Source organism: Paenibacillus sp. W4I10 (assembly GCF_030816325.1).
In the GTDB taxonomy this organism is placed as follows: Bacteria; Bacillota; Bacilli; order Paenibacillales; family Paenibacillaceae; genus Paenibacillus; species Paenibacillus amylolyticus_B.
This window is the reverse complement of the sequence record NZ_JAUSXX010000001.1, coordinates 4440705-4556047: the sequence shown is the minus strand read 5'-3', so window position 1 is coordinate 4556047 and position 115343 is coordinate 4440705. Positions and strand designations below refer to the sequence as shown.

Sequence of the window (115343 nt, the reverse complement as noted above, 5' to 3'; positions counted from 1 at the left end):
ATGGACAGAACTGAACCGGTGAATTTATCTAGCTACTAAACAAACAATATTATCTTCCGCCCTCAATCTGTCTGCGAGGGTTTGTGATCTTGCCCATTTTATCTGTATCGTTTTCTTTGGGAACCAAACGTTCATCAGTACGTCCATCATGGTGATTATCAAAAGCATACTCCGTCAGCTTCCATTCTGACTTGCCGAGAACGGGATCTGCGGGGAAGTGTTGCCCGCGATGCAGATGTTCCTCACGTCCGGCTTCGTTAATATATACTCCGTCGACTTCCACCTTTTCATGTGAAAGGGGCAGCATATCCTGTTCTTTACGTTCCATGAAACGGCGCCTCCTTTTAGATACCATTAATTTAACTGTATGGGTTGTCCGTGATAATATCCCCCGAATAGTTCAGTGTTATGCTGGATATATTAATTCCGTATAGAATGGCGGCATTCCTACATATGATTCGGAATTAAACTTTTTGGGCATGAAAACCGTTATATTTATTAGAGGAAATCGTCAAGTCGTAAGATACTTCCGAATATGCTACAATAAGATTATGATTCATTCCGAATCATATCGGGTATTTATAGTGTCAGGTACTTGCTTTCTAGCGAGGTTCCCGACCTAAAGCTTGCTTTAAGCCGCGCACACAACTTCATGGATGGCATTTAAGACTTATTCGGCATTCTCTAAACGGAGCATTCACTTTCAACGTTTTGGGAGGGAATTACAATGGCAACGAAAGGTCACAATGAGGTCAAAGAAAGTTTGAGGGAAATGACTCGGATTTTCCGTCCTAAAGATCCAAAAAAATTCGTGAAGGAGTACGTGAGAAAATACCGGATTACGGGTGGATACGAGGAAGAATTGACTTCTGTGGTTGAGCATGAGCTTGTCAAGATGGATTCTTCCGTGTCCTGAAACAACACACAACTCTGATTATACTGTTCCGATAATGAATAGAACCGTCTCCCGGGCGATAAGCTCCGGCAGGCGGTTTTTTTTGCGTTCCTGCTGCATATATATGGGATTACACCTAAAGCGGGAAGGATGAATGCATGTGGACCCTATTTTGAAAACAAAAGAAGAGATTGGCTACATGCGGGAAGCTGGACGAATTTTGCGAAGTTGTCACCAGCATATTGAGCAGTGGATGATCCCCGGTATCACGACAGAAGAGATTAATGAGCGGGTGGAAGAGTTTCTGGCAGCACGAGGAGCCACACCGGAGCAAAAAGGGTATAAAGGATATCCGTACGCGACGTGTGCCTCTGTTAATGAAGTGGTCTGCCACGGATTTCCGGGGGAAGAGGAGCTGACGAGTGGGGATGTAGTAACCATCGATATGGTGGTGAACAAAGACGGCTGGCTTGCTGACTCGGCCTGGACCTATGGAATTGGTGAAACAAACAGATCCATTCGCAAGCTGATGAGACGCACGGAGAAGGCACTTGAGCGGGCGATTGCCCAGGCAGTTCCAGGGAATACACTCGGAGATATTGGAAGTGCCATTGAACGAACAGCCAGATTGTATCGGTACGGAATCGTGAAGCCTCTCATTGGTCATGGGATTGGTCAATATATTCATGAACCCCCAAATGTGTTGCCTTACGGCAAACGCAGAACGGGCACGATGCTCACAGAGGGCATGGTTATTACGATTGAACCAATCTTTACAAAGGGCAGTTCCGGGGCCGTTGTGTGGGATGAAGATGGATGGACGGTAAGGACGGTAGATGGCAGCTGGGGGGTCCAGTATGAGCATACGGTTGCGATTACTGGGAATGGCCCCTTGATTCTGACCGATGGCACGTGAGATGAAGTCAATGAAGAAGAGGGCTTGAGTTGAACTTTCTCCCAAATGCTCCATGCTGTTTTGAGCTTGAAGATGGCGGTATGGAGCGATAGGCATGTCTTCTGAATGGATATGGAAGAGGTTTTCCATAAATTCTGATCTTTCTTTTGCATAATAGCACATGTTTTCATTGTGAGAAAAATCACCAATAAATCGAGTTTTATCACCGAAATTTGGCAAAAATTTTCAAATGTAGAGTGTAATACTTTTAACTGAAATCGTTTGCAAATCAAGTTGTAGAGCGGTTTTTTACATAAAGTGAACAATTTGTGAACATGTGTCCAAAGATTGACAAAATCATACCCTCAACTTATATTTAATAAGTGATTGAAGCATATAGAATGAATTGGAAGAATGCGCAGACATGCCCTGAGCAGGAAATCACGGGAGTACTGGAAGCGTTATTTTTGTAAGCGTTCTGTATGATGAAGAGGATTATGCGTATCGTGCTGAAACGTACCTTTTGTTGCCTTTCTACCGAACGACAACGGTAATCTACGAAAACGTAAAAAAGTGGGGTAGATCAATGATGAAACAGTGGCAGGTTGCAAAGCGAATTCTCCCCTTGCTGGCGGTGTTCTCTTTGCTGCTATCCGCATGCGGGCGGGAAGACTTGTCGGTAATGAAACCTCAGGGTCCTGTAGCGCAAGGCCAATATGATCTGATGAAGTTATCCATCGCGATTATGATCGTGGTGCTCATCATTGTATTTGCCATAGCGGCCTATGTTCTGATCCGGTTTCGTAGACGAGCCGGGCAGACTGAGATGCCCGAACAGGTTGAAGGTAATTTCAAGCTGGAAGTAATATGGACAGCCATTCCGTTATTGCTGGTTATTGTTCTGGCAGTACCGACGGTCCAAACGATTTTTGCCCAAGGCGAAGATCTGTCCAATGACAAAAACGCACTTAAGGTCCAAGTCACCTCACATCAGTACTGGTGGGAATTCACTTATCCTCAATATGACGTAACCACCGCTCAAGATCTCATCATCCCGACCGGAACAAAAATCGCATTCGAATTAAAAACCGCTGACGTGCTTCACTCCTTCTGGGTGCCGTCACTTGCGGGCAAAATGGACACAAACCCGGATGGAACACTTAACAAGTTCAGTTTCTCTGCACCGAATGAAGGCGTTTACCGCGGTAAATGTGCCGAGTTATGTGGCCGATCGCATGCTTTCATGGAGTTTAAGGTAAAAGCAGTGAGTCAGGAATCGTTTGACAGATGGGTGAACCAGATGAAAGCACCCGCAGTCCTTCCTGAAGACACTCAATTGGCCGAAAAGTTCAAAACAAACTGCCTTTCTTGCCACGCTGTTGGTGATCAAGGTGGACCGGTTGCACCTAACCTGACGGGAATCGGCGGCAAGGAATCTGTCGCAGGCATTTTGCTGAATTCTCGCGAGGGACAGGAAGAAGGTAGTCCGGTACTGGATAACATGAAAGAATGGCTCCATGATCCACAATCCGTGAAGCCGGGCAATACCATGCCGAATCCCAAAGATCTTGGGTTGACGGATGAAGAAATCGACGGAATTGCCGAATATCTGGCCAACTACAAATTGGACTATGAATAGAACAGCAAGGACGAAGAAGGGGGTACACAACCTTGGCTCATGCGCATAGCGTCAAGAGGTACAGGGGCTTGATGGATTGGATCACCACCGTCGATCACAAAAAAATCGCCATTCTTTATTTGGTTGCGGGTGGATTTTTCTTTGGAATCGGCGGCATTGAAGCCATTTTGATTCGGATTCAACTGATGAAGCCTATGAATAGTTTTGTATCGGCACAGGTCTTCAACGAATTGATTACAATGCATGGAACAACGATGATTTTCCTTGGTGTCATGCCACTTATTTTTGCCATTATGAATGCTGTCGTGCCTTTGCAGATCGGGGCACGGGACGTTGCTTTCCCGTTTCTTAACGCGTTGGGTTTCTGGACATTCCTGTTTGGTGGATTGTTGTTGAACCTGAGCTGGGTTATGGGCGGAGCACCGGATGCGGGCTGGACCTCATATACGCCGCTTTCGGGCAGTGAGTACAGTGGAACGCATGGTGTGGATTTCTACACCATCGGTCTTCAGATCGCGGGTCTGGGAACGCTCATCGGGGGCATTAACTTTCTCGCAACGATTATTACAATGCGTGCTCCAGGCATGTCCTACATGCGGATGCCGATGTTTACATGGACGACATTTATTACATCTGCCATTATCCTTTTTGCTTTTCCTGCCATCACGGTAGGGCTTGTACTTTTGACGTTTGACCGTATACTGGGAGCGAATTTCTTCGATGTAGCAGGTGGCGGTAACCCGGTACTCTGGCAGCACATCTTCTGGATCTTCGGGCACCCGGAAGTATACATTCTGATTTTGCCGGCATTTGGTATTATCTCGGAGGTTATTCCGACCTTCTCGCGTAAACGGTTGTTCGGATACAGCTCCATGGTATTTGCCACCATCCTGATTGCCTTCCTGGGCTTCATGGTATGGGCGCATCACATGTTTACAACAGGTCTGGGTAATGTAGCCAACGCGCTTTTCTCCATCTCCACGATGTTGATTGCCGTACCTACCGGGATCAAAATCTTTAACTGGCTCTTTACGATGTGGGGTGGACAGATCCGCTTTACCGCGGCAAACCTGTTCGCAGTTGGATTTGTTCCAACCTTCGTTATGGGTGGTGTTACAGGCGTCATGCTGGCATCTGCTCCGGCAGACTTCCAGTTCCATGATACGTACTTTGTTGTAGCCCACTTCCACTACGTTATTGTAGGGGGGCTCGTACTTGGATTGTTCTCGGGACTGCATTACTGGTGGCCGAAGATGTTCGGACGTATTCTCAGCGAAACACTGGGCAAATGGACGTTCTGGACATTTATGATCGGTTTCCAATTAACGTTCTTTGTACAGCATTTCCTCGGTCTGATGGGGATGCAGCGCCGGATCGTTACATACTTGCCGAATCAGGACTTTGACCTGCTCAATCTGGTCAGCTCCGTCGGTGCGTTTCTAATGGGTGTTGGGGTTATCATGTTCCTCGTGAACATCGTAATCACAATGAGAAAACCGGCTGGCGCGCCAAACGATCCGTGGGAAGACGGCCGTACACTGGAATGGTCTATTCCATCTCCGCCGCCTGAATATAACTTCAAGCAGACGCCGCTGGTACGCGGAATTGATGCATATTGGAAGGAAAAAATGGCAGGACATACGGAGATGACACCGGCAGAACCTGTAGGTTCGATTCATATGCCTTCAGCAACGCCGTTGCCGTTTGTAATGTCAGTAGGTATCTTTATCGCCGGACTTGGCTTGATGTTCAGCAAGGATGAATTTGGTAATGCATTTATGAATGTCATTTTTAACAATTATATTGTAGTTATTATTGGTCTCGTAATCACATTTGGCGCAATGGCACTTCGTTCACTTTATGATGATCATGGCTGGCATATTGAACCGGAGGATCAGGATGAGAAGGGGGCTAGAACATGACAACCTCACATGCCGAACCGGTGAACGACAAATTGCCGCATGAACCGGAGAAAGCAACGCTGGAAGGCCGTAACAAGCTTATCGCCTTCTGGTTGTTCCTTGGCGGCGAGACGGTACTGTTCGGTACACTCTTTGCTACCTTCCTGGCTCTTCGTGGCCAAACCAATGATGGACCTACGGCGAATGAACTGTTCCACTTGCCACTTGTGGCCGCTGCAACGTTCATTCTCCTGGTCAGTAGTTTGACAAGTGTATTTGCGATTCAGGCCATGCATAAGGGCAAGCGAGATGCACTGGCGTTGTGGCTTGGCATCACGGTAGTACTGGGTATGGGATTTCTCGCCCTGGAAATTTACGAGTTCTACGAGTATGTGAAACATAAAGAGTTTGGCATGACCACGAGTGCATTCAGTTCAGCATTCTATACACTGGTCGGGTTCCACGGAGCTCACGTTGCTTTTGGTATTGTGTGGATCGGAATCATTATCGGTCAGCTGTTCAAAAAAGGATTGACGGTCGTAACCGCACCTAAAGTATACGTCTCCGCAATGTACTGGCACTTTATTGACGTGGTCTGGGTGTTCATCTTTACGGTCGTGTACCTGCTCGGAAAGGTGGGGTAGCACATGTCGGCACAGGATAAGACAGATCAACAGCCTGTGAAACACCGTCACCGGACGGAAGGGCCACAGAAACACGTCGTGGTGTTTATCTTCTCCATTATTCTCACGCTGATTGCGTTTGCGGCTGCTTCTGCCGGAGGGGTCAACACAACCTTTATCATTATTATTTTGCTCGTCATGGCTATTCTTCAAGTATTCGTTCAGTTGGGTTATTGGATGCACTTAAAGGACAAAGGGCACTTGATGCCGATTCTGTTCATGGCCTTTGGCTTTTTCGTAGCCTTTACGTGCATCATTATGGCACTCTATTGGGTCTGGTGGTAAAAGAGATGGCGGCGGCGCATTGCTGCCGTCTTTTCCCCTTTTTGGCGAATGAATCTTCACAAAGTAATGAAGGCAACAACCAAATCAGGTCACGGGGAGGTTTCCCGTATGCTCGGGTTGCAATATTTTAGCTTTAACGACTTATGGAGTCCGCTTATATTGGCTGTATTTCTGATCATTGCTGCGGCTTATCTGGTGCTTGTGGGACCGTTAAGCGAACAAATAAAGGATGCAGAACCTGCGAGTACTGCACAGAAAATCATGTTTATTACAGGGCTGTTTGTCCTGTATCTGGCTCAAGCTGGACCATTTAATCTGCTTGGTCACGTGATGTTTAGTTTCCACATGGTGAGCATGGCGTTCTCCTATCTGGTAGCCCCGCCGCTGATGATGAAAGGTTTGCCGATCTGGGTATGGCGCAGAATCGTACGTTGGTTGCCTACACGACAGCTATCGTTCCTGGCTCATCCGATCGTTGCGGCAGTGCTCTTTAACGGGCTGTTCTCGCTGTATCACCTACCGATTGTACATGATTACGTCATGCTGAATTTTACCGTTCACCGGTTGTATTATATTGCATTGTTCATCACCTCGATGCTCATGTGGTGGACATTGCTGAATCCGTTGCCAGAAGGCAGACAAGCATCGGGGTTATCCAAGATCGGTTTTATTTTTCTGAATATGGTACTGCTTACGCCTGCGTGTGGATTGATTATTTTTGCGGCCGAGCCGTTGTATCAGACGTACAGCAACCCGGCCGTATGGGCTGAAGCAATGCGGTATTGTGTGTCTGGAGATTCTACGGCGTTACTTCGCTCATTCGGTGGGCCTGCGTTCTTCAACTTTCTGTCTTCCGCGAAGGAAGATCAGCAGGTCGGTGGCATTGTAATGAAGTTTATTCAGGAAGGAATCTTTGCCTCCATGCTGGCTTATGTCTTTTTCCAATGGTATCGGAAAGAGAAGCAGGAAGAAGATGATGATTCGTATCCTGCAGGGGGCGCAGGGGGGCCGCTCAATCCGGCTGCCAAATAATGAGTAATGTTCTGACAAGAGGGGGAACACACGATGGATATGTATTTTTGGCTACCAACGATCAGTACTTCTTTCATTGTGATTAGTGCAGTACTGGTGGGGATTGGATGGGTACTGATTATTCGGGGTAAACGTGAGGCTCATCAGTCCGCCATGGTAGCAGGTGCGATTGCAGCTCTAATCTTCTTTGTGATTTATATGTCTCGTACAGTGTTCGTGGGCAATACAGCTTGGGGCGGGGACCCGGATCTGGAGATCTTTTATCGGATATTTCTGATCTTTCATATTATCCTCGCTACCGTGGCAGCGATATTCGGCATCTCCACACTGGTGCTGGGGTTCAAAAAGAAGTTTGGAACACATCGCCGCTGGGGCAAGTTCACGTCCATGATCTGGTTCGGGTCAGCGCTAACAGGTGTTGTTGTGTATGTTCTTCTATATCTCTTATATCCTGGTGGTCATACACGTCCGGTATGGGAAGCTATCCTCGGCGTATAAGAGTATAGATATAGCCTCTGGCTACTCGTGCGTGCGTCGCTATAACCTTCTGACAATATGAAAATGGACGAATCTAGTAGATGATTCGTCCACTCTTCCTCTCTCATTCATTCATAGAATGAGTTCGAGAGGGGGAAACAAAATGAAAAAAACAGTCAATGTCAGTCAAACGTATCCACGTCTTACCGTGTATTCAGAAGAGAACTACAGAGGGAGAAGCCGCATCTATCGTGGCAATACGGGGCTCCGCAACCTGGACAATATTTTGGATGGGGTGGAGAGCCTGCGCTTTTTCTCAACAAGTTCCAATGCAACACTGGTTGTGTTTACACGTCCTAACTTCCAAGGTGGATTCCGGGTCTTCCGTGGCAACACCAACTTGAGAGATTTGGATGATCTGATCCGTGGCAATGATGTGGAATCCCTGATCTCCACCAATCAACGGTTAACGCTGGCTCAGATTCGCGCAATCCGTAGGGATCGCAGTCTGCCTAGTGGTTACAACCTCGTTTAATCGTAAGACCTCTTCTGTAAACAGGTGCTAGAGAACGGCAAAGGGCTGTACCCGAATTGTGTTTACACAATAATGGGTACAGCCCTTCTTTTGTGATTGGGGAATGATGTTTAATCCCCGCCACCCCCACTGTCTCCGCCGCCACTATCCCCACTGCTGTCGTTGCTGCTACCACTATCGCTGTTGTGATGAGAATGTGTACCTGATGAAGAATCCGAATCATGATGTTTGTGATCCGGTGTGTGTCTGGAATGTCGATCGTAGGAGTCATCTCCTGTAATGACCGGATATCCCGAAGCAGAGTCGGTATAACCGTTGTTACGGCGGATGCGGTGTCTGCCTTTTTTGGCAGAATGACGATGAGGCTCATCCCGGAGGACCAACCATATTACGACGATAAGGAAAAGGAGGACAAATCCGATCTCTACCAGCCAATCCATAGCTGTAACCTTCCTTTCTTTGATTCATTACTATAATTTATTTTAACGTAAATTCGTACTGTGTCCCATCCCGTCTTCCTGATTCAGGAAAATTAAGGGTTGACGGGATGGGGATTGGGTCTATATACTGTGTATATTGATATATACAGTAATCACAGTAAGCAACATGAGTGAATGACAGGTGAAAGGCAGGCATGCATATGAACGAATGGAAGCAGGCGTGGTGGTTGACCCGCAGCCAGATGAGTAAGGATAAGCTCCAATGGCTATGGTCTGCAATATTCATGATATACACTGGCGGCATGAGCGGTGTGATGTTAGTAGGACAACAACAGACAGATTTCATTAATCCAGTAGTGGATTCCTTCTTTTTGATTATGTTGCCATTTCAAGGATTTATGTTCTGCAGGCGCTCCTTCCGTTACATACATGAGGATTCTTATACGCAGATGCTGGCCTACTATCGTAGAATTCCCATCCCTGAACAAGTGGTGATGTGGTCCAGGCTACAGCAGTCTCTGATGGCGTTTACGTACAATGGAATCTTTTTCTACGGATCGTTATACGTGGTTAACCTTCATGCCGAAGGATTCCGATGGGATCAGTATCTGGCATTTAGCCTTACCTGTACAGGTTATGGCCTTTTGGTAACAGGATTTTATATTTACGGAGAGTTTCTGAACAGTGGCAAGAAATACTTGCTTCTCAGTACGCTTTTTATACCAGTCGCCATTGGCATATCCATACTGATTCGAATGTCAGGCAGTTACGGATTGCGGATTGTAATGGATGGAAGTAAATCATGGGGGCTGCTTTCCCCGATCATGTGGATTTCTCTGGTGGCTGGCGTAGCGGGATTATGGCTGTCTAGTCGTTTTACGCTGAAGAAGCTGGTTCATCGGGATTTGAATTAAAATGAGAATTGAGCTTATGTACGAATACAGGATGAAACCGGCACGGTCAGGTAACAGACTGGAGTGTACCGGAGGGCGAGGTGCAAGATGTGAAAATACCCATTCAAATTAATGAAAATAGCGCTGAACCTTTATACCACCAAATTGAAAATCAGTTAAGATCATTAATTATTACAGGTCAGTTGGGGGAGGGAACACATTTGCCGTCCATTCGTGAGTTCGCCGGAGCACTGAATTGCAGTGTTATTACGGTTAGACGGGTCTATCAGGATCTGGAGAATGAAGGCTTGCTTCGTACGAAGCAGGGGACAGGTACATTTGTGGCTCAGGTAGAAGCCGGCGACAGAGAAAATTATAGATTAAAGGCCGCACAGGAAGCGATGCAGGCAGCGGTGCAGTCCGGGAAATCGGTAGGCTGTACGGAAGAAGAGATGGAGAGCCTGTTCCGGGAAGTCCTGAAGGCTATTTACGTGAAGTAAGGGAGTGATTCATACGTGGAACCCATAGCAATCCAGTTGAACGGCGTATCCAAAATGCGAAAACGCAGAGTTATTGGCCCAATTGATCTGACCATCCCCGAAGGGTATATAGTCGCTATTCTCGGTCACAACGGTTCAGGCAAAAGCACCCTTCTTAACATGTTACAGCAAGTGGTGCTGCCAGATGCTGGGCAGATTATATGGTTTGGTCAGGAACATGAGGGGCCGCTTCCCATTGAACTGAGACAACAGATTGGTTTTGTAGCAGATAACGCTGGTTCAGAAGAGAACCGGATAACAGCACAGGAAGCAGCCCATTTCCGGGCGTACTGGTACCCACGTTGGGATATGAAGTTGTTCGACCAACTGATTCATGATATGGAAGTACCTATTGATGTGAAGCTGAACAAGATGTCAAAGGGAGAACGGCGAAAATTTGAGATTGCAGCTGCAATTGCAGCTCGCCCAAGACTATTGCTTTTGGATGAGCCTTCATCAGGACTGGACCCCTTTGCCTGGAAAGTGATGGTTGAGCAGTTCCGTACCTTCATGGCGGGGGGAGACACCACGATTCTGATTGCCACACATATTGCAGACGAAGTCAAAAGGCTTGCGGATTACATCGTATTGATGCACCGTGGTCAGTCACTGGGGATGGCCGAGAAAGATATGGTGCTCGATCAGTGGAAAGAAGTCTGGTATGAAGGAGATTTAAGGCCAGAAAGTATTCCTGGTGTTGTGGAGTCTTCTTTGGAAGAGGGAGGTCTGGTTCGCGTAATTACAACCCGGGTCAGCGAGGCGCAGGAGAGGCTGGAGCTGTCCAATAACCGGGTATTTAAAATCCGTAACTTGGAATTGGATGAAGTGCTGGCATTCTGGATTGCCGGGTATGCACCCGTACAGTGGAAATAACCGAAGGGAGACGATAAATGATGAACCGATTGGAATTGAAGCAAGTCGTCAAGCAATATGCAGACAAAACAGCTGTTAATGGAGTCACGCTCAATGTAAAAGAGGGGGAGATTTACGGACTGCTCGGAGCCAATGGTGCAGGTAAAACAACAACAATGCGTATGGTGCTTGGACTGATTCACCCTGACGGAGGGAATATCCTGTACAACGGCAAGCCCTATAATACGGAGCTGCAACAGATTATGGGTTATCTTCCGGAAGAGCGCGGATTGTACCCGAAGGTGAAAGTCAGCGAACAGATTAATTACCTGGCACGACTTCGTGGCATGAATGGTAAGGACGCAGATCAGAGTCTCAAGTACTGGCTGAATCGGTTTGAGGTACCTGAGTATTACGATAAGAAGATCGAGGAGTTATCCAAAGGTAATCAGCAGAAAATGGGCTTTATCGCAGCCGTAGTGCATAGACCGCAGATTCTAATTCTGGATGAAGCGTTCAGTGGACTGGATCCTGTGAACGTGGAATTACTCAAGTCCACCGTCAAAGAATTGCGTGACGAAGGCACGGCCATTCTGTTCTCAACACACCGTATGGAGCACGTTGAAGAGTTGTGTCGTCAGATCACCATTCTGCATCGTTCTAACACGGTGGTTCAAGGAGAGATCAAGGAGATCAAGAGCCGGTATCCGCGTGAACAGGTATTCCTGGGTACGATTGGTAGTGTGGAAGGACTCGAACAGTTGTCTGGTGTGAAGAAAGTCGAGCGGAATGAGCGTGGGTACCTGATACATATTAGTCAGGTGGAAGCGGCTCAAGAGATTCTGAGAACAGCCATGACTCAGACGACAGTGGAACACTTTGAACTGAAGGAACCAACGCTTAACCAAATCTTTATTCGTGAGGTAGGTGAGTCGAATGAATAAAATGGGAACGATTACGGGTTTTACATTCAAAAACAAAGTTAAAACGAAATCATTCATGGTAACGACCATTGTACTTGCACTTTTAATTTCAATCGGACTCAATGTTCCGTATTTCATTACCTTATTCAACGGGGGTCCCATTGGCGGAGCTTCCAGCAACAATCCTGTAAATATCGGTCTTCTGAGTACAGGACAGCCTGAAGTTTCGGAGAAACTGGAGAGCTTCTCTGCGGCTCAAGGAGATCAGGCCTATCGATTCATTGCCAGTGGTGACAAAAATGAGGCTGCTCTTGCGGCGGATGTGGAAGCAGGACTTACCGATGGTTATCTGAAGTTTGAAGCTGTTTCCGGGCAAGAGTTCCCGCAGCCCATTCTATATTCAGCAGAAGACGTATCACCTCAGATCATTGCATCCATTGAAGCAGCGTTGCAGAGTGTGAAGCTGGATGTGGTTGTGAAGGATGTACTCACAGCGGAGCAGAAGGAACTGATTACAACACCTGTGAAGCTCACCGAGCAAAGTTTGAGTACGGATGAGAGCGGAGCAGGTACTGAGTCTGAAGGTGCAATGAGCCCGATTAACTATATTGTGGTGTACTTGCTGATCATCCTGCTGTTTACCTCGACGATGATGACAGGTAACATGATTGCCTCCGAGATCACAGCTGAGAAGAGCTCACGTATTATGGAGATTCTGATTACAAGTGTATCACCGCTCAGTCAGATGTTTGGTAAAATCATCGGGATCTTCATGGTAGGTATGCTGCAAATTGGAATCTTCGGAGCAGTGGTTGCCGGAAATATCTTACTACCGCATAACCGTGCAGTGTTAGGTGATTTCAATATGAATCTGAGTGATGTGAATATTGCGGTTATTGTGTATGGACTCATATTCTACATTCTGGGCTACTTCCTGTATGCCGTGTTGTTCGCTGCCATTGGCTCAATGGTAAGCCGTACGGAAGAACTCGGTCAGGCTGTTCTGCCGATTACGATGTTGTCGCTCGTTTCCTTCTATATTGCGATCTTCAGTATTTCTACGCCGAACATTCTGTTGTTGAAAATCGCAAGCTTCATTCCATTCACGTCGCCGACCGCGATTCTGGTTCGAATCGGCGCAGGAGTTGCGCCAACTTGGGAGATTCTAACGTCCTTAGCGATTCTCATTGTATCCATTATCGTTTTCGGATGGCTTGCAGCCAAAATCTATCGCACAGGTGTGTTGATGTACGGTAAACGCCCAACCTTTAAGGAATTGTTTAAAGCGATGAAGGCTTATAAGATCTAGGTTGAGTGTTTGAAGGGGAGGAGGAGGGATTGGATAAAGTGCTGCTCCGTTTTGGAGTGGCACCAATTCCCATCTTTAACCGTAGTATCTAAGTATGTCTATTCTATTAAAAATTGGATTGGCAACTATATTCAATAAAGGAGATTACATAACATGAAGAATTGGAAACGCATGCTCTTATCTCTTACAATCTCGGTAGGGTTGCTCGCGTCTGCAGTACCAGCCATGGCTGCTCCACAAGGAACTTCCGTCAAGGTTAATGACCAAGCTGTGAAATATGCTACAGGAGCACCAATCCTGGAGAAAGGTACAACATTAGTTCCGCTGCGGACTACGCTGGATGCTATGGACGTGAAGCTAACAACTGCGACAGATGATACGATCACGGCTGTAGTAGATGGCAAAACGATTACACTCAAAAGCAAGCTTACACGGATCAACGGTGTAACGTATGCACCAATCCGCATCGTCGGTGATGCTGCAGGTTATGAAGTTCGCTGGGATGCTGCAACGCGCACCGTGCTGTTGGTATCCAAAGGGGGAGCAACTGAAACTGCGCAAACCGGTGGACGTGGCTTCATGTGGGAAGTTGAAAGCAATGGCAACACGGTCTATCTGGTAGGGTCCATGCATATTGCTGATGAGAGCTTTTATCCATTGCGTCCGGAGTTTGAAGAAGCCTTTGCGGAAGCTGACTATCTCGGGGTGGAGATTGATATTAGCAAAGCCGCTGATGAAGAGCAGCAAAAGCTGGTTCTAAGTCTGGGTTCGTATCAAGATGGAACAACACTGAAAGACCACATTTCCAGTGAAACGTATACTAAGCTGGGTGATGTATTGAAGAAAAATGGTCTGGAGTCTAACGCTTTGGATGCATTTAAGCCTTGGGTAGTAGAGAGCACACTTGCAAGTTTGAAGTCCACAACGGCAGGATACGAAGCGTCAGCAGGAGTGGATCTGTATTTCATCCAGAAAGCGATCGAGCGCAAACTTCCAGTTATTGAGTTGGAGAGTTATCAATCTCAACTTGGCATGTTTAACGACTTTTCCAAAGAAACACAAGAGGAAACACTGAAAGCGACAATCGAAAACTTCGACGTGTTGGATAACAGTGTGAAAGAAATGGCTGAGATGTGGAAAACGGGCAATGACGAGCAATTGCTTGAACTGACAAATAGCTTCTCCACTAACGAGGAATATAACAAAGCAATGCTGGTTGATCGTAACATTGGTATGGCGGACAAAATTGATGGTTACTTGAAAAACGGCAAAGGCGAGGAGTACTTCATTGTTGTTGGCGCGGCACACTACCTGGGTGATCACGGCATCGTGAAACTGCTTGAAGATAAAGGATATAAAGTAGAACGTAAATAAATAAATATAGATAGATTACTATAGAAGGTAACCCTTTCGTCTCGAATATGAGAGTTGAGAGGGTTACCTTCTTATATTATAGAAGAAAGACAGATTAAATATAGAAGATCAAGCTGCAGAATAATACAATTGAACCTAAGAGTTCATTGTAGATTGAAGGTCCTTAATATGGTTAGATCGTGGATTTGATATGTTTTGAAATTAACTCTTTACAAGTGTGTGTTCTACATGGTATATTCTATTTCCGGCCAAAAAAACACGAGATACACTGTGCGGCAAGCAAATCAAATAAGCTTCGAAAGAAACTTAAAAAAAGAGCTTGCAAAGTTGGTGCGGATGTGATAAGATATGAAAGTTGCTGAAGAGAACGACATTCGGTAACAAAACAAGTTTGATCTTTGAAAACTGAACAACGAGTGAGTAAACATTCTGCTTGCAGAATGAACGCGAAAGTTGGAAACAAGCCTTTGGCTTGGATCGACTGGAGCACAAATGAGATTTTTAATCTCGTCAGATTCAAAATGAGCTTATCGCTCTTTTCAATACTTTATTGGAGAGTTTGATCCTGGCTCAGGACGAACGCTGGCGGCATGCCTAATACATGCAAGTCGAGCGGACTTGATGAGAAGCTTGCTTCTCTGATGGTTAGCGGCGGACGGGTGAGTAACACGTAGGCAACCTGCCCTCAAGTTTGGGACAACTACCGGAAACGGTAGCTAATACCGAATAATTGTTTTCTTCGCCTGAAGGGAACTGGAAAGACGGAGCAATCTGTCACTTGGGGATGGGCCTGCGGCGCATTAGCTAGTTGGTGGGGTAACGGCTCACCAAGGCGACGATGCGTAGCCGACCTGAGAGGGTGATCGGCCACACTGGGACTGAGACACGGCCCAGACTCCTACGGGAGGCAGCAGTAGGGAATCTTCCGCAATGGGCGAAAGCCTGACGGAGCAATGCCGCGTGAGTGATGAAGGTTTTCGGATCGTAAAGCTCTGTTGCCAGGGAAGAACGCTTGGGAGAGTAACTGCTCTCAAGGTGACGGTACCTGAGAAGAAAGCCCCGGCTAACTACGTGCCAGCAGCCGCGGTAATACGTAGGGGGCAAGCGTTGTCCGGAATTATTGGGCGTAAAGCGCGCGCAGGCGGTCATTTAAGTCTGGTGTTTAATCCCGGGGCTCAACCCCGGATCGCACTGGAAACTGGGTGACTTGAGTGCAGAAGAGGAGAGTGGAATTCCACGTGTAGCGGTGAAATGCGTAGATATGTGGAGGAACACCAGTGGCGAAGGCGACTCTCTGGGCTGTAACTGACGCTGAGGCGCGAAAGCGTGGGGAGCAAACAGGATTAGATACCCTGGTAGTCCACGCCGTAAACGATGAGTGCTAGGTGTTAGGGGTTTCGATACCCTTGGTGCCGAAGTTAACACATTAAGCACTCCGCCTGGGGAGTACGGTCGCAAGACTGAAACTCAAAGGAATTGACGGGGACCCGCACAAGCAGTGGAGTATGTGGTTTAATTCGAAGCAACGCGAAGAACCTTACCAGGTCTTGACATCCCTCTGATCGGTACAGAGATGTACCTTTCCTTCGGGACAGAGGAGACAGGTGGTGCATGGTTGTCGTCAGCTCGTGTCGTGAGATGTTGGGTTAAGTCCCGCAACGAGCGCAACCCTTATATTTAGTTGCCAGCACTTCGGGTGGGCACTCTAGATAGACTGCCGGTGACAAACCGGAGGAAGGTGGGGATGACGTCAAATCATCATGCCCCTTATGACCTGGGCTACACACGTACTACAATGGCCGGTACAACGGGCTGCGAAATCGCGAGATGGAGCCAATCCCAACAAAGCCGGTCTCAGTTCGGATTGCAGGCTGCAACTCGCCTGCATGAAGTCGGAATTGCTAGTAATCGCGGATCAGCATGCCGCGGTGAATACGTTCCCGGGTCTTGTACACACCGCCCGTCACACCACGAGAGTTTATAACACCCGAAGTCGGTGGGGTAACCGCAAGGAGCCAGCCGCCGAAGGTGGGATAGATGATTGGGGTGAAGTCGTAACAAGGTAGCCGTATCGGAAGGTGCGGCTGGATCACCTCCTTTCTATGGAGAATCGTTTCCCGAGTGGAAACATTCAAATATAAAATCTAGCCAGGTCGGCTAGTTACTCACTCGTTGCTCAGTTTTGAGAGCTCAAACTCTCAAAACAGCTTGCTTTTGCATGGAGCTTGTTCTTTGAAAACTAGATATCGAAACGAAACAAACGCGAATTAGAACATTCCTTTAAGCTGAACTTGTGCAAACAAGTCAAGTGTATAAAGGTAGTTAAATTGCTTTTGTGATGGTATCGGGTGAGAGCGACTTTTGGATTTGGACGCAGTCCAAACCAAGGGAAGCGAGCGACCGAAACCGGAACAAAATGGTTAAGCTACTAAGAGCACACGGAGGATGCCTAGGCGCTAGGAGCCGATGAAGGACGTGGCGAACAACGAAACTGCCTCGGGGAGCTGTAAGCAAGCTTTGATCCGGGGGTGTCCGAATGGGGAAACCCAGCTGGGGTAATTTCCAGTTACTCACAACTGAATACATAGGTTGTGTAGAGGCATACCAGGGGAACTGAAACATCTAAGTACCCTGAGGAAGAGAAAACAATAGTGATTCCGTCAGTAGCGGCGAGCGAACGCGGAGAAGCCCAAACCAGAGAGCTTGCTCTTTGGGGTTGTGGGACGTCTCACATGGAGTTACAAAGGAACCGGTTAAGCGAAGAGGTCTGGAAAGGCCCGCCAAAGAAGGTAAAAGCCCTGTAGTTGAAAGTCTGTTCCCTCCGAGACGGATCCCGAGTAGTGCGGGGCACGTGAAACCCCGTATGAATCCGGCAGGACCATCTGCCAAGGCTAAATACTTCCTAGCGACCGATAGTGAAGCAGTACCGTGAGGGAAAGGTGAAAAGCACCCCGGAAGGGGAGTGAAATAGAACCTGAAACCGTGTGCTTACAAAAAGTCAGAGCCCGTTTTAGGGGTGATGGCGTGCCTTTTGTAGAATGAACCGGCGAGTTACGTTCCCGTGCAAGGTTAAGGTGAAGAGCCGGAGCCGCAGCGAAAGCGAGTCTGAATAGGGCGAATGAGTACGTGGACGTAGACCCGAAACCGGGTGATCTACCCCTGTCCAGGGTGAAGGTGCGGTAACACGCACTGGAGGCCCGAACCCACGCATGTTGAAAAATGCGGGGATGAGGTGGGGGTAGCGGAGAAATTCCAATCGAACTCGGAGATAGCTGGTTCTCCCCGAAATAGCTTTAGGGCTAGCCTCGGAAAACAGAGTCGTGGAGGTAGAGCACTGATTGGGTGCGGGGCCCGCAAGGGTTACCAAGCTCAGTCAAACTCCGAATGCCATAGACTTACTTCCGGGAGTCAGACAGTGAGTGCTAAGATCCATTGTCAAAAGGGAAACAGCCCAGACCATCAGCTAAGGTCCCCAAGTGTGTGTTAAGTGGGAAAGGATGTGGAGTTGCACAGACAACCAGGATGTTGGCTTAGAAGCAGCCACCATTGAAAGAGTGCGTAATAGCTCACTGGTCGAGTGACTCTGCGCCGAAAATGTAACGGGGCTAAACACACCACCGAAGCTATGGCTTGATGCTTTGCATCAGGGGTAGGGGAGCGTTGTATAAGGGTTGAAGGTGTACCGTAAGGAGCGCTGGACATTATACAAGTGAGAATGCCGGTATGAGTAACGAAAAGATCAGTGAGAATCTGATCCGCCGAAAGCCTAAGGGTTCCTGAGGAAGGCTCGTCCGCTCAGGGTAAGTCGGGACCTAAGGCGAGGCCGAAAGGCGTAGTCGAAGGACAACAGGTCGAAATTCCTGTACCACCGTAAGCCGTTATGAGCAATGGGGGGACGCAGTAGGGTAGTGACGCGGACTGATGGATGTCCGTCTAAGCAGTAAGGCTGATGTGTAGGCAAATCCGCACATTGTAAGGCTGAGCTGTGATGGGGAGCGAAAATTATAGTAGCGAAGGTCATGATCTCACACTGCCAAGAAAAGCCTCTAGCCAGGTGATGGTGCCCGTACCGCAAACCGACACAGGTAGGCGAGAAGAGTATTCTAAGGCGCGCGGAAGAACTCTCGTTAAGGAACTCGGCAAAATGACCCCGTAACTTCGGGAGAAGGGGTGCCCCGGTAGTGTGAATAGCACGAGGGGGCCGCAGTGAAAAGGCCCAAGCGACTGTTTAGCAAAAACACAGGTCTGTGCGAAGCCGTAAGGCGAAGTATACGGGCTGACGCCTGCCCGGTGCTGGAAGGTTAAGGGGAGTGGTTAGGGAGCAATCCCGAAGCTGTGAACCGAAGCCCCAGTAAACGGCGGCCGTAACTATAACGGTCCTAAGGTAGCGAAATTCCTTGTCAGGTAAATTCTGACCCGCACGAATGGCGTAACGACTTGGGCGCTGTCTCAACGAGAGATCCGGTGAAATTTTAATACCTGTGAAGATGCAGGTTACCCGCGACAAGACGGAAAGACCCCATGGAGCTTTACTGCAGCTTGATATTGAATTTGGGTACGATCTGTACAGGATAGGTGGGAGCCTGAGAGACATGAGCGCCAGCTTGTGTGGAGGCAACGTTGGGATACCACCCTGATCGTATCTAGGTTCTAACCTGGTACCGTAATCCGGTGCGGGGACAGTGTCAGGTGGGCAGTTTGACTGGGGCGGTCGCCTCCTAAAGAGTAACGGAGGCGCCCAAAGGTTCCCTCAGAATGGTTGGAAATCATTCGAAGAGTGCAAAGGCATAAGGGAGCTTGACTGCGAGACCTACAAGTCGAGCAGGGACGAAAGTCGGGCTTAGTGATCCGGTGGTACCGCATGGAAGGGCCATCGCTCAACGGATAAAAGCTACCCTGGGGATAACAGGCTTATCTCCCCCAAGAGTCCACATCGACGGGGAGGTTTGGCACCTCGATGTCGGCTCATCGCATCCTGGGGCTGAAGTAGGTCCCAAGGGTTGGGCTGTTCGCCCATTAAAGCGGTACGCGAGCTGGGTTCAGAACGTCGTGAGACAGTTCGGTCCCTATCTGTCGTGGGCGTAGGAAATTTGAGAGGAGCTGTCCTTAGTACGAGAGGACCGGGATGGACGTACCGCTGGTGTACCAGTTGTTCCGCCAGGAGCACCGCTGGGTAGCTATGTACGGACGGGATAAACGCTGAAAGCATCTAAGCGTGAAGCCCCCCTCAAGATGAGATTTCCCAGTATGTAAGACCCCTTGAAGACGACGAGGTAGATAGGCTGGGGGTGGAAGTGCAGCAATGCATGGAGCTGACCAGTACTAATCGGTCGAGGGCTTATCCAATAGCAAGTGATAATTCGCATGTTTCGTTTCGAATCTAGTTTTCAGAGAACGATCTCTGAAATGTAAGCTATGCGTTTGGTGGCGATGGCGGAGGGGTTCCACACGTACCCATCCCGAACACGACCGTTAAGCCCTCTAGCGCCGATGGTACTTGGACCGCAGGGTCCTGGGAGAGTAGGACGCCGCCAAGCAATAGAAGACACACTTGATTATATCGAGTGTGTCTTTTTTTGTTAATATGTTATACATTGCATATAAAGAATTGAGTGAAAGCCGATAGGTCTCCCCCTGCGCTGTATATCATTCCATAAGTAAACAAATACAGTGTGATTCCTACGATTTAGTATATTTTAATAGTGAATTTGGTAATCTCCTCCCCCACCATTAGGTGAGTACCCTACGATTTTATGGTAACCATACAGATTCCTTAAAGTGATGGTTTTCGTTCTCAAGTCTGATGCGATTACTCGTCCACTTCCCTTCAAATTTCCACTCATATCAACAACATTAAATACATATTCCCCAGTCGAACGAGGAAGAAAAGAAAACGTGACATTTCCACTCAAATAGATATCCGTTGAGTAACCTCCATCGAAATACTCTACTAAAAGGTTTTGGGCAAAGATAGTAGCTTCTTGTTCCTGTTTTATCTGTGCATCTTGTGAAGGGATTATAGGCATAGACATATCATCAGCAAATACCGCTGGAACAGATGCTAGGAGCAAAGCCATGGAAGAGAGAGTTGAAATTGCAGTTTTTTGATATTTCTTCACAATCGAACATCTCCTTTTCATATAAAAATTCGAGATTGATGATACTCGCAGTAGCTTTCCTCACAGTCATTTCCTAGGATAAAAGTGAGGGGAGGTCTGGCGCCGAATATAGTTTGACAAGACAACCATACTCCAATTAACAAATATATACAATTATATAAAGAGAGTTTTATATCCTATTTTTGTTAAATATATACTTTATTCATATATCATTCACATTTTCTATAGTTATACTATTCAAGCAACCGTTAATAGCACAATGGACGATACGATATTTGGTTCTGATTATATTTGCTTTAAGCATAACAAAGCCCTGCCCGATCTATGTAGACCGAGGAGGGCTATATCTTTTCTCTATACGTTCATTTAATCCATTATGACTACTCATCAGGACGCAACGCGTTTATTCGATCCGTAAGGGATCGTTTTCTATAGTACACGGCTATGGTTGCGAGAACCAGCATTTCGGACAGCGGTATGGCAAGCCACACACCCGTGACACCAAAGAATGAAGGCAGGACTGCAATCAACGCAATCATGATGATCATTTCACGCGCAGCTGTAATCCAGATGGCCATTTTGGCATTACCTACAGATTGGAAATAGGTGCTCATGACAAAGTTAACACCCATAAACACATAGGCAAATGTAAATATACGTAATCCGTAAACGGCATTATCCGTTACGCCACTACTGAAGTTTCCAAAAATTTGTACGAAATAAGGTGCACCGATCTGAACAACAACCAGTAACAATAGACCGCATGTGAGAGCCGTTTTGGTGGCTAACCGTATCGTTTGTTGTACCCGTTTAACCTGACTTGCACCGTGATAATAGCTTATCAGAGGTTGGGCAGCGGATGCCAGACCTAGGAAAGCCAACAATACAACACCATGAATGTAGTTCAACACGGTAAAGGATGCTACACCATCTGTGCCCGCAATGCGGTCCATGGAGATATTGTGAGAGACAGAGAAGACCGACATGCCAAGTTCAGCCAGAAAGCTGGGGAAACCAATGAGCAGCAGGGAAGCCAGCAGTTTGTTGTTCCATTTGAACCGGGTGAGCGTGAGATTATTTGTTTTTTTGAAAAAATGAGTGAACAGGACAAGTAGCGCAAGAGACGCCGATAAAATTGTACCGAGGGCCACACCGCGTACACCCCATTCGAGTACATACAATGTTACATAATTAATGATGATATTGGCCACAGCAAACGTAATCTGAGCGTACATGGATGTGTTGGGATTCCCATCGTTTCGTACAAAGACAGAGAGTGCATTCTCAATGGTGAAAACGAACCCGAACAATAACATGATATTCATATAGTCCGAAGCAAACGGGAAGGTCTCGGCATTAGCACCGAGGGAGTATACCAGCTTGTCTTTGAACGTAAATGCAGTATATCCAATGGCCAACGTAACTAGCATAATGAGCATAATGGATTTGGTGAAAATTTGTTTGGCTGATGTGATATCTTTTCTACCCATAGCGTTAGAGTACAAAGTTGCCCCGCCCATACCAATCCATAGCGACATGGCAACAAAAAGCGTGTAGACAGGTGAGGCAATGCCGATCCCGGCCATCGCGGTAGAACCCAGTTTGTGTCCAACCATAATGCCGTCGATAATAAAATTAAAAGCAACTACCAGCATCCCCAATACAGAAGGCACGAGGTAGCTTATAAAAGCTTTACCTACAGATTGCCCTTCCAATGGATGCGTCCAATTCGTATTCATAATGACCTCCGTTAGTAAACTGAATGTTCATTCTGTATTTAATAATACTGAACGTTCGTTCTGTATGATAACACGCCATGAATTCTCTTGGCAACTTTTACGTTTAAATATCGTTTATGTGATAGAGTAGGTGGATATTTATAAGGCGGGAGGAATCTCTTGATGAAACAAAATAAATACGATGAAGCTGAATTTTTCAATAACTACAGTAAGATGGCTCGTTCCGTTCAAGGGCTGGATGCAGCCGGGGAGTGGCATGAATTGCAGACTCTTTTGCCTGATTTGAAGGACAAACGTGTGCTGGATTTGGGATGTGGTTTTGGGTGGCATTGCCGGTATGCGCGTGAACAAAAAGCGAGTTCAGTGATCGGTGTAGATCTGTCTGAAAATATGCTTCAGCGTGCTCGTGAAATGACGGACGACCCGCAGATCCAGTACAAGCAGCTGGCGATTGAAGATATTGATTTTGCACCGGGACAATTCGACGTTGTGATCAGTTCACTTGCTTTGCATTATATTGAACGGTTAGACACGGTGTACGCTAAGATCAATGATTATCTTATTGAAGGGGGCACATTTGTACTATCCTCCGAACATCCCATCTTCACCGCTCGCGCTGCGCAGGATTGGCATTACGGACCCGAAGGTGAGATCCTACACTGGCCCGTGGATGATTACCACGATGAAGGCAGACGTGTGGCGAACTTTTTGAGTCAGGATGTGGTCAAATATCATCGCACACTGGCAACACATCTCAATGAACTGATTAAGGCTGGGTTTGCTATTCAAAAGGTGGCCGAATCCAAACCATCACCGGAGATGATCGAACTGGTTCCAGGCATGAGAGACGAGAATCGGAGACCGATGTTTCTGATGATTGCTGCGGTCAAAGTATCACGATGAAAATGATACGTGTGGAGCGTTCGCCTAAAAGCTTTCTGATAGAAATTTCTAACTAAGTAAACTTGAAGGAATCAGCGTGTTCAGTGATGTTGAACATGCTGTTTTTTATTTTGCTACAATAATAAAAAATAATGTCCAAAAGAGGGAACCAAACCACATTAGACTCAGTCATATTAAGTGAGGTGAACAACAGTTGGATGATCAATTACTGGCACAGGCTCAGACTATAGACAATTACACACTTAGCAGCATAATGGATGACTACGGAAATGACGTGTGGAATTACGCTTATTTTCTGACCAAAAGTGCCGAACAGGCAGATGAATTGTCACAGGAGGTATTTATTCGGGCGTACTCAGGGATCGCTCAATATCGTGGAGATTGCTCATTGAAAACATGGCTGTTGACGATTACTAGAAACACCACTTTTACATATCGAAAATCCAGATTTTTTCGTAGCAGTCTGTGGGGAGAGACGTTACCCATTGAGACAGAGCGTGAGGGTTCGAGCCATAGAGTCATGATTGCAGAGCAGCCTGCACATCCTTCGGCCGAGATGGAAGTGATGCGTAAGGAGCATATCCATGAAATCTGGGATATTGTTCTGGCGTTGCCAAAGAAGTTCCGGGAAATTCTTTTGCTGAATCTGAAATATGAGCTTACGACGAGTGAGATTGCTGAGATGTTGAAAATCAGCTCAGGCACAGTAAAATCCAGACTATCCCGAGGTAAGGATAAGGTACGAAAACAATGGGAGGAGCGAAGCAAATGAGACACAAGGATGAGCAATGGGAGAATGAAATCCGGAAGGAACCGTTTGCGTCGTCTCCTTTTACAGAGGATCACAAGCGAAAGGTGCTTCAACAGGTGGAGTGGATGAAGAAGTCGGAAGAGGGAAGCAAGGGAGATAGGTCAGAGGACAGTTCCAGGTCATCCAGGCCGTTTAGACCGCAAGTAGGCAACGTTTCACACAAGCGTCGCCCTAGAAGAGGAGGGCCTCTTGTTGCCGGCACGGGTGCGTTGGTTATTGCTGCTGGATTGTTCCTATGGATCTGGGATGATGGACAGCTGGTGAAACCCGTGATCGAGCAGGTCTATCCGACAGCAGCGTTACAGTTATCCGATGGTTTGAACACGAATTTGCTAACCGACAAAATGAAAAGAAATGTTGCGACTACCATGCGAGACGATCTGGGTAAACAGCTGAAGATTACGAAAGTGGAAGACCTGCCTGTGTCCGGCAGAATATATGTAGAGGCTGGAAATGAAAGCGAGAAGGAGTATGCACAGATATGGCTCGATGCAACAACAGGAAATCTGCGTGAAGTGGGAATGAGACGTGAGATGCAGCCGAGCGAGTTGGAACACCGTTATCTGCGTCAAGTTCCATCGCTTTTGCAAAGTATAGGCAGTACGCCAACGCTTAAACCTGTAGCAGTACAACGTTATGTGAGTATGAAGCAAGGGGAATTGGAGCCGATATCACATACGACATTAGCGTTAGAGAATGAGACTGGCGATGGTTATGGGGAGATTGTATGGCAGCAGGATAAGGCTGTTTCGATCACAGGCGACCTTAGACCTGATCAAATATCACAGGCAGCACTGGCGGATGCCAGAAACGCGATTGAGGCTCTGTCTGGTAAAGCCAATCTTGATCTGGTAAGAGCAAGCCGAAGCAAAGATGATGAACTCGGCAAGGATACAGTCTCCTTTTCCTTTAAAGATAACTACTTTGTCCAGATGACCGACGGAAAAGAGGGCTTGGGTTATACGGTTGGGGATGCCAATCATTATGAGCAAGACTTTGCAGACTGGGAAGAAATAGAGGCTTATTATCAGGAACTATATAACATACAGGAGTCTCTTCTTAGACGAGAAGTAGAACCTATAATTAAAAAAATATTTAAAATGGATCTTCAAGCGTATAAACTTCACCGTAATCCTGACCATCCAGGCATGGTCACATTTGAACTGGAGTCGAGCACGGATATTTTTCAGGTTGAATACAGGGAAGATGGACGGATCAAGATGATCACCAGAGGCGAGTTATAGAGCTTGATCTTATATGTTACAATTTACTTCATAGATGGAATGAGTATAAGGAGATATCGATGAAATATTTGGTGAGTTCATGTCTGGCGGGGTAGCTTGCCGTTACAATGGAACAGCGAGCCTGGATGAGAAGATTCAGGAGCTGGTGGAGCAGGAGCAGGCTAAGATGGTATGCCCGGAGCTGCTTGGCGGATTCTCCACTCCACGGGAACCGGCTGAAATTATCGGTGGCACGGGTAAGGATGTGCTGGCAGGCACTGCAAAAGTGATCGAGAAAAGTGGCAAGGATGTCACAGACCTATATATCAAGGGAGCCTATCAGACACTCGAATGGGCGCGAGAATTGAATGTATCGTGTGTGGTACTGAAGGAGTTTAGTCCGTCCTGTGGTACACAGATGATCTATGATGGGAATTTTGCCAATCACAAGGTAACTGGTGAAGGTGTCACATCAGCATTGCTGCGACAAGAAGGATATACCGTCATTTCTGAAAATGAATGGATGGAGCAACTATAGGTCGCACAGATATCGTTTCATATTCACAGAAAAGCCGCTGGATTATATCCTGGCGGCTTTTCTGTTGTCTACCATTACTTTTCTCATTAAATGAATATAGTCGATTTTCCTGAAATGCTAACAAACAATATGGATACATACGATATAGATATAAGATATATAAGGCTATCTACTATTTAAAGTGGGGGAATAATCATGTCAATTCAGTCTAAGCCAAAATATAAGAAAGGAAATAAACTCAAAAATATAAAATTAACAACAACGATGGTCATCATGACTGTGATTAGTCTAATCGGCTTGTTTACTGTTTTTCTGATTGGGATTTTCGGAATGAACGAAGCAAAAACGGGACAAGGTATCCTCTACAATGACCGTTTCCAGCATCAAACCAATGTCCTTGAATTGAAAAGTAATTTCTATAATATGCGCGCCAATTATACAAAGGTTCTTGATAATGCAGAGTATACCGACAAACAGTACGATCAAGTTCAGAAAGGTAAGAAGAGTATCACGGATGGCATGAATGAATTTTCAGCAAGAAATTTGGATACCAAAGAAAAAGAGATATTTGCAGATTTGGTAGCAAAGATGGATACATATTATCAGGATATTGAGCAAATCATGGATACCAAAAAGATGTCGGGCACCTACGATAGTGAAGAGAGAGGAAGAATTAACAAAAGCAGTACATCGATTGTGGAGACGATCACCCTTTTGAGTGCGTATAACGAAGAAGAGTCAGCCAAGCTCTATGCGGATACACAGGAAGTAATTCAGCAGCGAGCATTGGTGCTTGGTTCGGTTCTTTTGCTTTCACTTGCAGCACTCATTCTTATTTCATTTGTAATGATTCGCAGTATACGTCAACGAATGAAAGCAATCACCCGTTATTGTGAAGAAATAACGCAAGGCAACTTAACGGCATCCTTAGATCCGCGTCTAACACAGGGAAATAATGAGATAAGTGTCATCGCACGAGCTATTCGTACAATGACAGATTCCACAACAAACGTCATTCGTGGTGTAATTCAGGAATCTCATCATATCAACCAGGTTAGCGATCTTACCAACCAGAACATGGCTGGTCTGAATGAACGGATTCGTGAAGTATCAGCTACAGTTGAAGAGCTCTCGGCTGCAATGGAAGAGGCTTCAGCCCATACGGAAAATATGAATCATTCGGCTGCTGAGATGCAACAGGGAGCTGAATATATATCGGAACAGACATCTAAACAAGCAGAATCCGCCTATGTGACCAGCACGAAGGCTGAAAAGTTGAAGCAGGAAGCCCGCGAATCGAGCCGAGCAGCCATAGACATGTATGATCATACGAGTAAGAAAATGTCAGAAGCGCTGGAACGTGCAACAGCTGTAGATCAGATTGGTATATTATCTCAGTCTATTTTGGATGTTACAGCGCAGACTAATCTGCTTGCACTCAATGCATCCATTGAAGCTGCAAGAGCTGGAGAAGCAGGCAGAGGTTTTGCGGTTGTAGCAAGCGAGATTCGGAAGTTGGCTGATGATTCCAGACAGGCTGCCGATCAAATCCAACAGGTCACGGAAGAAGTTATGCAGTCTGTAACCAATCTGTCCTCGAACGCCAAAGAGTTGCTATCCTTTATGTTCAATCAGGTTGGAAAGGATTATAAATTATTGGAGGATACAGCTGAACAGTATTATGTCGACTCCCTTGATCATGCCAATGCAGTTAAAGATCTCAATGCAACCTCACAACAAGTGACTGCAAATATCAAAATACTAGTGGGCTCCATTCACGAGATTGCATCAGCCAGTGAACAATCAGCCGCATCCAGTCAGGAAATAGCAGGACACATGGTTGCCTCTGCTGCGCAGTCAGTGGAAGTGGTTAAACAATCTGATCAAGTGAAGGATAGTGCACTAAATCTGAATAAGCTGGTTCAAGATTTCAAGATTTAAAAGGAAAAGAGTCGTAGATAATCTACTAGGGCCATGTAAGTGTCCTGGTGGATTATCGCTGTCTCTCATCCAATACTTACTTTTATAAACCAAGAAACAATAATGTGCGTACTTTTAATTTATGCGTATAGAATCTAAACTAATACTTGAGATGAAACAACTTAAACATTATTGTTCAACATAAAAAATATATAAAAAGGACGTGGAGCTCCATGGAAGTTACAGCAAAGTCAAAGACAAAGGAAGACATCTTAAAGGCTTATCATTTCCGACATGCAACAAAGATATTTGATGATACCCGCAAAATCTCGGATGAGGATTTCCAATTTATATTGGAAACAGGCAGATTATCTCCAAGTTCCATTGGTCTTGAACCGTGGAAGTTTCTGATTGTACAAAATCCGAACCTGCGTAAGCGTCTGTCCGAAGTCTCTTCCGGCGCTCAAAAGCAATTGGCTACAGCAAGCCATTTTGTTGTTATTTTGGCCCGATCAGATGCCAGTTATAATTCTCCCTATGCGGAATACATGTTGAAGGAAACAAAGGGAATGCCGGACGACGTATTTGAGCTAACAAGTCAGGCTTATGGAAAGTTCCAAAATAACCAGAGAATTCTGGATAACCCACGATCATTATTCGATTGGGCATCCAAACAGACTTATATTGCACTCGGCAACATGATGACGGCGGCAGCTCAGATCGAGATTGATTCTTGTCCAATCGAAGGTTTCAGCCGTGAGGATGTCCATCGGATTATGGAAGATGAGGGTTTGCTGGAGGATGGTGCATGGGACGTCTCGGTGATGGCAGCCTTCGGTTATCGGGTAGAGGAGCCCCAACGTGAGAAGTCCAGACAATCCGTTGAGAAAATTACCCATTGGATTAACTGAATTCAGCATGAATCCAACATGAATTCAAAAATAATTAGCTAAGATCTAACATTATAGATAAGGATCAAAGTAGTATCGGAACAGCCCGATATTTTCCACATGTTAGAAGGGTGGAGAGGGCTGTTTTTCTTTTTATAAAAAAGAACTTGAAATTACATAGATGTCTATGTACAATAAGGTCATGCCAAAATACAACGCAATTGCACTGATTGCAAGAATCAGGGATCATGTCAACAAACGGATTGTACACGAATTGGAACAGCATGAAGTGACAGGCATTGTACCTTCTCATGGAGATGTATTAATGTTTTTGTACCGGGAAGAGACGCTGTCGATCAAGATGTTGGCTGAACGTATTCAACGCACGCAACCAACGGTAACGGTACTGGTCAACAAGCTGGAGAAGCTTGGCTATGTTGAACGCAGCAAGAGTGCCGAAGATAGCCGAGTGACGATGATTCGCCTAACCGAACAGGGGAAGCGACTCGAACCGATCTTTCATCAGGTATCAGAGCAGATCAATGACATCATCTATAGTGGTCTGTCCGATGAACAGTCGGAGCAATTGGAGAGCTTGCTGTCCATTATTGTCCGAAAGTTATAATGAATGAACTCTTCTGTCTGCAACCCTTCCAGATTTGACTGGGATGGAGGCAGAGGAGCCCAAATATTTTTTTAAGCCAATGCATAGATATCTATGTATGTGGAACGTATCAATGTAACCCCATTTTCGCAACCTAACTCAAACCAAACCTGGAGGGATTCACACTATGAAACATCTTATCGTATATGCTCACCCGCACACAGACAGCTTGAATAACGCAATTCTCAATACTGCTGTAGAAGCTCTCGAAGCTCAAGGCCATGAAGTAGTCGTTCGTGACTTGTACAAGCTTGGATTCCAACCCGTACTGACTGAAGCTGACACAGCTTCCATGCGTGCAGGACAGACACCACAGGATATCGCTACAGAGCAACAGTTTGTTACAGATGCAGAAGCCATTACATTCATCTATCCGATCTGGTGGACAGGTCTTCCTGCCATTATCAAAGGATATGTTGACCGTGTATTCGCCTATGGTTTTGCATATGCAGCGGGTGAAGCGGGAATTGAGAAATTGCTGACAGGCAAAAAAGGACTCATCATCAACACACATGGTACACCAAGTGAAATTTATGATCAGATTGGCATGACTGCTGGATTGAAAATAACTTCTGACGTAGGTATCTTCGATTTTGTAGGCATTGAAGCCGTAGATCATCTGCTCTTTGGAAGTATTGGATATCTGGATGCACCCGCATATCAAGCCATGTTGGATCAGGTTAAACAAACGGTTACAACCAAATTCTAATATGGATGTTGATTCTAAATTTGGATTCCATATGATTCCAGACCGACTCAATCATGAGTCGGTTTGTTTGTTCATGTGTTTGCAAAATGGATGAAAGGGGGTATAATCGTACCCATGGAACCTATACTTATATTCAAAGCGTTATCGAACGAGACACGTAGACAAATCCTGTTGTGGCTCAAAAACCCGGAGCAACACTTTCCACCGCTGGAACTATCTCAGCATCCGGATGGTGGCAAGAACGGAATCTGTGTTGGCACGATTCAACTGAAGGCTGGACTGGCTCAGTCAGTTATATCCAGTTATCTGCTGACTATGCTCAAGGCAGGGTTGCTGCTCTCCGAGCGAAGAGGACAATGGACGTATTATCGGCGCAACGAGGAGACGATCCGTCAGTTTGCCGAGTACGTGCAGAACGAGTTATAAGCCGGATGCCGGAACGGAAGCTAGGATGCACATGCAGGCAGGGATTCCGTCCGGATGTAAACGGCTAGTTCAGTATCACATCACCATATCCAGTTGTGATTTAATTAATCTATATATCTGGATATACAAAAATATAATCATCGAGGAGATTAAACGATAATGACTACAGAAAATACGGCTTCATCCCATAAAGAACACATCAATGACGTTAAGCTTTCCATCCTGGATCTGGCTCCTGTCGTAGTGGGTGCAACACCTGCTGATGCTTTGCGCAACAGCCTGGATCTGGCACAGCATGCTGAGCGTTGGGGATATCACCGTTACTGGGTAGCTGAACATCACAACATGCCGGGTATTGCTTCATCCGCAACTTCGGTTGTTATTGGATATCTGGCTGGTGGAACCAAAACGATTCGTCTGGGTTCAGGAGGCATCATGTTGCCTAACCATGCACCGCTTGTCATCGCTGAGCAGTTCGGCACACTGGAATCCTTGTATCCTGGCAGAATTGATCTGGGACTGGGTCGCGCACCAGGTAGTGACCGCCGTACATCGCTTGCACTGCGCAAAGATCTGAACAGTGGGGAAGATTTCCCTGAGCTGTTGGCAGAACTAAGAGCATACTTTGATGCTTCGGCGACATCTTATCATGCGCCTGTTCGCGCAGTTCCTGGAGAAGGATTGAATATTCCAATTTACCTCTTGGGGTCCAGTGATTTCAGCGCACGTTTGGCAGGTCAGCTGGGATTGCCGTTTGCTTTTGCCAGCCACTTCTCGCCCGATTACACCCGGATTGCATTAGAGACGTATCGAAACAACTTCCAACCATCTGAAAGCTTGAAGGAGCCACATGTGATTGTTGGTGTCAACGCTGTTGTTGCGGATACAGACGAAGAAGCAGCATGGCTGGGTACAACGATGCAACAGCAGTTCCTGAACATTATTCGTGGCACAACGGGATTGGTACAGCCTCCGGCAGAGATGGAAGGCAAATGGACGGATCGTGAGAAAGCTGGTGTTGAGCAGACACTGAAAGCAGCTGTTAACGGTTCGCCAGAAACGGTACGTGGACAGCTGGAATCCTTCATCCGGCAGACGCAGGCAGATGAGCTGATTATTACGTCGATGATCTATGATCATAAGGCACGTCTGCATTCCTATGAGCTAATCGCGCAATTGGCGGGAAGAGCCTAATCTCCATTTTCAGCGTTAAAGCTGGCTTAATGGAAGGGTAGAGCTATAAATTTACGGTTCGTCTCCCAGTGAGGCGAGCCGTTTTTGAATAGGGAGAATTTGCAAATGATTCGTGTGGGGCAGAAGACTCATTTTGGGGTAAAATGACTTTATCGGTTTAATTTGAAACGGTTAATCAGCACCATACGTATAAATCCAGAGTGTTATACATATGTTGGCTTGTACAAGGTACTTTTTTATTCGTGTGTGGGGCATTTATCTAGCTTTATAGTTTAGTTTTGATTAAGCGTCATAAGAGAGGACGACACGCCTATGGAGCAACCTGAGCAACCCCGCGTTTGGCCGGAGCGGTTCAAGCGATTTTTTCTTAACAACAAGTTTGTGCTATTTCTGCTGATTCTGCTGTTGGTGGGACTGAACGTGATGGTTCTGACCAAAGTATCCTTTGTTCTTCATCCGCTCGCAGTACTCATCAAAACCATTGTGCTACCTATTATTCTGTCAGGCATACTCTACTATCTGCTGAATCCCATTGTGGATGTGATGGAGAGGTGGAAAATCAAGCGTGGCTGGTCCATTCTGATTCTCTATCTTGCAATTGGGGGCATTCTGACGGTCGTTGTGCTGGCAGTCATTCCAGTTGTGCGTAACCAGATTGTAGGACTAATTGAAAACTTTCCAACGTACAGTGAGACGGTAAAACAGCAGTTTGAGGAGCTTACGGGCAGTAAATTGTTCGGTCAGTTCCAGGAAACGGTGAACCTGAATTCGCAGGACTGGTGGGGAACAATCTCCCAAAAGGCTACTGAAATTCTGAACTCGACCTGGACCAAATTGGGCGGGTTCCTCGGAGCCTTCACGGAGACCGTGTTGTCTATCGTAACGGTTCCGTTTATCCTGTTCTATCTGCTGAAAGACGGCAAGAAGCTGCCAGCGAAAATTCTGTCTTTCCTGCCAATCAAGAGCCGTACGGGCGCAATGCATGTACTGGAAGACATCAATCACCAGATCAGTTCATTCATTCGTGGACAGATTATCGTCAGCTTCTGCATCGGTATCTTGCTCTACATCGGTTATATGGTCATTGGTCTGGATTATGCACTGATTCTTGCAATTATCGCATCGTTCACAAGTGTTGTTCCATATCTGGGACCAGCAATTGCGATTACACCTGCGTTGATTGTGGCCCTGGTTACTTCGCCGGTGATGCTGTTGAAGATGGTTGCCGTATGGACGATCGTACAGTTAATCGAAGGTAAATTCATCTCGCCACAGATCATGGGTAAAACGCTGAAGATTCATCCGATCACGATTATCTTTGTCATTCTGACTTCGGGTAATCTGTTTGGAGTCGTGGGCATTCTGCTCGCTGTTCCAGGATACGCGGTGCTGAAAGTATGTGTATCGCATATCTTCAACTGGTTTAAGGACAGATCCGGCCTGTACGACCCGAACAAGAACAATCTTTTATAACCGAAGTGGCAAGCTCCAGTGGATAGTTAATCAGAAGATCTAGTCACTTTGTATCCTGTATAAAACGGTACCCTTACCAAGAAGAACCCCCGTCCATCGGCATACAGCCGAGAGGCGGGGGTTCTTCTGCATGAACAAGCTTGGCTGCTGCCTAGCTGTGTTTAATATGTTGGAGTGTTTGCAGGAAAATCTGCTCAATATGAGCATCATCCAGAGAGTAGTACACGGTCTTGCCTTCCTTGCGCCGCTTGACGATCCGCATGTTGCGGAGTGAACGCAGCTGGTGTGAAATGGCCGACTGTCCCATGTCGAGCAGAACCGTCAGGTCATGAACACATAATTCCTTCTGTAACAGCGCATCAATAATACGTAGACGTGTGGGGTCGCTGAATGCCTTGAACCAATCTGCCATCTCGGAAGACGTCTCCCGATCCATGAGTGAAGTGCGAATCGTCTGCACGTCGGCTTCAGTACCCGAGCAGGCTGCATCACATTCGCTTGGTGCTTTAACCGGTTGTTCCATTTCCTATCACCGCCTATGTTAACAACTATAGCTCTATTATATCCAAAACCCGCCTAAAGCGAAATGATTACTATTAGCATAATCTGTATGAAAAATCAACAACGATTGTTGACACTCATGTTTAGGCGTGCATATAATAGGGGTAACCAAACATATGAATGAGTGCTCATATATTGAATACAATTGAAATATAACATCGTTTTTGTACTGCAAAGGGGAGAATTCACATGGGAACCGGACAGGAACAGGTGAAAAGGGAACTGGTGCTTGATGGACTGGATTGTGCGAACTGCGCATTGAAGATTGAGAATGGCGTCAAAAAAATTAAGGGCATTAACGAATGCTCTGTCAATTTTGTTACCAAAACATTATCGCTGCACACCACTTCCGATATGGATGAACAGGTAGTGGAAGAAGCGAAGCGCAAAGTGCTTCGGCTGGAGCCTCATATTCGCATTTCGGAAAAAGGAAAACACGTGAACGGACATGTGCATACCCATACAGGGAGTGCAGTTGGTGCGCATAACCACAGTCATGACCATACCGGACATAATCATGGACATTCACATTCACATAACAAACAATCTCATACTCATGATCATGGACATTCGCAGGGCCACGCACATGGTCATGTGCATGAGCACGGAAGTCACGATGGACATAATCACGATCACAGCCATACCCATGATCACGATGCTCATGCAGGCCATTCGCATGAACATGGTGCAGGCCAGACCAAAGTATTGCTTGCTCGTCTTGCTGCCGGTTCTGTATTGCTCGCAGCTGCGATCTGGTCGCCGCTGGAGGGCTGGGCACAGTTTACTTTATATGCGCTTGCTTATCTGATTGCCGGGGGAGATATCGTGCTCCAGGCGTCCAAAAACATCATCCGCGGTCAGGTGTTCGATGAATACTTCCTCATGTCCGTCGCTACCTTGGGTGCCTTTGCCATTGGAGAGTATCCGGAAGGGGTAGCGGTCATGCTCTTCTATCAGCTCGGAGAGCTGTTTCAGGGCATGGCGGTTAATCGGTCACGCAAGTCGATTCAGTCACTGATGGACATTCGCCCGGACTACGCGAATATTCTGACGGGTTCGGGTGACGAAACCCGGCGTGTATCTCCGGAAGACGTACGGATCGGTGATCGTATTGTCGTGAAGGCAGGAGAGCGAGTACCACTGGATGGTATCGTTCAAGCTGGGCGTTCCATGGTGGACACTTCTGCTCTGACAGGTGAATCGGTACCTCGTGAACTGGAGCCCGGAAGTGATGTACTAAGTGGATTTGTTAACAAAAACGGGTTGTTGACCATTGAAGTAACCAAAACATTTGGTGAATCAACGGTATCCAAAATTTTGGATCTGGTGCAGAATGCAAGCAGTCGGAAGGCAAAAACAGAGCATTTTATTAGTAAATTCGCCCGTTATTACACCCCAGTTGTTGTGATCCTTGCAGCCCTGATTGCATTTGTTCCACCGTTGATACTTAGTGGTGCAACATTTGCGGACTGGATCTATCGTGCATTGGTCTTCCTGGTTATCTCATGCCCTTGTGCGCTGGTGGTCTCTATTCCACTTGGATTCTTCGGTGGTATCGGAGCGGCTTCACGTAACGGGATTCTTGTCAGAGGCAGTAATTATCTTGAAGCATTAAACGATGTGAAAGTTGTTGTTTTTGATAAAACGGGTACACTAACCAAAGGTGTATTCAAAGTAACAGCCATTCGTCCCGAAGGTGGACGCACGGAAGAAGAACTAATGAAGCTGGCAGCCATTGCCGAAGCAAATTCCAATCATCCGATTGCCGAATCCATTCGCTCAACCTGGGCCAAGGCCATTCCCACGCAAGGTGTGGAAGGTTATGATGAAGTTGCCGGACACGGGATCAAGGTGAGTGTGGATGGTCGGGAAGTGCTGGCAGGCAACGCTAAATTAATGAAGCAGGCTGGTATATCCTATACCACACCAGAGACGGCCGGAACGATAGTGCACGTTGCTGAAGCTGGCACGTATGTTGGTCATCTGATCATCGCCGATGAAGTGAAGGATGATGCAGCTGCTGCTATTCAGGCGCTGAAGAAGCTTGGCATCCGCAAAACGGTCATGCTGACAGGTGATGCGAAAGCCGTGGGTGAAGCGGTAGGGCGCGAGCTGGGTGTGGATGAGGTCTACGCTGAATTGTTGCCACAGGATAAAGTCGAACGACTGGAGCAACTGGAAGCGGCCAAATCTCCGAAGGAAAAAATGGTGTTTGTCGGTGACGGCATCAACGATACACCTGTACTGGCGCGCGCCGATGTGGGCGTGGCCATGGGTGGGCTCGGCTCCGATGCTGCGATTGAAGCGGCTGATGTGGTCATCATGACCGATGAACCGTCGAAACTAGCGAGTGCAATCCGCATTGCTAAGCGTACACGAATGATTGTGTGGCAAAATATCGCTTTTGCTCTGGGGGTTAAAGCGATTTTCCTGCTACTCGGTGTGTTCGGCATAGCTACCATGTGGGAAGCGGTATTCTCTGATGTCGGTGTCACGGTGCTGGCTGTCCTGAACGCCATGCGTGTACTCCGTGTGAAGAATATCTAAGTTTACGAAACGATCCAGGCGGCTCTTCGTATATACGTAGAGCCGTTTTTTATATTTTTATGTAGATAAGTCTAACTAGACATTTACACGAGAACGGAGAGGACAGAGATAACCTGAAGAAGTGAAGCTACATCGGCAGGTTATTCTATTCTATTATCGGAGGAGTCTCAGTGTAAGCAGGTCTATGGAAGACAACAGTGAAGGGGAGAACATTTTGACAGGAGCAATAGTTGGGATCATCATTGGAGTGTGTTATTTCATTCTGGGGTTAATGGTGTTCAAAAAACCACCGAAAATGATTAACGGAATATATGGTTATCGGACCCCGCGTGCAATGAGTAATCCCGAGTTGTGGGACGAAGCACAAAGTTATAGCGCCAATCTGATGATGCAATTTGGAGTGATCATTACGATATTCGGCATTATCGGTTTCTGGCTTACAGATGTACGAGCTTTGGTGCTGAGTCTGGTTGCTACAGGGTTCTATACGTTCAGACTGTTTACCAGAGTGGAAGGCCGTCTGAAGCAAATGCAGCGTGCTCAACAGCAACAGCAACAGAATGAGCAGAACGTTTAAGGCAAAATGAATGAATAGTGTACAGAGGAAGACCTGCGTGTGAAGCGGGTCTTTTTTTGTTGAAATAGAAAATTGTAGAGGATGTTAAACTCACTAAGACTTCAGGGATGAAATCTAACGTTGACGTTAACGTTAACATTATATATAATTATGTACATAACATTATAGACATATGGAAGAGGTGAGGGAAATGAGTTTATATAAAATCGACGACGTAGCCAAGGAATGCGGTTTGACCAAGCGAACCATTCGGTATTATGAAGAGATTGGTGTCATGCCTTCACCTCAGCGGACAGATGGCGGGACGCGGTTGTACACTCGGGAGGATATCGATTATCTGAAGAAGGTGGTTCGCGCCAAAGAGGTACTTGGATTCTCCCTTCAGGAGCTACATACCTATGTGGCAACGGCAGATGCCTTGAACGAACAACGTTTTGACTACCAGCAGACGACCGAATTGAGAGAACGGATCGAGAAGCTCACCACGATGGAAACAACGCTGGATGGGCAGTTGCAACTGATTGAGCAGAAACTTCAGAGCATACATGCCGTACAGACTGAACTGGAAGAGCTGCGTGAACGCGTTCGGAGCGGTATTCAGAAGTTACAGGCACATGATCCGAAGAGTGATGAAGACGGCTAACCGAATTACATCTATTGTTTAATAAACAAAACTGTATACACATAATCGCTACATGGAGTGAGCACCATAGTACCTGTGGCGATCCTGTACAAACACCGGATGTTCCGGTGTCATTTGTGCCGTTTTGTTACCTCTAATTCTGAAAATTCATAGAAATTTTCATGATTTTTCACGTCATTTTCAAATATAAAGCTTAACCACATAAATTATTCACAGGGGGAATTACGTATGAAAAGAGAGCCATCATTACCGGACGAATTGCCGTCATCACGTGGGGGCCTGTTATCCCAACCGCGAGCGGTATGGGCGGTCGCCTTTGCATGTATCATATCCTTTATGGGTCTGGGTCTGGTTGACCCGATTCTGCCCGCAATTGCCGATCAGCTGCATGCTTCGAAAAGCCAGGTGTCACTGCTATTTACCAGTTATAACGCTGTAACCGGGGTAGCGATGCTGATTACAGGTGTTGTATCCAGCCGCATTGGTGTGAAGTGGACGTTGCTCAGCGGGATATTGCTGATTATTATCTTCTCGTTCCTTGGCGGTACCTCAGACACGGTAGGTGCACTGGTCGGTTACCGTGGCGGTTGGGGACTGGGTAATGCCTTGTTCATCGCAACGGCGTTATCCGCCATTGTGGGACTGTCCACGTCGGGGACAGCCAAAGCGATTATTTTGTACGAAGCAGCGCTTGGTCTCGGGATTGCGGTTGGACCGCTGCTTGGCGGTGAGCTAGGTTCCATCTCTTGGCGCGGCCCGTTCTATGGCGTAGCTGTCCTGATGGCGATTGCCTTTATCAGCATTACATTTATGTTGCCCAAGATGGCCAAACCGAAAACACGCAGTTCTTTGTCCGATCCGTTCAAAGCATTAAGTTATCCTTCATTGAAAACATTGGCGATTACCGCCTTCCTGTATAACTTTGGATTCTTTACCTTGATGGCTTATTCACCATATGTCATGAATCTGGATGAGCACGGGTTGGGTTATGTATTCTTTGGCTGGGGACTGATGCTGGCGATTACGTCGGTATTCGTCGCACCAAGATTGCAACGCCGATTCGGATCAGTTCCGTCCATGAGTGTCATGCTTACATTGTTCGCGATTGATCTGGTTGTTATGGCAGTAGGTACCGTGATGGGTTCACCAACTACCGTTATTGTTGCAGTCATTGTAGCGGGGATTTTCCTTGGAATTAACAATACGTTGATTACAACGGCTGTTATGGAAGCTGCACCTGTGGAGCGTTCTGTTGCTTCTGCTGCATACAGCTTCGTTCGTTTCCTGGGTGGTGCACTTGCTCCATGGCTTGCAGGTAAATTGTCCGAGTGGTTCCTGCCGGAAACGCCGTTTTATTTTGGCGCATTAATGGTTCTGATTGGTGTCATGGTACTGCTGGTACGCCGTCATCATTTGCGGGATATTGATTCCGCTATTACATCTCATTAATTCACAGGAGGGATTGCAATGCTGAAACATATATTGGTTGCTGTTGATGGTTCGAATCAAGCGCATAAAGCTTTGGAGCAAGCACTGATACTGGCTGAAGATATGAAACAACCCCCAAGTCTGTTGATCGTGCATGTTAATCCGGCTATATCTATCAATGAACCTGCATTGGGTGTTGATCTGGAAGCTCGGATTGCCGAAGAAGGGCAGCATATCATAGAGCCAGTGACCAGCCAGTTGTCGGGACGGGACATTGCATATGAGACACTGCTGATTGCAGGTGATCCCATTAATGAGATCTGCCGTGTGGCGCGTGAACGAGATTGTGGAATGATTGTGATGGGTACAGGCGGGAAAGGCATGCTCGCAGAGATGATCGTGGGCAGTGTCAGTCATGGTGTGTTAAAACATGCAGAATGCCCCGTCCTGACGGTTAAATAGGTTGTGAAATCCTTTATAATGCAATAGCTCAAGATCGCCACAATGGCTCATCAGGCACGTTACAAGCTATGATTGCCGAATACCGTAGTGGGTTGATGGCACGGAAATAGTGTATAAATAGATTATATAAATTGAACTGAACTTTTACATGAGTCAGCGATTGGAAGGTTGTTCTATCATCGAAGTGGCAGTGTAACATTCTTTAGTTCAATAGGTCCTAAAAGGATGGAGGATGCAGCATATGAAAAGACAACATCTGTTTATCGGGGGCAAACCGACCGAATCCGTAGATTATAAAGCACTTCAAGCGCCATACTCCGGGGAAACGCTGGCAGAAGTCTCTTCGGCTTCAGCAGAGGAAGCGGAGGCTGCTGTTGCAGCTGCGGTTCAAGCCGGGAAGGCAATGCGCCAGATGCCTGCACATCAGCGTGCAGATATTCTGTACAAGTTGTCCTCCATGCTTGAAGAACGCAAGGAAGAAGCAGCGCGAATCATAGCTCTTGAAGCGGCGAAGCCAATTACCGCAGCACTGGCAGAGGTTGACCGGACGGTGGAAACGTATCGTTTTGCCGCCGAAGAAGCCAAGCGGCTGACGGGAGAGACGGTTCCGATGGATGCAGCCAAAGGTGGGGAAGGGCGTATCGGTTATACGATGCGGCAACCTCTAGGTGTCATCGGTGCGATTACACCGTTTAATTTTCCCATGAATCTGGTAGCCCACAAGGTAGGCCCAGGGCTGGCAGCAGGCAATACGATTGTGCTCAAACCTGCAGAGCAGACGCCTCTATCTTCCTATTACATCGCTAATCTGCTGCAGGAAGCCGGATTGCCGGATGGTGCACTGAACGTGGTGAGCGGTGATGGCAAAACGATTGGTGATGTGCTTGTGGAGCACCCCCGTGTTGCTCATATTACGTTTACAGGCAGTCCAGCGGTAGGCACGAGCATTCGTAGCAAAGCAGGACTCAAACGCGTGACACTGGAGCTTGGGTCGAATGCAGCGGTTATCGTGGATAAGGACGCAGACCTGGACAAAGTGGTTCCTCGATGTGTGACCGGTGCTTTCACGTATCAGGGACAGGTATGTATCTCGCTGCAGCGAATCTACGTACATCGTGACATCTCGGAAGAATTCATCCGGCGTTTCGCTGAAGCGGCCAAACAAGTGGTGGTCGGAGACCCGCTGAGCCCGGATACGGTGGTATCTGCGCTGATTACCTCCAAGGATGTACAGCGTACACTCGACTGGATTGAAGAAGCCAAACAGGCCGGGGCTGAAGTGGCAGCAGGCGGTCAAGCTGAAGGAGGCGTTCTGCGTCCAACGGTACTGATTAACGTTCCCCGTGATGCCAAGGTATCCTGTCAGGAAGTGTTTGCACCCATCGTTGTTATCAATACGGTAGATTCCGTTGAAGAGGGTATTGAACATGTTAACGATTCGATATACGGGCTTCAGGCAGGCGTATTTACAAACGATATTCATACCGCCCTCCATGCTGTCGATCAGATCGAAGCAGGCGGAGTTATGATTAATGATATTCCGACGTTCCGAGTGGATCACATGCCCTATGGTGGGGTGAAACAAAGTGGGATTGGGCGTGAAGGTGTAAAATATGCTGTAGAGGAAATGACGGAATTGAAGTTTGTTATGTTTAACAAAGGGTGATTCTCTTCCATTCTTTTACTCAATATACCGTATGCCAATGGAAATATAACTACACGCCCCTGTGCCGGAATAATGGCACAGGATTTTTTAATTGAAGATCATGGAAAAACTTTAAAAAATACATACGGATTCTTCACTGACTGCGGGTTCACATCTGATGAGACGGGTATAACATACTTAACAAACCGTAACTTAACTGTCTAAACGCCGCTCATATCACCGAAGCGTGATGTACCCATCCAGAGCACGAGCGGAATGAAGCGGTACAGCATTGCCGAAAGTCTTATATTCTCTCATTATTCAAATACAATGCAGTATGAATTAAGCCTAAACTCTGGAGTTGCAGGACAGGCAGGAGGTGTATTCAAATGGCATATTCCATGGTTGACGTATCGGGAATGTCAGGCGTAAGTCTGAACGAACTGAGCCAGTATGCAGAGACAGGTCTTCTGAATCCGGCCTTTGGGGATTTGGATGAAGCTATCTATTATGAAAAGCAGGAATTACTGAGACTCCAGCAAATCCTTTTCTGTAAGGAAGTAGGTATGGAGGAAAATGAGATTGGCCCTATGCTAAGAGATGATCCTCAGGATGTCATCCGCATCATGAAACAGCATCGCATTGATATTCTGGAGAAGGCACTCCGTCTGCATGGATTGATTCAGACACTGGACAAAACGATCTCTCATTTGCAAGGTGAACAGGAACTTGATGAACATGAGCTGTATAACGGTTTTGTAAATAAGGGGCGTCACCAGTTGCTGAATGAATCGGGTTTTGACCCTGTAGTCAATAAAAATATGAACCATGTGCAGACAGAGGGTGTTCAGAAGTCTGACCAGGAGATGAAGTCAAAAGAAGATTATCTGGATTCCCAGGCGAAAATTGATCAGGTTCATCTGGACTTGCAACAGGCCATTGAGGATGGATTGGAACCCGGTAGTGCGAAAGTACAAAGGATTATTGGCAGGCATCTTGAATGGATCAAAGGTTATTATACACCCACCGCTGAGATCTATCGGGATTTGGCCAATCTGTATGTAGAGCATAAAAATTTCCGTCAGATGTATGATGGTTACCACCCGAGGCTGGCTGAATTCCTACGGGATGGGATGATGATTAAAGCGGAACATGATTTATCCTAGATGCATAAGGTAACATGGGCGAGCAAGAACATGGGTGTGAATCATAATGGATAACAAAGAGCGCAGACCTCTGAGAGGACTGCGCTCTTTGTTATTACGGTTTCTTCATCATCGTGTGTGATGAGACTCAGATCACCTTAATCATCATTTCCTATAGGGGTATGGTTGCCTCCAACTGCTCTGTGAGCAGGTTTACGGCTTTCTCCAGGAAGACGCGGTCTTCGTCGTCAAAACGGTTTTTGATCGGGCTGTCGATATCCAGTACCCCGTACAGTTCGCCGTTTTTGATAATAGGTACGACAATCTCGCTGTTCGATGCTGCATCACAGGCAATGTGGCCTGGGAAGGCATGAACATCGTCAACGACCAGGGTACGTTTTTCCGCAGCAGATGTGCCACATACACCACGTCCCAGTGGAATTCGGATACAGGCAGGCAGTCCTTGGAATGGCCCGAGGACCAGTTCTTTTCCATCATACAGATAGAAGCCGACCCAATTGGTGTCGGTCATGAATACATTGAGCAGCGCAGCAGCGTTCGCCAGATTGGCAATCGCACTAGGTTCATCGCGGATCAGAGCACTTAACTGTCCCAGGACGGCGGTGTGCTGCTCACTTCGTGTTCCTTCATAGGAAACAGCTTGAAACATGGTAAATCACCCTCCCGAGCAAAATGGTACTTATTTTCAAGATAGTGCAGAGGATGCGGTTAGTCAAGCGGAGGATTTCGGAAAGGGAAGGGAATACCTGAAGAATCCTCCTGTTTCTCAGCTTCTTACGTGGGGTAATTACTTAGCAACCACGGAGGGCTATAACCCGGGAAGGAGCTTGGCTTATGCATGCAGAGGTACAGAATCTTTTTGTACGGATTCATCTACTATATTTCGCGCAAAATCAGGATTTGAACGTTAGCGAGGCACTGCCCCTATTGGAAGAAAGGGGATATCGCGTTGGAGAGCGGGAGATCAAGCAGGAGCTTGAACACCTGACACAGGAGAATTTCCTGACCGCCCACGGGGACCAATGGAGCCTAACCGGGACTGGCATCGAAGAATTCAAGGAAATCACGGCTGTGTTTGGCCGGGTTAGTGATGAATTACTGGGGAAGGGCAAGAAAACGTCCAAAGCTTAAAATTCATTTGGACAAGCCATGATTCCGTAATTCACTCAAACTTGAATGGATCCATACGTACAACAAGACCGGGAGCGAAATTGGCCCGGTTTTTTGACGTGTATCCATGACTGAACAGTTGCCATTCGGCGCAGGTTATGATTAGATGACTAGTGAATATTATGGTCTGCGGAGATAGATCGGATCGGAGTGTCTTTATATGTATAAATGCAAAGGAAGAATTCCCGAAATGGAGACTGCGCGGCTTCGTCTGCGTAAAATGCGTCGCCGGGATGCGGCCCAGATGTTCGCATGCTGGTCAGATCGCGAGGTGACCCGTTACATGAATCTTGCACCGATGATTGGGACAAGCGAAGCGGCGGACATGATTGGACTGCTTAACCAAATGGCAGGAGAAGAGGATGCGATCCGGTGGGGGATCGAACTCAAAGAAACAGGCAAGCTCATCGGCAGTTGTGGCTTTAACACATGGCAGCTTGAAGGCGCATTCCGGGGTGAGATCGGTTATGAGCTGGGACGTGATTATTGGCGCCACGGTTATATGACGGAGGCATTCTCTGCATTGCTGCCCTTTGGGTATGAGACCATGGGTCTTAATCGAATCGAAGCGCTGGTTGATCCGCGTAATCTGGCGTCTGGCGAGTTCCTGACGAATCGCGGCTTCACGCGTGAAGGATTGCTGCGACAGGTGCAACATACGTCCACCGGATACAAGGATATGGTGATGTATTCCATGCTGTATGATGAGTTCCTTCGCAAGAAAGGTAAATAAAAGAGACAATATATAATTGCTTTTAAATTTACATGTAAACGAAGAAACAGAACAAAGCTGGAGAAGCGAAGCGATCGCCTTTATCACCGGATTTCTCCTTTAGAGAGGAGAAGAAAAAATCTGGGGATAACAGCGATCGGAAGTTTGTTCTGGTTCGTAGTAGATGTGAAAATTAACGTACCAATTATATAGAGAAACGAAGAGAGAAGGGTTTGTGTGAATGCAAATGGAGGTTTGAAGCGCAGTTTCATCTTGACGGGGCTGTTGCTCGCGACATTTCTGTCAGCGATTGAAGGCACCGTAATTGGTCCGGCGGGGCCGACCATTGTCAGTGAGCTGGGGAGTGTACAGCTACTGAGCTGGATTTTCACCGCATACCTGTTGACGATGGCAGTGAGTACGCCCATTTTCGGTAAAATCAGTGACTTGTATGGCCGAAAGCCTGTATTTCTGATTGGCTGTGCGTTATTTTTACTGGGTTCACTCCTGTGCTGTCTGTCGCAGAACATGGAGCAATTGATTATTTTCCGTGCTATTCAAGGGATTGGTGCGGGTGCGGTAGTTCCTGTTACATTTACGATTATTGGGGACATCTACGCTATTGAAGAACGTGGCAAAATCCAGGGATGGATTAGCTCCGTATGGGGCATTTCCTCTCTGGCGGGACCGCTGCTTGGCGGTTATTTTGTAGATAATCTGGGCTGGCAGTGGATCTTTGGTTTTAATGTGCCGTTTGGTCTGCTTGCGATGTGGTTTGTTTTTCGTTATCTGAAGGAAGATATCTCTCCACGTACGGCCAAGATTGATTATGTCGGTGCACTGACCTTCACGGTGGGTATTACCGCATTGTTGTTTGTCCTGTCGGCGGGTGGGCAGTATTATGCCTGGAGTTCTCCGTTGATTGTTGTGCTGAGTGTGGTCGCCGCTCTGTTTATTATTTTATTTTTTGTGGTGGAAAAAAGAGCTCAGGCCCCTATGGTTCCACTACATTTGTTCCGAATTCGGGACATCCGTGTGGCGAATATCGCCGGACTGCTGACCAGTACTCTGATGATCGGCCTAACCAGTTATTTGCCGCTCTGGGTGCAGGGGGTTCGGGGAGGTAATGCGACGGAATCCGGGCTGCTGCTCGCGCCGATGTCGGTGGGTTGGCTCATTGGTAGTGTGTTGGCAGGCCGCCTGTTGATGAAAATTGGGTCACGTATGACCGCATTGATTGGATTAACCGGAATTGCGATTGGATCGGGTGGACTCTTTCTGGTGGGCGGGACATTCCCGCAGGCTGTGCTATTTATATTGACCTTTATTTATGGTCTCGGCTTCGGGTTTGCGTTTACAATCTTCACCATTATTGCGCAGTCCTCCGTAGGATATAAGGAACGTGGTTCCTCTACGGCACTGCATACGTTCATGCGTACATTGGGACAGACGATTGGTGCAGCGGCTTTTGGCACTTGGTTGAACTATCGAATCTCGACGTTATCCAGTGAACAGAATCTGGCTGAGGCTGGAATTTCGGAGAATGATCTGAATGAACTGCTTGCACCACATACGGATGCTGCGTTATCGGATGACAAATGGGCGCTACTGCGTAACGTTTTGGAAGGAAGCTTGCACTCCCTGTTTGTCATTATGTTTGTCATTGCATTGGTCTCGTGGGTAACGACGCTGGCTTTACGCAAACGTTTAATCGTACCCGAAGATGCAGATGCTCCACCGCAGCCACAAGGCTCAAAGTAAATAGAAGATATATATACGAAAAACATATGAAAAACCGGATTCGCCGATGTCAGGCAAATCCGGTTATTTTTGTTGATGGCACGCGTGCAAAGAATGGTCTAGCTGTTGGCTGATAAACGGTCTGCAGAATGTGCAAGCCTTCCCAAGAGTTCGGACAGCAATTCCTTGTCTTCCTCACTTAGTCCACTTACAGCCCGATCAATCTTCAACGCATAGCCTGGATAGATGTCATCCATGGTGCGCTGTCCTTCTTCGGTCAGTTCCACAAAGATGATACGTCTGTCTTGCGGACAATGTTTGCGGTGTAACAATCCTTTTTGCTCCAGCTTATCGATCACATAGGTCACATTACCACTTTGCAGCAGAAGTTGTGCGCCAACCTGTTGAATCGGCTGAGCTCCTTTCATATATAACACTTCGAGCACCCCGTATGCGGTGGGGTTGAAGCCATGCACTTTGCTTCCGGATACAGCGTGTTCATTCACGCTCTTGAATGTCTGGGCCAAGGTGCGGTACAGATGAAGTGAACGTTCGGTTCCGATTTCTTGTAATTCCAGCATGCTGATCCCGCCTTTTCAGATTAGTTTATAAGTTGAAATGATGAGAGGGGTCCTCTCCGATATGCTGTTCATGTAAAAGAGTATTTCAACTTATATGAGTTGGTTAGTTATATTTGACGATTCAGGTTGTCGCCATGGTTTAATTGTAAACTTCTATTTCTACGAAAAACATGCGATATGTCACAAGATTTGCATTTTTAGCATTTAAAATTTGATCATTCATCATACCGAAAAATCATCCTTCAGATGTCGCTTCTTCTCCTCCTCTGGCAGGAGGTTGAGTCAAGGGCTGCTCTATATAATGAGTTCATATTATGAATTCGGAAGGTAATGGAGGAGAAGAAGGATGACAAGTGATTTAACGTTTGAAGGACAACGACCGCTGAAGAATAACCGATCTTTTGTAACATTGATGGTGGCACAGGCCATTTCCAATCTGGGTGATTGGCTGCATCTGCTCGCAATCCTGACCCTCGTGGGTATCCGCTGGAATGCAACGCCTTGGGAGATTACATTTGTCACACTTTCCGCAGCACTACCCATTCTGTTGACAGGGCCATTCGCAGGCACGCTTGCAGATCGCCTGAACCGTAAATGGCTGATGATTGTAGCTGATGGTGCAAGAATTATCATCGTGGGTGCGTTAATTTTTGCTGACCAGATCTGGCACGTCTACATACTGCTTGTCCTCAAATCCCTGTTTGATGTAATCTTCTCTCCGGCCAAAAACGGAAAGCTGAAGGAAATTGTACCTCGAGAACAACTTGCGCAAGCTGTATCCATCAGCTCGGTGATCGAACAGATGTCCAAAATTATTGGTCCAGCACTTGGTGGACTGCTGGTAGCCGCTTTTGGCATTACCTGGTGTTTTGTTCTCGATTCAGCGTCTTTTTTGATCTCCGGCATCATTTTATTGTGGATTCCTGGAACTCGGGTGATCCAAACCGCAATTCATAACGTAACAGAAGTAGAGGAAGAGCCAGCTGAGGATGTTTGCAACCGCTCAAAAGGCTCTTTTTGGAAAGAAACACTGGAGGGTATCCGAATGCTCGCATCTCTCCCTTATGTAGGAACGTCTCTGATTTTGCTTGCTTCAGCCATACTTTTTCTGCAATTTGCCGATTCACAGACTGTGGTGTTATTCAGACAGCTTCCCGGAATTTCAAGTGATCTGCTGGGATGGTGCGTGGCAGCAAGTGGTGTAGGCACATTAATTGCAGCGATGAGTGTACGGAAGTGGAAGCATGCAGGGCATGTTTTGAAAATGGGTCTGGGTACCATACTCATGGGTCTGGTTATCGGCGGAGCCGGAGTTATTGTTGGGATTTGGCCGCACGCCGGGCTAGGTGCCAATCTGTTGTTAGTATCCCTCTTTGCCTTGGCAGGTGTCGGAATTGGGTTTGCGATTGTACCCTTTCAGATCCTGTTGCAGGAACAGACACCTGAGGCGATGACAGGCAGGGTATTTGGAACGGTAGGCAGCGTGATGACTGCCAGTAATATTATGGGACCGGTGGTAGGCGGGTTCATGGTCACCTCATTTGGTGTAGTGCCGGCTTTTGTCTGTTCAGGCATATTGCTGACCCTGCTTGGGTTAATTTATTTGATGAAACGTAGCGGGGAAAAAGCCGATCTGAATGGCTCCATTGCAGCCAAGACCATGATTGCAGGCGACTGAAAACATGCCGGATCAGCTCAGGTTAGAACAGTTGAAATGAAGATTTGAATTTACTTCAAATTTTAAGTTTTTGATTGGAAAGCGTTTGAGTAAACGCCTTCACGTTTAATGTCCTGGAGAGCAGATTGGAGTTAAAGATTCTGGTCTGCTTGAGTCTGCGGTTGTAAGAGCACAATCATCAGCTTTTGGTAACGAAGCCTACCAATCTATAAACGGCTTTTACCGCATTGGTAATCTTTCTGCGTTATAACAATGTGTATCTTAAAATGGATCAAACGTTTGCTGAGGACTTTACTGTTGATATGGTGAACCACAAGTTCACATTTGAAGAACTAGTCTCGATTATTCGTACATACTGTGTTACCGAAAACGAAGAATAATAAACAAAGCAATAAATCATACATTACTATGATTTATTGCTTTGTTTATTTGCCATCTATATAGAAATGCTTAAAATGATCAAACATACAACCCGCAACTCGATTACAATAAAACATAAAGAATGAAATAAACGCCTGATCAGAACAGGGAGTGAATGATATGGGAACGGAATATAACAGTAAGGAAGTACAAGAGTCCATATTGGACGTACATATTACAGAGGCAGGATACGAGCCGGGACAATCGACAATACGCAATATTCGAATGAATGTGGCGCGAGGAGAGCTGGTAGGTATTATCGGACCAAATGGTGCGGGCAAAAGTACCACAATCAAAACGCTTCTTGGTCTGCTGGAACATGCGAACTATGAAGTGACGATTGGGGGAGATGGTCGTTATGCCTATATCCCGGAACAACCGGTTTTTTATGAATATATGACGCTATGGGAACATCTTGATCTGGCTGCAGCGGCGTATGAAATGGAGGAAGAAGCTTTTGTTGCCCGAGCGGAGGAACTGTTGGTTCGTTTCGGTATGGACCACGTTCGAAATGATCTTCCAGCCAGTTTCTCAAAGGGCATGCGGCAGAAAATGATGTTGATGATCGGATTTCTGTCTTCACCGGATATCTATATTGTGGACGAGCCGTTCATCGGACTGGACCCTCGTGCAACCAAGGATTTTCTAAAATTACTTGATGATGAACGTCGTCGCGGCGCGGGTGTACTCATGTCTACGCATGTACTGGATACCGCTGAACGAATCTGCGACCGATTTATTCTGATTGCTTCGGGCAGATCTGCTGCCGAGGGAACATTGGATGAGATCCGTGAAGTGGCAGGATTGCCGGAAGCCTCTTTGTTTGACTGTTTTGATATACTGACGTCTTAGATAGAGAGAGGGTGAGAGAGAATGGAAACTTCCCAGCGTTATACACCACTTCGTTTATACAGGCGAAGACGCAAAGAGCACTTCAGGGAACAGATGAAAAATCTCAGACTCGTCGTGGATTGGACGGTGTGGGTATAACCTGCTTGTTCCGGGTCTGCTCTATCTGGTTGGATGGTACACGAGTCTGTGGACCAAACCACTGCCTGTATGGGCGACAGGATTACCTCTCCCCGTACTGACTGGGCTGATCGACGTGGTTATGCTTACCGGTGGTGTGTTGATATTTGTGGAGGAAGCGGATGTATTGTTTCTGAAATCAAGGCCGTTATGGATACGGACGTTAATGAGGCATGGGCTCTACCGATCCTGTCTGCAACATCTGGGCAAAATGATCCTGATTACAGCGCTGACCGCACCCCTGTGGTCCCGTGTCTATGAGATGTCGAATCTCCAGATTGCACTTATGGCTGTCTGGTTTGGTGCAGTAGCTTCATTCCAAGCCATAACACTACATATGACGAAGGTTCGACATACAGGATGGCGGCGCTGGATTCAGATGATCCCTCTCGTCATTAGCATAGGTTACATGACCATTCATGCGACATCATGGATGTATGGACAGACGTGGAAAATCATATATTGGAATCGTAATTATCATGCTTCTTCTAATTACAGTTGGACAGATGAGGCTATTGATGAAGGGAACGTTTGAAGGTGATGTGCGGGAGGATCTGCGGAGCAGGCTGCAGCTTACAGCTATAATGTTAAGCCGGGCGGTGAGCAAGCCGAAAGCCCCACGAACACGGTCCATCATCTTCCGCAAACCGCGTAAACTGTTACGCAATCGTTCCATTGCGAATCGGACAGCGGAGATTGCATTCAAGGCATTTTTCAGGAACTCGGCCACGATGAAATTATATCTGCAGCTTGGCGGACTATCCATCGCAGCAGTTGCATTACCACCTTTTCCGGTCAATGTCATTGTGTGTGCGTTATTAATCATCATGTTGACGGTGATGTTTTATCGTTCCTGGGATGTTTTTGCCACGTCCGACTATGTTCAGCTTATAACGTATGACTCGGAGGCGCTGCATCTTGCAGGTTCAATGATGGTTCGGATGTTGTTCATCCCGATTGGCATTCTTATGGGATTCACGCTGGGATTGGCCTGGCTCGGCTGGATCGTCGGTATTCTGACAGCTGCAGGTGCGGTAGCCTTTGGACTCTGTGTGTTATCTATTGCCGGATGGGTTCGGCTGACCAGGGCCTAAAGGAATTCCTTTCTAATTCGGAGCATATCGTGCGCTATATCTGCCCATGCTATAGAAGAAGAATCTCATCCATGGATGATGAGAGATTAGCTGTAGCAAGGAGGAAGAAACGATGATGGATAATAGCGAACTACAGGTGCATTTTTCAGACGATTCAGCGTTGAATGCCGCAAGGGCAACCTTGGAGGAATTGGGATATAAGCCGTATCAGTCCGGCCCGCTGGAATTGTACATCCCCACAGATCGCCAAGATCCTCAGTCTGCCGTAGAGATTGTACAATCTCATGGAGGAAGTGCCGTACTTGCCTCGCAAACGGAAGAGCTGGATCAGTTTCAGAATATATCGATTCCTGCTCATCTCGTGAATGAGGACTGGAATGAGGGTTATGCGAGCGGAAACCAAGGAAGCCAGACGGAGCAAGGCAGACATAACTATAGCGATGACCCGACATACGATGATTCGGCTGATGGATTTTCAGGCAGTGTGAAAGCATAGAAGTATCACAAGCTAAGAGCAGTTCGAGCCAATTTTTCTAAAATGGAACAATGCCCAAAAACCCCGATCGTCCACAGATGTGGATATCGGGGTTTTTGGCATCTGAAGCAATTCATCGCTGATGATTCCAGTAGGCATGATTCGTAATCAAAGCGAACTTTTTGAACAACCTCTATTATAGTTTAGCGTGTTTATATTCTGCCGCATGCATACCAGCCGTATATCCTGTGGAGAATGCAGCGGTGATATTATACCCTCCGGTGTAGCCGTGAATATCCAAAACTTCACCGCAAAAGAATAGTCCAGGCAGCAGCTTGGATTCCATTGTTTTTGGGTATATCTCCTTTAAGTGGATTCCTCCCCCAGTAACAAAGGCTTCTTTGAGCGATCTCGTTCCGTCTGCACGGAAGGTAAAAGCCTTCATTAGCCCGCACAAGTTGCTTAACATACCTTTGGGAAAATGGTGGAACGTAAGGTCATCGCTGATCTCTGCCCGTTTCATCATTAAGGGAATCATGCGTTCAGGAACCCATGTTTTTAAAATGTTTTTGACAGCCTTGCGGGATTCTTGTTCCAATACCTGTTGCACCTGTGCTTCCAATGCACCTAGGGACAGCTCCGGGAACAGATCAATGCTCATAATGACCTGTGGGTTTCCAGATTTCATCTGAACCTTGCGGATAAATTGGCTGCAACGCAGTGCGACCGGTCCGGACACTCCAAAATGCGTGAAGATCATATCCCCGCGATGAGAGATGACTGTTTTTCCTTTGGCATCCACTACGGATAGAGCAATATCCCTCAAAGACAAACCTTGCAGTTCTTTGGACTGAATCCAACTCTCTCCAGACACAATGGGCACTTCGGTCGGATATAACTCCGTTATCGTGTGGCCCGCAGCTTCAGCCCAAGGATAACCGTCTCCGGTAGATCCGGTTTGGGGTACGGACTTGCCGCCGGTAGCGATGATGACAGAGCGCCCAAGAATAGTTTTACCGGATATCAATTTAACACCCTGTACCTGCTGACCATTCTGAATAATTTCCTTGACTGGTTCTTTGGTGCGAATCTCAACGCCGAGGGAGACAATCTTGCCTACCAGCGCATCCACGACTGTTTTCGCTTTATCGGTTACAGGGAACATTCTGCCGTTGTCTTCTTCTTTCAGGGCAATTCCGAGATTCTCGAAGAAACGCATGATTCCCTGGTTGTCCAGATTCTGAAACGAACTATATAAAAAGCGTCCATTGCCCGGAATATGTCGGATGAGTTCATCCGTTTCCTTGGCATTGGTTACATTGCATCGACCTCCGCCAGAGATGCCTAGTTTACGACCCAGTTGATCTCCTTTATCCAGCAGAAGCACGGAGGCTCCATGCTCGGCAGCAGCAACGCAAGCCATCAGGCCCGCAGATCCACCACCAATTACAATGACATCATACATATGTTATTACCCTCTTTTTTCATTGATTTTGTCTGTTTTACGTAAAATGTGTCTACTCCTGGCTTTTTCTGAAATATAATGGAGTTATGAGCAGTTCTATTGTGCAGTCTTAAGGGGTATATTGTAATATACTGTCGCCTATGTTTTAATCAGAAATACATGAGGGAATGTGCAGGCAGAGGAGGAGATGGCATTGTGGTTGCGTTAAAGGACATGCTTTTACAAGTACTGCTGGCAGGGTCGGCGGTATTTCTGATTCCCTTATTCCGTCTGGTACTCTCCAAGCGGGCTATTGCCAGAATGGAACATGCAGGAACCGTTCATACCAGTTTTGCTGTGACAAGTGCCCTGAGCATGTTATTGTGTCTGCTGTTTGCGCTCTACGCAAGCCCGGTGGCCGTATCCATATCATTAAGCATCGTACCTGTGATACTTGTTATTTTGTATTGTAAGTCCGCTATAGGCGTAACGCTGTCCATTCTACATATTCTCTTCTATTTTCTTATTGCGCATCCCTATGATCTGTACGGATTTCTCCTTCATACGGGCATTCTTCTCTATCCCATTGTATGGTTGTCTGCCAAACGATTCAAGCATAATACACCTTCACGCAAAATGGCGATCCTCATCATCCTGATTACAATGGAACTGATTGTAACGAGTCTGTTATGGATCGCATCCCTCCAGAATGAATCCACATACTCTGCGACCTACATGATACTTACAGCACTTGGATATACCGCTGGAGCCATTGTTGCGGGCAGTCTGAGTCTGCTATGGCTGGAACGGATGAAGCAATATCGCGGGCTGGAGCAGCATCTCTCGGAAGTCCACCACCGATACATAGCTGAAACGGAGAAACTTCATCAGATTCTGAATGCAGTGCCTCTCTCCATTGCCACCGTAGATAAACAAGGCACAGTCATGTTTGTCAATGAGATGATGGAGCAAACCGCAAGGGAGCAGCTACCTTGTACCTCCACGCCTGATCTCATTGGACAGCCTGCCAGTCAATTTGTTGAACAAGGTCAGGCGGATAAGATGGATAAAAGCATTCGCAGAGCCATCGTTCATGGTGAGATTAGTGGGTTGACCGTTCGTTACGGTGCATACGTATTTCAGTCCCGAACCGTACCGATTTATGCCTTTTCAACAGAGTCTGCGAGAGAAGTTACAGGAGCCATGCTGATCATTCAGGATATCACGGAGCTTGAGATGTTGCGAAGTGAACTGGATAATGTGGATCGTCTCAGTCTGGTGGGGCAGATGGCTGCAAGCATTACGCATGAGGTGCGTAATCCAATGGCGGTTGTGCGGGGTTTTCTTCAACTCATGCAGGAAAAGAGTCCTGATTCCCTCGATCACTATTACCGGATCGTTCTGGAAGAGCTGGACCGGGCCAACAGCATCATTAATGATTTCTTGTCTTTGGCTCAGAATCGTATTGCCGAGAAAGAAGAATCCCAGTTGCACGATATCATACATGAACTGAGTCCATTGTTATGGGCGGATGCGAACCTGCGTGGTCAGAGTATTGAACTCATGTTGGCCCATAATGTGCCGAAGCTGCATCTCAATTCTAAGGAAATCAAACAGGTGGTGTTGAACCTGGCCCGTAACGGGATGGAAGCCATGAATGAGAAGGGTGTGCTTACGCTGGAGACACGGATAGTGGATGATAAAGTGGAACTGTGTGTACGTGACACAGGACCTGGTCTACCCAGAGTGAAGAAGGAAAAGCTGTTTGAACCTTTCTATACGACAAAAGCCAAGGGAACCGGACTTGGATTGTCCATGTGCCTAAGTATTGTGGAACGACATAATGGAACCATTACTGTGGAATCGGAGGAAGGCCAGGGCACGACCTTCAAAGTGGCATTTGAACGTTAGTCATTCAGCATATTTTGCCAGACATTGAGACATAATATTATGGAAGAGGCCTTTCCGCAGGCGGTTTCTGAATCTTGCTTTCATTGCTTATGGATGTATAATAGGAATAGCACATCATTACATCCATAATGTTCGATATGAATGTAACGTTGTTTTCGAAAGTTATTCGCCTTTAATTCTATCGAGATCATAGAACAACCATTTATAAGGAGTGAAACCGAATGTCGATGTCATTTGATCAATACATGAAAGATATGGTTCAACCCATGCGGGATGAGTTAACTCGTCTAGGAATCCAGGAGTTGCGTACTCCTGAAGAAGTGGAAGCAAGTCTTCCGGATGCAAAAGGAACAGCGCTGGTTGTCATTAACTCTGTCTGCGGATGTGCCGCAGGTCAATGTCGCCCAGGTGTGTCCCAAGCACTGCAGCACGATATTACACCGGATCACCTGTACACTGTATTTGCTGGTCAGGACAAAGAAGCAACTGCAAAAGCACGTGAATTCTTTGCACCGTATCCTCCATCTTCACCGTCCATCGCTCTGATGAAAGATGGAGAACTCGTTCACTTTATCGAGCGTCATCAAGTGGAAGACCGTTCTGCAGAGGATATTGCGGCTGATCTCAAAAGTGCATTTGACCGTTACTGCCGTTAATTCGCTCCAATAGAACGCCCCGCCCTTCGGATCACCGATGCCGGGGCGTTTCATTTTGGATAGATAAGGTTATTGAACCATTCGGACCTTTCAAGCTGGACATCAAATTTCATTCATTTAGAAACGGGGTGTGTGAACGATGAGTTTGCAACAACAGATCATCGCTGAATTGAAGGTTAAACCAAGCATTAATGAAGAAGAGGAAGTACGCAAGCGTGTTGATTTTCTGAAGACGTATGTGAAAAATGCGGGTGCCAAGGGTTTGCTGATTGCGATCAGCGGCGGTATTGACAGTGCAGTGGCTACGGCGCTTTGCAAAAAAGCGACGGACGAGCTTACGCAAGAGAACAACCAAGAGTACAAAACGCTTGGTGTGTTCCAACCTTATGGTGAACAATCCGATATCGACCACAGCTACGCTGTAGCTAAAGCATACGATCTGAAGCATGTCGTGGAAACCAATATTGAAGATGCAGTTAACGAGATTGCGCTGGAAGTGGAGCAAGGTTTCAAATCCTTGGGAAGCCCACGCCATATGACTCATCAAGGCAAAGGTAATGTTAAGGCGAGAACTCGTATGGTTATGCAATATGCGCTTTCGTTTGAAGAGAACCTGCTCGTTGTAGGTACGGATCATGCATCCGAAGCCATCACAGGCTTCTATACCAAATGGGGCGACGGTGCTGTGGATATCACACCATTGAGCACCCTGAACAAACGTCAGGTACGCCAGCTGGCAGCATATCTGAACGTGCCACAGGCTATTTTGGACAAAGCACCATCGGCAGGGCTGTGGGAAGGTCAGACGGACGAAGAAGAGCTGGGAATTTCGTATGAAGCGAACAGCGACTATCTCGAAGGCAAACAGATCGATCCGGCTGCACAAGAGCGCCTTGAGGCGTTCTATACGCGCACACATCACAAACGCAATGCCATTCCTGGTATCTAATACGGGTGGATGTGCATGATCGTTATAGGCTGTTAACACCAACATTGAAATACCGTCCCTCTTAGGGAATGCAAAAAGAGTCACTGCTCACGCAGTGACTCTTTTTGTTATGTGGAACGAGAAACCGCAAAAATCCAGGTGACTACTATATTTAATGATGAGTTAGCTACTCCAGTCTTTGATCTGTTGCAGGGTTTGGGTGATGGCTTGCTCCAGTTGCGGAGTGGTTTCTTTAAATGGATGTACCGTATTAAAGGTGTGGTTCCCTTCGGGTATCTGGTGCCATGGGATATCAGGGCGTGCTTGCACAAGTGAGGCAGAACCGTCACGCAGACGTTGGGGATCTTCTGTTCCCTGAATGAGTGCGACTCGCAAAGTTGAAGAAGCCAAGCGATCAATGATAGCGTAACGTTTGCTATGCTTGTCCAGGTCTTCCAGAATAGCCATGTCCAGTGGCATCTGCTGGCCTGTTCGTCCGTTAACGACATGGCTGCGGCCATGCGTACGCATTTCTTCTTTTTGCTCCGCTGTGAAGAGATCCAGATTGGTTACGCCATTCCAGGAGATGACACCTGCCACCTGCTCGGGATGATCGAGTGCATAGACGAGACTTACGCCCGCACCGCGGCTATGGCCAACCAGGTATACAGGAAGTCCGGTGAGTTCAGGTTGTGTAGCCACATGCTCCAGTACCAGGGCCAGATCGGCAAGCTCCCGGCTGTACGTATTCACTGCGAACTTTTCAAGTTCAGAGAATTGCTCCAGATATTCACCGATACCGTTGTGAGAGAAATTAAAGGTCAGCACATGATGTGTCTCGCTTAGCTGTGAAGCTGCGTAAGGGAACATGCCCCAGTCTTTGAAGCCTTTGTATCCGTGAGCCAGAATGATGACCCCTTGAGCGGGTTGTTGTGCAGGGAAAAAGTCCCCGCGAATGATCGCATCTACGTCAGTGGGCAACTCAAAAGTTATGGGCATTATTCAGACCTCCTAAGAATTTCAGACGATTCCTGATTCATATTTTAGCATATATGGTAATGCGGATAGGTACTCGCTTCTGATCGCCCCTCCTGCTACAATAGAATACGTGTTCGGAGAGTTACGGATCATGTGATTGAAAGGAGATATTTTACAATGCATGTTCAAAAAGAGCGGTTTTCAGTACCAAGAAGGTGGGATGAAGGTAGAAATGGAGTAGCGGAGCGTAGGAGATACTACGTGAGCAACGGACATTTCGGCTGAATTCCATGTTCGAAGTTGATGATGCCAGTAGGCATCTTTCGTAATCAAAAGCGGACTACCTCTTACAGTATAAAAGATTAAGCGGGTGAAGCGTTGATGATATATGGCATAGGCAATGATGTGCTGGAGATTGGACGTATGCGGAAGCTGCTGTCCGGTCGCCATGCGGAAGCATTTCTGAAACGAATTTTAACGCCAGCAGAGCGGGAGATCGCGGTTCGTCGAGGGAAGCGGATGACGGAGTTTGTATCCGGTCGATTTGCAGCGAAAGAAGCGGTGTCCAAGGCATTTGGCTGCGGTATTGGTGGTGTCATGGGCTTCACTGACATTGAGGTGCTGCCTGATGGGACAGGACGTCCAGTGGCCTCGCTGTCCAGTCAAGCCTGGGAACGTCTACAGCTGCCATATGATAAACAATATGACATTCATTTGAGTATTACACATCAGACGGAACTGGCAGCGGCCTTTGCGATCGTAGAACAGATGGAAAAGTAGCTAGCTTGGCAATAGGAGAGGACGGAAATATGGGTTTACAGGAACAGAAACAACATTTCAGCGTGAATTTGCTGGATTGGTATATGATCAACCGACGGGATTTACCGTGGCGGCGCCACAACAATCCGTATTTTACATGGGTATCAGAGATTATGCTTCAGCAGACGCGGGTAGATACGGTAATTCCGTATTTCAATCGTTTTATCGGGAACTTCCCGACCGTGCAGGCACTGGCGGAAGCACCGGAGGAAGATGTTCTGAAAAATTGGGAGGGACTCGGTTATTACTCCCGTGCACGTAATCTTCAGGCAGCCGCGAGACAAGTCATGGAGCTGCACGGAGGCGAGATGCCGCAGGACAAGCCTGCTGTCTTTGCATTAAAAGGGGTTGGCCCCTACACGGCCGGGGCCATTCTCAGCATTGCCTTCAATCAGCCGCAGCCTGCGGTAGATGGCAATGTCATGCGGGTCCTGTCCCGATACTTCCTCATCGATGAGGACATTATGAAGGGCAGCACCCGGGTGTTGATGGAAGAGCTCGCAGGAGAGCTCATTCCGGAAGGGCGAGCGCGTGATTTCAATCAGGCGCTGATGGAGCTTGGCGCGCTGGTATGCACACCCAAAGCGCCGCACTGCCTGACTTGCCCGGTCATGGAGCAATGTTCCGGCCGCATCGCCGGAAGAGAGCTTACGCTGCCGGTCAAGACCAAGGCGAAGCCGCCGCGCCCTGAGCAGCGGCTGGTCGCGATTGTGGAGGGCCGCGGGGATCACCGCGGCCAAGTGCTTGTGCGCCAGCGCCCAGACACAGGCCTGCTGGCCCGGATGTGGGAGCTGCCGCATGTGCTCGCGGCGCCCGCCGCAGCCAGCAAGAAGGCGGCGCCGCTGGCGGATGAGCCGGCCATGGCATTGCTGGCCGGCAGTCTGTGGGCGGAAGGCTTCGCTGCCCGCCCGGAAGGGCTGGCTACCCATGCGGAGCATGTGTTCAGCCACATTGTCTGGAGCCTGCAGGTGTACAAGTGTACCGAGCAGGACCAGAGCAGTGAGCTTCCGCTGATCGCAGCGGAAGCCAGAGCCGCCTACGATGCACAGGCGGCAACAAGGGAGGGCACAGCCTCATTATCAGCTGTTTCACCTGAGCCAGACACAACGCATTCATCGGAGCCAGGCACGCCTAATACGCAGAACATCTCAACATCGCTTAACGATGGAGAGAGGTTGATGTCATCATCTGACGTTAGTGACCTAGCACTGAGTACTACGACACTGACAGGTAAAGGTGATGGCTTGACCTACCGCTGGATCGGTCCGGAAGATATGGACAAGATGGCATTCCCCAACATATTTCTAAAGCTGATCGGCAGTTATTTTGCCGGTGCGTTTGATCAAGTGAATGATTAAATGGGGGAGCTAACGAACCTAAGTGACGATATCATAGCCAAATCAACCCAAAAGTGCGCATCAAAGCCCGTATTTTGGGAAATAGCCAAAACACCCATTAACTATAGCGATAAAAAAAGAGAGCCTGATCACGGTCACGATGACCGAATCAGGCTCCCTTTTATGTTAACTGTTGCATACTAATAGTCTTATTTTGCAGAAGCGTAACGTTTGTTCACTTCATCCCAGTTGATTACATTCCAGAAAGCGCCGATGTAATCAGGACGTTTGTTTTGATATTTCAGGTAGTAAGCGTGCTCCCATACATCCAGGCCCAGAACCGGAGTCAGACCTTCGAAGAGAGGGCTGTCTTGGTTAGGTGTGCTAGTGATGGACAACTTACCATCTTTGCCAACTACGAGCCAAGCCCAGCCGGAACCGAAGCGAGTTGTAGCTGCTTTAGCGAAATCTTCTTTGAATTTATCAAAGCCACCCAGTTCGCTATCGATTGCTGCTGCGATATCACCTGTAGGAGCGCCGCCGCCGTTAGGTCCAATGATTTCCCAGAACAAGCTGTGGTTAGCATGTCCGCCACCATTGTTGCGAACCGCTGTGCGGATGCCTTCAGGTACGCTGTCAAGGTTAGCAATCAGATCTTCCAAACTTTTTTCTTGCAGTTCAGGAGCACTTTCCAGAGCTGCGTTCAAGTTGGTTACATAAGTATTGTGATGGCGATCGTGGTGGATTTCCATCGTTTGTGCATCGATATGTGGTTCCAGTGCGTCGTTAGCGTAAGGAAGTGCCGGTAATTGAAAAGCCATAATGAAATACCTCCTGAGATTTTAGGTTTTTTTGAAATCAGGTACATATGTAATAATACCCTTGCCACTATTATTAAACCGCATTCGGGCTAATTAAGCAACATTTTTGTTTATTAAGTCCCCCGAGGCGTTGATCTAATGATGGGCCAGAGATAACAAACATATTTTACCCTTTATGCAACTATTTATGTGTTTTCAGGCGTTAAAATGGATGTGAAGTTTAATATTCGTATGTAAACGGTTACAATTAAGCGCTTTCAAAAGAAAATGCGTGTTTTATGGAGAAAAGTATGGTTTAATTGACGAAGAAGCGGTATTTTCTCGTTTTTTGTCATTATATGAACATTGGGTTTTTGGTAAAAAGGGATTCCCTTTTTGTAAAAAACCTCATCTAAGCTAACGAAAAGGGAGATTTAAGACATGCACGTTCGTTCCTTTCAGTTGAGTGATGCAAGCCAGATGACGGAGCTTCTCCAGGTTGCACTATCGGAAGAGTGTTATGAGAACACGATGGGCCCGTTTGCCCGTCAATTGTCATGGGATTCTGACCTGATCATGGTTGCGGAAGAAGAGGGAGACCTCGTAGGCGCTTTGATCGGTACGATTGATCACAACCAGGGTTGTATCTACCGTATTGCGGTACATCCAGACTATCGTCGCCGTGGAGTCGGCAAAACACTTGTCGAGGCTATGGAACAGCGGTTCCAGCAGCGTAAAGTCAGCCAGGTATGGGTGGCGGGTGATGAGCACAACAAAGTAGCCATGCCTCTATATGAAGCAATGGGTTACGGTGCCAATCAGATTATGAGCGCTTTCCAGACTCTTAGTATTTTGTCCAAAGCTTAGTTTGCATGTTTAAAAAGAAATAAAAAAAGATTTTCATTTCATATTAGGCATATCTCTTTAACGTGTAAGAACGTGAGGGATGTGCCTTTCTATTTATATGAGTGTTCTTCACGTCATATTCCTCTGGTTTCCTCATTTTCTAACATACTTCGGAGTCTCCGAATTCTATTTAAATTAACGCGATTATCCCGGCTGTATTCACGATAACGAAGGTATTGGTGCTCATAACCAATTGTTTCACTCTCCCAAATGAAGTAGACTGAAAGGGAGTATGGTTACCATGTTACAAGTTTAATTCAACTATTTAATAAATGAGGTGTCCCTTTGAATTCCAATAATCATTCAATGGAACATGTGACTTCCGAGCAACGTAATGAACCGTCAAAGCCTGAACAACCGGGGAAATCATGGGTTGTCGAGCTGTGGGACTGGGTCAAAACGATTGTTGTTGCTTTTGTAATCATGATGCTGCTGAACCTGTTTGTGTTTAATCTGTCAATGGTCAAGGGACAGTCCATGCAGCCGACACTGGTTGAGCGAGATCGCCTTTTCGTCAACAAAATCGTATACCATCTGGGTACTCCTTCCCGATCAGATGTGATCGTACTTCGTGATCCAAGTGAAGGTGTAGAGAAGAAGGATTTTCTGGTGAAACGGATCGTTGGACTTCCGGGAGATACAATTGAAGTTAGGGATCACCATCTATATGTGAACGGCGAGCAACAAGCGGAAACGTACACCGATATTGAGGTGCAGGACCCTGATTTTGGCCCAATCACACTGGAGCCGGATCATTTCTTCGTGATGGGGGATAATCGTCATGAAGGCAAAAGTAAGGATAGCCGAGTGTTTGGCAGTATTACATCCGACCAGATTGTAGGTAAGGCTGAATTTATTTTCTGGCCGTTTTCTGAATTGAAGAAATTGTAAAATGCTTACAGGACAACAACTTCAGACTGCATTTTGCGTTAAACCATATAGACTCGTTCCGTTTGAATTCAAGTATGTAAGGTATATATAGAAATTAACGCCTGTCCTCTTACCGTGAGGCGGGCGTTCACTATTTACGGAATAAGTGTCGGAAGAAGAGAGGGAAGAGAAATGACGAGCGTACAGACCGGGGCAGCACAGGATGCCTCCGTATGGGAGAAGTTAAAACAGGAGATCAAGGCAGCTGGCCCCGGACTGGGCATTGATGATATCGGATTTGCTTCGGCTGATCCCTTTGTTTCCCTAAAGTCGCTGCTGGAGCAGTCGCGGGATAAGGGGTATGCTTCAGGCTTTGAAGAGCCGGATATTGAAAAAAGGGTGCACCCCGCCTTAAAAGATGGCGAGCCCGCTTCACTTATCGCTATAGCTGTGGCATACCCATCCAAGATGGTAAATCCACCGAAGTCGGAGCCTGGTGCGTATCGAGGCATTTTTGCCCGTTCGGCTTGGGGCCAGGATTATCATCAGGTCCTTCGTGCAGCGATGGACAAGCTGGTGAACTTTATACGTGAACGTGTACCTGAGGCCATGATCGAAAGTATGGTAGACACCGGAGCATTGGTGGATCGTGCGGTGTCCCAGCGTGCGGGGATTGGTTTTAGCGCCAAAAACTGTGCCATTATATCACCCAAATTCGGTTCATGGATTTTTCTCGGAGAACTGGTAACGAATATTCCTTTTCAACCAGACACACCTGTGACCGAAGACTGCGGTGAATGTACAAAATGTATCGATGCCTGTCCTACAGGAGCATTGGTGGGGCCGGGGCAGTTGAATTCACAGCGTTGTATTTCTTTTGTAACCCAGACGAAAGGGTTCGTCGATGAAGAGTTTATGCTGAAAATAGGCAACCGTCTGTACGGTTGTGATACGTGCCAGATTGTCTGTCCGAAGAACCGGGGCAAGAACTGGGATCACCATCCCGAGTTTCATCCCGATCCGGAGATTGTGAAGCCACTCCTGCTGCCGCTACTGGACATCGGTAACCGGGAATTCAAGGAACGTTTCGGTCAGAGTTCCGCCGCTTGGCGGGGCAAGAAGCCGATTCAACGCAACGCCGTTATTGCCCTGGGCAATTTCAAAGACAAAAGTGCTGTACCCAAACTTACAGAAGTATTAAAACGTGATCCACGCCCCGAGTTGCGGGGAACCGCAGCTTGGGCGTTAAGCAGAATTGGAGGAGAAGACGCCATGAGAGCAATTGGGGAAGCTGCCGCTAACGAACAAGATGGGAACGTACTAAGCATGCTGCAGAAGGCCGAGGAGCGACTGAGTTCGTCCGAGACCTTACCCAAACAGCCACAGGCTGGGCAAGTGAGTGAGAAGCAGCCAGAGGAACAGAACAACGAGCACAATGCCTTACGTGCGTTACAACAGGATTTGAAAATGGAAGCTGGGATTGAACCGGGTAGTGAGCAGTCTGCACAGCCTGCCAAACCGGAAGCCGCAGCGTGGAAACCTTCAGCCGTTACGGGTCTTCATGGCAAGCCCGTATACTACGATGAGGTACTAACACCGATTGGTACTCTTACGATATGCGCGACGGATGAAGGGCTGTGTCATATAGATTTTGGCGCCTTTCACGTACGGGAAGCTCATCTGCAACAATGGGCCCGCATCTGGATTGGCGAGTATCGATATGAGAAGAATGAAGAGAAGCTCAGCGAAGCTGCAAAGCAGTTAAAGGAGTATTTTGCAGGGGAGAGAAAAACGTTCGACTTGCAGCTTGATCGGCTTGGAACACCATTCCAGCTACAAGTATGGCAAGTTCTGTCCGATATATCTTATGGAGAGGCCTCATCACACCAACAGGTTGCGGAAATCATCGGCAGACCCAAGGCTGTTCGTGCAGTTCTGGACGCCATTAGCAAGAATCCGATTCCGATTATTATTCCCTGTCACCGTATCAGTGGTAAAGACGGTACCCTGGTGGGTTATGTAGGCGGTCTGCAAACCAAGGAGCAATTGCTCGCATTGGAGCAGCTATCGTAAGAGCGGGGGACGTTCATGAAGTATGTAAACGTGGAGAGCGTGGAAGCGGGGGAGCTTCTGGGCAAGACGGTATATTCCAGTAACGGCACGGTATTGCTGTCTGCCGGAGTCCAGCTCACCGTATACATGGTCAATACGCTGAAGCGTATTGGCGTGACCATGTTATACATCCAGGATGAAGCGTATAAAGATGTGGATACAGAAGACATTCTGGATGAAACCACAAAACGGGCAATAATTAACGAAATGAGTGTCACACTCGAGTCCATTCGCTCCGGGAAAGACTGGAGTCCGAAAAAGGTTGCCCTTAGTATAGAGAAGTTGCTGAATGATGTACTGAACGGGCGTGAACTGTTAGTGCAGCTCACCGATATTCGTACCAAAGACAATGCACAGTATGTTCATGCGATGAATGTATGTTTGTTGTCATCGGTCATCGGACTGAATATGGGACTCAATTATAATCAACTGAAGGACCTTGCTGTGGGGGCATTATTGCATGATATTGGCAAAGTGGGGGAACCTCCGGGCAGTGGCTCTGCAGCGAATTCTTCGCTGCACCATACATGGCGTGGATTCGAAGTGATTAAGAACAAACGGGAGTTCAGTCTGTTGGTCGCCCATACAGCCCTGCAACATCATGAGCATGTAGATGGTACAGGCATGCCGAGAGGGATCAAGGGGAGTGACATTCATCTGTTTGCGAGAATCGTTAGTGTGGCTAATATCTATGATAATCTCATTAATGGTTTATCCAAGGACAGTTTGATGCCACATGAGGCCTGTGAAGAGATGATGGCGTTGTCTGGTACAAAGCTGGACCGGGACATTCTGATTGAGTTCAACAAGAGTGTATCCGTGTATCCCAATGGTACAGCGGTACGACTATCCACCAAAGAGACTGGAGTCATTGTGCGTCAACATCGGGGATTGCCCGGCAGACCTGTAATCAGGGTGGCGCGCGGGAGTACGCGTTATTCTCTGGATGTGGTTGAAATCGATCTGGCTCAGCATACAACCGTTTTCATTGAAGCTGTCATGACGTAGCTTGTGTGCGGTTCAACTGGAAAATCCGTTTGCTCAAGGCGTGCGGAAATGCTATGATACTTTCAGGAAATCCGGTCTGTGTCAGGTTTGCAACATGTGTGTTGAACATCATGAAGTGACACGGATTATCAGGCTTTTTAGAATGCATACAGAGGTGTCTAAGAGATGGATATTGTTATACCGATTATCACATTGATTGTTGGTCTGGTCGGGGGATTTTTCATCGGGGTGTTCTACTTGCGTAAACAACTTGAGAAAATGCAAAGCAATCCGGACATGCTTCAGAAAATGGCGAAGCAAATGGGCTACAACCTGAATGGCAAGCAAATGCAGCGTGCCCAGCAGATGATGAAGAATCAGCAGCCAGGAGCGAAAATGCCTCAGCCGCAACAGCATCCTGCGCGTAAAAGTTCGGGCCGCCGAAAATAATAGCAGTGAAGTGAATAACTGCTTACCTTATTGTGGTTCGAAAGGAGGCGTTTGGCAGTGGCTGGCGTTAAAGATTATTTGAATTCAAAAGTATCCGACAATCGGGAAAAGATCGAGTATCATGTAGAGCAGATCCTGAAATTGATCGGAGAAGATAGTACACGTGAAGGGCTGCTTGAAACGCCTGCACGTGTGACCCGAATGTATGAAGAAATTTTTGGTGGATATGAAGTGGACCCGCGCGATGTGCTCGGTGTCACGTTTGACGAGAACCATGAAGAACTGGTTATCGTTAAGGATATTGTCTACTACAGTCAATGTGAGCACCATATGGCGCCGTTCTTCGGTAAGGTGCACATTGGATATGTACCAAGCGGCAAGATCGTTGGTCTGAGCAAAATGGCTCGTCTGGTCGAAGCAGTAACACGTCGCCTGCAGGTTCAGGAACGTATTACTTCACAGATCGCTGACATTCTGACAGAGGCCGTTGAACCTCATGGAGTTATGGTCGTTGTGGAAGGCGAGCACTTGTGCATGTGTTCCCGCGGAGTGAAGAAACCGGGAAGCAAGACGGTAACGTCTGCTGTACGTGGTTCTTTCCGTGAGAATCCGGCACAACGTGCGGAGTTCTTGTCTTTGGTGAAAGATTAAGATCAGGTATGTCCACTCGCTGGACAAGCCGGGTGAGTAAGTTCCTCTGGTTTTGGAAGCAGCAGTTTCTAAGCCATAGGATGTGATATAAATAAGCCGTGTTCCCTGGGAACCGGCTTATTTATATATGCGTTGTCATTCCTATATACTGGATACATATGAATTCGTTAAGCCGGAGGTAATGGAACGATGAGTGTACCTTCCCATTCAGATCAACCGGTTCAGCCGGAAAAGGGACTACAGGCAGATAAACAGGCTTCATTGCGTCTGCAAATCTGGGAGACACCACTCATGCGACAAGGCAGTAGTGTACTCGAAGCTTTTGCTTGGGAAGAAGTCATGTGCAGGCGGGTTGGGGCAGGGCATCTGCCTGTTGCACATATATGGAGACACCCAGATGCCTTTGTAGCGGGTCTGCGTGACCGCAGGTTGCCACAGGCTGTAGAAGCGATGGAACGGATAAGAAGCCAAGGGACAGCGGTCTGTGTTCGGCCTTCCGGTGGAGCGGCAGTACCCTTGAACCCAGGGGTAGTTAACGTGTCGCTGATTCTGCCTAATCCCGGACATGCCATCAATATTCATGATGATTTCCGGGAGATGGCTTCGATTATTGCCGAGTCGCTAACGCCGTGGTCGAATCAGGCGCAGACAGGCGAAGTCCATGGTGCTTTTTGCCCGGGAGACTATGATGTCAGTGTAGGTGGGCTGAAATTCTGTGGTATTGCCCAGCGCAGGCAGGCAAAGGCGTATATTATTACTGCTTTTATCATCGTGGAAGGTCAGGGAGATCAACTGGCAGCGGACGTGCGTCAATTTTATCAGCATGCAGCAGGTGGGGCGAGTGAAGGGTATCCGGATGTTCAGCCTGGCACGATGGCAAGTCTGAAGGAGTTGGCAGGTGTCCCTTCGGCAGCAGCATATACCGCCTCTTTGGTTCGAACTCTGCGTGATCGCTATCCACAGGCGGAAGCCAGCAGGGTGCTTAGCGTTGGCTCTGAAGAAGTACGTCTGACAGCTGAGCAGATGAAACTGCGCTATGATTGAGTTCTTGATAATTGGACTTGGAATTGGGTAATAGAGATGATATGATGTGATTTCGGAAGGAGAGTGTTAGGATGGAAACGTTGAGATATACGTACTTATATGAGGTTGTATCTACAGGCGAAAAGTCTGAGTTCAGCCAAATGGCAACAAGCAAGGAAGAGGCTGCTGCACTGATCGTTGCTCGTATTGCCGATCTGGAGTTTACCGATGAGGCTGATATCAAGTTGGGCGATCTGATCGCCATTAGCAAACAGGTTGGCGACAACTATGTGGCGTGCGAGGGCTGTGCTTCTTAAGTGAACATTTTTGCAATAGGAAGTCTCTCAAAATACAAGCAAGTCTCTTTTTAAAAGAGGCTTGCTTTTTTGTCTACACCATAAGAGATATCTTTCAGTCATTCGGCTGGAGATATCTCTTTTTTTCTCTAATCCATCTAACCCCAAGCTTAATAAGGCGGCCACAACAACTTGCGTGCCGTTTCGTAACGCTCGGCAACAGCGGGCCAGTAGACAACGTTCCACCAATCCTCGATATACTTTTTGCGTTCGTTTTGATGTTTCAGATAGTAGGCGTGTTCCCACACATCTAGGGGCAGGAGCGGTACGATATCGGACTGGGACAGGTTCTGGTGTTTTTCCGCCTGCAAAATCTCCAAACGGTGTGCTCTCGGGCTCCAGACAAGCATCGCCCAGCCACTGCCTTCCACTTTGTTCGCAGCTTCTGTGAATTGATTCTTAAACGCTTCATAACTTCCAAAATCCCGCTTGATCTGCTCCGCCAGCATACCGTAAGGTTTGCCGCCGCCAGCAGGATTCATAATTGTCCAGAAGATCGTATGCAGGTAGTGGCCTGCGCCGTTGAAGGCGAGTTCACGTTCCCAATGTTTGATGAGTTCGAAGTTATTCTTTTTTCGCGATTCCGCCAGCTTCTTCTCTGCTACATTTAGTCCGTCCACATAAGATTGATGGTGTTTGTCATGATGGATACGCATCGTCAGCTCATCAATATGTGGCTCCAGCGCATTGTACGCATAGGGAAGGGGAGGCAGTGTGTGTCCTCCAATGGGAACCGGCTTTTCTTTTACAGGAGGTGTTGTAGAACTGGGCGTGGCTTGTGTTGTTCCGGTAGAAGGCGGTTGAACGGTTGCGGATTGGATCTGAGCTGAAGCGGCAGGTGCATTTACGTTCCCCTCTGGAGAAGTTGGAGCTTCTGAAGCTTGGCGATGGATGTTTCCTGACCCCGACGTATGCAGCGCATTTTCCAGAAAAAGTGATGGCTCCGAATCCGTTTCGCGCAAGATGCCAGGTTGGCCAAGCGTATCCAATACGCCCAGAAAATATTCTGATTCGCGGATAAAATGCAAAATAAGTACTTTGGCAAGCGGAACAGCTTGCACCGCAGCACTTTGTTCCAGAAGAACATACAGCTGTTTGATGAACTCTCTCGATTGCTGCCGAGCTGCCAGCACAAGTTGATCGATACAACGAACGATGTAGGGAGCAGGTGGATGGGTTGCGGGCAATAGTTGTTTTAAAAGCTGATTGGCTACTCGCTCACTGTTTGCAAAGGTAGCCTCCCATTCCTCCAGTAGCTTGACGTATGGGGGCTCCAGATCAGGAACCAGGGCACGAATGACGAGTGTATGTTCTTTCTCCTGCTCTTTCCAGAAACGGATTTCCTCCAATGTCCGCAGAGGCAGCAGGTGACCATATCCATACCAGTTCATCTATGTTGAACCTCCTTCAGATGAAATTCATTGCATGCAGACTGTCTGTTCATGCGTCCCAAGAGTATATTCCGCGAGCTTGTTGTCCTATGAGTGCAAAAAAAAAGAGCCCCCGAGGGCTCTGGAAAAAATTCGATGATTGAAATTTGGTTATTCTCCATTATTCGTGTTCTGTACATCGTCACTGCTTGTCTTCGTTACATGACTCAGGAAAGTTGAGACACGGCGCAGATATTCCTTTGGATGCTCCCGGAAGATCAACTCATGATGCGCATCCTGGACAATCCATACATCGGAGTACGGATTGGTCTGGTTGGCGGCGAGTTGCTCCGCAATTGGATAAGGCGCCTTCTCGTCCTCTGTACCATGGATGAAGAAAATCGGGAACGGATAATCTTCCTTTTTCACTTCCTGATACGGGATCTGTTGCAATCCGGTACCATTCAGAACAGGGAACAACAGCTTCATGATCTCCAGTGTAGGCTGACGCGGGAGATCGATCTGGTTGTGAATGTTGTGGTACAGCGTATCTGGCTCCAGCAGGAACGCACTGTCCAGAATCATTGCATCCACTTCCTTCGTAATAAGTCCAGTTTGTAGCGCCGTACCGGCACCCATGGAGAAACCCCAGACAACCAGTTCCTGCGCACCGCGCTGCTTGGCGAACTGGATGGCACCCAGCAATTGCTGTGACTCAGCTTTGCCACCTGTGGCTACAGCTTTGTTCACCTGTGAGGCGAAGCCATAATCGAACATGACCACGTTAAACCCAAGTTGATGGGCATAGTGTGCCAGGTCATACATGGGTACCCATGTTTCTTCACGATTGGCACCATAGCCGTGACTGAAAATAATCGTTTTGCTTGCAGCATTGTCAGCAGGTATATACCAACCCTGCATCGTCCGGCTGCCATCTGCTGCCGGGAACGTGATGTCTTCGTACTTCATGTTCTTGGCCTGCATCGGATTGGAGAAGACCGGTGCTACCGTTGGATTGGATAATACCCATGCGATGTAACCATGCAGTGCAATAAAACAAAACAGTAGAAAAAATACAACGGAGAGCAGCAACGCTACGATAATATGTTTGAATCGAATCAGCCTCGGTGATAGGGAAGAGGGCAGATCGGACACTTTTGTTTGCAGCGGGGCTTCGCTCTGGGATGTTTGATACATGAATGCCCCTCCTTTGAAGTTCAGTTGAAGATAACAACGACATGAAAAGAGAATTGCGTCGATTTCAGAGCCTGCTTCAGAGCGATATCTTAATGTAATATATCTTTATCGTATGTTCCAGTATAGTCAAAGTCAATTGATTGAGGGCATTTGTTACGCAATTGTTATATAGTTCTTAAGATATATGGGTAACATTACCTTAGTGTGTAAATTACAGGGGATTAAGTCTTATAAAAAGGAAAAATTTACACGTTAGCCTACTTCGATTTTGGCTCTTTTTGGTTTACAGATGAGACCGTTTCTCATATAATTTATGTAACCAAGTTTCATGTGATGAAACATGAGGAGGGCATTATGCCATGGAAGATCGCAAGTTAACCGTCCGGGCTGTGGAACGGGCGCTGGATATATTATTATGTTTTACCACACGCAGTGATCTGGGACTCACCGAAATTGCCAGCCAGATCGGCCTGCACAAAAGTACAGTACATCGTTTGATGGCTACGCTGGAGGACCGAGGGTTCGTGATCCGCGATGCAGCAACAGAGAAGTACCGACTTGGTATCCGAATCTGGGAGCTGTCGGCTCATATGTCCCGCAGTGATGATCCGGCTATTCTGCTGCTGCCTGCGATGGAGCGACTGAGAGATCGATTGGGGGAGACCGTGAGTCTGTACCTGCGTGATGGCAGTGAACGGATACGGATTCAGGCTGTGCAAAGTGATCAGGCGATTCGCCGAGTCGCTCCCGTCGGTGTTAGACTCCCGCTGTCTGTGGGCGCTTCCAGCAAAGTCTTGATGGCGTTTGCCACGGACGAGGATCGTGAAGAACTGATGAACGGGCCGGAATGGCCGGTGTTTATCGATCCAGCGGTGTATTTGGCACAGATGGGAGACATCCGGGATAACGGATATGCCACGAGTTACGAGGAACGTGAGCCGGGAGCTGCGGCGGTATCGGTGCCGATTATGGATCGCAGAGGCAATATTGCAGCTGCGCTCTCGGTCTCGGGACCTGTCAGCCGACTTTCGCAGGAGACATTGCATGAATACGCACCAGTGTTGAAGGATGCTGCTACGCAGATGGGACTCATGTTATCCTGATGCTGATGTAAGGTTTTTCTCCAAATTGAGTTGGTGTTCTGGAATATAAAGGTTGTTTTTATGTTCCGGTTGCGCTACTCTGTAATGGACGGCCCAGCGGGGCCAGCTTCATTGAATATGAACGGCGGCATGTGTGTGCCGCAACTTGTTAACGTTACTGGGGGAGTCCGAACTGTCCGGACTGAGACGGAATCGCATGAGATTCCGGACCCTTTGCACCTGATCTGGATCATACCAGCGTAGGGAAGTAATCGGCGATATGACCACAACCACCACATGATGTGACCCTTGTAGGGCTCCGTTAAGGAGCTGCATGAAGGTGCATTATTGGTGATGGACATTAAAAGTCGGTTCCTTCGGGGACCGGCTTTTTTATATACAGTGAACGGGCGATATAGCACGTACTCCAACGACTTCTTTTTCAATAACCTGCGAAAGTGGGCATGGATGATGAGAGAGAAGTCACCATAGATCCATGATCTGTGCTGACTTCCGGTCTGTTGTTAACTGTACATGAAAAGTGTCTCTCCTGGTCTGGCGTAGGATCGCTCTTTCTTCTCTGCGCTCTGCATGATTTGGGACAGGTACGTAAGTGAGCTAATGACGATACCAACCAAACAAGCGATGAACACTGAGGAGGAGACAAGCGAACATGAGTACAGGAAATCAAACGGGACAACAAGCGATGGAACAGGAACATAACGATCAGCAGGTGGAAAAAGAAACAGGAGCGGCCGGACGGGTTCAGCCCTTTCCGGGCAGCCGCAAAGTCTACATTCAGGGCTCACGGCCGGACATTGCTGTACCGGAGCGTGAGATAGCCCTTCATGACACGAATACTCCCCAAGGGGTGGAGCATAACGAACCGCTGCGTGTCTACGATACGAGCGGCCCTATGACCGATCCCGCATTTCATGCGGATATCCGTGCAGGTCTGCCAGCCCTGCGCACCCGTTGGATCACAGAGCGTGGCGATGTCGAAGCTTATCAGGGCCGTACGGTTAAACCGGAGGATAACGGACTGAAGCCTGGAGGGAAGAGAGCCGGCGCCGAAGAGTATCCCGGATTACGTGGCAAACCGCTGCGAGCACAGACAGGACGCTGTGTGACCCAGATGCACTACGCGAGACAGGGAGTCATCACGGCAGAGATGGAATTCGCCGCCATTCGTGAAGGCGTGGAACCGGAATTTGTGAGGCAGGAGCTGGCGAGTGGACGGGCCATTCTGCCATCCAACATCAATCACCCGGAGAGTGAGCCGATGTTGATCGGTCGTCATTTTCACGTGAAGATCAATGCCAACATAGGGAACTCTGCCGTATCCTCTTCCATCGAGGAAGAGGTGGAGAAGATGACTTGGGCAGTACGCTGGGGATCGGATACCGTGATGGATCTGTCCACAGGCAAAAACATTCATACCACCCGGGAATGGATCATCCGTAATTCTCCTGTGCCGATTGGTACGGTACCGCTGTATCAAGCGCTGGAGAAGGTGAATGGCGAAGCGGAAGCGCTGACCTGGGAGTTATACCGTGACACGCTCATAGAGCAGGCAGAGCAGGGCGTGGACTACTTTACGATTCATGCAGGCGTGCTGCTGCGTTATATCCCGATGACCGCCAAGCGGATGACAGGCATTGTGTCTCGCGGTGGGTCCATTATGGCAGCATGGTGCCTTGCGCATCATCAGGAGAATTTTTTGTACACCCATTTTGAAGAAATCTGCGAGATTATGAAAAGGTATGATGTGGCGTTTTCGCTAGGAGATGGACTTCGTCCAGGCAGTATCTACGATGCCAATGACGAAGCTCAGATGGCAGAACTGGCTACGCTTGGGGAACTGACGCAGATCGCATGGAAACATGATGTGCAGGTGATGATCGAAGGCCCGGGTCACGTGCCGATGCATAAGATCAAAGAGAATGTGGACTTGCAGATGGAGATTTGCCAAGAGGCGCCGTTCTATACGCTGGGACCGCTAACGACCGACATTGCCCCGGGTTACGATCACATCACATCCGCCATTGGTGCGGCTATGATTGGCTGGTTCGGCACCTCGATGCTCTGTTATGTTACGCCAAAAGAACATTTGGGCCTGCCCAACAAGGATGATGTGCGCGAAGGGGTTATCGCCTACAAGATCGCGGCCCACGCCGCCGATCTGGCGAAAGGCCATCCACGTGCTCAACGCCGGGATGACGCATTGTCCAAGGCACGCTTCGAGTTCCGCTGGCGTGACCAGTTCAACCTGTCATTGGACCCTGAACGTGCGCTGTCCTACCATGATGAGACGCTGCCAGCAGAAGGAGCCAAAGAAGCTCATTTCTGCTCCATGTGCGGACCAAAGTTCTGTAGTATGCGCATCACGCAGGACATTCGGGCCTTTGCGGCGGATAAGGGATTGTCCGAGAATGAGGCTGTAGCAGCGGGCATGCAGGAAAAGGCCGAGGAATATCGGACACGGTCCTAGGCGCCGTTACAGCGCAAGCTGGGCAGTCTGACATCGTTTGAAGGTGAGAATACTGCTATCATGTCGTCTTCTTCATCTTATTGATCAGCTTCCTGATACTTTTTATCAGCATTATGGTTGATTGTCTAGCAGATGTTTAATAAAATGAATGTAAGTACACACCAATAAGAGTAGCCAGGCCAATGGCTACTCCTGCACAGCATTTGCGGTGGGTATTCCTCCGAGTGCAGCAAGTTCAGATGAAGTGACCCGTCAGGCCGTCAACCTGTGGCGGGTCACTTCTTTTTACGATCGATGTATGTCAGGAGCGCAATAATTAACATCGCAAACACGATTACGTCGTTAAAAGAGAAGTTCATAGGATCACCTCCCACTGGAGGCAAGCCTATTTCCCACCACAAATTGGCTGTACATAGTGATTATACCATTTGAAATGCCCTTCTTCGAGAGCGTTTTTATTTTGCAAAAGGAGCCAATATAGTAGGTTCACATTTTTTTAGTGAGTGTAATATGTCACTCCAAATCCGCTACTACTGTCGAACCACACCCAAATTCTTCTCCAAATACTCCGCAAGCAATGCCAGCGGACTATGGATCGCAATGCCTGTGTCTGCTGTAACCTGTGCAGCTGCGGGAGCCATAGATAGTTGGGCTGCAACTACCCTTTTACCCGGATACTGCTCAGCAATCTGCTGTAAGCCTTCACGTACCGCTTCGAGATACCCTTGCTGATCTCCACGCATGATCAACTCAAATGTCCCTGGGATGCACACCGCTTCCGTCTGAGCTGTCTGGGAAACGTGTAGCTGCCCACTTCCATCCTCTTGCTGTAACGCCTGATTCACCCGTGCCATCGTCCCATCAACGGTTGCCGGGTTGGTGAATGCAATTATGTAATCTCCCGGTACTCGCCGCATCTCCTGCAATAACGGATCATCTATGCCGATCACAGGCACAGGGACCTGTGTGGCTTCCTGCTCCAGTACTGTCGCAAAGAGGGTACACGTGACCAGAATGGCATCTGCATGACACTCAGCGATCCAGTGGAGCGTCTGGGCTACCTTCTCGTGAATGACGACCTCGGAAAAGTCAGCGTCATGTTTAAGGCGGTCCAGACCTGGATCGACGTAATGGACCAATTCAACTTCATAAGGAGCAAGCGTTTCTTCAATTAAGGCGATGTTGGAATAGTGTGCGTGAAAACAACCAATGGTGATCATAGGCTAAGTCCCCTTTTACAGTTCGTATAATGTGATGGAAATCGTAGATATTTAAACCATTATAGAAACATGCCTGAGAACTGTACAGTCGTTTATTGCTCAACGCCAATAACCGCCTTCCCGGCAAGCAGCGGAAAGACGGTAACCGGATTCGAATAGGGTCCGGTGTCCATTTTTATCTAAGGGAAGGAGAAGCATTTTTCTTCGCCATTTTTTGCTGTAAAATTTCATGAAAGGATAGACCTTGAGTGTTCTCATTCTCCTTTTTAGGAGCAGTGGTCGCCGTGTTGCGCGGATATTGGTGATGGTACGGGATCATTTGCTGAATAGGCATGCGGATCATCTTGGTTCCTCCTTTGATGCGATTTTTTTTGAATTATGTATTTCGACTGGTTACCATGCCAGGTGGGCATATAGGTACATGTGACTTGTTAGACGAAATAAAAGAGTTTAAAGCGTAATTCCAATTGGATTGTAGTGATTTTACCCGGTTTTAAGGAGATGTAAACGTTTTTAGGGAAATTCAGGAGTAAAGGACCTGATTTGAAAGGATTGATATGGGAGAAACGAATCTGTTGTTATGTGAATAGTCCCAATTTTAAGGAAGTCAATGGTACCCGCTTATGAGGCATATTATCTGGTTAAATGATGCAAAGCATGCTAACTAACTTGGTACCATGGTCGGGTTGTTTAGGGGTAATGTAGTTACGGATATAACAAAAAAACTGCCGAGTGTACTCGGCAGCTTGCGTGATATGAAGAAGGATGCGAGGAAATTTTGATCCTGTCTGAGGTGGTATCGTGTTGATTTTATCTACTTTGGCGAACAGCGATGTATATATCCACTTGTACACTTTCGGGATTCAGGCTGCGTTCATCATACAATTCAAAATCCCCGGTGAACGTACGATCACTTTGTTTGTCCCATGCCCACACGGCTCCCCAAGCTTCGCCAACAACCTCTGCCATCGGTCCTTTTCTGGAAGTGAATACGGCGTAAGTTGCAGGAGGGAGTTGAATGTCATCCAATCCTTCAGGCAATGATTCGTTCGGACTGACCTCATGCCCTACCAGTATGGTGTATTCTCCGGTTATGCCATCGGTGTAATCCGTGTAACAGCCATAGCGAACAACTTCAGGTGCAGGGAGGTGCTCTGAGGCAAAATAATTGTTCCAGAGTCCCTGAATACAGCCTTTGCCACTGATCTCAATGGCGTTGGTTGTGCGGGCGGATACGCCGGCAAGACGTTTGCCTGGGAGCGTGACATAACGAACGGGCTGGGCAGAGAACGAATGATCTGTTGTTGCCTGACCAGGATTAGCAGAAGCAGTAGAGTTTTCAGCGAGAGATTCTGCATGTTGATCCATTGTATTTGTGCGCCAACGCTTCAAAAAAGGAAGCTGGTTACGCAGCATCGAACGAGCGGATTCCTCATCCATGCCTTCGTCCTTCAGAATGGCAGTGCACATCTCCGTCATGCCTTCAAGTGACATACCAGGCTGCTCAAACTTGCCCTCTTTGTAACAATAGATACAGTACTCACGGGTTGTGCTTCCATCTGCTTCCGTTCCGAATTGGGCAGGGATTGTGAGCGGCATGCCGCAGCTTTGACATACAGTGACGTTCATGATTAGTTCCTCCTCAAATATGTACAGATTGTATATATTCTGAAGTATACGGGGAGGAACTGGACAGCTGTCTGTCAGGTTTGAGTCGGAGGTATATAATTTTGAACAATTTGTTCGGCTATACGGCACACATTATCCCGAATATGCAAGGGTTCCAGCACCTCAACATCCGCCCCAAAGCCCAAGATGAAGCCGTACAGCCAGTTATCTTCTGGAAAAGCGACCTGACTGATATAATACCCATTCCCATCATGGATGACGTTCTCGATCCCAAACCATTCTTCCGCAATATGACGGACGCGAGCATGGAATTTCAAGGTTAACCTAGCTTGATTGTCTGGACGGCTCCATTCCTGTTGCCAGGGTCTGTCCTGTGGGTTGATGACTTTACGCTCGAAGTGCTCATTAGCAAGTGTGACATCTTGCATGCGCACAAGCTTGAACATGCGAAATTGATTTCGCTCGTGACAAAAAGCATACAGGTACCAGGAATGCTTCTTGAGTACGATGGTATGAGGGTCGGCAGTTCGGTGAGTATGTATACCTTCCGCACTGCAGTAGGTAAAGGTTACGGGTCGTAATTGATCCATGCCCTGTTCGATAAGTTCAAGCTTGATTTTCAGCGCTTCGGGATGCGTCCAGGTTGAATAATCCACGATGAATCGATTGGTATTGGCCTGAAAATCGTCATTTTTGGATTCAGGTACGATACTGCTGAGTTTTTCGACCAGAAGTTCACGCGCCGCATTAGCATGGGAAGTGGATACACTGCGCAGTGCAGTGACGATGGAAGCGAGATCCTTGTCTGTTAACACGTTTCGATCCAATCGGTAGCCCTCTGCCAGACCAATCCCGCCGCTTGCCCCCTGATACGTCACTACAGGGATGCCTGCTTGACCCAATGTATCGATGTCCCGATAGATGGTCCGGATCGATACTTCGAACATATCTGCCAAGTCTTTGGCTTGTACCCGTCCACGATTGATTAGCAGCACTACGATGGCTAATAAACGCTCCAGTTTCATATCTATGGATTCCTTTCATTGGTTTATCTGTTGGATTCAAATATGTTATATTGTTGAGCATCACACATAGGAGTGGAATAAGCAATGAAGCGAATTACGATTCTGATCGCAGACGATGAAGTTGAGATCGCTGATCTGGTTGCTTTACATTTACAAAAAGAAGGATATCACACCATCAAGGCCTTTGACGGGAAGGCGGCGGTTCAAGTTGTTCAGACCCAAGCGATCGATTTGGCGATTCTGGACATTATGATGCCTGGCATGGATGGGTATGAGGTGACCCGTAAAATTCGGGAGCAGCATCATTTGCCGATCATTTTCCTGAGTGCCAAAACGTCAGATATGGACAAAATTACGGGACTCGTGATGGGTGCGGACGATTATATGACCAAACCGTTTAATCCGATGGAGCTTGTTGCCCGGGTCAACTCTCAGTTGCGTCGCTCTCTGCAATTCAGCCAGTCTGCGCCTGTTCAGAGGTCCATTCTGGAGAAGGGCGGGCTCATCATTACGCCAGATCAACATCGCGTTACACTCTACGGCAAATCAGTAGAACTAACACCGAAGGAGTTCGATATTTTGTATCTGCTCGCGAGCCACCCCAAGCAGGTGTTCAGTGCAGAAAGTATTTTTGAACAGGTCTGGGGAGAAGCCTATTATGAGAGCGGGAATACCGTGATGGTCCACATTCGGACCCTGCGCAAAAAGCTGGGGGAAGATGTGAACAAGAACAAGTTTATCAAAACGATCTGGGGCGTGGGGTACACGTTTAATGACTAAACGAAGAAGTTTTCGTACAACCATGATTATGTTGTTAGGGTTAAGCATGCTTGCCTCTGGCGCAATCACTTATGGGATTTACAAGCTTTTACAAGCCTATTATTCGGGTGTCCGTGCAGAGGATCAGCTCGCTGAATATCGTCATTTTATGAAAAGTATCGGAGATATCTATTTCTTCCTGATCTTATTTATTCCACTGGCCATTTTATTTTTCTTCTGGTTTACCAAGCCCTACGCGACGTATTTCAAGGACATTTCTACAGGGATCAGGCATTTGGCCAATGGCGACTTTCAGCATCGTGTGCAGATCTCCTCGAAGGACGAGTTAGGTACGATTGCGGAGGATGTGAACCTGGCAAGTGAGAAGTTAAGGGAAGCGGTGGAAAGAGGGGATTTTGCTGAAAATAGTAAAGACCAGCTTGTCGTCAATCTGGCGCATGATCTGCGAACACCGCTGACCTCGGTGCTTGGATATTTGGATCTGCTCATGAAAGATGATCAGCTAACGGAGGAGCAGGTACGGCACTTTACGTCGATTGCATTCACCAAATCACAGCGTCTGGAGAAGCTGATTGATGATTTGTTCGAAATTACCCGTATGAATTATGGCATGCTGCCTATAAACAAGACACAGCTGGATCTTAGCGAACTGCTGAAGCAGATGAACGAAGAACTCTATCCTGTATTTGAAAAGAACCAACTAGTCGCCCGGTTGAAAATAGACACTGACCTTACGGTCTCCGGTGATGGCGAGCTGCTGGCCCGTGTGTTCGAGAATCTGCTAATTAACGCTGCACGGCATGGCAAGGATGGCATGTACGTAGATATTAATGGATATCGGGATGCAGAACAGGTCATCATTCAGGTAATTAACTATGGTGGACATATTCGTCCGGAAGAATTGCCACATATCTTCGATATGTATTACACCGGAGATCGTGCCAGGACTCCTCAGGAGGGTGGGACAGGCCTCGGACTGTTTATCGCTCGCAATATTGTGGAGCAGCATGACGGTACAATCTCGGCCCAGAGCGATGTGGTACGGACGCAGTTCGAAGTTCGTTTGCCCGTCTTCCAATAAGGTTGACGTCAAAATTTAAGAAAAACTTTAAAATTGCCCTGCTTTTTCTTTAACTTGTGTTGTCTATCCTTGATGTATGAGGTAAAAGGAGGAACAAGCATGAAGAAGTGGGGCTTTTTGATATGTATTATTTTGATCGGATATATCGTTACACAATCACCAGGATGGCTTCAGCAGAAGGATGAGTTGCCCATCGAGATTCAGAATACGCGCGAAAATCCGGCAGGTTATACGGTATCCGTCACGGGAAATATTCAGGATCAGGTATATAAGGGGAACTTGTTACTGGTTAATAAGCAATACCCCATTGGCGCGGAAGGGGTTAAATCCGATATTGTATATATAGCGGATGAGGATGAGCTGCTTCGTGGATATGGAATCATGGATCGGAAAATCATGTTATCCCGGCAGGTGGCGCAGGAGTTTCAGAAGATGGTGGAAGCAGCAGGCGAAGAGGGAGTTCGATATTTTCTCGTCAGCAGCGGGTACAGGGACTTTGAAAAGCAGGACGAGCTATATCAGGAAAAGGGTTCAGACTATGCACTTCCTGCGGGTCACAGTGAGCACAATCTCGGGTTATCCCTGGATATCGGCTCCAGCCTGGCTGCCATGAATGAAGCACCAGAGGGTGCCTGGCTGGAGAAGAATGCATGGAAATACGGATTTATTTTGCGATACCCGAAGGATAAAGTACGTATCACGGGTATTCAGTATGAACCATGGCACTTTCGATATGTAGGGCTGCCGCATAGTGCTATCATGCATAAGAATAATTTGGTGTTGGAGGAGTATCTTGATTTGTTAAAAGACAAAGAGAACATTACTGTTGAAGTAGAGGGTGAGGAGTATCATATCCGTTATTACCAGGCCACCCAAGATACGACCGTTTACATACCTGAGCACGGCCAAACTGAAATATCGGGTGATAACATGGATGGCATCATCGTCACCGTAAAGAAATAGCAGGCAACACAAGGGAGGAAGAGCAGCATGAAGCAGAACAACCAGAAGAAAACCAAACATTACATCCTTTGGACTGCTGTTTTCATTATCTATTTATATCTGCTGACTAAGCTGATCCTGTTCAAAGGAAGCCCGGTGGATTTTGGCATCGTGAGCGATCGACTGATGGCGTTCTTGCAACAACCGGATCTGGTCCATACCCGAACCGTCAACCTGACACCATTTCAGGAAATCTCACGAGACTGGAACAGTCTGTCGTTACATCGTCCTGGCACCGCAATCCATCTGGTAGGCAATATACTGGCCTTTATCCCTCTGGGCATCTTCATCCCTGTGTTGACGGGCAACAAGTTATTCTCTGGAGTAAAGGTACTCATACTGTCTCTGCTGCTCAGTCTGGGCTATGAAGTGACACAGTTAGTGACCGGCATGGGCATATTAGATGTGGATGATCTGATGCTTAATACACTCGGCGGCTTGATTGGATATATTATTTATACCATGGCTATGGGTCTGAAAAAGGTGTTGTCGGGAGGAGAATCCCGCGTGACGACGAAAAAGTTAAATTCTAAGGAAAGTCATGTGTAAGGAGGGGAAGAACTTGATTATAATGGCTGTACTGTTCATTAGCGCAGGGCTAATGTTTCTCGTGTATCCACACAAGGTAACGGATGCTTCGGAAAAACAGATTACGGAGCGAGTGATCATGTCTAGATGGGTTGGAGGCTCGTTAATTTCTCTGTCGTGTTTGTTTCTGATCATGGGCACGATTCAACTGTTAGATCAAGCCTCACATCACATTGGGCATTAAAAGGCAGTTGGCCTTTAAAATTGATTTTTAAATGTATACCGATTATAAAAAGCAGAGCCAAAAAAGCTCCCCATTACGTGCAATCAGCACGTGGCGGGGAGCTTTTTTGAATAACTTCATCGCATTAATGATTCATGTAATTAAGCTTTTTTCATCATTTGACGTAATACGGTTTGCAGGATACCGCCGTTATGGTAGTAATCCACGTCAACCATGCTGTCCAGACGAGCGATGACAGGGAATTCGAACTGTGTACCGTCTTCACGAGTTACAGTAACTTTCAATTCTTGTCCTGGTTTCACATCATTGCTGAGACCAGTAATGTCATACGTTTCACGTCCGTTCAGACCAAGGCTGGACCAGCCGTGACCTTCCTGGAATTGCAATGGCATTACGCCCATGCCGACCAGGTTACTGCGGTGAATCCGCTCGAAGCTTTCCGCGATAACGGCTTTGACGCCGAGCAAGAATGTTCCTTTTGCCGCCCAGTCACGGGAGCTTCCTGTACCATACTCTTTACCTGCGATAACGATCAGGTTCTGTCCTTCATCCTGATACTTCATGGAAGCATCGTAGATGGACATTTCTTCGTCCGTTGGCAGGTACTTCGTGATACCGCCTTCTGTACCAGGAGCTACCTGGTTACGAATACGAATGTTGGCAAACGTACCACGCATCATGACTTCATGGTTACCACGACGTGAACCGTAAGAGTTGAAGTCTTTGCGCTCTACGCCATGCTCTTTCAGATACAGTCCAGCTGGGCTGGATGGTGCAATATTACCTGCTGGCGAGATGTGATCCGTTGTTACGGAATCCGCAAGCAATGCCATAACACGTGCAGAACGGATATCTGCGATATCGTTCAACTTGTCGCCAAGCTCTTGGAAGAACGGAGGATTCTGAATGTATGTGGAGTTCGGATCCCACTCGTACAATTCACCTTCCGGTACAGAAATTGAATTCCAACGCTCATTGGCTGTAAATACATTCTCGTACTTGTTGCGGAACATCTGAGCGTTCAGGGAACTTGCGATAGTATCCTTGATTTCCTCGGAGGTAGGCCAGAGGTCTTTCAGGAACACAGGCTCATTGTTCGTATCATAACCGATTGGATCGGTTTCAAAGTCAATATTCACTGTACCTGCAAGTGCATATGCCACAACGAGTGGTGGTGATGCGAGATAGTTGGCTTTAACCTGTGCATGCACACGGCCTTCGAAGTTACGGTTACCGGACAATACAGCCGCTACGGTCATATCGTTCTCAGCAATAGCTTCGCTCACTTCGTCCGGCAGTGGGCCGGAGTTACCGATGCATGTTGCACAACCGTAGCCAGCAACGTTGAATCCGAGTTTGTCGAGATAAGTGATAAGACCTGCTTTTTCCAGGTACTCGGTAACCACAAGGGAACCTGGGGTCAGACTGCTTTTCACATATCCTGGTTTGGTCAGGCCGCGTTCAACTGCTTTTTTCGCCAGTAGTCCCGCTCCAACCATAACACTTGGATTCGAAGTATTCGTACAACTTGTGATCGCCGCGATCACAACAGCACCTGCCTTCAGTTCACTGTTGGAACCGTCCGGATGCTTCACAGGTACGGATTGTTCGATTTTCTCATCGCTCAGACCGTAGCCGCCTTTATCTACAGGTGTGCGAATGATGCTGTTGAAGCTTTCTTTCATTTGTGTCAGCTCGATGCGATCCTGTGGACGTTTTGGTCCTGCAAGACTTGGTACAACAGAGCCGAGATCCAGTTCAATCACATCTGTGAATTCAGGATCAACGGTGCTGGAAGTACGGAACATGCCTTGAGCTTTGTAATAAGCTTCAACCAATTCTACCTGCTCGTCAGGACGGCCAGTGTTACGCAGATAGTTCAACGTTTCACTATCAACAGGGAAGAAACCGATGGTAGCACCATATTCTGGTGCCATGTTGGCTACTGTTGCACGGTCAGCCAGACCGATGTTGGCAAGACCTGGACCGTAGAACTCAACGAATTTACCAACAACGCCTTTTTTACGAAGCAATTGGGTAACAGTGAGTGCCAGATCCGTTGCTGTTGCGCCTTCGCTCAGGCTGCCAGTCAGTTTGAAACCGATAACGTCCGGTGTTACAAAATAAAGCGGTTGGCCCAGCATACCTGCTTCAGCCTCAATACCACCTACACCCCAACCAACAACGCCAAGTCCGTTGATCATGGTGGTGTGGGAGTCTGTACCTACGAGGGAATCCGGGAATACAACGGTTTCGCCGTCCACGGTTTTGGTTGCTGCCACGGAAGCCAGATACTCCAGGTTAACCTGGTGAACGATCCCTGTGGATGGTGGAACTGCACGGAAGTTGTTGAATGCCGTTTGCGCCCAACGCAAGAAGCGGTAACGCTCTTCATTACGCTCGAACTCGACTTTGATATTGTAATCAAGTGCATCGTTGGTACCAAAAGCATCAACCATGACGGAGTGGTCAATAACGAGATCGACCGGTACGAGCGGGTTGATCTGTTTTGGATCGCCGCCTGCTTTTTTCACAGTATCACGCATTGCAGCGAGGTCAACGACAACCGGTACACCGGTGAAATCCTGCAGAACGATACGTGCAGGGATGAATGGAATTTCCTTGTTATTATCACGGCCATCTGCCCAGCCGGTCAGTTGTTTTACGTGTTCTTCGGTGATGGCACGTCCGTCGAATTGACGAATTGCTGCTTCAAGCAACACTTTAATGGAGAAAGGAAGCCTGGAAAGATCGCCGTGGCCGTTTTCCTGAAGAGCATCGAGACTGTAGTAGCGGTAAGACTTGCCTCCAACCTCAAGACTGCGAGCGGCGGAGAAATGATTCTTTGCTGACATACATGTACCTCCTTGGGATGTGTCGGTGAGATGAAGAAAACGTTCATTTAGGTGAAGAACAGGCCTTCATCGTTCCGTGTTCTTGTTCGTTAGTTTCATCAGATGAAACGTAATTTCATAATCATAACTTTAGTTTTAAGTATACCGTTTTCACCTCCGTACGTAAAGGTCTTTTTGCCTGATCAAGCAAGCTTTTGGAGCGTTGAAGGCGTTTTCGTGAAGCGAGCAGGAATAAGATATCTTGTGTACCTGTATTTGCCGAATTTCGGATTTCCCTCCTGAGCCGTGTACATACAACCGAAGACCCTTTCATATGAATAGTAGGAGTTTATATACGCAATGCAATATTCCAGACAGAACTCATGCCAAAGGGGGACATAGGCTTGGAACGGGAATGGAAGAGTGCCTTATATACTTACGTGAACCAGTACAATCGCTGTGAGATCGACTACCGTCCACAGACCAGCGAACGGATCGTTACCGATCCTGACTTCGTGGTGGAACGGGGAGAGCGTATGGCAAGGCTGGACGAATGGTATCGTAAGCGGCGCGCCGTGCCTCTTCGCAGCGAGACCAGCGCCAAGCTTGTGCGCACGCTTATGGATGGCCAGGAAGAAGCGGTGGTGGATGTACAATTGTACAGTAGACTGTTCTACGAGAAGAGCGGGATCACCCACCGGGAGGACCGGATTGAGCGGGAGCGGTTAACCTTTCTACGGCAGAGTGGTGGATGGATCATTGGACGGGTCGAGCGAGAAGTGCCGGAGCGTCGCCCTGCTGGGGAAGGGCGTCCGTTTCAACAAGCTGATTTTGTACAGGCGATGAATCGGCCGCTGCTGAATCGGGAAGTATTGGGTCAAGGAAGAAGCTCACGGCAACAGTCATATCGCAGAGATCTGGCAGTTGCCTATGCAGATCGGTGGTGGAATGCGGGCAATCCGGCATTTGAGGAATTTGATGTGGATTGTACCAATTACGTGTCCCAATGTCTCTTTGCAGGGGGCGCACCCATCCACTATACTGGTAGAAGAGAAGCCGGCTGGTGGTATAAAGGGTATGTGAACGGCTCTGAAATGTGGAGTTACAGTTGGGCAGTTTCCAACAGTCTGGAGCGTTATTTGTCAGGCAGCAGCTGGGGTCTGACCGCGACAGAAGTGGAGCGTCCTGAGCAGCTGATGCTCGGCGATGTTATTCTCTACGATTGGGATGGAGATGGACGATTTCAGCACAGCACCGTTGTGACCGCGTTTGATGCGGGCGGTATGCCGCTTGTTAACGCACATACGGTTAGCAGCCGTCACCGATTTTGGGATTACCGGGATTCTTACGCTTGGACGGAGCGGACGGTATACCGGCTTTTTCATATTGCAGATGAGTTTTGATGACGAAAGATTTTCGGGATGCGGTGACGCAGACATCCAGTTCCGTGTAAAATAAGACCAGATAACACAAGCAGAATAACAAGGGTGCTGAGCATGCAAACATGACAGCATCAGGCACAGATAATCGGAGGGTACACATGAGTATGGATAAATTAAAAGTAGGCGTCGTGTACGGCGGAAAATCGGGCGAGCATGAGGTGTCGCTGCAAACGGCGTTTGCTGTAACAAACGCATTTGATTATGAAAAGTATGAACTGGTTCCTTTTTATATCTCCAAGCAGGGGACGTGGAAAAAAGGACCTGTCATGCATGCGCCGTTCGCGCAGATTGAAGATCTGAAGCTGGAGCAATCGGCGGGTGGAACGCAGGATGCGCTGAACGCCCTGTTTGGCCGTTTGTATGGCGGAGCAGAAGCGCTGGACGTGATGTTCCCTCTGCTGCATGGTACGTTTGGAGAGGATGGCACCATTCAGGGCATGTTCGAGATGGCGGATATGCCATATGTAGGTGCGGGTGTACTCGCTTCGGCTGGCGGCATGGACAAAGTGGTCATGAAAAAGCTGTTTGCACAGGCTGGCATTGACCAATGTGCCTTTACGTATTTTAACGCGACACAATGGAAGCAGACAGAGCACGAAATGATCGTACAGGTCGAAGATCAGCTGGGGTATCCTTGTTTCATCAAACCGGCGAATCTGGGCTCAAGTGTAGGCATCTCCAAAGCACGTAACCGCGATGAGCTGAAGACAGCTGTCGAGTTCGCACTTCGGTATGATACGAAGGTTGTCATAGAGGAGTTCGTTGAAGCCCGCGAAGTTGAGGTTAGTGTCCTCGGCAATGACGAGCCCATGGCTTCTGTTCCAGGCGAGATCGTATCCTCCGGTGAGTATTATGACTATGCAGCCAAGTATATTGATGGTCAATCACAGATGCTTATTCCAGCTCCACTGGACCCAGAGGCCGCAGATCGCATTCGCGAGGCAGCTTTGCAGGCGTTCCGTGCGATTGAAGGTAACGGCATTTCACGTGCCGACTTCTTCATTCGGAAAAATGACGGCGCATTGCTTATTAATGAAGTCAACACCATGCCTGGTTTCACACCATACAGCATGTATCCACTTCTTTGGCGTGAGACAGGTGTATCATATGCCGAACTGCTGGATCGCATGATTGAGCTGGCACTGGAGCGTTACAACCGCAAGCAGGCACTGAATTACGAGAACGGCGTACAGGCGTAGCCTGCGACCACAAGATCAGGAGGGATATGTATGGGATTTCAGACTGAATTCAATTCCGTATGCAAGTTCAAGAATGAGCAGGAGCTGTTCGAACTGCTTGAATACGGACGCGGCAAAATGGTCAAACAGGGCTTCCGGGTATTTCCTACCGGCCAGAAAGTGATTGCATACACACCGGATAACGTGGCTGTAGCCATCGTCAAGATCGTGGTTTCCATTGCGGAGATCAACTTCCAGGGGCAAGAGGTAACTGAGGTGGAGATGCAACTCATCCGCAAATTGACTGAGGAAGAATCACGCATTCAGACTGCCCTTGCCGATGAGATGTTCTTTGGAGAGCAAGCACAGGAGTAGTTGTTGACTGTAAGTGCGGGTCGGATAGACTGATTTGTCAGAATACGATTATGGTCACTCTTTTAGGGTAAAACTTGGTTATATACAGTGACGGTACATCCTGATGGCTGAATATGCCGTGCGGGTTTCCCGCCCTAATAGAGAGGAAGAGATTCATGCTCGTACGCTTTGGTTACGTGGCAATGTCCGTGCTTATAGAGAATGCCTCGCCTTCCCGGACCATGACCATGTCGAGTTTTAACAAAATCGATGACAGGGAAGCAGCGATCCGAAAGCTCGAACGGATTGCAGCCGAGAACCTGCACAATACATTACGTTTGCTCAGGCACAACAAGGGTAGCCATATTCATGTATATCGCTTCTCTTCCAAATTGATTCCACTGGCAACACACGAGGACCTGAATGACTGGGACCCGTTCCCGGCACTGAAGCAGGACTTTGCGGCCATTGGTGATTTTGTGAAGGAAAATCATATGCGTGTGTCCTTTCATCCGGATCATTTTACCGTACTTAGTACCCCCCGCGAGCAAGTTCTGCACAACTCGATTCGCGACCTTCGTCATCATGTTCGGATGCTGGATGCCATGGGGCTGAATGCCACTGCCAAGAACAATATACATATTGGTGGTGCATACGGGGACAAGCCTTCGGCGGCGCTTCGTTTTGAAGAAAACTTTTTGAAGCTGGATCGGGACATTCAGGAGCGGCTCACACTCGAAAATGATGACAAAACGTTCAATGCGCCTGAGACACTTGCCGTGTGCCAGCGCTTGGGATTGCCCATGGTACTGGATATCCATCACCATTGGGTGAACAACGAAGGAGAACAGGCATGGGATCTGTGGCCTGATATTCTAAAGACCTGGCAGTCACCGCTTGCCCAGGCAGATTCACCGGCTGATCAGCCATTGCCACCCAAAATCCATGTCTCCAGTCCAAAGAGTGAGAAGGATCTGCGAGGTCACGCCGATGGTGTAGAGGTAGAGCCTGTGCTCGATTTCTTGCGTCATATCGCAGCAGATACCCCAAGGATTGACGTGATGATCGAGGCTAAACGCAAAGATGAGGCACTTGTACAACTGATGCAGAAGCTGGCATTCTATCACGAAGAGGGCGTGGAGTGGGTGGACGAGTCTACCGTCATCATTCATCCGTAGTGCCAAAAGGGGCCTGGGCAACGAGAAACTTTACGACCTGTGGGGCGTATACTTTTAACAAGTATTTCAACTTTTCGTAGATTGATATAGAAAGTAGAGTGAACGCTTTGAATGAGAAGGAAAAGACACCTTATGTCGTGACAAGCAAAAGCTATACTGCCGTTGCCATTAATGCAGCTTCCAAAGCTGGCGAATGGATCAAAAGCCGTCTTGGGACGGTAGCTGAACTTGGCACCAAATATTCACCCCAAGATCTGGTGACCGAAGTGGATAAAGGAGCGGAGCAGATGATCCGCCGCCTGATTCTTACGCATTTTCCCCACCATGCCATTCTGGGTGAAGAAGGCGTCGAACCGGGACCGGAAGCTTCGGCAAAAGCATTGAAAGAGGCCGAGGAAGAAGAGTTCCTGTGGATTGTTGATCCTGTGGACGGAACGACGAACTTTGTACACGGATTCCCGTTTTATTCGGTGTCCATCGCATTGGCTCACAATGGTGAAGTCATTGTTGGCGTGATCTACGACCCTTCCCGTGATGAAATGTTTGTTGCGGAAAAAGGGAAAGGAGCATATGTTCACGGAAACCGGATGCTTGTATCTGGTGAACAAGAACTGGCTCAGAGCCTGATTGCGGTTGGATTCCCGGCAGACACAACCTTTGCGTTGCCACTGAATATGGCCGCTGTGCAGGCGCTTGCTCCGCAAGTTCGTAACTTGCGTGCAGGCGGATCTGCCGCCCTTCATCTGGCATATGTTGCCGCAGGACGCCTCAGCGCCTACACCGAAGTTGGATTGAAACCGTGGGATATTGCCGCAGGTGCGCTGCTGGTTGAAGAATCCGGCGGCAAGGTAACGGATACCATTGGAACACCTTATCAATTGTCTGTGAGTCATGTCGTTGCCAGCAATGGCAAAATCCATGATGCACTGACGGATGTGCTGAAGGAAGCGAAGGCTACTGGTCTGGAGTGAGTTTATACAACTCATCGATGCTTTAGCTAACCTGCAATTGTACATTAGTACATTAACGGAGGGGACAGATAGCATCTAAGGAAGCGGAAGATGATTCTGTACACGAAGTGGACGTCCAATAGTATAGGTAACGCATGTATGACTTTAATTAAAGGAGCGAAAACAATGGATGAATCCAAAGAACTGGAACGACGGCTCAGTGATATGCTGACGGAAGGGGACATGGAAGAGTCCGGCGACACCGATCAGCGTGAACGCCAGCTGATTCCTCCCAAGTATGAAGTGCGAATCCAGACAGAACGTGATCCAATTGTCGAGGAAACGTTAAAGTACCGGAAGATGGCACGCGAAGTGGATGATCGTTATGATCGATATCTGGAGCGAACTATCGGGAACAAACCGGAGAGCGACAAGGGTCATTCAAATTCTGAGGACTCGAATAAGCCGCAATCTTAACTAATCACTGAACGTCATAGCTGAGCTTAACCAATAACAGGCTCCCCATCAGGGAGTCTGTTATTTCATGTGTGCTCTCAGCAGAGAGGACAACACCTAATTTAAAATGATAGAATAGAGTAACACCAACTGATGTCATTGGAATGACCAATGTACTATACAATAGTGAGGTTGTTCAAAAAGTCCGCTTTTGATTACGAAGGATGCCTAGCTTCATCCCATCTTCTCGGTACTGAAAACCGACCTTTTTGAACACGTACATTTAGTGTAATTATAGATTCACGAGAAGGAGTGTTACCCTGAATGAAGCGTAAACGTATATGGGAAAATACTGCTGCCGGTTTAACGGTAAGCATGTTGGCAGGAATGCTGCTCTTTACATCATCCGCATTGCCTGCACACGCGGCTGATACCAAAACCGGTGTATTGCCAGCAGGTACTAACGAGGCTTCGCTGACTGCGAAGAAAGATGCAGTAGCCGTAACCAAGGAGTTCCGCATCGTCACATTGGGAGATTCCATAACGGTAGGTTATGAGCCCAACACACAAGAATTGCCTTATGGTTATGTAGAACGTCTGCATGAGCAAGGTTTGCTGCATGGACGTACACAAGTGGACAACTACGGGATTGCCGGATTGAAAACCAGTGGCCTGAAAAACTTCACTACTGCAATTAAGGATGGCAAAACGCTGACTTCTGAAGCCATTCAACCAAGTCTTCCTGATCCAAGAGCGGGACAGATGGGAGCCAATACTGCTGCAATCCGTGAGAGTGTAGCACAGGCCAATCTGGTTGCAATTACCATTGGGGGAAATGATGTATCTGAGCTTCTCGGTACAGCAGACAAACTGAGCGATCAGGATCTGCAAGCCAAGGTAAAAGAATTACTCGCAACATATACAGCCAATGTTAGTGCAACGATTAATGATATCCATGAAATTAATCCGACAGCTAAAATTGTCATCGCTGACCAGTATCAACCGATGCCAGAAGTAGCAGGCAAGGCACTGTATGCCAAACTGATGGAGGCATCCCAAGGTTTCACACAGACCATTGATGGCATTGCAGCACAATTCACTGCTCAAGGTACCGATGTCAAAGTGGCACACGTGGCCAAGGAGTTTGTTGGTGGTGAAGGTACGATGACACATATGATCAAAGATCGTGATTTCCACCCGAACCAATTTGGATATGCGGCCATTGCCGAAGTATTTGCCAAAACGATTTGGGGAGATTACACCAAGCTGACTGTACCTGCCACAGGTGAACCAATGCATATTATCGTGAGTGGCAAAACATTGAATACACCGTACAAACCGATTATCCGTAACGGCAAAAACTTTGTGGCGATTCAAGACATCGTAAACGCTGTGGGTGCTACTACGGTGTGGGATAACAAAACTTCAACCGCAACCATTACATATGGAGACCGAAAGGTTGCTGTGAAGATTGGTGCCAATGCTGTGAAGGTAAATGGAGCATCGGTTACTGTGGATACACCTGCATTCCTGAATAAGGTAGGCAAAGAGTCCAAAACATATGTACCACTTGCCATGGTGGCTGAAGGTCTTGGCTTTGATGTGCAATATGTAGCTAAGCTGAAAACTGTTTTTGTTAATCCGTAAATTGTATTTCATGCTTTAACATGATGTTATTCAAACAGCCAGAATACCTTGATTTGTTCAAGGTATTCTGGCTGTTTTGTGTTCTTTTTGCGTTGCTGACACAGATGTATACCTTCTCTAATGACCTGAAATGTTGCATAAATATATCTTGTCAGATGACCAATGGATGTGTAAATATGAAAATAACTTACAATAAAACCACTAACCTATAGCATGACAGGCACCCCTCGCAAGCCAAAGGAGCGCTTAGGATGAACAAAATTAAGAACGCTTTCACAACACTGCCGATTCATCACAAAACGATTCTTCTCATCGGACTTTTGATGTTAATCAGCTTTACGTTTTATGCGTCCGTACTCCGATATGTGTTCAGTATCTATGACCGTCAGATCTATGAGAAATCCTCGCAGGTCCTCAATATGTCTTCCGTAGGTATTGAGAATCAACTTCGTGAAATTTCTAATCTCTCCTTCAAGGTGATGTCGGACGAGCCGCTTCAGCAGTATCTGCTCCAACTGAAAAAGGTCGAAACGGGTTACGAGAAAAATGGCTTACGTAAAAAAATTACCAACAGGTTAGTCGCTTATGCCGGTTCCGAAAAATACGTCTATTCCATGTTATTTATCGATAATGATAATAACGTTATGGCCGCAGGCAATCGGGAGGGAATTTCGGAGTCGAAGCAAAAGGAACTGGTTGCACTGGGACAGCAATACTCGGGATCCAATGCCTGGCATACCAGTGGGGATAAACAGTCCCGGCTCTTGTCGGTCCGACAGGTGAAATCCTTTATTGGCGGAGCATTTACATTGGAGGACCTCGGCACACTGATCATCCGCGTCCGGCTGGACCGAATTGTACAGGACCAGATGCAAGAACCGGCTGAGGACTCCCAATTACTGATTACTGATGGAAGAGAAGTGATCTATCCAACAGAATCAGCCGTCAGTGAAGCCGAGATTGAATCTGAACTGAAGCGCACCCAGCCCTATGGAATTGCCATGTTGGAGCAGGGGAGGCACTTTGTAGCTCGTGCTCATTCTTCCTATACGGATTGGACCTATTTGTACACAACCCCGTTTGACCAGATGTTTAAAAAGATCCAGTTTGTCAAACAGTTGGTAACGGTGATCTTCATTATGATTTTTCTGGCGGCGCTTATCATTGGAGCGAGATTCTCTCGCAGTATTACCCATCCAATTGCGCAGTTGATCAAAAAGATGCGTAATATCGAAAAAGGAGATCTGGATAAGTTGGAGGAGGCAGCACTTGGCAATGTTCCGATGTCTCCACAGAATGAGGTTGGACTGCTGCATCGCACATTCAAGATGATGCTTCAACGGATACGTGAATTGATTGATGAGAATTATGCCAAGCAACTGGTGATTCGTGAGACTGAGTTGAAAGCGCTTCAGGCGCAGATTAATCCACATTTTCTATACAACACGCTGGAATCGATTAACTGGCTGGCTAAAGTACAGAAGCAACGACAGATCTCGGAAATGGTTGAGGCTCTCGGATTTCTGCTGCGTAGCTCTGTGAATATGTCCGAGAAGTGGATTACGCTGGAAAGAGAGCTGGACATTGTCCGCAGTTACGTGACGATTCAGCGTACGCGTTTTGAGGAAAGATTGGATTTCGACATGGAAATTGCCCCAGAGGTAGGAACGGCGCGGATACCGAAGTTAACATTACAGCCTTTGGTGGAGAACGCCATACATTATGCACTCGAACCAAGCATTGACCCTTGCCGGATCCGTATTCGGGCGAGAGCAGATGGAGATAAGGTGATTATTGAAGTCGAGGACGACGGTCCGGGGATGACACCGGAATTCCTGGAACAACTACACGAAGGACGTATTCAGACAAGAGGACAGGGCATTGGGTTATCTAACATCCAGGAACGAATCAGACTGACCTTCGGTGATGAAGGTGGAATGGTGATGAGCAGCAAGCCCGGATCAGGAACTGTAGTATCGATCAGCATACCTTGGATCAGAGAGGACGATGACGATGTACAAAGTGATGCTCGTAGATGATGAACGTGTCATTCTGGAGGGGATTTCCCAAGTGGTCGATTGGGCCGCGGCAGGAACGGAATTGGTGGGTACGGCGAGGAACGGGATTGAAGCATTGGACAAAATTGGGCAGTCGAGACCCGATATTATTATTACGGATATTTCCATGCCAGGTCTGGATGGTCTCGGACTCATAGAGAAGGCATCTGAAGCATATCCGGGTGTACGTTTCATCATGTTATCCGGCTACAAGGAGTTCGAATATGCTCGCAGAGCGATGCAATACGGTGTGAAGCATTATTTGCTCAAACCCTGCAACGAGAATCAGATCCATGATGCATTAACTGAACTGTTGCAGGAACATCAGGATGCTCAGGTGAAGGAGCATGTTGCCGGTGAGATGAAACAGCGATTGCAGCGTGTCCTTCCACATGTGAAGGAGCAATTTCTGCTGGAGTTCATGACCAACCGAACCTATGGGCCGGTTGATCTGGAGTATTATCAGGAGCTGTTTGATCTGGAGCTTGAAGAGAACGCAGTTCGGTTACTGCTGTTCCGAATTGTAGATGAACATGATTACAGTCATTTATTTGCGATCAAAAACATTGCCAGTGACCTGCTCCCGCATGTCCTGTTAAGCACAACCATTGAAGGCAAACTCCTCATCCTGCTTGCGGATTCAGCTGATCCGGCCGGACTGAAAGAGAGTATTGAAGAGGTTCGGGCTGCGTTCACCAGACTATATAAATTGGAAGTGACCGCTGCGCTGAGTGAAGCAGATCGAATGATTCAATCCAGGCGTTTGTTTCGTGAGGCATTGCAGTATCTGAACCATCGCTTTTTTATCGGTGAAGGCAAGCTGATTACGAAGAATGATCTGGTTCTGGCCGGAGAATGCGACGGCGTACATGTAGAACAGGATGCGGAGCAACTGTGTCAGTTGATCAAATCGGGCAATACCGAGGAAACAGCGGTAGAGGTGGATCGTCTGTTTGATCTATTATCGCGTCAGCAGCTGGAAATTGAATTGACCCGCTCTTACGTAGTGCAGCTATACTCAGCGATGGTCCATGTCTGTCCGCCAGAGGAGGCAACGGAATTCACCCAGCGTATGGCAGAACTGCCGCATATCGATACGTTATCTGGTTTGAAGTCTTTTGTTGCAAGCAGTGCGGCCCGATTAACTTCCGGGTATTACAAAAACCATATCAGTCGCCAGTCTTCTGCCGTGGAGAAGATGATGGATATCGTGGATCGTCATTATGGAGAGGCAGATCTCTCGCTCAATGGAGTCGCCCATCAGATGTTGTATATGAATCCGGATTATTTGGGCAAAATTTTCAAAAAAGTCACAGGCGAGAATTTCTCCAATTACGTGAATCGTCTGCGCATTGAACGCGCATGTGACCATATTCGCAGAGGCGGGGATGTGAAAGTATTCGAGCTTGCTGAATTGTTCGGATTCGGCGGGAATTCACAATATTTCAGTCAGGTGTTCAAAAAGTGGACCGGTATGACACCTACAGAATTCCGCAGGATCGGCATATAACAATGGACTACCAATCATGTAATTCATGTCTGGGGAGGACGAACAGCGCCGAGAGGAGGCTGTTGTCCTCCTCTGTTTTTTGAACCAACAAGACGGTTTTGTGTATTCAACTCTGGTCGTACATTTGCGAAAATGACATTAACAAGTTTGTGAAAGCGTTATCAGAAATAAAAGGATAACTCGTTTCACATAACCATATCAACATAAAAGGGGAGATTGGCATGGTGAAGAAGGCAATATTCCTGATGATGGCTGCATTGCTCGTTTTTACAGCGGCGTGTAGTTCAGGTGGAGGAACTGAAGGAGCATCTGGAGATGACTCAGTTACCCTGCGGATCGCTTGGTGGGGTTCGGATGCACGGCATGAATATACACAGAAGGTCATCGACCTGTACAAATCGAAAAACCCGAATGTCAAAATCGACGTGGAATATGCTTCATTTGATGACTACTGGAAAAAGCTCGCGCCACAAGCAGCGGCAAATCAGTTGCCTGACATCGTTCAGATGGATATTTCCTACATCAGCCAATATGCACAGAATGGTCAGCTTGAGGATCTAGCGCCTTATCTGGGCAATCAGATCAAAGTGGACGATGTGTCCGAGAACGTTATTAGTACAGGTGTAATTAACGGTAAACAATACGGTGTACCTGCCGGTGTTAACGTTCTGGGCTTCCAATATGACCCTGCTTTGCTTCAAAAAGCGGGAGCGGAAGCTATGCCTGAAAATATGACATGGGAATCATACGAAGCACTGGGTAAACAAGCCGCAGAGAAAGGCCTGTATTTGGATGGAGGGGTAGCTCCTGATATCTTCTTCCATTACTTCCTGCGTACCAAAGGACATTCGCTTTACAATGCAGAAGGAACTGGCCTTGGTTATGATGATGACCAATTGTTTGTGGAGTTCTTCGGACTTATGCGCCGCATGATCGAGCAAGGTGCAGCACCTACGCCGGATGTAGCCAACCAAACCAAAGGCATTATTGAGGAATCAGATCTCGTGAAGGAAAAAGGAATCGGCGTATGGCAATGGTCCAACCAGTTTGTAGCCTTGCAACAGGTAGCGAACCGTCCACTCGAAATCGCTCCAATGCCAGGACCGGATATGGAAAAAGGACTATATATGCAGCCAAGTATGTACTGGGGTGTGACGTCCAACTCCAAAGTGAAGGAAGAAGCGGCTAAATTCATTGATTTCTGGGTGAATGACGTGGAAGCCAACAAACTGATCAAAGGTGAGCGCGGTGTGCCAATTTCAGGAGCAATCAAAGAAGCTATCGCACCTGAGCTGAGTGACGCAACGAAACAAGTCTTTGAATTCGTAGCAGCCATGGAGCCAAAAGCTTCACCAATGAGTTCTCCGCCACCGGTTGGTTCACCTGAAGTAATCTCTGCTCTGGCAGATGTGGTTGAAGAGTTGAACTTTGGCAAAATTACACCTGAACAGGCAGCAGAAACATTCCGCAAGAACGCCGAATCTGTACTTGCGAACAATAAATAACTTGAATGATGGCTTGCTCGTCCCACTTCAGGGATGGTCGGGAATAAGGCTACTCGCGAATGCGAGGGCCTTTCCCCGTCCAGGTGACCGAAGCAAGGATGAGGGAGCAAGCTGATCCATGAAGGAGGTTCGTTCCATTGAGGCAGTATTCGTCGTTACGTAGAAACTTAACTGGATATGCGTTCATAAGCCCGTTTATTATTGGATTCCTGGGCTTCACACTCATCCCCATGTTTGTGTCCTTATATATGTCGTTCACGAGTTATAACTTATTCACTTCTCCGCGGTGGATTGGGCTTGATAACTACACCAAAATGTTTTTTGATGACCCGAAATATTGGAACTCGGTCAAAGTGACGTTTCTGTATGTATTCATTGGGGTACCGTTAAGGTTGATCTTTGCCCTCTTCGTAGCGATGGTCCTAAACACTGGCTCTCGTATGATTGGAACGTACCGGACGCTGTATTACCTGCCATCCATTATCGGTGGTAGTGTGGCCGTATCCATTATGTGGCGTAACCTCTTCAGTAATGAGGGTGTTATCAACAGTGCTCTAACGGCAATCGGGATCGGGCCAATAAGCTGGTTTGGTGACCCGAATGCGTCCCTGGTTATGCTCATCTCACTGTCTGTGTGGCAGTTTGGTTCGTCCATGCTGATCTTCCTGGCTGGTCTCAAAAATATCCCTACTGAGATGTACGAGGCAGCAGGTGTGGATGGTGCGAATCCTATACGGAAATTTTTCAGCATCACCTTGCCACTGCTTAGCCCGATCGTCCTGTTCAATATGATTATGCAGACGATTGGAGCATTCATGACGTTTGTACCTGCCTATATTATCTCCAAAGGAGAAGGCGGTCCAATGGACGGTACGATGTTGTACTCCCTGTATCTGTTCCGTCAGGCGTTTATGTTTAACAACATGGGTTATGCTTCGGCCATGGCTTGGGTCATGCTCATCATGATTGGTATACTCACGGTAGCTGTGTTCCTGACATCCAAGTACTGGGTGTTCTACGAATCTGAAGGAGGGAAGTAACGATGGTTTGGAGAAATGTAAAATGGCCCGTTTATCACCTGTTCGTTGCAGCTCTTGCCCTCCTGATGCTCTATCCCGTCCTATGGATGCTATTCAGTTCATTCAAGGAAAGCCGTACGATTTTCGTCACAGCGGATACCCTGTTTCCTGCGGAGTGGATCTGGAGCAACTATGTGGATGGCTGGAAAGGCACAGCTGGAAGACCGTTTATGGATTACATCACCAACTCACTTGTAATCGTGGTTATTTCCACGATCGGTGCCGTAATATCGTCATCGCTGATCGCTTTTGGTTTTGCCAGACTTAACTTCAAGGGACGTACATTCTGGTTCTCCTTGATGATGTTAACACTGATGTTGCCACATGACGTGGTATTGGTTCCTCAGTACATCATTTTCACGAAGCTCGGCTGGCTGAATACTATCTTGCCAATCGTTGTACCTACATTCTTCGGAATGCCGTTTTTCATCTTCCTGATGGTACAGTTCATTCGAACGATTCCGAAGGAGTTGGATGAGGCTGCAACCATCGATGGATGTAACAAATTCAGACTGTATATCCAGATTATTATGCCGCTGATCAAGTCTTCTCTGGCGACTGCAGCCATCTTCTCCTTCTACTGGAGATGGGAGGATCTGCTCGGTCCGGTATTGTACCTGAACTCGCCTGATAAATACACCGTGTCGATGGCGCTGAAAATGTTCCTGGATAGTGAATCTGCTTCCAACTGGGGCGCAATGTTCGCGATGTCCATCGTCAGTCTGGTTCCGGTTGTAGCTGTGTTCTTCATCTTCCAAAAACAAATTGTTCAAGGGATGAGCACCAGCGGATTGAAAGGATAAGCCAGATTACTGTATCTTCGCCCGAATGAACGTTTACGAAAGTTAACCAAGGAGGTTATCGCTTTTGAATAAAGCTCAGGGTAGTCAGGCCGTTGCCATGGGGGCAGCGGCAGAGGGCCAGGCAGTTTCCGTGACCAGCTGGAAGTTTAACTTTGGACCGGACTCGGGAAGAGCAGATGAGACAGAGGATTATCTGAAAGTAACTGCAACAACCGCATATGAGGAACGGGGAGGATACGGATTCGAGGCAGGATCTCTGGTGTATGAGAAACAACGCATCGGAGATGACGATGTGCCGGATCCCACGAAACAACATCATAACAATTCGGGGCAGACAACCATGTCTGCCCGATTGCGTTCAGGCTTCTGTATTCCGCTCAAAGCATCGTTCATCGTGGATGTTCCCGACGGAACCTACCAAGTATTACTTGTTGCAGGTGATGAGTTGGCTGAGACAGTGACCCGCGTGAAAGCTGGTGAAGGCAGGCTTGTACTGCCAACCATTCGCACACTTCCCGGACAATGCGCAGAGGTTAGATTCTCGGTTGTTGTTCGCGGCGGCAGACTTCGTCTGTCATTCTCCGGTCCTGCACCGAGAATTAATGCTTTGGAGATTACTCTTGCGAATCAGACCATGAACGTATTTCTTGCCGGTGATTCAACCGTAACAGATCAGCTGGAAAGTGGATATCCATATTGCGGTTGGGGCCAGTTATTGCCAGCCCAATTCAAACATGATGTGGCAGTAGATAATCACGCCCAGTCAGGGCGCAGTTCCCGCAGTTTTATTAATGAAGGCAGATTAAGCGCCATTATGGAGCGAATGAAGCCCGAAGATTTTCTGTTTATTCAATTTGGACATAACGATGAGAAGCCTGACCCTGAACGTGGGACGGACCCATTCACAACATATAAGGAATATTTGAAAAAGTATATCGACGCTGCACGCGAAGCAAAGGCTCGTCCGGTGCTCATAACCCCGGTACATCGTCGCTATTTTGCGGATGATGGCACATTGACCGATACCCACGGCGATTATATCATCGCCATGCGTGAGTTGGCGGAAGAGGAAGGTGTTCCGCTGATTGATCTGGCTGAGCGCAGCCGTCTTCTGTTCGAGCAGGCGGGCGTTGAAGGCACTAAGGACGACTTTATGTGGGTTCTGCCAGGCGAGTATGTGAACTTCCCCTCAGGCGTGGAGGATAACACGCATTTTCAGGAACGCGGTGCCCGCCGCCTTGCCCAGCAGGTGGCAGAAGCCATCCGCGAGCTGCAACTGCAACCGCTGCAGATGTATCTGCGGTAGGTTCATGCCTTTAATAATTAAGCGAGTTAATTAAATAACGAGCCAGCAAAGTTGCCCAGCGAGTAGCGAAGGCAATAAACTTTTAAAAAACAGGCGAGCGTAGCAGCGGAGGAGGGCGGAATCGGGTAGAGGGAGCGAAGCGTCCGCCTTTGGAGTGAGGGGAAAGGAATAGAAATCCCGAGCCAACAGCGGTCTGTAGCCCGATCCGCCCGCCGAAGCGGCTGCCCTGCGAGCCCACGGGTTTTAAGAGTTGGCCCCGCGAATGAGACAAAGAAATCCCGAGCCAACAGCGGCCTGTAGCCCGATCCGCCCGCCGAAGCGACTGCCCCGCGAGCCCATTTATTTTTAACCTATATTGCAATCGCAAAAAAAGGAGGATGTATTTCAATGACACCTGACCAGATAGAATCAGGCACATCTGCCCGTAAGAATGTTTCAGCAGTTACAGGTCACACCTACTGGGTTATTCCGGATGGTTACATTCCCCCGGAGAGCCGAGGTACACTTGAGAGTCATGAGAGTATCTGTGTACTGAACACTAGTGGCACGGATGCGGAGCTGCACATCACGATTTACTTTGAAGACAGAGAACCACTCGAAGGTATTGTCGCTGAAGTGCCAGCGAGAAGGACGAAGCATATTCGCACTGCATCGCTACGATCCGGGGAGCAGTCTATTCCGCCAGGCGTACCTTATGCGATTACGGTTTCGAGCAACATCCCCGTCATCATCCAGTACAGCCGTTTGGATACGACTCAGCCTGAATTGGCTTTGATGAGTGTTATGGCGTATCCGCTGACGTGATACGAAATGCAAGATAACCAGCAATAGGTAGAAGAGAAAATGGCCAGCAACCTTGCATTCACACTGCAGGTGACTGGCCCTCTTTGTGTATTACTCAGTGTATTTGTACGTGCTGGCATTAAGGATTTTCACATGAACCTCCACTTTGCCAAGTTTGAATTGTTTGATGGGATCAGCCCGTTGCTGGACCAGCTCTTTCCACACCGCAAGGTCATGACGATACAGATGTTCTGCTAGGCCATAGGAATCAATTTTCCGTGATTTGTTTTTTTCGAATGTTGTCCGAATTTCGGCTTCGATCTGTTTCTCGGCTGATTTCTCCATTGTGCGAGGAGATTGGTGGGAGCCGTTATCCTCCACAATGACACCTTTTACCGAAGTGATCAGGTCGAAAATGACCCCATCTCCTTCTTTCCTTGATGAAATTTTCGTATGCGGGTTATGGAGGCGAAGTGTGAGATCAGGGGTCTTGCCTCCATTCTTGTAAACGTACAGCGGGTACTGGTAGACACGATTATAATTTACGAATCGAGTACCATCTGCGTCCTCCCCTGCCACTTTCCCTTGGCTTCTGCCCTGTGAAATGACAAAAAATCCATCTGTTTTAATCAAGGGGGGAGCTTCATCCCCATTGAACCAGGTTTGGTTTTTATTGGTGATCGAGGGTAATAGGATAACCGAAGCAGGCTCACGAAAACCGTCAAGAAGCTCATGAAGACGGATGGGTTCGAAGGCAGAATGTTGCTTGTACAGCTTAATCGGTTCAAATAGCTCAATGGTCTGGCTAGACTGGTTCAGCAGGGCAGAGGGGGCAAGCACATCGGATATGCTTTGTTCCGTGCCGTAGATCCATGGTGTATATCTCAGCTGACCCGAATGCAACAGTGTGTTAAAAATATCCTCCAGGTGCCCGTTCAGGGCATTTTTTGATAAAACGATCGCTTTTACATGGGTCCACAGTGTTTGTTGCTGAGAAGTTTGATAGAGGTCGTTAATAGCCATACTTAGCGTTGTGCCTTCGCCTCGACCAACCCAGATATCACTTTCTTCCCGCGAAGTCGGCCCCTCTTGTTTGGCAATACTGGAGAAATCAATTAATTGAGCATAAGCGACATATTTGTTATCCTCATAATCTATCCCTATTCCCGTGATAAAGTTAATGCTTTGAACCTCTTTGGAATCCCAGCACCCCGACAGTATAATCAGGCAGCTCATAAGCAAGCACAACAGGTAAATCCATTTGCTCATTGGCGTTTTCTCCCACGCGTGGAATCCTGAGTATGGAGTGCAGCTGGACGCTTGGTTCTCTTCATGGATGGATACATGGATACGGCTTGGGTGAAGTCGCCGGGAATATAGGGAGAAACGGGGGACAGATAGGAAACACCATAACACTCCAAGGAAACAAGGTGAACCAGCAGAGCGAATAGTCCAAGCATGAAACCAAATAATCCAAGGATAGAAGAAATGATAAGCATCCCTATCCGTACATGAGCAGTTGCCCCACTGAGCACCGTATTTACTAGAATATAGCTGGAGATAACTGAAATCGCTACCGTTACAATGATGGTAGGAGAAGTAATCCCGGCACGAATAGCTGCATCTCCAATAATGAGTCCACCTACCACACTGACCGTTTGGCCCAAAGCACGAGGAAGTCTGCGGCCAGCTTCATTGAATAGCTCGAACATAAAAATCATTAAAAAGGCTTCCAGTGTTACAGGCATGGGCAGCCCCATACGAGTACCAGCAATCGTTGCCAGAAGAGGTAGGGGGATCTGCTCCACATTAAAACTGGTGAGGCCGATATAGAATCCAGGAAAAAAGCAAGCAATCAGCAAACCGGAAATCCGCAGGATGCGTTCAAAAGTCACAATGAAGAAAGGAGTGCTCTCGTCTTCCGGTGATTTCAACTGATTGAACAGTGTGGTTGGAGCGATGATCGCAACGGGTGAGCCTTCGATTAAAACAGCAAAACGTCCATTTAAGAGCGAGTTCACGACATAGTCCGGTCGCTCTGTATTATCGGTGAGAGGAAAGATACTGCGAATGCCTCCCATAACTGCTCGTTCCATAATAGAGGTCCCGATAATTCCGTCGATTTCGATTTTGTCCAGATTTTCACGTGCTTCTTTCAGGATCTCCGGATTGATAATGTCTTTTACGTACAATAAGCCGATAGCGGTCTGAGTTCGTCCACCTTTAACGTATTTTTCATAGCACATGGAAGAGGTTTTCATCCGTTTACGAATGAGTGCGATATTTACACTCAGCTCTTCGGTAAATCCATCGCGAGGCCCTTTTACGGAAGACTCGATGGCAGATTCTTCTGGGTTGCGCCCTGGTATGCTCGCAATATCCAAACTGCAGGATTGATCGCCGTTGCCGAAGATCAACAGCAGTTGTCCACTAAAAAGCAATAGATTTAATTGATCCGTATCTTGAAGGTCTTCTATTGGATTTAATGTTAAGCCCAGTTCTTTCGGATACACATCTTCTTCAAGCAGGGAATGTTCCTCGAGCCGGGGAATGATAAACTGATTGATTTGTTTGGCATCCGTCAAACCATCGCAATATAGCACAATAATCGGCAGATCAAGTTCATCTTTTGCTGGAAAAGTTTGAATGACAACATCCGCGCAGGGGTTGAATTGCTCTTTCAAAGAGGCAAGCAGTGTTTCATGGGACGTGTTGTCAATCGTTGGGTGCTCCATGATGTTTCCTCCTCTGATGGCGTGAGCTGATGAGTGCAACCGTTGTTGCGATTATAGCAAGTCCGCTAAGATAGATGAGATTGAACGGGAATATGTAATCGACAAGCAGCTTTTCGAATGTGATATCGTCTAGACGGTACAGCATGGAGAGTATAAATAGAACGGCTAAAGAGACACAACTGATCCTTCTTTTAGAGGTGCTCTTAATATCCCAAATTTCCACCACAATATACATGGCAAGACTAATCCGGGTAAACGAGCCGGCGAGCCATTGGTAGATGGAAAAGAAGTCAGTTTGCGCGATGTATTTGCCCAAGGAGGCTATCCGCCACTCTTCAAAAGCGGGATAACGCATTTTGGCAGCCTCAAAAGGATTAAATTCCACGATAGCACCAATGAGTGGCCCCAGTGTCAGACCTGCAATGACGAGTGCGAGCATCACATATTGCCATGGACGAATCCTTTTGGAGAGATGAGGTTGTATGTACCACAAGAGCAGCAGCTCGAACATGCCTGCAAGGCTGTAAACCATGCCATGAAGCACGGGAGGCCAGCCATGTTCAAGTACAGGAAGCAGACGACTGTAATCCTTGTATTGGGTATTGACGATCGCAACATAGAAGCCAAGCAGTACAACGAGAGGGAGGACCAATCCTGCTGTAAAAGCCAGCGAACGAATACCTTTATAGGCTGCATAGGCACAGAGCGACATGAGCGCAATGCTTGTAAAAAATACGGGTGTCTCCGTCAGGTAACTGGTTTTGGCCCATGTGGTCGTGTCGTGCAGGGTGAAGTAGATCACGGACAAGAAAAAGAGGCTGTTCCCAATCCGGAAAAGAAAGCCGAGGGGCTTGCCCAGATGTGAAGTCAGCCATTCATGCAGGGTTTGATGCTGGAGAAAACGAGATACATAGGCAAGCATTAGGGAAAATACAAGGTAGGGACCTACGGATAGCAGGACCGAGATCCATGAATCCCTTTTGGCTGCACTCAATAGGGCGGGAATGATCAGCACGTGGCTAATCAGGCCGACGGATAACATAATTAACATCATGGCTTGCAAAAAAGAAGGTTGTCTAGGTTTCATGCTGAGGATGCCCCTTTTCGCGATAGACTGTCCTCAGCAGTGTTAACGTGATTTGTGCGCTTCATACAGGCATGGCAGCAGATCATGTGGCGCGTCCCATCCTGTAATTAGGAATCCATCTCAGTGCTTAGAGATCATAATAACGGATACCCATGGCTTCCCGTACCTCAAGCATCATGTTACGTGCGCCCTTTCGAGCCTTTCACGTTCCTTCTATCAGAATCTCTTTCACCGTATCTCCACGTTGCTCATAATCATTCCGCCGTTCACGAAAAGGAACAAGCAGATTATTGATGGCTTCACCTGCCAGCCCTTTACAATCCTTACATCTCATCCTCTCTTGGCTGCAACTGGCATGTATTTCATCCACATTCTCATTGCGGTAAAGCGGATGATAGGCGAAAACAGGGCAGATATCCGGGTGTCCCAGATCAGAACGATGGATACGGGCAGGATCAGTTGTGGCCTTGGTCGGTCCCACTGACCAGCCTGTGTTTCCGGCCGCTCATATTGGTACCAAGTACACCAGCGATGATTAGCAATGCCCCAATATAGTGATAGCTACCAACGGGTTCATGCAGTATCCATGCACCTCCTACGATGGAGATGAGTGTGGACAGGTTGCTGAATACACTCATTTGGGAAGCCTCCAGATGGGTCAGGGCATAGCTCGCGAGCAGGGTGGAGATCATGGTGGAGAGGATCGCCAGATAAGCAAGGGCACCCAGATAGGATGTATCTCCAAGTGGTTTGATGTAGTCCATCATGGAACCGCTGGAAGCGTGTCGGATCAGTGAAGCGGCGTTAAACACAATACAACCAACCATTAGTGTGACCCATGTTAATTCCATCGGTTTATACTTCTGGGTTAATGGTCTTGCAAGCACACCATAACCCGCAAAACAGACCGTAGATAACAGCAATAATGCAATGCCCTTCAGGTTACCTATAGACATGCCACTTCCTTGCATGATTAAAATAAAGACCACACCAGCGACAGACAGAAGCAGAAACAGCTTCTGCATCGTGGATGTGCGTTCTTTCAGGAAGACTGAAGCGAGCACAAGTGTGAATACAGGGGCCATAGCCTGAATAATACCCGCTTCCGATGAGTTGGAAGATACGAGTCCAAAGGCTTGAAAGGCAAAAAATAGGACGGGAGATAAAAGCCCCAGTGGAATGATTCGCCACAGATCACGAAGACTAAGTCGGATTTTGATCCAACCCAAAATGACAGGAATGCTAACAACAATCAGCGATAGCGCGAATCGGTGGGCAAGCACATCAATCGGATGTGCAACAGTGACAGTCATTTTAACAAATAAAAAAGATAGACCAATAATAGCCGCGTACAATACAGCTGCGATATAAGCGTACCCCCGAGTGTGTGTTGTGTTCATAAAAGCTCCTCCAATACAGTAGTCATAGTGCTTTATCTTTCATTATCCTGAATTATGTCAGGTTCGAGGCACGTGCTGGCCTTATTCAATATACTGCCAGGTGCATCGTGCTACAATAGATAAAAGGATGAACTGTAACGGTACAATTGTGGGAGAGGGGTGGGTGCAGTGAGAAAATACGAAGTGATTGCCGAAGCATTAAAGCAGTGGATTCAGGAACAGATGCAGCAGCAGGATCGTCACCAGTGGGCAGATAAGGGCATCCGTCTTCCAGCCGTTCGAGTTGTAGCAGAACAATATCAATGCAGTGTAAGCACGGCTATTCGTGCATATGAGTGGCTGGAACAGCGGCATTTGGTGTATGCCATACCTCAATCCGGTTATTATGCCGTACAGAACGGGACAGGTGCTCAGGACATGGACTGGCAGGGAGCGTTGGACTTTGCTTCAGCTGCTCCCGATCCAAGGGTGTTCCCTTATGCAGACTTTCGTCATTGTGTGGATCAGGCGATGGAGAAGAAACAGGCAGAGTTATTTATGTATGGCACGGATCAGGGATTACCTTCGCTTATCATGCTGTTGCAGAAGCAGTTTGCGGATTATCAGGTGTTTGCGAGAACAGAGCAGTTCTTTATCACATCAGGTGTGCAACAGGCACTGGCTGTACTTGCATTGATGCCTTTTCCCAATGGAAAGAGAAAAGTATTGCTTGAACTACCGACCTATCACAATATGCCCTCGCTACTGAGTGGATTGAATGTGCCGATTGCCGGTGTGAGGCGTGCCCTGGATGGGCTGGACTGGGCATCGCTTGAACGTCATTTCGCTGAGGAAGATATCAAGTTTTTCTATGTCATGCCGCGCTTTCACAATCCGATTGGCACATCGTTGACTGCTGCTGAGAAAAAGAAACTGATCCGGCTTGCACAGCGGTACGATGTCTATCTGGTGGAGGACGATTATCTGGCTGATCTGGAGGACAATACGAAACAGGACCCGTTATGGTCCTATGATACCGAAGGCCGGGTCATCTATCTGAAGAGTTACTCCAAAATTTTGTTTCCAGGTCTCCGCATTGGTGTAGCTGTTCTGCCCTCACCACTAATTCAATCTTTTGGGGCTTACAAAAAAATGCTCGATATCGACACTTCCGTTCTGTCTCAAGCTGCTCTGGAGATCTATGTCCACAGCGGAATGTTTGCTCATCACAGGAAAGTGATTCGTAACCGCTATGCTGCCCGGATGAACACGGTGCATGAGCAATTGGACACATATCCAGACTTTGCTCCATTTATGGACGCTCCTCGAACAGGAGGGGAGCATACCGTATTACCTTTGGCGGGTGATATGCCGCTTCGTGTTCTGCTGTCCCGGCTTCAAAAGCGCGGAGTCATCGTTGATACGACAGAACGGTATTATCCGGAGGGAACCTATCAGGTGCATCAGGATCAAATGCTGCGATTGAACATCTCCAATGTGCCGAAGCAGCGAATCGAAGAAGGGATGCAGGTGATCCGAGAGGAAATTTTGAAACTGCAGATCAGTCAGAGATAAGCTAAGTAATAGCAGGACCATAACAGCGGACTATATCAATAAGCTGCGCATGAGGTGTTGCATAGCATCTAACCTTATGTAGACACTCACTACTGTTTGTAAAAAACTAAAAGGCGTCCACACAAGTTGAACACTTGTTGGACGCCTCTTTTCGTAGTTGCTATCTATCAACTATTGTTGGTAAGTTACATCTGGATGAGAATTATTCGGGTTATTCCTGAGCCATTGCCTTGAAGGAAGCTTCTGCGGCTTCCAATGTAGCCTGAACATCCTCGTTTGTATGAGCCGTGGTCAGGAACCAGGCCTCATATTTGGATGGAGCCAGGTTAATGCCACGGTTCAGCATGTGACGGAAGAAGGAAGCAAAACGTTCTCCGTCCGTGTCTTGGGCATGATCATAATTCGTAACCGGATGGTCACAGAAATGGGTGGAGAACGCACCGCGGATTCGGTTGATCGTCAGTGCAATCCCGTGACGGTCAGCAGAAGCTTGCAGACCTGCCGTCAGATCAATAGCAAGGCGTTCCATCTCTTCGTATACACCCGCGCCTTGCAGGACCTCCAGACATGCGATACCAGCCGAGATGGATGCAGGGTTACCAGCCATCGTTCCGGCTTGATAAGCCGGGCCGAGTGGAGCAACCTGCTCCATAACATGTTTGCGTCCGCCGTAAGCACCGATTGGCAGGCCGCCACCAATAATTTTACCAAGAGCCGTCAGATCGGGTTCAATCTCCGCATGGTTATCGAGTCCGGCATACGTCTGAGTAGAACCGTAATGGAAACGGAAAGCCGTAATGACCTCGTCATAGATAACCAGTGAGCCGTTAGCGCGTGTCATGGCACAGAGGCCTTCCAGGAAGCCAGGCTCCGGCATAACCATACCAAAGTTACCCACGATCGGTTCAACCATGACCGCGGCAACATCGTCACCCCAACGCTCCAGTGCAGCTTTGAGGCTGTCCAGATCATTGTAAGGCACGGTGATGACCTCTTGCGCAATACTGGTTGGAATGCCTGCACTATCCGGGATACCCAGCGTAGAAGGGCCAGAACCGGCAGCCACAAGCACCAGATCCGAGTGACCGTGGTAACATCCGGCGAATTTTACGATCTTGTTGCGTTTGGTGTAGGCACGAGCTACCCGAATCGTGGGTCATGACTGCTTCCGTACCGGAGTTTACAAAACGCACTTTATCCATGGAAGGGATAGCTTCCTTCAGCATTTTGGCGAGCTTGATCTCAAGCTCTGTTGGGGTACCGTACAGTACACCATTTGCTGCTGCTTCCGTAATGGCCTGCGTAATATGCGGGTGGGCATGTCCTGTAACAATCGGACCGTAAGCGGCCAGATAATCAATATAACGGTTGTCATCGACATCCCAGAAGTGGGCGCCTTGGGCTTTTTTCATAAATACAGGTGCACCGCCACCAACAGCTTTGAACGAGCGTGAAGGGCTGTTAACACCTCCTACAATATGCTCAAGTGCTTCTGCGTATAGAACTTCGGAACGGGAACGTGATGTATTCATAAGATAACTTCCTTTCGTAATTCAAAATATGATAAATTAACAAGCCACAGAAAGATATGATGATTTTCTCATAATAGTATAGCCGGGCACAACGAGAGGGCAGCGTAATGGCTGCCCTCTGCATGTTTAGGTTACTGAGCCGGTTGTTCTGACTTTTGATCGTCACCACTGGCTGTTTTATCTTCGGTACTGGTCGTACTATCATCCGTTGTAGCAGGCGGGTGAATAATATCCTGAATATGCTGCTTCAATTTCTCTTCATTGGTAACCGTCAATACTTGCGCACCGCCTGCTGTACGTTCTTCTTTCAGCAGGTTCATTGGCGGAATCTGCTCACTGCCGTTCATGCTGCTCTGGTAACCGAGGCCACCCAGCTTCCACATATCGGAGAGTGTCAGATTCGTATCCACATAAGGATTAACCTGTTCCAGTATGGAAGGCAGTTTGGCAATGGTAGTTGTTGACTGCATTTTCGCTGTTACAGCTTTCAGCAACTCACGCTGACGCTCGGACCGAGCGAAATCAGACATTGCATCATGACGGAAACGAACGTACATGAGCGCTGTCTCGCCATCCAGATGCTGATATCCTTTTTTGAGATCAATATCGTATTCGTTATTGTCTGCTTTACTTGTATAGTGCATGTCTTTCTCCACATCAAAATCAACACCGCCAACGGCATCCACCAATTTGATGAATCCCTGGAAATCCGTATACACATAATACTGTACAGGAATGCCGAGCAGGTCGCCGGCAGCTTGCATCGCTGCATTAGGACCATGGGTGATGGCAGTGTTGATCCGTTCCTTGCCATATCCGTCAATATTGACGTAAGTGTCGCGCAGAATGGAGAACAGATTGATTTTTTTGGTAAGTGGGTCGAGCGATACAACCATCATGCTGTCGGAGCGGGGAACTTCACCTTTTTTCAATCCGCGAGCATCGACACCCATAACGAGAATATTTACCGTTTCTGTACCTTCCCATTTGGGTGGGTCAGGAGTATTTACTTTCTCCACATTCTCGATACCTGCGAATGGTGATTCGTCACCGTCTTTTGCCAAACCGTCCAACTGATTGAGAATAGAACCGAAATAATATGCCGCTGCTCCTCCGATAATTAACACGAAGGCGGCAAGAGAAATCCATATGGTTCTCTTCGTCTTTCTGGTCATGCTAGCTCTCCTTTGTATTTGAGATGAAATAAAAAAACGAGTTCGAGTATTCAAGTAAGATCTAGTCGGAGCTTTCCGTACACGTCTTTTCCCAACATAAGGGGAGGGACGCGGCTCCAGACTATTTTAAAGCTTGCTGAATTTTGACTGATACCATTATAATTTCTTTTTGGGCTACAAGCAATTTCAACAAAATCCAAGTGAGGTATAATCATGCTGGCGATTGATGTCAAAGATTTGCGCAAGTCGTTTAGCGTCCAGAAAAGCCGAGGTGGGCTGAAGGGCGCGTTCCAGGACCTGTTTGCACGTCAATACCAAGAGGTATTGGCTGTAAATGATATTTCATTTCAGATTCCGCAAGGCGAAATATGCGGATATATTGGGGAGAACGGTGCCGGTAAATCAACAACGATCAAGATGTTAACCGGCATTTTGGTGCCTACTTCAGGGCAAATATCGGTTGGTGGATATGTTCCGTTTCAGGAACGGGAGAAGTTTGTACAGAATATTGGTGTTGTTTTTGGTCAGCGCAGTCAATTGTGGTGGGATATTGGCGTTATCGAATCCTTCCATTTATTGCGCAAAGTATATCGTGTAGGAGAGGTCGATTTCCGTAAACGGCTGGATGAACTGGTTGAGCGATTACAGCTTCAGGACCTGCTAAGTCGTCCGGTGCGGAAGCTCAGTCTTGGTCAGCGTATGCGCTGCGAGTTAGTGGCAGCCTTGTTGCATAATCCGAGTATTGTTTTCCTGGATGAGCCAACCATTGGTTTGGATATTGTGGTGAAGTCGGAAATTCGGGATTTTTTGAAAGACATGAACAAGGAGCATGGAACGACCATTCTGCTCACAACCCACGATTTGCAGGACATTGAGGCACTGTGTTCCCGGGTGATCATGCTTGATGCAGGCAACATCATCTATGATGGAGGTCTGGATCATCTCAAGTCCCAGTGGGGTAAGGAGCGCGAGATCCGCTTCAAGTTCGGTTCAGCTCACAACATCAGTCAGATGCAGGAGTGGACTGCTGCGTTGCCTGTACGTTGGACGGTTGAGAATGAATTGTCCGCATCCGTATGGATTCCGCTGGAACTGAACGTTTCGGATGTACTCGGACGTGTCGTTGGACAAGCGGATATTACCGATATTCAGATTATCGAGATCAACACGGATGAGATTGTGCGCAGTATTTACCAATCCGGTTCCGCCGAGCGTCCCGAGATTGTGGGAGCAGGGAAAGAAGCGGTGAGTGTATCCTAAGATGAATAGTGCATTTATTGATTTTATGCGCATCCGTTTTTTAACGATGCTGGCATACCGGGTGAATTATTACTCCGGCATTTTGATATATACGCTGAATATCGGCGTGTATTACTTTACCTGGCAAGCCATTTACGGTAGCAGTGGTGAACTGGGCGGCTTCACGGCAGCGCAGATGACCACTTACATCGCTGTATCCTGGATGGCACGTGCGTTTTACTTTAACAACCTGGACCGGGAGATTGCCGCAGATATACGGGATGGCTCCATTGCGATTCAATTCATCAGGCCGATCAATTACGTTATGGTCAAAATGATGCAAGGGCTTGGGGAAGGTATCTTCCGCTTCCTGCTCCTCATGATTCCGGGGATGCTCATCGCCATTCTGCTGTTCCCGGTTGAATTGCCTACGGCGCCATCGGCCTGGATTGGCTTTCTCGTCATGCTGTTCTTCAGTTTCCTCATTAATTCCCAGATTAATGTGATAACGGGACTAGCGGCATTCTTTGTGGAAAACAATGAAGGCATGATGCGTATGAAACGCGTCGTGGTTGATTTGTTCTCTGGTCTAATCATCCCGATCAGCCTGTATCCAGGCTGGATGTCCGCGGTGATGAAAGTATTGCCTTTTCAGGCCATTACGTATCTGCCCGGTTCCGTGTTCACTGGAAGAGTGGAAGGTACCGCCATCTGGAATGTACTCGGTATTCAGGTGTTCTGGTTTGCCGTGTTACTGCTTCCGATGGTATTGATCTGGCGTAAGGCGCGCAAGCGTCTGTTCGTGCAAGGGGGATAACAGATATGTACTATATGGGTCTGATCTGGGAATATTTGAAGAATTACATGAAAACACGACTCACGTACCGTGCCGATTTCTGGGTGGAGATCCTATCGGATCTGCTGTTCCAGGCAACCAACCTGATCTTTATTTTTGTGGTCTTTCGCCACACGGATAACCTGGGCGGCTGGAGTGAGAGTGAAGTGCTCTTTGTTTATGGATATTTTATGGTGCCCTATGGCATCTTCAGTTGTTTTATCAATCTGTGGGGATTCAGTGAGCGGTACATCGTCAAAGGTGAGATGGATCGGATCCTGACACGTCCTGCACATAACCTGTTCCAGATCTTGCTTGAAAATGTAGATCCGCCTGCACTCGTGGGCTCGTTTATCGGCCTGATCATCATGATCTTCAGTGGAGCAGAGATGGGATTAATGCTGGAATGGTGGCATATCCCTGCATTGATTATTTTGGCACTCAGCTCAGTCATGATCTATGCCGGCATCTATACCACATTGACTTCACTATCCTTTTATTCGGACGCGCCAACAGGTATCCTGCCGTTGATGTATAACATCCAAGGATATGGACGATACCCGGTAACGATCTATAACCGTGCCATTCAGGTGCTGTTAACCTGGATCATTCCGTTTGCCTTCGTGGGGATCTATCCCGCAGCCTTGTTCCTGGAAAGGTCCGAGATGCATCGCATGGCGCTGCTTACACCTGTGATGGGATTGGTGTTTGGCTCCATGGGCTTGCTTTTGTGGAATTTTGGCGTGAAGCGGTATCGCGGAGCAGGTTCATAATAACGCCCTGTAGCAATTCATGGGGAGATTAGGGAGGAACTGACATGACGTTAAATGTAGGCGAATTGGCACCGGATTTTGAGCTTCCGTCCAGTACGGGAGAATCGGTAAAGCTTTCGGATTACCGCGGACAGCGGGTACTGCTTTATTTTTACCCCAAGGATATGACTTCGTCCTGTACGCAGCAGGCATGTGATTTTCGTGATCGGCATGAGGTGTTTCAGGAGCTGAATACGGTTATTCTGGGAATCAGTACGGATCCAATGAAGCAGCATGACAAATTCATTGCAAAATACGGCTTGCCGTTCATCCTGTTGTCCGACGAAGAACATCAGGTTGCCGAGCAATATGGTGTGTGGCAGCTCAAGAAGATGTATGGCAAGGAATACATGGGTATTGTGCGCTCCACTTTTCTAATCGACGAAGAGGGGATTCTGATGAAGGAATGGTCGAAGGTACGGGTCAAAGGACATATTGAAGCTGCGCTGGAGGCTTTGCAGGACATGTAATCCTCTGTTTTCTCCATGAGGAGGAATGTCCTTCATATCATTAAAGGCTGTGTTTGCGGGAGATCCCGTGAACACAGCCTTTTTATGTGGGTACTCGTTTCTTTGCTCGCTGATTTTTCTTGCCATAACGAATCCGATGAACGAGTAACAGGGACAGGGGGATGATAAAACTGACAGTCACATCCCAGTCCACCCATGCAGGCATGATGGTGTTGGTGTAGAAAATGACATTAGGAGCAACCAGAATAGCTAGCGCGAATAACAACATCGCTGAAGGCAGAATAAGCGGCTTGTATGTCTTTAAGCGAAATAATTGGGCTGTTCCCACAACAAAAGCGAACATGTACAGCAAACTTTTGTAATAAGTAGCAATTAACCAGGCTATGGCCATCAAGGCTTCAATACGTTCAAAGAAGTTTCCTATATTAATTTTTTGGGCCAGGATATAGGAGATATAGATGTTATGCTGAGTCAGGATGGGGCCAACAACCATGAGAGAGATGAGCAGTAACAGGCTCAGTAATAGCCCTCCGGCAAGGGTGGCGAGCAACATGTCTCGTTTGATGTGAGGCCCCTGCTTCACATAAGGGAGAATCATCGTAATAACAATGAGTTCACCAAAGGAAGTAAATGCCCCCCTAATGACTGCCTCAACAAGGTGCAGCCAGGGAGTATTCAGGTATGGCTGCAGGTGTGAACTGTTTACTTGGGGCAGAAGGCCCAGGAATAGTAGAATCATAAAGACAACAACGATAGGAGTGAGCAGTTCACTACTTCCACCTATAGTAGACAAACCATGCAAGAGCCCCCAGAGGATGGAGCATATGATCATAATCAGAATGACACGAATGGGGGTTTGAAGGTAGATCTGCGTTGTCATAAAGTCACCGACCTCACGGATGCATATGGCAGCGCCTATGGCGAAATAGAACAGATAACCAGCTGATAGTATGGATCCTGCCCATGGCCCCAGTAATTTGTGGCAGATTTCAATAAGAGAAAGCTCCGGATGCGTTTGATGAAGTTTGTATAGAATCCACATGATGAATAAACCAATGGGCTGAGCAAGTAGGGAGCAGATCCATGCATCCTGCTTGCCGAAAGCGGTGACGAGCGAGGGATACATCAGAATCATATCCCCAACCATGACAAGGAAGGTCAGCAGTGCAAACTGCCGAATGGTAATGTTATCTTTGATTAACATGGGCCGCAAACTCCTTCTTTATGCTCGACACGGGTCTTGCTATTACCCCGAAAGTCTGGAGGTTTTCCAACGCATCTTGAACATATGGATTAACAACAACATCCCTGGAAAAATAATGCTTACTGTGGTATCCCAATCTACCCAGTAAGGAACAATGGTGATTACGATAAAAGTCAGGCTGGGCGCGACCAAATTGGCTAAACCAAATACAAGCATGGATGCAGGCAAAATGAGCATCCGATAGTGCTTGAGTTTAAACAGTTCTGCACATCCGACAACAAAGGCGTAAAGGTACACTATTGCCTTGAAATACGTAGATATGAGCCATGAAGAAGCCATAACGGCTTCTATCCGTTCAAAAAAACCTGCGATACTGATCTTCTGTGACAAAACGAAGGAAACGTAGATATTATGTTGCGTAAGGAAGGCTCCCAAAACGAGAAGGGAAATGGTAACCAGCGTCGCCAGTAACAGATTGCCAAGCCCTGCTGCCACAAGTATGTCCCGTGTCTGATGAGCCTGTTTGGCAGTGTAGGGCAGAAGCATCATGATGGGAATGACTTCACCTATCGGATATATGATGCTCACGAGGGTGCCTTGCAAGATGGATACGATGCCTGTATCACTCACGGGTTCCAAATGGCTGGCATCCACCTGTGGAAGCAGACAGAATGTCAGAACAATAATAAACACGATAACGACAGGCATCAGCAATTCACTGCTTCTTCCTATCGTTTCCAGACCGTGGAATACTCCCCAACCTATCGTGATAACAAACATCAGGATGATAATGCGAGCAGGAGTATATTGGAATATTTGGGAAGTCATAAAATCCCCGACTTCTCGGGTGTGTGTGGATGCCCCGATAATAAAAAAGTATAGGTAAAAGCAGGAAAGGAGAGTGCCAGGCCAAAATCCCAGAATGCTTCGTGCTATCTGTACCAGATTTTTATCTGGGTGCATGCTGCATAACTTCAGGATCATGGCCAGCAGAGCCATCCCCAGGGGAACCCCTACGAGAGCGCATATCCATGAATCTTGCTTGGCATAGGACGTAATAACCGAGGGGTAGATCAGCATCATGTCCCCAACTACCATCATGAAGGTGAGGGTGGTCAATTGTCTTGTTCCA

General features: G+C 47.5%; 104 protein-coding genes, 3 rRNA genes, 2 pseudogenes and 1 riboswitch (1 of these 110 only partly in view). Of the genes and pseudogenes, 83 read left to right on the top strand and 26 right to left on the bottom strand.

Features of this window, described 5'->3' with window-relative positions; genetic code table 11:
* Window positions 1-49: 49 nt before the first annotated feature.
* Window positions 50-328 (bottom strand): transposase, encoded by a 279-nt coding sequence (locus QF049_RS20420; RefSeq protein ID WP_150364055.1) that lies wholly within the window; start codon window positions 326-328, stop codon window positions 50-52.
* Window positions 329-727: 399 nt separating this feature from the next.
* Between QF049_RS20420 and QF049_RS20415 the strand changes: the two genes are divergently transcribed.
* From QF049_RS20415 to QF049_RS20375, 9 genes are all read left to right on the top strand, one after another.
* Entirely contained in the window at window positions 728-916 is a 189-nt protein-coding gene (locus QF049_RS20415) for a hypothetical protein (RefSeq protein WP_017690840.1), read from the top strand.
* Window positions 917-1049: 133 nt separating this feature from the next.
* Window positions 1050-1811 carry a type I methionyl aminopeptidase gene (gene map / locus QF049_RS20410; RefSeq protein ID WP_307540125.1) on the top strand — a complete coding sequence of 254 codons (762 nt, stop codon included), beginning with the start codon at window positions 1050-1052 and terminating at the stop codon, window positions 1809-1811.
* Window positions 1812-2376: 565 nt separating this feature from the next.
* Complete coding sequence (gene coxB / locus QF049_RS20405) at window positions 2377-3429, top strand: cytochrome c oxidase subunit II (RefSeq protein ID WP_047840266.1); 1053 nt, start codon at window positions 2377-2379, stop codon at window positions 3427-3429.
* A 71-nt stretch (window positions 3430-3500) separates the two neighbouring features.
* Window positions 3501-5351 (top strand): cytochrome c oxidase subunit I, encoded by a 1851-nt coding sequence (gene ctaD, locus QF049_RS20400; protein ID WP_373428355.1) that lies wholly within the window; start codon window positions 3501-3503, stop codon window positions 5349-5351.
* Window positions 5348-5974, top strand: coding sequence for a cytochrome c oxidase subunit 3 (locus tag QF049_RS20395; RefSeq protein ID WP_047840264.1), 627 nt, complete (start codon window positions 5348-5350; stop codon window positions 5972-5974). The genes ctaD and QF049_RS20395 overlap by 4 nt, the downstream gene beginning before the upstream one ends.
* A 3-nt stretch (window positions 5975-5977) precedes the next feature.
* Window positions 5978-6298 carry a cytochrome C oxidase subunit IV family protein gene (locus QF049_RS20390; RefSeq protein ID WP_036613178.1) on the top strand — a complete coding sequence of 107 codons (321 nt, stop codon included), beginning with the start codon at window positions 5978-5980 and terminating at the stop codon, window positions 6296-6298.
* Between the two features lie 108 nt (window positions 6299-6406).
* On the top strand, window positions 6407-7330 hold the full coding sequence (ctaG, locus tag QF049_RS20385) for a cytochrome c oxidase assembly factor CtaG (RefSeq protein ID WP_307543353.1): 924 nt from the start codon (window positions 6407-6409) through the stop codon (window positions 7328-7330).
* Between the two features lie 33 nt (window positions 7331-7363).
* On the top strand, window positions 7364-7828 hold the full coding sequence (locus tag QF049_RS20380; protein ID WP_307540121.1) for a DUF420 domain-containing protein: 465 nt from the start codon (window positions 7364-7366) through the stop codon (window positions 7826-7828).
* A gap of 142 nt (window positions 7829-7970) precedes the next feature.
* Window positions 7971-8342, top strand: a complete 372-nt coding sequence (locus QF049_RS20375; RefSeq protein ID WP_036613171.1) for a hypothetical protein — start codon at window positions 7971-7973, stop codon at window positions 8340-8342.
* A 110-nt stretch (window positions 8343-8452) separates the two neighbouring features.
* On the opposite strand, the gene QF049_RS20370 is transcribed toward QF049_RS20375, so the two are convergent.
* The gene (locus QF049_RS20370; protein WP_307540118.1) at window positions 8453-8782 is read right to left on the bottom strand and encodes a hypothetical protein; all 330 of its coding nucleotides are present in this window, start codon (window positions 8780-8782) and stop codon (window positions 8453-8455) included.
* A gap of 200 nt (window positions 8783-8982) precedes the next feature.
* Between QF049_RS20370 and QF049_RS20365 the strand changes: the two genes are divergently transcribed.
* The 9 genes from QF049_RS20365 to rrf all read left to right on the top strand — a co-directional run bounded on the left by QF049_RS20365 (window position 8983) and on the right by rrf (window position 20209).
* Window positions 8983-9696: a hypothetical protein gene (locus QF049_RS20365; RefSeq protein WP_307540116.1), complete on the top strand. Its 714-nt coding sequence runs from the start codon at window positions 8983-8985 to the stop codon at window positions 9694-9696.
* Window positions 9697-9785: 89 nt separating this feature from the next.
* Complete coding sequence (locus QF049_RS20360; protein WP_036613231.1) at window positions 9786-10175, top strand: GntR family transcriptional regulator; 390 nt, start codon at window positions 9786-9788, stop codon at window positions 10173-10175.
* A gap of 15 nt (window positions 10176-10190) precedes the next feature.
* A complete protein-coding gene (locus tag QF049_RS20355; protein ID WP_307540113.1) occupies window positions 10191-11087 on the top strand; it encodes an ATP-binding cassette domain-containing protein in 897 nt (298 codons plus the stop codon).
* Window positions 11088-11107: 20 nt separating this feature from the next.
* Window positions 11108-12010, top strand: coding sequence for an ABC transporter ATP-binding protein (locus tag QF049_RS20350; protein WP_036668607.1), 903 nt, complete (start codon window positions 11108-11110; stop codon window positions 12008-12010).
* A complete protein-coding gene (locus tag QF049_RS20345) occupies window positions 12003-13298 on the top strand; it encodes an ABC transporter permease (RefSeq protein WP_307540111.1) in 1296 nt (431 codons plus the stop codon). Before QF049_RS20350 ends, QF049_RS20345 begins: the two co-directional genes overlap by 8 nt.
* A gap of 153 nt (window positions 13299-13451) precedes the next feature.
* Window positions 13452-14672, top strand: a complete 1221-nt coding sequence (locus QF049_RS20340) for a TraB/GumN family protein (protein ID WP_036613154.1) — start codon at window positions 13452-13454, stop codon at window positions 14670-14672.
* Between the two features lie 547 nt (window positions 14673-15219).
* A 16S ribosomal RNA gene (locus QF049_RS20335) occupies window positions 15220-16772 on the top strand.
* A gap of 318 nt (window positions 16773-17090) precedes the next feature.
* Window positions 17091-20018: ribosomal RNA gene (locus QF049_RS20330) — 23S ribosomal RNA — on the top strand.
* 74 nt (window positions 20019-20092) lie between these two features.
* Window positions 20093-20209, top strand: a 5S ribosomal RNA gene (gene rrf / locus QF049_RS20325).
* The 16S, 23S and 5S rRNA genes sit together here, the layout of an rRNA operon.
* A 159-nt stretch (window positions 20210-20368) precedes the next feature.
* Here rrf and QF049_RS20320 read toward each other — a convergent pair.
* Together QF049_RS20320 and QF049_RS20315 are read right to left on the bottom strand one after the other, a co-directional pair.
* Window positions 20369-20791, bottom strand: a complete 423-nt coding sequence (locus QF049_RS20320) for a hypothetical protein (RefSeq protein ID WP_307540107.1) — start codon at window positions 20789-20791, stop codon at window positions 20369-20371.
* A 380-nt stretch (window positions 20792-21171) separates the two neighbouring features.
* Window positions 21172-22530, bottom strand: a complete 1359-nt coding sequence (locus QF049_RS20315) for an MATE family efflux transporter (protein WP_307540104.1) — start codon at window positions 22528-22530, stop codon at window positions 21172-21174.
* A 162-nt stretch (window positions 22531-22692) separates the two neighbouring features.
* On the opposite strand from QF049_RS20315, the gene QF049_RS20310 reads away from it, so the two are divergent.
* From QF049_RS20310 to QF049_RS20260, 11 genes and pseudogenes are all read left to right on the top strand, one after another.
* A complete protein-coding gene (locus QF049_RS20310; RefSeq protein WP_307540102.1) occupies window positions 22693-23433 on the top strand; it encodes a class I SAM-dependent methyltransferase in 741 nt (246 codons plus the stop codon).
* 193 nt (window positions 23434-23626) lie between these two features.
* Entirely contained in the window at window positions 23627-24205 is a 579-nt protein-coding gene (locus QF049_RS20305) for an RNA polymerase sigma factor (RefSeq protein ID WP_307540100.1), read from the top strand.
* The gene (locus tag QF049_RS20300) at window positions 24202-25488 is read left to right on the top strand and encodes a hypothetical protein (RefSeq protein ID WP_307540098.1); all 1287 of its coding nucleotides are present in this window, start codon (window positions 24202-24204) and stop codon (window positions 25486-25488) included. Before QF049_RS20305 ends, QF049_RS20300 begins: the two co-directional genes overlap by 4 nt.
* 59 nt (window positions 25489-25547) lie before the next feature.
* Window positions 25548-26005: pseudogene (locus QF049_RS20295) on the top strand (2-thiouracil desulfurase family protein).
* Window positions 26006-26200: 195 nt separating this feature from the next.
* Window positions 26201-27946, top strand: coding sequence for a methyl-accepting chemotaxis protein (locus QF049_RS20290; RefSeq protein WP_307540094.1), 1746 nt, complete (start codon window positions 26201-26203; stop codon window positions 27944-27946).
* Between the two features lie 212 nt (window positions 27947-28158).
* Window positions 28159-28836, top strand: a complete 678-nt coding sequence (locus tag QF049_RS20285) for an NAD(P)H-dependent oxidoreductase (protein WP_307540092.1) — start codon at window positions 28159-28161, stop codon at window positions 28834-28836.
* Between the two features lie 181 nt (window positions 28837-29017).
* Window positions 29018-29440: a MarR family winged helix-turn-helix transcriptional regulator gene (locus tag QF049_RS20280; RefSeq protein WP_074093363.1), complete on the top strand. Its 423-nt coding sequence runs from the start codon at window positions 29018-29020 to the stop codon at window positions 29438-29440.
* Between the two features lie 166 nt (window positions 29441-29606).
* A complete protein-coding gene (locus QF049_RS20275) occupies window positions 29607-30188 on the top strand; it encodes an NAD(P)H-dependent oxidoreductase (protein ID WP_307540089.1) in 582 nt (193 codons plus the stop codon).
* 114 nt (window positions 30189-30302) lie between these two features.
* On the top strand, window positions 30303-30614 hold the full coding sequence (locus tag QF049_RS20270) for an ArsR/SmtB family transcription factor (RefSeq protein WP_017690814.1): 312 nt from the start codon (window positions 30303-30305) through the stop codon (window positions 30612-30614).
* Window positions 30615-30773: 159 nt separating this feature from the next.
* Window positions 30774-31808 carry an LLM class flavin-dependent oxidoreductase gene (locus tag QF049_RS20265; protein WP_091018801.1) on the top strand — a complete coding sequence of 345 codons (1035 nt, stop codon included), beginning with the start codon at window positions 30774-30776 and terminating at the stop codon, window positions 31806-31808.
* Between the two features lie 312 nt (window positions 31809-32120).
* A complete protein-coding gene (locus QF049_RS20260) occupies window positions 32121-33281 on the top strand; it encodes an AI-2E family transporter (RefSeq protein WP_036614215.1) in 1161 nt (386 codons plus the stop codon).
* A 151-nt stretch (window positions 33282-33432) separates the two neighbouring features.
* Here the strand turns inward: QF049_RS20260 and QF049_RS20255 are convergent, their stop codons facing one another.
* Window positions 33433-33804 carry an ArsR/SmtB family transcription factor gene (locus tag QF049_RS20255; RefSeq protein ID WP_091018799.1) on the bottom strand — a complete coding sequence of 124 codons (372 nt, stop codon included), beginning with the start codon at window positions 33802-33804 and terminating at the stop codon, window positions 33433-33435.
* Between the two features lie 227 nt (window positions 33805-34031).
* On the opposite strand from QF049_RS20255, the gene QF049_RS20250 reads away from it, so the two are divergent.
* The 7 genes from QF049_RS20250 (at window position 34032) to QF049_RS20220 (ending at window position 42310) form a co-directional block, all read left to right on the top strand.
* Window positions 34032-36389: a heavy metal translocating P-type ATPase gene (locus QF049_RS20250; protein ID WP_307540084.1), complete on the top strand. Its 2358-nt coding sequence runs from the start codon at window positions 34032-34034 to the stop codon at window positions 36387-36389.
* A 214-nt stretch (window positions 36390-36603) separates the two neighbouring features.
* A complete protein-coding gene (locus QF049_RS20245) occupies window positions 36604-36966 on the top strand; it encodes an SdpI family protein (RefSeq protein WP_167483868.1) in 363 nt (120 codons plus the stop codon).
* Between the two features lie 190 nt (window positions 36967-37156).
* Entirely contained in the window at window positions 37157-37609 is a 453-nt protein-coding gene (locus QF049_RS20240; RefSeq protein ID WP_307540083.1) for a helix-turn-helix domain-containing protein, read from the top strand.
* 228 nt (window positions 37610-37837) lie between these two features.
* The gene (locus tag QF049_RS20235) at window positions 37838-39058 is read left to right on the top strand and encodes an MFS transporter (protein WP_307540081.1); all 1221 of its coding nucleotides are present in this window, start codon (window positions 37838-37840) and stop codon (window positions 39056-39058) included.
* An 18-nt stretch (window positions 39059-39076) separates the two neighbouring features.
* The gene (locus QF049_RS20230; RefSeq protein ID WP_307540079.1) at window positions 39077-39499 is read left to right on the top strand and encodes a universal stress protein; all 423 of its coding nucleotides are present in this window, start codon (window positions 39077-39079) and stop codon (window positions 39497-39499) included.
* A 241-nt stretch (window positions 39500-39740) separates the two neighbouring features.
* Window positions 39741-41165: an aldehyde dehydrogenase family protein gene (locus QF049_RS20225; protein WP_307540077.1), complete on the top strand. Its 1425-nt coding sequence runs from the start codon at window positions 39741-39743 to the stop codon at window positions 41163-41165.
* Between the two features lie 368 nt (window positions 41166-41533).
* Window positions 41534-42310, top strand: a complete 777-nt coding sequence (locus QF049_RS20220; protein ID WP_307540075.1) for a MerR family transcriptional regulator — start codon at window positions 41534-41536, stop codon at window positions 42308-42310.
* 151 nt (window positions 42311-42461) lie between these two features.
* Here the strand turns inward: QF049_RS20220 and QF049_RS20215 are convergent, their stop codons facing one another.
* A complete protein-coding gene (locus QF049_RS20215) occupies window positions 42462-42959 on the bottom strand; it encodes a GAF domain-containing protein (RefSeq protein WP_124118769.1) in 498 nt (165 codons plus the stop codon).
* A gap of 185 nt (window positions 42960-43144) precedes the next feature.
* Between QF049_RS20215 and QF049_RS20210 the strand changes: the two genes are divergently transcribed.
* The 3 genes from QF049_RS20210 (at window position 43145) to QF049_RS20200 (ending at window position 45953) form a co-directional block, all read left to right on the top strand.
* Window positions 43145-43441: a hypothetical protein gene (locus QF049_RS20210; RefSeq protein WP_036614170.1), complete on the top strand. Its 297-nt coding sequence runs from the start codon at window positions 43145-43147 to the stop codon at window positions 43439-43441.
* 199 nt (window positions 43442-43640) lie between these two features.
* Complete coding sequence (locus tag QF049_RS20205) at window positions 43641-44213, top strand: GNAT family N-acetyltransferase (protein WP_076254763.1); 573 nt, start codon at window positions 43641-43643, stop codon at window positions 44211-44213.
* A gap of 234 nt (window positions 44214-44447) precedes the next feature.
* A complete protein-coding gene (locus QF049_RS20200; protein WP_307543351.1) occupies window positions 44448-45953 on the top strand; it encodes an MDR family MFS transporter in 1506 nt (501 codons plus the stop codon).
* 98 nt (window positions 45954-46051) lie between these two features.
* Here QF049_RS20200 and QF049_RS20195 read toward each other — a convergent pair whose 3' ends face one another.
* The gene (locus QF049_RS20195; RefSeq protein ID WP_076216696.1) at window positions 46052-46513 is read right to left on the bottom strand and encodes a MarR family winged helix-turn-helix transcriptional regulator; all 462 of its coding nucleotides are present in this window, start codon (window positions 46511-46513) and stop codon (window positions 46052-46054) included.
* A 346-nt stretch (window positions 46514-46859) separates the two neighbouring features.
* Here QF049_RS20195 and QF049_RS20190 point away from each other — a divergent pair, with 346 nt between their 5' ends.
* From QF049_RS20190 to QF049_RS20170, 5 genes are all read left to right on the top strand, one after another.
* Complete coding sequence (locus QF049_RS20190) at window positions 46860-48191, top strand: MFS transporter (protein ID WP_307540071.1); 1332 nt, start codon at window positions 46860-46862, stop codon at window positions 48189-48191.
* 540 nt (window positions 48192-48731) lie between these two features.
* Window positions 48732-49463: an ABC transporter ATP-binding protein gene (locus QF049_RS20185; protein ID WP_307540069.1), complete on the top strand. Its 732-nt coding sequence runs from the start codon at window positions 48732-48734 to the stop codon at window positions 49461-49463.
* Between the two features lie 100 nt (window positions 49464-49563).
* Entirely contained in the window at window positions 49564-50175 is a 612-nt protein-coding gene (locus tag QF049_RS20180) for an ABC transporter permease (RefSeq protein WP_307543349.1), read from the top strand.
* Entirely contained in the window at window positions 50159-50734 is a 576-nt protein-coding gene (locus QF049_RS20175) for an ABC transporter permease (RefSeq protein ID WP_307540066.1), read from the top strand. The genes QF049_RS20180 and QF049_RS20175 overlap by 17 nt, the downstream gene beginning before the upstream one ends.
* Before the next feature lie 112 nt (window positions 50735-50846).
* The gene (locus QF049_RS20170; RefSeq protein ID WP_307540064.1) at window positions 50847-51230 is read left to right on the top strand and encodes a hypothetical protein; all 384 of its coding nucleotides are present in this window, start codon (window positions 50847-50849) and stop codon (window positions 51228-51230) included.
* A gap of 175 nt (window positions 51231-51405) precedes the next feature.
* Here the strand turns inward: QF049_RS20170 and QF049_RS20165 are convergent, their stop codons facing one another.
* Window positions 51406-52674, bottom strand: coding sequence for a BaiN/RdsA family NAD(P)/FAD-dependent oxidoreductase (locus QF049_RS20165; protein ID WP_307540062.1), 1269 nt, complete (start codon window positions 52672-52674; stop codon window positions 51406-51408).
* 195 nt (window positions 52675-52869) lie between these two features.
* Between QF049_RS20165 and QF049_RS20160 the strand changes: the two genes are divergently transcribed.
* The 3 genes from QF049_RS20160 to nadE all read left to right on the top strand — a co-directional run bounded on the left by QF049_RS20160 (window position 52870) and on the right by nadE (window position 56169).
* Window positions 52870-54564: a two-component system sensor histidine kinase NtrB gene (locus tag QF049_RS20160; protein ID WP_307540060.1), complete on the top strand. Its 1695-nt coding sequence runs from the start codon at window positions 52870-52872 to the stop codon at window positions 54562-54564.
* A 221-nt stretch (window positions 54565-54785) separates the two neighbouring features.
* Window positions 54786-55220: a BrxA/BrxB family bacilliredoxin gene (locus QF049_RS20155; protein ID WP_091038991.1), complete on the top strand. Its 435-nt coding sequence runs from the start codon at window positions 54786-54788 to the stop codon at window positions 55218-55220.
* Window positions 55221-55359: 139 nt separating this feature from the next.
* Window positions 55360-56169 carry an ammonia-dependent NAD(+) synthetase gene (gene nadE, locus QF049_RS20150; protein WP_307540057.1) on the top strand — a complete coding sequence of 270 codons (810 nt, stop codon included), beginning with the start codon at window positions 55360-55362 and terminating at the stop codon, window positions 56167-56169.
* A 162-nt stretch (window positions 56170-56331) separates the two neighbouring features.
* On the opposite strand, the gene QF049_RS20145 is transcribed toward nadE, so the two are convergent.
* A complete protein-coding gene (locus QF049_RS20145; protein ID WP_307540054.1) occupies window positions 56332-57147 on the bottom strand; it encodes an alpha/beta hydrolase family protein in 816 nt (271 codons plus the stop codon).
* Window positions 57148-57507: 360 nt separating this feature from the next.
* Here QF049_RS20145 and acpS point away from each other — a divergent pair, with 360 nt between their 5' ends.
* Both acpS and mutY read left to right on the top strand, forming a co-directional pair.
* The gene (gene acpS / locus QF049_RS20140) at window positions 57508-57906 is read left to right on the top strand and encodes a holo-ACP synthase (RefSeq protein ID WP_076216711.1); all 399 of its coding nucleotides are present in this window, start codon (window positions 57508-57510) and stop codon (window positions 57904-57906) included.
* A gap of 29 nt (window positions 57907-57935) precedes the next feature.
* Window positions 57936-59303, top strand: coding sequence for an A/G-specific adenine glycosylase (mutY, locus tag QF049_RS20135; protein WP_307540050.1), 1368 nt, complete (start codon window positions 57936-57938; stop codon window positions 59301-59303).
* Between the two features lie 188 nt (window positions 59304-59491).
* Here mutY and QF049_RS20130 read toward each other — a convergent pair whose 3' ends face one another.
* Complete coding sequence (locus tag QF049_RS20130; RefSeq protein WP_150364015.1) at window positions 59492-60103, bottom strand: superoxide dismutase; 612 nt, start codon at window positions 60101-60103, stop codon at window positions 59492-59494.
* Window positions 60104-60523: 420 nt separating this feature from the next.
* Between QF049_RS20130 and QF049_RS20125 the strand changes: the two genes are divergently transcribed.
* The 8 genes from QF049_RS20125 (at window position 60524) to QF049_RS20090 (ending at window position 67398) form a co-directional block, all read left to right on the top strand.
* A complete protein-coding gene (locus QF049_RS20125) occupies window positions 60524-60949 on the top strand; it encodes a GNAT family N-acetyltransferase (RefSeq protein ID WP_017690782.1) in 426 nt (141 codons plus the stop codon).
* A 345-nt stretch (window positions 60950-61294) separates the two neighbouring features.
* Entirely contained in the window at window positions 61295-61879 is a 585-nt protein-coding gene (gene lepB, locus QF049_RS20120; protein WP_074096722.1) for a signal peptidase I, read from the top strand.
* Window positions 61880-62050: 171 nt separating this feature from the next.
* On the top strand, window positions 62051-63931 hold the full coding sequence (gene queG / locus QF049_RS20115) for a tRNA epoxyqueuosine(34) reductase QueG (RefSeq protein WP_307540047.1): 1881 nt from the start codon (window positions 62051-62053) through the stop codon (window positions 63929-63931).
* 15 nt (window positions 63932-63946) lie between these two features.
* A complete protein-coding gene (locus QF049_RS20110) occupies window positions 63947-64978 on the top strand; it encodes an HD-GYP domain-containing protein (RefSeq protein WP_307540045.1) in 1032 nt (343 codons plus the stop codon).
* 165 nt (window positions 64979-65143) lie between these two features.
* Window positions 65144-65407, top strand: coding sequence for a YneF family protein (locus QF049_RS20105; RefSeq protein ID WP_017690778.1), 264 nt, complete (start codon window positions 65144-65146; stop codon window positions 65405-65407).
* A 57-nt stretch (window positions 65408-65464) separates the two neighbouring features.
* A complete protein-coding gene (gene folE / locus QF049_RS20100) occupies window positions 65465-66058 on the top strand; it encodes a GTP cyclohydrolase I FolE (protein ID WP_036668229.1) in 594 nt (197 codons plus the stop codon).
* Window positions 66059-66247: 189 nt separating this feature from the next.
* Entirely contained in the window at window positions 66248-67102 is an 855-nt protein-coding gene (locus QF049_RS20095; protein WP_307540043.1) for a lipoate--protein ligase family protein, read from the top strand.
* A 71-nt stretch (window positions 67103-67173) separates the two neighbouring features.
* Window positions 67174-67398, top strand: coding sequence for a hypothetical protein (locus QF049_RS20090; RefSeq protein ID WP_091039003.1), 225 nt, complete (start codon window positions 67174-67176; stop codon window positions 67396-67398).
* Between the two features lie 149 nt (window positions 67399-67547).
* Here QF049_RS20090 and QF049_RS20085 read toward each other — a convergent pair whose 3' ends face one another.
* On the bottom strand, window positions 67548-68828 hold the full coding sequence (locus tag QF049_RS20085) for a Fe-Mn family superoxide dismutase (protein WP_307540041.1): 1281 nt from the start codon (window positions 68826-68828) through the stop codon (window positions 67548-67550).
* Window positions 68829-68978: 150 nt separating this feature from the next.
* Window positions 68979-70004, bottom strand: coding sequence for an alpha/beta hydrolase (locus QF049_RS20080; RefSeq protein ID WP_124118751.1), 1026 nt, complete (start codon window positions 70002-70004; stop codon window positions 68979-68981).
* A gap of 359 nt (window positions 70005-70363) precedes the next feature.
* Here QF049_RS20080 and QF049_RS20075 point away from each other — a divergent pair, with 359 nt between their 5' ends.
* Complete coding sequence (locus QF049_RS20075; RefSeq protein ID WP_017690772.1) at window positions 70364-71107, top strand: IclR family transcriptional regulator; 744 nt, start codon at window positions 70364-70366, stop codon at window positions 71105-71107.
* Between the two features lie 149 nt (window positions 71108-71256).
* A riboswitch (TPP riboswitch) is annotated at window positions 71257-71370 on the top strand.
* A 422-nt stretch (window positions 71371-71792) separates the two neighbouring features.
* Entirely contained in the window at window positions 71793-73577 is a 1785-nt protein-coding gene (thiC, locus tag QF049_RS20070) for a phosphomethylpyrimidine synthase ThiC (RefSeq protein WP_307543347.1), read from the top strand.
* A 530-nt stretch (window positions 73578-74107) separates the two neighbouring features.
* Here thiC and QF049_RS20065 read toward each other — a convergent pair.
* The 4 genes from QF049_RS20065 to QF049_RS20050 all read right to left on the bottom strand — a co-directional run bounded on the left by QF049_RS20065 (window position 74108) and on the right by QF049_RS20050 (window position 77451).
* Window positions 74108-74797, bottom strand: a complete 690-nt coding sequence (locus tag QF049_RS20065) for a hypothetical protein (protein ID WP_307540038.1) — start codon at window positions 74795-74797, stop codon at window positions 74108-74110.
* 175 nt (window positions 74798-74972) lie between these two features.
* Complete coding sequence (locus QF049_RS20060; protein WP_017690769.1) at window positions 74973-75140, bottom strand: hypothetical protein; 168 nt, start codon at window positions 75138-75140, stop codon at window positions 74973-74975.
* Window positions 75141-75607: 467 nt separating this feature from the next.
* On the bottom strand, window positions 75608-76426 hold the full coding sequence (locus QF049_RS20055; RefSeq protein ID WP_307540036.1) for a zinc ribbon domain-containing protein: 819 nt from the start codon (window positions 76424-76426) through the stop codon (window positions 75608-75610).
* Between the two features lie 74 nt (window positions 76427-76500).
* Complete coding sequence (locus QF049_RS20050) at window positions 76501-77451, bottom strand: helix-turn-helix transcriptional regulator (RefSeq protein ID WP_150364266.1); 951 nt, start codon at window positions 77449-77451, stop codon at window positions 76501-76503.
* A gap of 84 nt (window positions 77452-77535) precedes the next feature.
* Between QF049_RS20050 and QF049_RS20045 the strand changes: the two genes are divergently transcribed.
* The 5 genes from QF049_RS20045 (at window position 77536) to QF049_RS20025 (ending at window position 81086) form a co-directional block, all read left to right on the top strand.
* Window positions 77536-78231 (top strand): response regulator transcription factor, encoded by a 696-nt coding sequence (locus QF049_RS20045; protein WP_124118747.1) that lies wholly within the window; start codon window positions 77536-77538, stop codon window positions 78229-78231.
* Entirely contained in the window at window positions 78224-79312 is a 1089-nt protein-coding gene (locus tag QF049_RS20040) for a HAMP domain-containing sensor histidine kinase (RefSeq protein ID WP_307540032.1), read from the top strand. Before QF049_RS20045 ends, QF049_RS20040 begins: the two co-directional genes overlap by 8 nt.
* A 99-nt stretch (window positions 79313-79411) precedes the next feature.
* Window positions 79412-80275, top strand: a complete 864-nt coding sequence (locus QF049_RS20035; RefSeq protein ID WP_307540030.1) for a M15 family metallopeptidase — start codon at window positions 79412-79414, stop codon at window positions 80273-80275.
* Between the two features lie 27 nt (window positions 80276-80302).
* Complete coding sequence (locus QF049_RS20030) at window positions 80303-80863, top strand: VanZ family protein (protein ID WP_307540029.1); 561 nt, start codon at window positions 80303-80305, stop codon at window positions 80861-80863.
* Between the two features lie 13 nt (window positions 80864-80876).
* Complete coding sequence (locus QF049_RS20025; RefSeq protein WP_307540028.1) at window positions 80877-81086, top strand: hypothetical protein; 210 nt, start codon at window positions 80877-80879, stop codon at window positions 81084-81086.
* A 140-nt stretch (window positions 81087-81226) separates the two neighbouring features.
* On the opposite strand, the gene acnA is transcribed toward QF049_RS20025, so the two are convergent.
* A complete protein-coding gene (gene acnA, locus QF049_RS20020; protein WP_036614112.1) occupies window positions 81227-83941 on the bottom strand; it encodes an aconitate hydratase AcnA in 2715 nt (904 codons plus the stop codon).
* Between the two features lie 383 nt (window positions 83942-84324).
* Here acnA and QF049_RS20015 point away from each other — a divergent pair, with 383 nt between their 5' ends.
* The 14 genes from QF049_RS20015 to QF049_RS19950 all read left to right on the top strand — a co-directional run bounded on the left by QF049_RS20015 (window position 84325) and on the right by QF049_RS19950 (window position 100189).
* Window positions 84325-85323, top strand: a complete 999-nt coding sequence (locus QF049_RS20015; RefSeq protein ID WP_370511462.1) for an amidase domain-containing protein — start codon at window positions 84325-84327, stop codon at window positions 85321-85323.
* Window positions 85324-85460: 137 nt separating this feature from the next.
* Window positions 85461-86561 (top strand): D-alanine--D-alanine ligase, encoded by a 1101-nt coding sequence (locus QF049_RS20010; protein ID WP_036614110.1) that lies wholly within the window; start codon window positions 85461-85463, stop codon window positions 86559-86561.
* 30 nt (window positions 86562-86591) lie between these two features.
* Window positions 86592-86915, top strand: coding sequence for a hypothetical protein (locus tag QF049_RS20005; protein ID WP_036614107.1), 324 nt, complete (start codon window positions 86592-86594; stop codon window positions 86913-86915).
* A 155-nt stretch (window positions 86916-87070) separates the two neighbouring features.
* Window positions 87071-88072: a UV DNA damage repair endonuclease UvsE gene (gene uvsE / locus QF049_RS20000; RefSeq protein ID WP_307540025.1), complete on the top strand. Its 1002-nt coding sequence runs from the start codon at window positions 87071-87073 to the stop codon at window positions 88070-88072.
* Between the two features lie 107 nt (window positions 88073-88179).
* Window positions 88180-89043 carry an inositol monophosphatase family protein gene (locus QF049_RS19995; RefSeq protein WP_373428275.1) on the top strand — a complete coding sequence of 288 codons (864 nt, stop codon included), beginning with the start codon at window positions 88180-88182 and terminating at the stop codon, window positions 89041-89043.
* Window positions 89044-89208: 165 nt separating this feature from the next.
* On the top strand, window positions 89209-89499 hold the full coding sequence (locus QF049_RS19990) for a hypothetical protein (RefSeq protein ID WP_124118739.1): 291 nt from the start codon (window positions 89209-89211) through the stop codon (window positions 89497-89499).
* A gap of 303 nt (window positions 89500-89802) precedes the next feature.
* The gene (locus QF049_RS19985) at window positions 89803-91125 is read left to right on the top strand and encodes an SGNH/GDSL hydrolase family protein (RefSeq protein ID WP_307540021.1); all 1323 of its coding nucleotides are present in this window, start codon (window positions 89803-89805) and stop codon (window positions 91123-91125) included.
* Between the two features lie 251 nt (window positions 91126-91376).
* Window positions 91377-93164: a sensor histidine kinase gene (locus tag QF049_RS19980; protein WP_307540019.1), complete on the top strand. Its 1788-nt coding sequence runs from the start codon at window positions 91377-91379 to the stop codon at window positions 93162-93164.
* Window positions 93139-94692 (top strand): response regulator transcription factor, encoded by a 1554-nt coding sequence (locus QF049_RS19975; protein ID WP_307540017.1) that lies wholly within the window; start codon window positions 93139-93141, stop codon window positions 94690-94692. Before QF049_RS19980 ends, QF049_RS19975 begins: the two co-directional genes overlap by 26 nt.
* A 221-nt stretch (window positions 94693-94913) precedes the next feature.
* Window positions 94914-96197 (top strand): ABC transporter substrate-binding protein, encoded by a 1284-nt coding sequence (locus QF049_RS19970; protein WP_221818698.1) that lies wholly within the window; start codon window positions 94914-94916, stop codon window positions 96195-96197.
* 137 nt (window positions 96198-96334) lie between these two features.
* The gene (locus QF049_RS19965; RefSeq protein ID WP_091039042.1) at window positions 96335-97237 is read left to right on the top strand and encodes a carbohydrate ABC transporter permease; all 903 of its coding nucleotides are present in this window, start codon (window positions 96335-96337) and stop codon (window positions 97235-97237) included.
* 2 nt (window positions 97238-97239) lie between these two features.
* On the top strand, window positions 97240-98079 hold the full coding sequence (locus tag QF049_RS19960; RefSeq protein WP_091039044.1) for a carbohydrate ABC transporter permease: 840 nt from the start codon (window positions 97240-97242) through the stop codon (window positions 98077-98079).
* A gap of 97 nt (window positions 98080-98176) precedes the next feature.
* Window positions 98177-99385: a rhamnogalacturonan acetylesterase gene (locus QF049_RS19955; protein ID WP_373428354.1), complete on the top strand. Its 1209-nt coding sequence runs from the start codon at window positions 98177-98179 to the stop codon at window positions 99383-99385.
* Between the two features lie 387 nt (window positions 99386-99772).
* On the top strand, window positions 99773-100189 hold the full coding sequence (locus tag QF049_RS19950) for a sensory rhodopsin transducer (protein ID WP_307540012.1): 417 nt from the start codon (window positions 99773-99775) through the stop codon (window positions 100187-100189).
* 90 nt (window positions 100190-100279) lie between these two features.
* Here QF049_RS19950 and QF049_RS19945 read toward each other — a convergent pair whose 3' ends face one another.
* The 5 genes from QF049_RS19945 to QF049_RS19925 all read right to left on the bottom strand — a co-directional run bounded on the left by QF049_RS19945 (window position 100280) and on the right by QF049_RS19925 (window position 105390).
* Window positions 100280-101437, bottom strand: coding sequence for a Ger(x)C family spore germination protein (locus QF049_RS19945; RefSeq protein ID WP_307540010.1), 1158 nt, complete (start codon window positions 101435-101437; stop codon window positions 100280-100282).
* Window positions 101434-102903, bottom strand: coding sequence for a spore germination protein (locus QF049_RS19940; protein ID WP_307540007.1), 1470 nt, complete (start codon window positions 102901-102903; stop codon window positions 101434-101436). Before QF049_RS19940 ends, QF049_RS19945 begins: the two co-directional genes overlap by 4 nt.
* Window positions 102884-103990 carry a GerAB/ArcD/ProY family transporter gene (locus tag QF049_RS19935; RefSeq protein WP_307540005.1) on the bottom strand — a complete coding sequence of 369 codons (1107 nt, stop codon included), beginning with the start codon at window positions 103988-103990 and terminating at the stop codon, window positions 102884-102886. Before QF049_RS19935 ends, QF049_RS19940 begins: the two co-directional genes overlap by 20 nt.
* A 202-nt stretch (window positions 103991-104192) precedes the next feature.
* Window positions 104193-104471, bottom strand: coding sequence for a tryptophan--tRNA ligase (locus QF049_RS19930; protein ID WP_307540003.1), 279 nt, complete (start codon window positions 104469-104471; stop codon window positions 104193-104195).
* Window positions 104446-105390: a DMT family transporter gene (locus tag QF049_RS19925; protein WP_307540001.1), complete on the bottom strand. Its 945-nt coding sequence runs from the start codon at window positions 105388-105390 to the stop codon at window positions 104446-104448. The genes QF049_RS19930 and QF049_RS19925 overlap by 26 nt, the downstream gene beginning before the upstream one ends.
* Before the next feature lie 168 nt (window positions 105391-105558).
* Between QF049_RS19925 and QF049_RS19920 the strand changes: the two genes are divergently transcribed.
* The gene (locus QF049_RS19920) at window positions 105559-106944 is read left to right on the top strand and encodes an aminotransferase-like domain-containing protein (RefSeq protein WP_307539999.1); all 1386 of its coding nucleotides are present in this window, start codon (window positions 105559-105561) and stop codon (window positions 106942-106944) included.
* Window positions 106945-107155: 211 nt separating this feature from the next.
* On the opposite strand, the pseudogene QF049_RS19915 reads toward QF049_RS19920, so the two are convergent.
* A pseudogene (locus tag QF049_RS19915) lies at window positions 107156-108476 on the bottom strand (glutamate-1-semialdehyde 2,1-aminomutase).
* 131 nt (window positions 108477-108607) lie between these two features.
* Window positions 108608-109651, bottom strand: coding sequence for an LCP family protein (locus tag QF049_RS19910; protein ID WP_091018703.1), 1044 nt, complete (start codon window positions 109649-109651; stop codon window positions 108608-108610).
* A 213-nt stretch (window positions 109652-109864) separates the two neighbouring features.
* Here QF049_RS19910 and QF049_RS19905 point away from each other — a divergent pair, with 213 nt between their 5' ends.
* The 4 genes from QF049_RS19905 to bcp are packed head-to-tail and all read left to right on the top strand — an operon-like array spanning window position 109865 to window position 113007.
* Window positions 109865-110911: an ABC transporter ATP-binding protein gene (locus tag QF049_RS19905; protein ID WP_307539994.1), complete on the top strand. Its 1047-nt coding sequence runs from the start codon at window positions 109865-109867 to the stop codon at window positions 110909-110911.
* Between the two features lies 1 nt (window position 110912).
* Window positions 110913-111707 (top strand): ABC transporter permease, encoded by a 795-nt coding sequence (locus QF049_RS19900; RefSeq protein WP_062837592.1) that lies wholly within the window; start codon window positions 110913-110915, stop codon window positions 111705-111707.
* Window positions 111708-111712: 5 nt separating this feature from the next.
* Window positions 111713-112498, top strand: a complete 786-nt coding sequence (locus QF049_RS19895) for an ABC transporter permease (protein WP_036614076.1) — start codon at window positions 111713-111715, stop codon at window positions 112496-112498.
* A gap of 44 nt (window positions 112499-112542) precedes the next feature.
* Entirely contained in the window at window positions 112543-113007 is a 465-nt protein-coding gene (gene bcp / locus QF049_RS19890) for a thioredoxin-dependent thiol peroxidase (RefSeq protein ID WP_307539992.1), read from the top strand.
* Between the two features lie 82 nt (window positions 113008-113089).
* Here the strand turns inward: bcp and QF049_RS19885 are convergent, their stop codons facing one another.
* Both QF049_RS19885 and QF049_RS19880 read right to left on the bottom strand, forming a co-directional pair.
* The gene (locus tag QF049_RS19885; protein WP_307539990.1) at window positions 113090-114211 is read right to left on the bottom strand and encodes a GerAB/ArcD/ProY family transporter; all 1122 of its coding nucleotides are present in this window, start codon (window positions 114209-114211) and stop codon (window positions 113090-113092) included.
* A gap of 42 nt (window positions 114212-114253) precedes the next feature.
* Window positions 114254-115343 carry the 3' portion of a GerAB/ArcD/ProY family transporter gene (locus QF049_RS19880; RefSeq protein WP_307539988.1) on the bottom strand. Its footprint extends 20 nt past the window's final position, so the window shows 1090 of its 1110 coding nt (coding positions 21-1110); its start codon lies off the right edge, out of view — the gene reads right to left on this strand; its stop codon occupies window positions 114254-114256.

Excerpts from the sequence above, each read along its gene's own strand:
- QF049_RS20420 (WP_150364055.1), bottom strand. The coding sequence starts at position 328 with ATGGAACGTAAAGAACAGGATATGCTGCCCCTTTCACATGAAAAGGTG.
- QF049_RS20415 (WP_017690840.1), top strand. The coding sequence starts at position 728 with ATGGCAACGAAAGGTCACAATGAGGTCAAAGAAAGTTTGAGGGAAATG.
- map (WP_307540125.1), top strand. The coding sequence starts at position 1,050 with ATGCATGTGGACCCTATTTTGAAAACAAAAGAAGAGATTGGCTACATG.
- coxB (WP_047840266.1), top strand. The coding sequence starts at position 2,377 with ATGATGAAACAGTGGCAGGTTGCAAAGCGAATTCTCCCCTTGCTGGCG.
- ctaD (WP_373428355.1), top strand. The coding sequence starts at position 3,501 with ATGGATTGGATCACCACCGTCGATCACAAAAAAATCGCCATTCTTTAT.
- QF049_RS20395 (WP_047840264.1), top strand. The coding sequence starts at position 5,348 with ATGACAACCTCACATGCCGAACCGGTGAACGACAAATTGCCGCATGAA.
- QF049_RS20390 (WP_036613178.1), top strand. The coding sequence starts at position 5,978 with ATGTCGGCACAGGATAAGACAGATCAACAGCCTGTGAAACACCGTCAC.
- ctaG (WP_307543353.1), top strand. The coding sequence starts at position 6,407 with ATGCTCGGGTTGCAATATTTTAGCTTTAACGACTTATGGAGTCCGCTT.
- QF049_RS20380 (WP_307540121.1), top strand. The coding sequence starts at position 7,364 with ATGGATATGTATTTTTGGCTACCAACGATCAGTACTTCTTTCATTGTG.
- QF049_RS20375 (WP_036613171.1), top strand. The coding sequence starts at position 7,971 with ATGAAAAAAACAGTCAATGTCAGTCAAACGTATCCACGTCTTACCGTG.
- QF049_RS20370 (WP_307540118.1), bottom strand. The coding sequence starts at position 8,782 with ATGGATTGGCTGGTAGAGATCGGATTTGTCCTCCTTTTCCTTATCGTC.
- QF049_RS20365 (WP_307540116.1), top strand. The coding sequence starts at position 8,983 with ATGAACGAATGGAAGCAGGCGTGGTGGTTGACCCGCAGCCAGATGAGT.
- QF049_RS20350 (WP_036668607.1), top strand. The coding sequence starts at position 11,108 with ATGAACCGATTGGAATTGAAGCAAGTCGTCAAGCAATATGCAGACAAA.
- QF049_RS20345 (WP_307540111.1), top strand. The coding sequence starts at position 12,003 with ATGAATAAAATGGGAACGATTACGGGTTTTACATTCAAAAACAAAGTT.
- QF049_RS20340 (WP_036613154.1), top strand. The coding sequence starts at position 13,452 with ATGAAGAATTGGAAACGCATGCTCTTATCTCTTACAATCTCGGTAGGG.
- QF049_RS20315 (WP_307540104.1), bottom strand. The coding sequence starts at position 22,530 with ATGAATACGAATTGGACGCATCCATTGGAAGGGCAATCTGTAGGTAAA.
- QF049_RS20310 (WP_307540102.1), top strand. The coding sequence starts at position 22,693 with ATGAAACAAAATAAATACGATGAAGCTGAATTTTTCAATAACTACAGT.
- QF049_RS20300 (WP_307540098.1), top strand. The coding sequence starts at position 24,202 with ATGAGACACAAGGATGAGCAATGGGAGAATGAAATCCGGAAGGAACCG.
- QF049_RS20290 (WP_307540094.1), top strand. The coding sequence starts at position 26,201 with ATGTCAATTCAGTCTAAGCCAAAATATAAGAAAGGAAATAAACTCAAA.
- QF049_RS20285 (WP_307540092.1), top strand. The coding sequence starts at position 28,159 with ATGGAAGTTACAGCAAAGTCAAAGACAAAGGAAGACATCTTAAAGGCT.
- QF049_RS20280 (WP_074093363.1), top strand. The coding sequence starts at position 29,018 with ATGCCAAAATACAACGCAATTGCACTGATTGCAAGAATCAGGGATCAT.
- QF049_RS20275 (WP_307540089.1), top strand. The coding sequence starts at position 29,607 with ATGAAACATCTTATCGTATATGCTCACCCGCACACAGACAGCTTGAAT.
- QF049_RS20270 (WP_017690814.1), top strand. The coding sequence starts at position 30,303 with ATGGAACCTATACTTATATTCAAAGCGTTATCGAACGAGACACGTAGA.
- QF049_RS20265 (WP_091018801.1), top strand. The coding sequence starts at position 30,774 with ATGACTACAGAAAATACGGCTTCATCCCATAAAGAACACATCAATGAC.
- QF049_RS20260 (WP_036614215.1), top strand. The coding sequence starts at position 32,121 with ATGGAGCAACCTGAGCAACCCCGCGTTTGGCCGGAGCGGTTCAAGCGA.
- QF049_RS20255 (WP_091018799.1), bottom strand. The coding sequence starts at position 33,804 with ATGGAACAACCGGTTAAAGCACCAAGCGAATGTGATGCAGCCTGCTCG.
- QF049_RS20250 (WP_307540084.1), top strand. The coding sequence starts at position 34,032 with ATGGGAACCGGACAGGAACAGGTGAAAAGGGAACTGGTGCTTGATGGA.
- QF049_RS20240 (WP_307540083.1), top strand. The coding sequence starts at position 37,157 with ATGAGTTTATATAAAATCGACGACGTAGCCAAGGAATGCGGTTTGACC.
- QF049_RS20235 (WP_307540081.1), top strand. The coding sequence starts at position 37,838 with ATGAAAAGAGAGCCATCATTACCGGACGAATTGCCGTCATCACGTGGG.
- QF049_RS20230 (WP_307540079.1), top strand. The coding sequence starts at position 39,077 with ATGCTGAAACATATATTGGTTGCTGTTGATGGTTCGAATCAAGCGCAT.
- QF049_RS20225 (WP_307540077.1), top strand. The coding sequence starts at position 39,741 with ATGAAAAGACAACATCTGTTTATCGGGGGCAAACCGACCGAATCCGTA.
- QF049_RS20220 (WP_307540075.1), top strand. The coding sequence starts at position 41,534 with ATGGCATATTCCATGGTTGACGTATCGGGAATGTCAGGCGTAAGTCTG.
- QF049_RS20215 (WP_124118769.1), bottom strand. The coding sequence starts at position 42,959 with ATGTTTCAAGCTGTTTCCTATGAAGGAACACGAAGTGAGCAGCACACC.
- QF049_RS20210 (WP_036614170.1), top strand. The coding sequence starts at position 43,145 with ATGCATGCAGAGGTACAGAATCTTTTTGTACGGATTCATCTACTATAT.
- QF049_RS20205 (WP_076254763.1), top strand. The coding sequence starts at position 43,641 with ATGTATAAATGCAAAGGAAGAATTCCCGAAATGGAGACTGCGCGGCTT.
- QF049_RS20195 (WP_076216696.1), bottom strand. The coding sequence starts at position 46,513 with ATGCTGGAATTACAAGAAATCGGAACCGAACGTTCACTTCATCTGTAC.
- QF049_RS20190 (WP_307540071.1), top strand. The coding sequence starts at position 46,860 with ATGACAAGTGATTTAACGTTTGAAGGACAACGACCGCTGAAGAATAAC.
- QF049_RS20185 (WP_307540069.1), top strand. The coding sequence starts at position 48,732 with ATGGGAACGGAATATAACAGTAAGGAAGTACAAGAGTCCATATTGGAC.
- QF049_RS20175 (WP_307540066.1), top strand. The coding sequence starts at position 50,159 with ATGAAGGGAACGTTTGAAGGTGATGTGCGGGAGGATCTGCGGAGCAGG.
- QF049_RS20170 (WP_307540064.1), top strand. The coding sequence starts at position 50,847 with ATGATGGATAATAGCGAACTACAGGTGCATTTTTCAGACGATTCAGCG.
- QF049_RS20165 (WP_307540062.1), bottom strand. The coding sequence starts at position 52,674 with ATGTATGATGTCATTGTAATTGGTGGTGGATCTGCGGGCCTGATGGCT.
- QF049_RS20155 (WP_091038991.1), top strand. The coding sequence starts at position 54,786 with ATGTCGATGTCATTTGATCAATACATGAAAGATATGGTTCAACCCATG.
- nadE (WP_307540057.1), top strand. The coding sequence starts at position 55,360 with ATGAGTTTGCAACAACAGATCATCGCTGAATTGAAGGTTAAACCAAGC.
- QF049_RS20145 (WP_307540054.1), bottom strand. The coding sequence starts at position 57,147 with ATGCCCATAACTTTTGAGTTGCCCACTGACGTAGATGCGATCATTCGC.
- acpS (WP_076216711.1), top strand. The coding sequence starts at position 57,508 with ATGATATATGGCATAGGCAATGATGTGCTGGAGATTGGACGTATGCGG.
- mutY (WP_307540050.1), top strand. The coding sequence starts at position 57,936 with ATGGGTTTACAGGAACAGAAACAACATTTCAGCGTGAATTTGCTGGAT.
- QF049_RS20130 (WP_150364015.1), bottom strand. The coding sequence starts at position 60,103 with ATGGCTTTTCAATTACCGGCACTTCCTTACGCTAACGACGCACTGGAA.
- QF049_RS20125 (WP_017690782.1), top strand. The coding sequence starts at position 60,524 with ATGCACGTTCGTTCCTTTCAGTTGAGTGATGCAAGCCAGATGACGGAG.
- lepB (WP_074096722.1), top strand. The coding sequence starts at position 61,295 with ATGGAACATGTGACTTCCGAGCAACGTAATGAACCGTCAAAGCCTGAA.
- queG (WP_307540047.1), top strand. The coding sequence starts at position 62,051 with ATGACGAGCGTACAGACCGGGGCAGCACAGGATGCCTCCGTATGGGAG.
- QF049_RS20110 (WP_307540045.1), top strand. The coding sequence starts at position 63,947 with ATGAAGTATGTAAACGTGGAGAGCGTGGAAGCGGGGGAGCTTCTGGGC.
- QF049_RS20105 (WP_017690778.1), top strand. The coding sequence starts at position 65,144 with ATGGATATTGTTATACCGATTATCACATTGATTGTTGGTCTGGTCGGG.
- QF049_RS20095 (WP_307540043.1), top strand. The coding sequence starts at position 66,248 with ATGAGTGTACCTTCCCATTCAGATCAACCGGTTCAGCCGGAAAAGGGA.
- QF049_RS20090 (WP_091039003.1), top strand. The coding sequence starts at position 67,174 with ATGGAAACGTTGAGATATACGTACTTATATGAGGTTGTATCTACAGGC.
- QF049_RS20085 (WP_307540041.1), bottom strand. The coding sequence starts at position 68,828 with ATGAACTGGTATGGATATGGTCACCTGCTGCCTCTGCGGACATTGGAG.
- QF049_RS20080 (WP_124118751.1), bottom strand. The coding sequence starts at position 70,004 with ATGTATCAAACATCCCAGAGCGAAGCCCCGCTGCAAACAAAAGTGTCC.
- QF049_RS20075 (WP_017690772.1), top strand. The coding sequence starts at position 70,364 with ATGGAAGATCGCAAGTTAACCGTCCGGGCTGTGGAACGGGCGCTGGAT.
- thiC (WP_307543347.1), top strand. The coding sequence starts at position 71,793 with ATGGAACAGGAACATAACGATCAGCAGGTGGAAAAAGAAACAGGAGCG.
- QF049_RS20065 (WP_307540038.1), bottom strand. The coding sequence starts at position 74,797 with ATGATCACCATTGGTTGTTTTCACGCACACTATTCCAACATCGCCTTA.
- QF049_RS20060 (WP_017690769.1), bottom strand. The coding sequence starts at position 75,140 with ATGATCCGCATGCCTATTCAGCAAATGATCCCGTACCATCACCAATAT.
- QF049_RS20055 (WP_307540036.1), bottom strand. The coding sequence starts at position 76,426 with ATGAACGTCACTGTATGTCAAAGCTGCGGCATGCCGCTCACAATCCCT.
- QF049_RS20050 (WP_150364266.1), bottom strand. The coding sequence starts at position 77,451 with ATGAAACTGGAGCGTTTATTAGCCATCGTAGTGCTGCTAATCAATCGT.
- QF049_RS20045 (WP_124118747.1), top strand. The coding sequence starts at position 77,536 with ATGAAGCGAATTACGATTCTGATCGCAGACGATGAAGTTGAGATCGCT.
- QF049_RS20040 (WP_307540032.1), top strand. The coding sequence starts at position 78,224 with ATGACTAAACGAAGAAGTTTTCGTACAACCATGATTATGTTGTTAGGG.
- QF049_RS20035 (WP_307540030.1), top strand. The coding sequence starts at position 79,412 with ATGAAGAAGTGGGGCTTTTTGATATGTATTATTTTGATCGGATATATC.
- QF049_RS20030 (WP_307540029.1), top strand. The coding sequence starts at position 80,303 with ATGAAGCAGAACAACCAGAAGAAAACCAAACATTACATCCTTTGGACT.
- acnA (WP_036614112.1), bottom strand. The coding sequence starts at position 83,941 with ATGTCAGCAAAGAATCATTTCTCCGCCGCTCGCAGTCTTGAGGTTGGA.
- QF049_RS20010 (WP_036614110.1), top strand. The coding sequence starts at position 85,461 with ATGAGTATGGATAAATTAAAAGTAGGCGTCGTGTACGGCGGAAAATCG.
- QF049_RS20005 (WP_036614107.1), top strand. The coding sequence starts at position 86,592 with ATGGGATTTCAGACTGAATTCAATTCCGTATGCAAGTTCAAGAATGAG.
- uvsE (WP_307540025.1), top strand. The coding sequence starts at position 87,071 with ATGCTCGTACGCTTTGGTTACGTGGCAATGTCCGTGCTTATAGAGAAT.
- QF049_RS19990 (WP_124118739.1), top strand. The coding sequence starts at position 89,209 with ATGGATGAATCCAAAGAACTGGAACGACGGCTCAGTGATATGCTGACG.
- QF049_RS19985 (WP_307540021.1), top strand. The coding sequence starts at position 89,803 with ATGAAGCGTAAACGTATATGGGAAAATACTGCTGCCGGTTTAACGGTA.
- QF049_RS19980 (WP_307540019.1), top strand. The coding sequence starts at position 91,377 with ATGAACAAAATTAAGAACGCTTTCACAACACTGCCGATTCATCACAAA.
- QF049_RS19975 (WP_307540017.1), top strand. The coding sequence starts at position 93,139 with ATGTACAAAGTGATGCTCGTAGATGATGAACGTGTCATTCTGGAGGGG.
- QF049_RS19970 (WP_221818698.1), top strand. The coding sequence starts at position 94,914 with ATGGTGAAGAAGGCAATATTCCTGATGATGGCTGCATTGCTCGTTTTT.
- QF049_RS19960 (WP_091039044.1), top strand. The coding sequence starts at position 97,240 with ATGGTTTGGAGAAATGTAAAATGGCCCGTTTATCACCTGTTCGTTGCA.
- QF049_RS19955 (WP_373428354.1), top strand. The coding sequence starts at position 98,177 with ATGGGGGCAGCGGCAGAGGGCCAGGCAGTTTCCGTGACCAGCTGGAAG.
- QF049_RS19950 (WP_307540012.1), top strand. The coding sequence starts at position 99,773 with ATGACACCTGACCAGATAGAATCAGGCACATCTGCCCGTAAGAATGTT.
- QF049_RS19945 (WP_307540010.1), bottom strand. The coding sequence starts at position 101,437 with ATGAGCAAATGGATTTACCTGTTGTGCTTGCTTATGAGCTGCCTGATT.
- QF049_RS19940 (WP_307540007.1), bottom strand. The coding sequence starts at position 102,903 with ATGGAGCACCCAACGATTGACAACACGTCCCATGAAACACTGCTTGCC.
- QF049_RS19935 (WP_307540005.1), bottom strand. The coding sequence starts at position 103,990 with ATGAAACCTAGACAACCTTCTTTTTTGCAAGCCATGATGTTAATTATG.
- QF049_RS19925 (WP_307540001.1), bottom strand. The coding sequence starts at position 105,390 with ATGAACACAACACACACTCGGGGGTACGCTTATATCGCAGCTGTATTG.
- QF049_RS19910 (WP_091018703.1), bottom strand. The coding sequence starts at position 109,651 with ATGACCAGAAAGACGAAGAGAACCATATGGATTTCTCTTGCCGCCTTC.
- QF049_RS19905 (WP_307539994.1), top strand. The coding sequence starts at position 109,865 with ATGCTGGCGATTGATGTCAAAGATTTGCGCAAGTCGTTTAGCGTCCAG.
- QF049_RS19900 (WP_062837592.1), top strand. The coding sequence starts at position 110,913 with ATGAATAGTGCATTTATTGATTTTATGCGCATCCGTTTTTTAACGATG.
- QF049_RS19895 (WP_036614076.1), top strand. The coding sequence starts at position 111,713 with ATGTACTATATGGGTCTGATCTGGGAATATTTGAAGAATTACATGAAA.
- bcp (WP_307539992.1), top strand. The coding sequence starts at position 112,543 with ATGACGTTAAATGTAGGCGAATTGGCACCGGATTTTGAGCTTCCGTCC.
- QF049_RS19885 (WP_307539990.1), bottom strand. The coding sequence starts at position 114,211 with ATGTTAATCAAAGATAACATTACCATTCGGCAGTTTGCACTGCTGACC.